The sequence below is a fragment of the Escherichia sp. E2562 genome (assembly GCF_005781075.1).
Lineage (GTDB): Bacteria > Pseudomonadota > Gammaproteobacteria > Enterobacterales > Enterobacteriaceae > Escherichia.
Genome location: NZ_VATM01000008.1, coordinates 209,452 through 324,794, shown reverse-complemented (window position 1 = coordinate 324,794; position 115,343 = coordinate 209,452). Strand labels below are relative to the sequence as shown.

Genomic DNA, 115,343 nt, shown 5'->3' with positions numbered 1-115,343 from the left:
GAGGGAAAAATTGTCGAAGACTCGCCGAAAGACGCTTTCTTCGATGATCCGAAATCGGACCGCGCAAAAGACTTCCTCGCGAAAATCCTGCACTAATCCTTCTGGCGCGCATACCCAGGTGCGCGCCATCTCACGCTTTATCGTTTCGGTCCTCGTATCTGTTACATTCCGGCGTTACCCTTGTCGCAAAGAAACACACAACAAGGAGCAACAATGGCACTGCCAATTCTGTTAGATTGCGACCCAGGTCATGACGACGCTATCGCAATAGTTCTCGCCCTCGCCTCACCAGAGCTTGATGTCAAAGCCATCACATCTTCCGCCGGAAACCAGACACCCGATAAAACATTACGCAATGTTCTGCGTATGCTGACCTTGCTTAATCGCACCGATATTCCGGTAGCAAGCGGTGCGGTGAAACCGTTAATGCGTGAGTTGATTATCGCGGACAACGTACACGGCGAAAGCGGTCTGGATGGTCCGGCATTACCGGAACCGACGTTTGCACCGCAAAACTGTACGGCGGTAGAGCTGATGGCGAAAACGCTGCGTGAAAGTGCGGAACCTGTCACCATTGTTTCTACCGGACCGCAAACTAACGTCGCCTTGCTGCTCAATAGCCATCCGGAACTGCACAGCAAAATCGCCCGTATCGTGATTATGGGCGGTGCAATGGGGCTTGGTAACTGGACGCCAGCCGCCGAGTTTAATATTTACGTTGACCCGGAAGCAGCGGAGATTGTCTTCCAGTCAGGGATCCCGGTGGTGATGGCCGGTCTGGATGTCACTCACAAAGCACAAATCCACGTTGAAGACACCGAGCGTTTCCGCGCGATTGGTAACCCAATTTCAACCATTGTTGCCGAACTGCTGGATTTCTTCCTCGAATATCATAAAGACGAAAAATGGGGCTTTGTCGGCGCGCCGTTGCATGACCCATGCACCATTGCCTGGCTATTGAAACCCGAGTTGTTTACCACCGTGGAGCGCTGGGTCGGCGTTGAAACACAGGGGAAATATACCCAGGGGATGACAGTTGTTGATTATTACTATCTGACCGGTAATAAACCGAATGCCACTGTAATGGTCGATGTTGATCGTCAGGGCTTTGTTGATTTACTGGCTGAACGTCTGAAATTTTACGCTTAATACTCCTTATTGATTAAGATCACCACGTTTTACCAGGGTGGTCTTAATCTGGTTATCTCTTTTTCTTTCAAGATATAAATGCAATGGATAATGCAGAACTCGCCATTGGTATCGATCTCGGTACTACCAATAGTTTAATTGCTGTCTGGAAAGACGGTGCCGCACAATTAATTCCAAATAAATTCGGTGAATATTTAACACCATCCATAATTAGCATGGATGAAAATAACCATATTCTGGTCGGTAAACCGGCAGTGTCCAGGCGCACATCGCATCCTGATAAAACCGCAGCGTTATTTAAACGCGCGATGGGCAGTAATACCAACTGGCGTTTAGGCGGTGACACATTTAATGCACCGGAATTATCTTCTTTGGTATTGCGTTCATTAAAAGAAGATGCTGAAGAATTTCTGCAACGTCCGATTAAAGATGTGGTGATCTCTGTTCCTGCTTATTTCAGTGATGAACAACGCAAGCATACCCGTTTAGCAGCAGAGTTAACCGGGCTAAATGCAGTGCGCCTGATTAATGAGCCAACGGCAGCCGCGATGGCGTATGGCCTGCATACGCAGCAAAATACCCGCTCGCTGGTTTTTGATCTCGGTGGCGGCACGTTTGACGTCACGGTGCTTGAATACGCTACGCCGGTGATTGAAGTGCACGCCTCCGCGGGTGATAACTTCCTTGGTGGCGAAGATTTTACTCATATGCTGGTCGATGAAGTTTTAAGACGCGCGGAAGTTGCCAAAACCACGCTTAACGAGAGCGAACTGGCAGCCTTATACGCCTGCGTGGAAGCGGCAAAATGTAGCAATCAATCGCCAATGCACATTCGCTGGCAGTACCAGGAAGAAACACGTGAATGCGAATTTTACGAGAACGAACTGGAAGATTTGTGGTTGCCGCTACTCAACCGCTTGCGTGTGCCGATTGAACAGGCGTTGCGCGATGCACGTCTGAAACCGAGTCAAATCGACAGCCTGGTACTGGTCGGCGGTGCGTCGCAAATGCCGCTGGTGCAGCGAATCGCCGTGCGTCTGTTTGGCAAACTACCGTATCAAAGTTACGACCCGAGCACCATTGTCGCGCTGGGCGCAGCGATCCAGGCCGCCTGCCGCTTACGCAGCGAAGACATTGAAGAAGTGATCCTCACCGATATTTGTCCTTACTCGTTGGGCGTTGAAGTTAACCGCCAGGGCGTTTCCGGCATTTTCTCGCCAATTATTGAACGAAACACCACTGTGCCTGTATCGCGTCTAGAAACTTACTCAACCATGCACCCGGAACAGGATTCAATTACGGTTAACGTCTATCAGGGAGAAAACCACAAAGTTAAAAATAACATTCTGGTGGAATCATTCGATGTGCCGTTGAAGAAAACCGGGGCTTATCAGTCGATTGATATTCGCTTTAGTTATGATATCAACGGGTTGCTTGAAGTTGACGTGCTTCTGGAAGACGGCAGCGTTAAGTCCAGAGTCATTAATCACAGTCCGGTAACATTGAGCGCTCAGCAGATTGAAGAGAGTCGGGCGCGGTTATCCGCATTGAAAATTTATCCGCGCGATATGCTCATCAACCGTACCTTTAAAGCCAAACTGGAAGAGTTGTGGGCGCGTGCGCTGGGTGAAGAGCGAGAAGAGATTGGCCGGGTGATCACCGATTTTGATGAGGCGTTGCAGTCAAACGATATGGCCCGCGTCGATGAGGTTAGGCGGCGGGCGAGCGATTATTTAGCCATTGAGCTCCCATAAACACGACTGCCGGATGCGGCGTAAACGCTGCATCCGGCCTACTCGTAGATCGGATAAGATGCGTCAGCATCACATCTAACTGAGCAACATCGCGATTTTGCCGAGAGCATAACCTATCACCAGCACCGTTAAGCCGATTTTAATAATGCTGGTAATGCTCTGTGGTTTTTCATCCTCATCATTTTTCTCTTCATGATTTTCAGGTATAGGCTCATCGACATCTTCATCCTCCGGCTCGAGTTTCACTTTTGTCAACAGCATCCGGGTGATAATGGCCTCTAATGGATGAGCGTCTCCGCCTTCCAGCCTTGTATTAAGACGGGCCAGCATCTCTTGTTTCGGAAACGCTTCCAGTACTACCTGTTCCGCTACCCGATACAGATCCAGTAACGGTGAATCTTGCCCTGTCTCGCTACCGACTCTCGATTTCCACCACGCCCATGCTTTGCGTTTGAAGAATAACGACTCGATAAACGATTGACCTAACGGCGATAATTTTCCGCTATGTAAAATTTCCGCCCATAACAGCCGCGTCCAGGCGCTCTCGCCAGGGACATATTTCAGCGGCTTACCTTGTGCATCAATCATGCTTCGCGCTTCGATAACCATCGCTAATAACGCGAAGTAATCCGGGCAATGACGCTTGCTCCACTGCAACAACAAATAATCCGCTTGTGTAGATGGGTAACTCTCCCAGTATGCGCAGAGATCGGCAAGCAGACTTTCCCCCTCACCGCAGTACAACCGTTGTGCACACGAGTAATATCGGGCATCTCCGCTTTCTGGTTCTTCCGTTTGCCACTGTTGGGCAACAGGAATGAGTTCCGCCATACCTGTTTGCACCGAGCTATACCAGCGCAACAATTTGCGATGCAACTTCGCATCATCAGGAATTAACCATGGACCTGCCATCGCCAAAAATGCAGTGACATAGTCAGGATGGTAACGGCAGCAACGTTCCAGCGCGAAGTAATAATCAACAGTCTGGTTCTGTAACGCGACGGGATATTCCAGAAGGCTAAGGAAATCGAAACAATCCCCAGCCTGAATGGCCTCAAGAAAAGCCTCCCGCTCTTCTTCATCCATTCCTTCGCTGTCACTAAACGAATGCCAGTTCAAACGCTCTGCCAACAAAGATGCACAATTCAATGAAAGATATCGCGCCTTCATAGCGATTGCACACAGCGGCCAGCGTAATTGTTCGACATACTCCATGTTCCAGGTATTTAATTGCTGAATAAATTTCTGCCAGGCGGAGGGCTGAAAACGATCACTTTCCGAAGCCAGTAAGGTTCTGAACGCTTTCAGTGCTTCGTGCTCTTCTGCAAGATCTTTCTCGTTATCAGCATTTTTTTCGTCTGGATTGACCGCAAGTCGCAGCGCCTCTTCATAGGCCTGGCGTAACGCTTTAAACCCCTGCGGATCGGTTTCTGGATGGTACAACGGTAAACGAGCAAGATAAGCCTGACGGATAATATCAACTTGTGTTGTGCTTTCGATTTCGAGGATTTGCCAACATGTTTTCATCGGTCGCTCACATCCTTAAGCGTTGCCGGGCATTCAGGCTGGGCAGTTAATGGCTGCCAGGGAAGCGTGGCATAGAAACGATCGCTTCCCGCTGCCAGCTCTTCGAACATCCGACTCCCGGCGCTATCGTATTTGTACAAGGTCAGCGCCTCGCGTAGCGAAGCGTTGTCTTCGCACTGAGCGGATTGCCAGTAGAGACGTCCTAACGAATAGGCGGAAAAATAGTGCATCCAACTGTGATAGTAATGGTGTGCTCGTTCATAGACACGCGATTGCAGCCATAAACTCTCGTCTTCCGTCAGCCACTTGTTGAGCACACCGACCCGTGACAGAAACCCCATTCGAACATAATCCCAGGCTTTGATTCCCCCTTCCCCGCAGCACATAGCGGTTTGTGCAACAAATTGGGTATAAATCAGCCCTCTGTCAGAGCCACCAGCTATTAATGCTTTCCACTCTTCAGGTGAAGAGCGATGCCATGCCAGATATAACCCGGCTAAATCATTTGCGTGACCATCATCGGTCATTTGGTAAATAGTCTGAATTAAATCATCACGATTATTTATTCCCCAGGATGATGACAGATCAAATTCTTTTACTCCGGTATACATTTTTGGCGAGTCATGTGCAGGCTTGCATCCCTTATTAAGAATCTCCATTGGCGTAGAAAGCGCAAATAGAAGGCGTTGTTCTTCCTTATCCATATATTAACAATCCTTTAAGTACATTAACTGACTACTTTTTTATTAATGATGAGTATAAACTTGACGCTTTCAAAATAAAAAGAAAATCGAAGCATTGATAAATGAACAAAAAAATATATTTTATATTCGCAATATTTATAGTTGCGGCTATCACTTGTATTAGCCAACCTAAGAAAACGACCTTGCGCGATAAAGCTATGGCGAATTATGTCTTTGATTATTTAAGATCACCAGGCAGTCTTCCGTTTACCACGGCAGCAACGGAGCTTTCCGCGATTCATGGTCACTCAACGTCGCAATATCGCCTTGGCGAATTTTATCTTCATGGTAGCGACGGTAAACCACTGGATTATACACAGGCGAGATACTGGTATGAGCAATCAGCAGAACAGGAAAATCCGCGCGCACAAAGCAAACTGGGGTGGATCTACCTGAAAGGTCTGGGAGTCAAACCAGATACCCGTAAAGCAATTCTCTGGTATAAGGAAGCAGCTGAACAAGGGTATGCTCATGCTCAATATACTTTGGGTTTGATCTACAGAAATGGCTCAGGTGTTAATGTTAACCATTATGAATCTCAAAAATGGTTAAAACTGGCCGCCAAACAACATTACAAAAATGCGGAAAGATTGCTTGCCGGGCTTCCCGCACATTAACGTCGACTGTCACCCGAAGAGATGGAGTATTTTCCCTATCAAACCAGCAAAAATAAAAATATAGAAAATAATTTTAATGATGCCCAGACAGCCCGGCCCACCATCATCAACAGGCATTGGCTGCGGTTGCGGCTCCGGTTCGACGGTTTGCTTCTCGGTAAAATTCGCCGACTGAATTAATAATCGACGAATAATTAATGCTTCCAGTGGGCAACGATCTTCTGCATCAAGACGAGCGACGATCGGCATTAATGATTCTTCTGTAGGCTGGTTCGCCAGCACTAATTGTTTAGCAACTAAATATAATGGCCATAAGGGATGCTCTGTATCACGCGTGAGTGAGATTCGCGGCTTACGCCCTTTGTGCAAAACCATCTCGACCAGAGAACGCCCCAGCGCAGAGAGTTTTTCATGGCTGAGTATTTCGTATAATTGAAAGCGCGTACTGGCGCTGTCGCCAGGAACATAAAGTAGCGGTTTTCCCTGATCGTTAACCAGTTCACGTGCTTCAATCATCATAACCACTAACGGGTAATAATCGACCCGATGCTGACGGCACCATTGCAACATTAAAGCATCCGCCTGGGTTGAGGGATACTCGCGCCAGTAGTCACAAAGTTCTGCCAGCAGGTTTTCGCCTTCTCCACAATAGACGCGTTGCGCGTATTCATAATAACGCGCATCTTCATTATCAGGTTCAGCTTCCCGCCACGACCGAACATAATCCAGGAGTTCGGGTATTCCCACGTGGCTTGAGGTATACCAGCACAGTAAATTTCTGTGCAGTTTTGCATCATCGGGGATAATCACTGCGCGATGTTGCGCTAAATACAGTGTCAGCCATTCTGGATGCGATGACCAAATCCGAGCGAACATTTGGTAAAAATCAATGGTTTCATTTTGCACGGCAACGGACAGATGCAGAATGGTCTGGAAGTTAAAAATATCCCCCTTCGCAATGGCATATAAAAAGGATTCCAGTTCTTCTTCGTCTATTTCCCCAGTGTTTTCCTCCTGCAACCACCGCAATCTTTCAGCTAATAACGCCACGCACTCGAAGGATAAATGGGCAGTGTTCATAGCTATCGCGCACAACAACCAGCGTAATTCATCAATCTCTTCCATCGAGCAATAATTTAATTGCTGAATGAATCGCTGCCAGGCTGAGGGCAGAAAACGTTCGCTATCAGAGGCAAGTAACGCACGAAAGGCGAGCAGAATTTCATGTTCTGCAACTTCATGTTCTTCTGCTTGCCAAACAGATTTAGCAGGCGACTGCGCAATCCGTAGCGCGTCTTCATACGCCTGACGCAGTTGTTTAAAGCCCTGTGGATCGGTTTCTGGATGAAAGGACGGTAACAGCGCCAGATAAGCGCGACGGATAATATCGACGTCAGTCGTTTCCTCTATTTCAAGGATCTTCCAGCAATTTTTCATAGGTCGCTCATATCCTTAAGCGTTTCCGGGCATGAAGGGTAGTCAGCCAGATGTTGCCAGGGTAAGGTCGCGTAATATGCATCGTCACTGGCAACTAATTGATAAAACATATCATTGCCGGAATCGTCGTATTCTTTACGCACTAAGAATTCACGTAATAAAGGCAGATTATCATCCTCGGGAGACTGCCAATAATGTCGACCAAAGGTATAACCGGCAAAGTATTGCCGCCAGTTACTATAATAACGTAGCGCCCGTAAATGAATGCGCGACTGGATCCATAGACTTTCTTCTTCACTCAACCAGTTATTAAGTACGCCCATCCGGCTTAAAAAACCCATCCGGACATAATCCCAGGCTTTGATTCCCCCTTCGCCACAGCATTCGGCGGTGCTGGCGACAAATTGCGCATAAGCCTGACCTTGCTCATTTAATTCAGCAAGATAACCACGCCATTCACATGGCGAATAACGAAACCAGCGGTGATAAAACCCAGCCAACCGTGCAGCATGACCGTTATCGATCATTCGGTGAATTGTGCGCAGTAGGTCATCACGGCCATCAATTCCCCAGGAAGAAGAAAGGTCAAAAAAGCGTGTACCTAAATACATTTTGGGAGATGAATGCGAAGGTAAACAGCATTCATTGCGTATTTCCATCGGAGTGGAAAGTGCAAACAATATTTTTTGCGACTCCATGTCCATATAATTTATCCTTAAATATTCATTCAATGAATATCAACTACATTGCGAGGCTCATTTATTTATACTTTTCTGACACAGCATAATACGCATAAAATAAGGCTTACGCAAAAATGGAACATATAAAAATATAATATGATTTATCTACAACCATAAGGAAATGATAATGATTTTTACGTCAAGTTGCTGCGATAATTTATCAATAGATGAGATTATCGAACGTGCTGAACAAGGCGATAGTGAGGCACAATATATTGTTGGGTTTTATTACAATCGCGATAGTGCAATTGACTCTCCGGACGACGAAAAGGCCTTTTACTGGCTCAAACTTGCCGCTGAACAAGGGCATTGTGAAGCACAATATTCTTTAGGTCGAAAATATAACGAGAATAAAAGCCGCTATAAAGATAATGCGCAAGCTATCTTCTGGTTGAAGAAAGCCGCCTTGCAAGAACAGGCATTAGCAGCCAATTTGCTGGGTTGCATACTCGACGAAGCGGCACCGCCTAACTATGAAGATGCGGTTGAGTGGTATCGGAAGGCAGCAGAGCAGGGGTTGAAATATGCACAAAATAATCTGGGGTTAATGTACCAAAATGGCACTGGGGTGACGCAAGACTATGAACAGGCTTTCTATTGGTACAAACAAGCCGCGCTCCAGGGGCATAATCCCGCACAGGATAACCTTGCTGACCTTTATGAAAAAGGTACAGGTGTTCCCCAAAACAAGACTCTCGCCGCATTCTGGTATTTGAAAAGCGCCCTGCAAGGTAATCAGCACGCCCAATTTCAAATAGCGTGGGATTATGATTTGGGCGAAGGAGTGGACCAGGACTATAAACAAGCGATGTACTGGTATCTGAAGGCTGCCGCTCAGGGAAGCATCGGCGCTTACGTTAACATCGGCTATATGTATAAACATGGGCAAGGCGTTGAGAAAGATTATCAGGCCGCCTTTGAATGGTTTACGAAAGCCGCTGAATGCAATGACGCCACTGCCTGGTATAACCTAGCCATTATGTATCACTACGGAGAAGGAAGACCTGTTGATCTCCGACAGGCTCTCGACCTGTATCGTAAAGTTCAGTCATCCGGTACCAGAGATGTCAGTCAAGAAATCCGTGAGATTGAAGATTTACTGTAGAGATAAAAACAAGGGCCGGGGAATTTCATTCGGCCCAAATTCTCTTTATTGCTGTGCGAAATCAAACTATTACGGCTCGAACGGGCGTCTCTGGAACTGGTCATGACCACATTTCGGGCATAGCGTCAGCACTTCCGGCGTGTAGATCGGGAGATGGAAGTGACATTTCTCGCAGACCAGATTCCCAAGCCCTACCACTTCTCCGCTGTGATAAACCCCGTGATGATTGAGATCCTGGAAAACTTCACGCCATTCAAGCTGCGTTTTATCGGTGATGTCCGCCAGTTCCTGCCAGAGGCTTTCTTTAATCACCCGCATAAAAACGCTGTCGGATTCTTCCTTCAGGCTCTCTTCATAACTCATGGCGAACTCTTCCAGGTCACGTCTGACGGCCCGAGTCAGTTCATCGACCTCGGTCCGCGTTAACTCCCCTGTTTTTATTACACGCTCACGCGCCTGTTCTACCAGTGCATCGATATCGCGTTCGCCATTACGCAGTCGCTCGCTTAATGACGCCACCAGTTCACGGTAATATTGAGCAACCTTGTTCATCATTTCATCTCCCGTGTCGTTAACTGGCTATAATAATAGACGTTATTTACGCTCAACTTTGCAAGACTGCCCACAGAGTGTGTAAATTCGTGCAAGGATTACCGCTGTGCGATTTCAACGTCGAGTGCGCGAAAGGCTGTTTTGACGCGGACGTTTGGGCTATGCTATGCGGATCTGAAAAACCACCTCTAACGCTACTTTTGTAGCCGTAATGAAAACAGGACCACTGGCTGCCATGCAAGAGCAATACCGCCCGGAAGAGATAGAATCCAAAGTACAGCTTCATTGGGATGAGAAGCGCACATTTGAAGTAACCGAAGACGAGAGCAAAGAGAAGTATTACTGCCTGTCTATGCTTCCCTATCCTTCTGGTCGACTACACATGGGCCACGTACGTAACTACACCATCGGTGACGTGATCGCCCGTTACCAGCGCATGCTGGGCAAAAACGTTCTGCAGCCGATCGGCTGGGACGCGTTTGGTCTGCCTGCGGAAGGCGCGGCGGTAAAAAACAACACCGCGCCAGCACCGTGGACGTACGACAACATCGCGTACATGAAAAACCAGCTCAAAATGCTGGGCTTTGGTTATGACTGGAGCCGCGAGCTGGCAACCTGTACGCCAGAATACTACCGTTGGGAACAGAAATTCTTCACCGAGCTGTATAAAAAAGGCCTGGTGTATAAGAAGACCTCTGCGGTCAACTGGTGCCCGAACGACCAGACCGTACTGGCGAACGAACAGGTTATCGACGGCTGCTGCTGGCGCTGCGATACCAAAGTTGAGCGTAAAGAGATCCCGCAGTGGTTTATCAAAATCACCGCTTACGCTGACGAGCTGCTCAACGATCTGGATAAACTCGATCACTGGCCAGACACCGTTAAAACTATGCAGCGTAACTGGATCGGTCGTTCCGAAGGCGTAGAAATCACCTTCAACGTTAACGACTATGACAACACGCTGACTGTTTATACTACTCGCCCGGACACCTTTATGGGTTGTACCTATCTGGCGGTAGCGGCAGGTCATCCGCTGGCGCAGAAAGCGGCGGAAAATAATCCAGAACTGGCAGCCTTTATTGACGAATGCCGTAACACCAAAGTTGCCGAAGCTGAAATGGCAACAATGGAGAAAAAAGGCGTCGATACTGGCTTTAAAGCTGTTCACCCATTAACGGGCGAAGAAATTCCTGTTTGGGCAGCAAACTTCGTATTGATGGAGTACGGCACGGGCGCAGTCATGGCGGTTCCGGGTCACGACCAGCGCGACTACGAGTTTGCCTCTAAATACGGCCTGAACATCAAACCGGTTATCCTGGCGGCTGATGGTTCTGAACCCGATCTTTCTCAGCAGGCACTGACTGAAAAAGGCGTGCTGTTCAACTCTGGCGAGTTCAACGGTCTTGACCATGAAGCGGCCTTCAACGCCATCGCCGATAAACTGACTGCGATGGGCGTTGGCGAGCGTAAAGTGAACTACCGCCTGCGCGACTGGGGTGTTTCCCGTCAGCGTTACTGGGGCGCACCGATTCCGATGGTGACGCTGGAAGACGGCACTGTGATGCCGACCCCGGACGACCAACTGCCGGTGATCCTGCCGGAAGATGTGGTGATGGACGGCATTACCAGCCCGATTAAAGCAGATCCTGAGTGGGCGAAAACCACCGTTAACGGTATGCCAGCGCTGCGTGAAACCGACACTTTCGACACCTTTATGGAGTCCTCCTGGTACTATGCGCGCTACACTTGCCCGGAGTACAAAGAAGGTATGCTGGATTCCGAAGCGGCTAACTACTGGCTGCCGGTGGATATCTACATTGGTGGTATCGAACACGCCATCATGCACCTGCTCTACTTCCGCTTCTTCCACAAACTGATGCGTGATGCAGGCATGGTGAACTCTGACGAACCAGCGAAACAGTTGCTGTGTCAGGGTATGGTGCTGGCAGATGCCTTCTACTATGTTGGCGAAAACGGCGAACGTAACTGGGTTTCCCCGGTTGATGCTATCGTTGAACGTGACGAGAAAGGCCGTATCGTAAAAGCGAAAGACGCGGCAGGCCATGAGCTGGTTTATACCGGCATGAGCAAAATGTCCAAGTCGAAGAACAACGGTATCGACCCGCAGGTGATGGTTGAACGTTACGGCGCGGACACCGTTCGTCTGTTTATGATGTTCGCTTCTCCGGCGGATATGACTCTTGAATGGCAGGAGTCCGGCGTGGAAGGGGCTAACCGCTTCCTGAAACGTGTCTGGAAACTGGTGTACGAGCACACAGCAAAAGGTGATGTTGCGGCACTGAACGTCGATGCACTGACTGAAGATCAGAAAGCGCTGCGTCGCGATGTGCATAAAACAATCGCTAAAGTGACCGATGATATCGGCCGTCGTCAGACCTTCAACACCGCAATTGCGGCGATTATGGAGCTGATGAACAAACTGGCGAAAGCACCGACCGATGGCGAGCAGGATCGCGCCCTGATGCAGGAAGCGCTGCTGGCGGTAGTTCGTATGCTTAACCCGTTCACCCCACACATCTGTTTCACGCTGTGGCAGGAACTGAAAGGCGAAGGCGATATCGACAACGCGCCGTGGCCGGTTGCTGATGAAAAAGCGATGGTGGAAGACTCCACGCTGGTCGTTGTTCAGGTTAACGGTAAAGTCCGTGCCAAAATCACCGTTCCGGTGGATGCAACGGAAGAACAGGTTCGCGAACGTGCTGGCCAGGAACATCTGGTAGCAAAATATCTTGATGGCGTTACCGTGCGTAAAGTGATTTACGTACCGGGTAAACTCCTCAATCTGGTCGTTGGCTAAGCGCGGGAGGAAGCGTGCGATATCTGGCAACATTGTTGTTATCTCTGGCGGTGTTAATCACCGCCGGGTGTGGCTGGCATCTGCGTGATACCACGCAGGTCCCTTCCACTATGAAGGTTATGATCCTGGATTCCGGTGACCCGAACGGGCCGTTAAGCCGTGCAGTGCGTAACCAGTTACGTCTGAACGGTGTCGAGTTGCTCGATAAAGAAACCACGCGTAAGGATGTTCCATCCCTGCGTCTGGGCGCTGTATCAATCTCACAGGATACCGCGTCGGTTTTCCGTAATGGTCAAACTGCGGAATATCAGATGGTGATGACTGTTAGCGCGTCGGTATTGATTCCTGGGCGAGATATCTACCCGATTAGCGCCAAAGTCTTCCGTTCGTTCTTCGATAACCCGCAAATGGCGTTAGCGAAAGATAACGAGCAGGACATGATCATTAAAGAGATGTACGACCGTGCCGCCGAACAGCTTATTCGTAAGCTGCCAAGCATTCGCGCTGCGGACGTCCGTTCCGACGAAGAAACGTCGGCAACAACGGATACCACAGCAACGCCTGCACGCGTCTCCACCACGCTGGGTAACTGATGATTCGGTTGTACCCGGAACAACTCCGCGCGCAGCTCACTGAAGGGCTGCGCGCGGCCTATCTTTTACTTGGTAACGATCCCCTGTTGTTGCAAGAAAGCCAGGACGCCATTCGTCAGGTAGCTGCGGCACAAGGATTCGAAGAACACCACACTTTTTCCATTGATCCCAACACGGACTGGAACGCAATATTTTCGCTATGCCAGGCAATGAGCCTGTTTGCCAGTCGACAAACGCTATTGCTGTTGTTACCAGAAAACGGACCGAATGCGGCGATCAATGAACAACTCCTCACGCTCACCGGATTGCTGCATGACGATCTGCTGTTGATCGTCCGCGGTAATAAATTGAGCAAAGCGCAGGAAAATGCCGCCTGGTTTACCGCGCTTGCAAACCGTAGCGTGCAGGTTACTTGCCAGACCCCAGAACAGGCCCAGCTTCCTCGCTGGGTTGCCGCGCGAGCAAAACAGCTCAATTTAGAACTGGATGACGCGGCGAATCAGGTGCTCTGCTACTGTTATGAAGGAAACCTGCTGGCGCTGGCACAGGCACTGGAGCGTTTATCGCTACTCTGGCCGGATGGCAAACTGACACTGCCGCGCGTTGAGCAAGCGGTGAATGATGCCGCACATTTCACCCCTTTTCATTGGGTTGACGCTTTGTTGAGCGGCAAAAGCAAGCGCGCATTGCATATTCTGCAGCAGCTGCGCCTGGAAGGCAGTGAACCGGTGATTTTGTTGCGTACTTTGCAACGTGAGCTATTGCTACTGGTTAATCTGAAGCGTCAGTCTGCTCATACTCCGCTGCGTACGCTGTTTGACAAGCATCGGGTATGGCAGAACCGTCGTAACATGATTAGCGAAGCGCTAAATCGCCTGAGTCAGCCACAGTTACGTCAGGCTGTACAACTCCTGACACGAACGGAACTTACTCTCAAACAAGATTACGGTCAGTCCGTGTGGGCAGAGCTGGAGGGATTATCTCTTCTTTTGTGTCATAAACCACTGGCAGACGTATTTATCGACGGTTGATATGAAATCTTTACAAGCTCTGTTTGGCGGCACCTTCGACCCGGTGCATTATGGCCATCTAAAACCCGTGGAAACGCTGGCGAATCTGATTGGCCTGACGCGGGTAACGATTATCCCTAACAACGTTCCTCCGCATCGCCCCCAGCCTGAAGCGAACAGCGTGCAGCGAAAACACATGCTTGAACTGGCGATTGCCGACAAGTCGCTGTTTACCCTTGATGAACGCGAGTTAAAGCGTAATGCCCCCTCTTACACGTCGCAGACGTTAAAAGAGTGGCGACAGGAGCAAGGCCCAGATGTGCCGCTGGCGTTTATTATCGGTCAGGACTCGCTGCTGAACTTTCCGACCTGGTATGAATACGAAACGATTCTCGACAATGCACATTTGATAGTCTGTCGACGTCCAGGTTATCCGCTGGAAATGGCACAACCGCAGTACCAGCAGTGGCTGGAAGATCATTTGACGCATAATCCGGAAGATCTGCATCTTCAGCCTGCTGGTAAAATTTATCTCGCCGAAACGCCGTGGTTCAACATCTCGGCGACAATCATCCGCGAACGTTTGCAAAACGGCGAATCTTGTGAGGAATTGTTACCAGAATCGGTACTGACTTACATTAACCAACAAGGCTTGTATCGCTGATATCTGCCGTCACGGAGGGAATGATGCGACTGTGGTTAATTCGTCACGGTGAAACGCAAGCGAATGTCGACGGGTTATACAGCGGTCATGCGCCTACACCACTTACGGAGCGCGGTATCGCGCAGGCGAAAAGCTTGCATACACTGCTACGTGATGTTCCCTTCGATAAGGTTTTATGCAGTGAACTGGAACGGGCGCAGCACACCGCGCGCCTGGTTCTTGATGCCCGTCAACTCCCCATGCAAATCATCCCTGAACTCAACGAAATGTTTTTTGGTGACTGGGAAATGCGGCATCATCGCGAGCTGATGCAAGAAGATGCCGAAAACTATAGTGCCTGGTGCAATGACTGGCAGCATACCGTCCCTACTCGCGGTGAAGGCTTTCAGGCATTTTCACAGCGGATAGAAAGGTTTATTGCCGGACTTGGTGAGTATCAGCAGCACAAAAACATATTAATCGTTAGCCACCAGGGTGTGTTGAGCCTGTTGATTGCCCGCTTAATCGGCATGCCTCCCGAGGCAATGTGGCATTTTCGTGTAGACCAGGGCTGCTGGAGCGTCATTGATATCAATGACGAGTTCGCAACACTACGCGTCCTCAATAGCCGCGCCATCTGGTGCGAAGAAGCATGACTTTTCTGTTTTTTTACAGGTAAGCCGCAACGGACATTGACAGGCCCGGGCAGGCTGATATTCTCCGCAACCTGACTTTTCCGCCATACACGACTTTGTAGAAATTGTTTTACAAAAATGGCGATGCAATCTGTGACGCGGGGTGGGATGATAGCCCACTTTCAAGAGCCGATTTGCTGACATTTGTCCCGAAATCGCCTCTGCTTCAGGTATACTGACAGACCATTTTTATCTTTTTTATTTCACCCAGGGGGAAAACTTGCAGGGTAAAGCACTCCAGGATTTTGTTATCGACAAAATTGATGACCTCAAAGGTCAGGACATCATCGCCTTAGACGTTCAGGGCAAATCCAGTATCACCGACTGTATGATCATCTGTACGGGAACATCCAGCCGTCATGTTATGTCCATTGCTGACCACGTGGTTCAGGAATCTCGCGCTGCGGGTTTATTGCCTCTCGGCGTTGAAGGTGAAAACGGCGCCGACTGGATTGTGGTCGATCTAGGTGATGTGATTGTCCATGTTATGCAGGAAGAGAGCCGTCGCCTGTATGAGCTGGAAAAACTCTGGAGTTAATGCGTGAAGCTGCAACTTGTCGCCGTGGGAACGAAAATGCCGGACTGGGTACAAACCGGTTTTACCGAGTACCTGCGTCGTTTTCCGAAAGATATGCCTTTTGAACTGATTGAAATTCCGGCGGGAAAACGCGGCAAGAACGCGGATATCAAGCGCATACTCGACAAAGAGGGTGAGCAAATGCTGGCTGCCGCAGGTAAAAACCGCATTGTCACCCTAGATATCCCAGGCAAGCCCTGGGACACGCCGCAGTTAGCCGCTGAACTGGAACGCTGGAAGCTGGATGGCCGCGATGTCAGCTTGCTGATTGGCGGGCCGGAAGGGTTATCGCCTGCCTGTAAAGCGGCGGCAGAACAAAGCTGGTCACTTTCGGCGCTTACCCTCCCCCATCCGCTGGTTCGCGTACTGGTCGCAGAGAGTCTGTACCGGGCGTGGAGCATTACCACCAACCATCCTTATCACCGTGAGTGATATGGTAGCCTTAAGTAGAAAACGCAGCGGATGAAATTACAGAACTCTTTTCGCGACTATTCGGCAGAGTCCGCGCTGTTTGTGCGCCGGGCGCTGGTCGCCTTTTTGGGGATTTTGCTGCTAACCGGCGTGCTCATCGCCAACTTGTATAATCTACAAATTGTTCGCTTTACCGATTACCAGACCCGTTCTAATGAAAACCGCATTAAGCTGGTGCCTATCGCCCCCAGCCGCGGCATTATCTACGACCGTAACGGTATCCCTCTGGCACTCAACCGAACTATCTATCAGATAGAGATGATGCCGGAGAAAGTCGATAACGTGCAGCAGACTCTGGACGCCCTGCGCAGCGTGGTTGACCTGACCGATGACGATATCGCCGCGTTTCGAAAGGAGCGTGCACGTTCGCACCGTTTTACCTCTATTCCGGTAAAAACCAACCTGACTGAAGTTCAGGTGGCGCGTTTCGCCGTTAACCAATATCGTTTTCCTGGTGTGGAAGTTAAAGGCTATAAACGTCGTTACTATCCCTATGGCTCAGCGCTGACCCACGTTATCGGTTATGTCTCGAAAATTAACGATAAAGACGTCGAGCGACTGAATAATGACGGCAAACTGGCCAACTATGCCGCAACACATGATATCGGCAAGCTGGGGATTGAACGTTACTACGAAGATGTTCTGCACGGCCAGACGGGTTATGAAGAAGTTGAAGTTAACAACCGCGGTCGCGTCATCCGCCAGTTAAAAGAAGTATCGCCGCAGGCCGGGCATGATATTTACCTGACAATTGATCTCAAGCTCCAGCAGTATATTGAAACACTGCTGGCGGGCAGTCGTGCCGCTGTTGTAGTCACCGATCCGCGTACAGGTGGCGTGCTGGCGCTGGTTTCCACGCCAAGTTACGACCCTAACCTGTTTGTTGACGGTATCTCCAGCAAAGATTATTCCGCGTTGCTGAACGACCCGAACACACCACTGGTGAACCGTGCCACGCAGGGGGTTTATCCGCCAGCGTCGACGGTTAAACCTTATGTGGCGGTTTCGGCATTAAGTGCAGGGGTAATCACCCGTAATACCAGCCTGTTTGATCCTGGATGGTGGCAATTGCCGGGGTCTGAAAAGCGTTATCGTGACTGGAAAAAATGGGGCCACGGTCGCCTGAATGTCACTAAATCGCTGGAAGAGTCAGCAGATACCTTCTTCTATCAGGTTGCCTACGATATGGGCATCGACCGCCTTTCTGAATGGATGGGTAAATTTGGCTACGGTCATTACACCGGTATCGACCTGTCGGAAGAACGTTCCGGTAATATGCCGACCCGCGAATGGAAACAGAAACGCTTTAAAAAACCGTGGTATCAGGGTGACACCATTCCGGTCGGTATCGGTCAGGGGTACTGGACAGCGACCCCTATCCAGATGAACAAAGCACTGATGATCCTGATTAACGACGGTATTGTGAAGGTTCCGCATTTGCTGATGAGCACCGCCGAAAATGGCAAACAAGTGCCATGGGTACAGCCGCATGAACCGCCGGTAGGCGATATTCATTCTGGTTACTGGGAACTGGCGAAAGACGGCATGTTTGGTGTTGCTAACCGTCCTAACGGTACGGCACATAAATACTTTGCCAGCGCGCCCTACAAAATTGCGGCGAAATCCGGTACCGCGCAGGTCTTTGGCCTGAAGGCGAACGAAACCTATAATGCGCACAAAATTGCCGAGCGTCTGCGCGACCACAAACTGATGACCGCGTTTGCGCCGTATAACAATCCGCAAGTCGCTGTCGCTATGATTCTGGAAAACGGCGGGGCTGGCCCGGCGGTCGGTACGCTGATGCGCCAGATCCTCGACCATATTATGCTTGGTGACAACAACACCGATCTGCCTGCAGAAAACCCGGCGGTTACTGCTGCGGAGGACCATTAATCATGACGGATAATCCGAATAAAAAAACATTCTGGGATAAAGTCCATCTTGATCCCACAATGCTACTGATCTTACTGGCATTACTGGTCTACAGCGCCCTGGTAATCTGGAGCGCCAGCGGCCAGGACATCGGCATGATGGAGCGTAAAATCGGCCAGATCGCGATGGGGCTGGTCATTATGGTGGTGATGGCTCAAATTCCGCCGCGCGTTTATGAAGGCTGGGCGCCCTATCTCTATATCATCTGTATTATTTTGCTGGTAGCGGTAGATGCCTTTGGGGCCATCTCCAAAGGCGCTCAACGTTGGCTGGATCTCGGTATCGTTCGTTTCCAGCCCTCGGAAATCGCCAAAATAGCTGTGCCGCTCATGGTGGCTCGCTTTATCAACCGTGACGTTTGCCCGCCGTCGTTAAAAAATACCGCCATCGCGCTGGTGCTGATTTTTATGCCCACGTTGCTGGTGGCAGCGCAGCCTGACCTGGGAACGTCAATCCTCGTTGCGCTTTCCGGTCTGTTTGTACTGTTTCTCTCCGGACTTAGCTGGCGCCTGATTGGCGTTGCAGTGGTACTGGTGGCAGCATTTATCCCAATCTTGTGGTTCTTCCTGATGCATGATTACCAGCGCCAGCGCGTAATGATGCTACTCGACCCGGAATCAGACCCACTTGGCGCGGGCTATCACATTATTCAGTCTAAAATTGCTATTGGCTCCGGCGGATTACGCGGTAAAGGCTGGCTGCACGGTACCCAGTCACAGCTTGAATTTCTGCCCGAACGCCATACCGATTTTATCTTCGCGGTACTGGCGGAAGAGTTGGGATTAGTGGGTATTTTGATTCTGCTTGCTCTCTATATTCTGCTCATCATGCGCGGACTGTGGATTGCAGCCAGAGCACAAACTACCTTTGGTCGCGTCATGGCTGGCGGCTTAATGCTGATATTATTCGTTTATGTCTTCGTAAATATTGGTATGGTAAGCGGTATTCTGCCGGTTGTAGGGGTTCCACTCCCGCTGGTCAGTTATGGAGGATCGGCGCTCATAGTGCTGATGGCTGGGTTTGGGATTGTGATGTCAATCCACACCCACAGGAAAATGTTGTCGAAAAGCGTGTAAGAGGTGCGAATGCGTAAGCAGTGGCTCGGGATCTGCATCGCGGCAGGAATGCTCGCGGCATGTACTAGCGATGATGGTCAGCAACAGACGGTAAGTGTGCCGCAGCCTGCGGTATGTAACGGCCCTATAGTTGAAATTAGCGGGGCGGAACCACGTTTCGAACCACTGAACGCGACGGCAAATCAGGATTATCAGCGCGACGGCAGAAGCTACAAAATCGTGCAGGACCCTTCACGCTTTAGTCAGGCGGGCCTTGCAGCCATTTATGATGCCGAACCTGGCAGCAATCTGACAGCATCTGGCGAAGCATTTGATCCAACGCAGCTGACGGCGGCGCATCCAACGCTCCCCATCCCCAGCTACGCCAGAATCACCAACCTGGCTAATGGGCGGATGATCGTGGTGCGCATTAACGATCGCGGTCCCTACGGCAACGACCGTGTGATTTCACTTTCACGCGCGGCAGCTGACCGTCTTAACACCTCGAACAATACAAAAGTTCGTATCGATCCTATTATCGTCGCCCAGGATGGTTCATTTTCTGGCCCAGGCATGGCTTGTACTACCATTGCCAAACAGACTTACGCCCTGCCTGCGCCGCCCGATTTAAACGGCGGCAGCGGAACAAACTCTATGTCTGTCCCGCAGGGTGATATCCTCCCGGTCAGCAACTCAACGCTGAAAAGCGAAGATCCGACCGGCGCGCCGGTAACCAGCAGCGGCTTCCTCGGCGCGCCGACTACCCTGGCGCCCGGCGTACTGGAAGGCAGCGAACCGACGCCTGCACCACAGCCCGTTGTCTCAGCACCTGCAACAACATCTGCAATGGTGACACCGCAAGCCGCTTCGCAAAGCGCCAGCGGTAACTTTATGGTGCAAGTGGGGGCCGTTAGCGATCAGGCACGCGCGCAACAGTATCAACAGCAACTGGGACAACAGTTCGGCGTACCCGGTCGCGTGACCCAAAACGGCGCGGTCTGGCGTATTCAGCTTGGTCCATTCGCCAACAAAGCTGAAGCCAGTGCCTTACAGCAACGTTTACAAACCGAAGCCCAATTACAGTCATTTATTACCACCGCGCAATAACGTAAGGCAGGCATCTGAAATGTCAATTTCTGTAAATGACGTTAACAAAGTCACGCGGAAAGTCGGATGCCTGGCGGTAGTGCATTTGCTATAGTAGGGCACTTATTTTAAATTCCATCACGGATGTCGTAGTTCAGACCATGAATACCATTTTTTCCGCTCGTATCATGAAGCGCCTGGCGCTCACCACGGCTCTTTGCACAGCCTTTATCTCTGCTGCACATGCCGATGACCTGAATATCAAAACCATGATCCCGGGTGTACCGCAGATCGACGCGGAGTCTTACATCCTGATCGACTATAACTCCGGCAAAGTGCTCGCCGAGCAAAATGCGGATGTCCGTCGCGACCCTGCAAGTCTGACCAAAATGATGACCAGCTACGTTATCGGTCAGGCAATGAAAGCAGGTAAATTCAAAGAATCTGATTTAGTGACCATCGGCAATGACGCCTGGGCCACCGGTAACCCGGTGTTCAGAGGTTCTTCGCTGATGTTCCTCAAACCTGGCATGCAGGTACCGGTTTCTCAGCTTATCCGTGGTATCAACCTGCAATCTGGTAACGATGCTTGTGTTGCCATGGCTGACTTCGCCGCCGGTAGCCAGGATGCTTTCGTTGGTCTGATGAACAGTTACGTTAACGCCCTGGGCCTGAAAAATACCCACTTCCAGACTGTTCACGGTCTGGACGCTGACGGTCAGTACAGCTCCGCGCGTGATATGGCGCTGATCGGTCAGGCCCTGATTCGTGATGTCCCTAACGAATACGCTATCTATAAAGAGAAAGAGTTTACCTTTAACGGTATTCGCCAGCTCAACCGTAACGGCCTGCTATGGGATAACAGCCTGAATGTCGACGGAATCAAAACTGGCCATACTGACAAGGCGGGCTACAACCTTGTCGCCTCCGCAACGGAAGGTCAGATGCGTCTGATCTCCGCAGTCATGGGCGGACGCACGTTCAAAGGCCGTGAAACCGAAAGTAAAAAACTGCTGACCTGGGGCTTCCGTTTCTTCGAAACGGTTAACCCACTGAAAGTTGGCAAAGAGTTCGCCTCTGAACCGGTATGGTTTGGTAATACTGACCGCGCTTCGTTAGGGGTTGATAAAGACGTTTACCTGACCATTCCGCGTGGCCGCATGAAAGACCTGAAAGCCAGCTACGTGCTGAACAGCAGTGAACTGCATGCGCCGCTGCAAAAGAACCAGGTCGTTGGCACCATCAACTTCCAGCTTGATGGCAAAACTATCGAACAACGCCCGCTGGTGGTGTTACAGGAAATTCCGGAAGGTAACTTCTTCGGCAAAATCATTGATTACATTAAATTAATGTTCCATCACTGGTTCGGCTAAAAATTGAACACTTGAAAGTGTAATTTCCGCCCCCATATACTAAGCATCAGTAAAAAACTCCCGCCCTCTGGCGGGAGTTGCTATTTAATTACGTTACGCCGGAGCTGACATGAAAACCAAACTTAACGAACTGCTTGAATTCCCTACTCCTTTTACCTACAAAGTAATGGGGCAGGCGTTACCTGAGCTGGTTGATCAGGTGGTTGAAGTGGTACAGCGCCATGCGCCAGGTGACTACAACCCAACGGTAAAACCAAGCAGCAAAGGCAACTACCACTCGGTATCTATCACTATCAACGCCACTCATATCGAGCAGGTTGAAACTCTGTACGAAGAACTGGGCAAAATCGATATCGTCCGTATGGTTCTGTAATTCGCTTCTCCGTTACCCGGCCTCTGGTCGGGTAACTCCCCTCCCCTCGCTGTGATATAATTTTCCCCACTTTTACTCATTCTCCACGGAGATGCCGTTTTGTATCAGGATAAAATTCTTGTCCGCCAGCTCGGCCTTCAGCCTTACGAGCCTATTTCTCAGGCTATGCATGAATTCACCGATACCCGTGATGAAAATACCCTTGATGAAATCTGGTTTGTTGAACACCATCCTGTATTTACCCAGGGACAAGCAGGTAAAGCGGAACATATTTTAATGCCGGGTGATATTCCGGTGATCCAGAGCGATCGCGGCGGCCAGGTAACTTATCACGGGCCGGGGCAACAGGTGATGTATGTATTGCTTAACCTCAAACGCAGGAAGTTGGGCGTGCGTGAACTGGTGACCTTGCTCGAACAAACGGTAGTGAATACCCTGGCCGAGCTGGATATTGAAGCGCACCCTCGGGCTGATGCTCCAGGTGTCTACGTTGGGGAAAAGAAAATTTGTTCGCTCGGATTGCGTATTCGCCGCGGCTGTTCATTCCACGGTCTGGCATTAAACGTCAATATGGATCTTTCGCCATTTTTACGTATCAACCCTTGTGGTTATGCCGGGATGGAAATGGCAAAAATATCGCAATGGAAACCTGATGCGACCACCGATAATATTGCACCACGCTTACTGGCAAATATTTTAGCGCTACTCAAAAATCCTGACGTAGAATATATCCCTGCTTAATTCCCCCTCATAAACGACCCAAATCATATTGGGTCATTGTAGTCAGCGTGTTCCAATACTTCGCGGGGAACCGATGCTATCGAATGTGTTTTGAAAAAGTATCGTTACATAGAGTTCACAGCGTCGAACGATAAAATGGCACAAACCAACAACAATTTTACATTTTCGCGACCGCTTTGGCTGCTTTCTGGGCCGTTTCAATGATATACTGCCAGTCGTTAATTCAAAAATAGTTGATAATTACAACAATCCATTGAATTGAAACGCTTTCCTTCGTAATTCGCAACTGGAACACGCACGCTATGAGTAAACCCATTGTGATGGAACGCGGTGTTAAATACCGCGATGCCGATAAGATGGCCCTTATCCCGGTTAAAAACGTGGCAACAGAGCGCGAAGCCCTGCTGCGCAAGCCGGAATGGATGAAAATCAAGCTTCCCGCGGACTCTACACGTATCCAGGGCATCAAAGCCGCAATGCGCAAAAATGGCCTGCATTCTGTCTGTGAGGAAGCCTCCTGCCCTAACCTGGCAGAATGCTTCAACCACGGCACAGCAACGTTTATGATCCTCGGCGCCATTTGTACCCGCCGTTGTCCGTTCTGTGACGTTGCCCACGGTCGCCCGGTCGCCCCGGATGCCAACGAGCCGGTAAAACTGGCACAGACCATTGCTGATATGGCGCTGCGTTATGTGGTTATCACCTCCGTTGACCGCGATGACCTGCGCGATGGCGGAGCCCAGCACTTTGCGGATTGCATTACTGCCATCCGGGAAAAAAGCCCGGAAATCAAAATTGAAACTCTGGTGCCGGATTTCCGTGGTCGTATGGATCGTGCGCTGGATATTCTGACCGCCACGCCGCCAGATGTATTCAACCACAACCTGGAAAACGTACCGCGTATTTACCGTCAGGTACGCCCGGGCGCAGATTACAACTGGTCGCTAAAACTATTGGAACGCTTTAAAGAAGCGCATCCGGAGATCCCGACCAAATCCGGTTTGATGGTGGGACTGGGTGAAACCAATGAAGAGATTATTGAAGTCATGCGCGATCTGCGCCGCCATGGTGTAACCATGTTGACACTGGGGCAATATCTGCAGCCAAGCCGCCATCACCTGCCGGTACAACGCTACGTTAGCCCGGATGAGTTTGATGAAATGAAGGCCGAAGCGCTGGCGATGGGCTTTACCCATGCTGCATGCGGTCCGTTTGTCCGCTCTTCGTATCACGCCGACTTGCAGGCGAAAGGGATGGAAGTTAAGTAATCGTGTAATAATTGCTTACATCTGTCTGATAAAAAACCCGCTATCTGAAGCGGGTTTTTTTATCGAACAAGATATTGAGGGAGCGTCCTGCTCGCCACGTCACTCTTTATGAGAGAGCTTTTCAGCCTGAATATCAACGTCTGCGCCTTTTTTAGCCGCAGCGTCATCATCATTCATCGCTTTCTTGAACCCTTTAATGGCCGCTCCCAGGTCTCCGCCCAGCGTACGTAACTTCTTAGTCCCAAACAGCAGAACGACCAGCGCCGCAACTACCAGCAGTTTGGTAATACTAATCTCACCCATAGATACCTTCTTGACATAAAACTGGCAACAGAACGCGCCTTAAAAACCAGAGAATATTAACGGTCATTCGACGCGCGCACACAATAGCAATCTGTAACAAGGTGAATCAAGCACCGAGTAAAAAAACATCATAATAATTGCGGCGGCGCAAAGCGACGGTTGTTTAAGACGGGAAGTTGCGCGCGCACCTGACGCACACGTTCGGGCGTCACTTCCGCCATAATGAGCGCTGGCATTTCTGCCGCTGCTGCAATGGTGATGCCAAAGGGATCTATAATCCGGCTTTGCCCGATATTTTTGTTCCCGCACTCCCCCGCTGCCACCATATAACAGGTGGTATCCAGAGCACGAGCGGCTAGCAAGGTTGACCAGTGGTGCTCTTTGAGTGGCCCGCGAACCCAGGCCGCTGGCAGGATCAGGATTTCCGCGCCCTGTAATGCCAGGGCTAATGCCAACTCTGGAAAACGTAAATCATAGCAGGTCATCAGCCCCACTTTCATGCCTTCAACCTCCAGTAAAGGGGCTATTTCATCACCTGCATCCACATGGCGCGATTCCTGAATGGCAAACGCATCATAGAGATGCAATTTGGCATAATGGGCGACAATTTTCCCCGCCTGCAGCGCCACCAGCATATTCCACGCGCGCCCAGGGGTTGAGGGAACATGAATCGTCAGAATCGTCGTCATCATGTTACGTTTACTTTCCCGCAGTAAACGTCCGAGGAATTCCCCTTCCAGCAACTGTGCCGATTTAACTGACAAATTCGGGTCAAGATCGTCGCGCGCCAGAAGCGCTTCCGGCAGGACAAACAGCGATACGTCGTTTTCCGCCGCCTGTGCCATTAACGAAGCGCAAATCTCAGCGTTCTTTTCCCATATTGATGTAACAGCAAATTGTCCTGCGGCAACCAGCATTGCCACCTCCTGTCAGAGTTGTAAAATTCGCCAACGACGAATATTCGGCGTTAAACTTATCACTCATACAAATCAAATAGCAGGATTTAGCTGTGTTACAACTCCTTTTAGCAGTTTTTATTGGTGGTGGTACGGGAAGCGTGGCGAGATGGATGTTAAGTATGCGGTTTAACCCACTGCACCAGGCTATTCCACTCGGAACTCTGGCAGCAAACCTGATTGGGGCATTTATCATAGGAATGGGGTTTGCCTGGTTTAGCCGCATGACTAATATCGATCCGGTGTGGAAAGTATTAATCACCACTGGTTTTTGTGGCGGGCTAACGACCTTCTCAACATTTTCGGCAGAAGTGGTGTTTTTATTGCAGGAGGGGCGTTTTGGCTGGGCGCTACTGAACGTCTTCGTTAACCTGTTAGGTTCCTTTGCCATGACCGCAGTGGCTTTTTGGCTATTTTCAGCATCAACCGCACACTGAAGACCAAAAAAAACCCGCTGAATAAGCGGGTTTTGAATTCTTGCTGACGTATCTTACAGAGCGATTACGTTTGCAGCAGAAGGGCCTTTGGCACCGTTAGTGATTTCGAACTCTACGCGCTGACCTTCAGCAAGAGTTTTAAAACCATTAGTCTGGATTGCAGAGAAGTGTACGAACACATCTTTGCTGCCGTCTTCCGGAGTAATGAAACCGAATCCTTTGGACTCATTAAACCACTTAACGTTACCTTTAATCTTAGACATCAAAATTACCTTTACATGAAAAATAGACACAAATGCTGTGTCGGTTACCAGTACACCAATTGTGGTACGCTTTGTCCAGTGCAACTTTACTAAAAAGTGATAAAAGTCGCGTTATTTTTGATGTTAATTTCATTACATGCTGATTTTTAAGGATTTTATTAAAACGTGACTTGTCTAAAACTGAAACCGTATCCAGGCAAAGTAAACATTGCCATTGTTGTAAGTGCCAGGGATATAGGTCATCTGAAAAGTCGCAGGGCCATAGCCCACAGAAGCCAATGGCAGTATCAGCGGAACAGGTATGTAGTTCCAGTTATCACGCGCCGTCACACCAGCGGTGAATCCCAGACCGACATGAAAGTTTTCATCGGCAAGCGGTCGCCAGGTACTTTCCCAACCGTATCCGGCAATGGGCTCCCATTTATTCCACGAATCCTTAAACGCCATCGCGTACAAACCGTGCCAGTTGCCTTTCTCATCCCAACGTGACTGACCAAAACCGCCCCCCCACGGTCTTTCGTTATAGCGATCGGTTTTTTCTTTGTCATAAGCGAAACGTGCATGCCAGGTAATGGCGGGAATATACAGATCATAATGTTCTGGCCGCTGCCAGGTTTCTGCGACATTATCTTTAAATGTCGCAATCCATTGCTCTGCACTAGCAGAAACTTCTTCAATGCTGATTAACTGAATAAAAGTAAAGGAAAATACGGTAACACATTTACTAGCGCCCATTAGCAACCACAGAAAACTTATCAAAAATATATTACCAGCATAGCCAAAGAAAAATAAATACAACCTTAACAAGGCAAACATAAAGAATAATCCGAGCGCCTGAAAAATTTATTTCATGAAATTTGCTAATAAAACCATCGGATTATTCCGGAGACTAAGAAATATTTTCAGCTAAAGAACAACTCATACAAATAAAAGTCACACCCATAAAAACATTTATCATTCACTTATTTTTCAATTAGATACAATAAAGCCATCAATAAAATCATTGTTTGGATTGCCACATGATACGCATACAAGATTATTTTTTGGACGTACAAAATACCATAAAACAATTAACAAAATTGCATCAACTATTCATCAGTTTATAAACATCATTATGTTGTATTTACTCCCCCTAAAATAAATTTTGTTATCCAGGTATAAAAACAGCAACATCAATGTCTTAATGACAGCTTTCTTGATTTCAATCAGCACCTGATGTCAATTTATTCGGCATATTTTTTCTTATTTTAGGATTTTTTTATTATTTATTGTAGATTCTGGAGACAGGAAAGAATATGCAGACATTTATTGAACTCCTTATTGGGGTTGTCGTTATTGTGGGTGTAGCTCGCTACATCATTAAAGGGTATTCCGCCACCGGGGTGCTATTTGTTGGCGGCCTGCTACTGCTGATCATCAGCGCTATAATGGGACACAAAGTTTTACCTTCCAGCCAGACTTCCACTGGCTACAGCGCCACAGATATCGTTGAATACATTAAAATATTACTGATGAGCCGTGGCGGCGATCTCGGCATGATGATCATGATGCTGTGTGGCTTTGCCGCTTATATGACCCACATCGGCGCGAACGATATGGTTGTCAAACTGGCATCAAAACCGCTGCAGTACATTAACTCCCCTTACCTGCTGATGATTGCCGCCTACTTTGTCGCCTGTCTGATGTCACTGGCAGTCTCTTCCGCAACCGGTCTTGGCGTTTTACTGATGGCAACGTTGTTCCCGGTGATGGTGAACGTTGGTATCAGTCGCGGCGCGGCAGCTGCCATTTGTGCCTCACCAGCAGCAATTATTCTCGCACCAACATCTGGTGATGTGGTGCTGGCAGCACAGGCTTCTGAAATGCCGCTGATTGATTTCGCCTTCAAAACAACACTTCCTATCTCAATTGCCGCGATTATCGGCATGGCGATTGCCCACTTTTTCTGGCAGCGTTATCTGGACAAAAAAGAGCACATCTCTCATGAAATGTTAGATGTCAGCGAAATCACAACCACCGCGCCTGCGTTTTACGCCATTCTGCCGTTTACACCGATCATTGGCGTGCTATTTTTTGACGGTAAATGGGGTCCGCAATTGCACATCATCACCATTCTGGTGATCTGTATGCTGATTGCCTCTGTTCTGGAATTTCTTCGCGGCTTTAATACGCAAAAAGTCTTTTCGGGCCTCGAGGTGGCTTACCGCGGCATGGCTGATGCCTTCGCTAACGTAGTAATGTTATTAGTTGCCGCAGGGGTTTTCGCTCAGGGCCTTAGCACCATCGGCTTTATCCAGAGCCTGATCTCAATCGCCACCTCGTTCGGTTCGGCGAGCATAATCCTGATGCTGGTGCTGGTTATCCTGACAATGCTGGCAGCAGTCACCACGGGTTCCGGCAATGCGCCTTTCTACGCCTTTGTTGAGATGATCCCGAAACTGGCACACTCTTCCGGCATTAACCCGGCGTACCTGACAATCCCGATGCTGCAGGCGTCAAACCTGGGGCGCACGCTTTCGCCAGTCTCTGGCGTGGTGGTTGCCGTTGCCGGGATGGCTAAAATATCACCTTTTGAAGTGGTTAAACGCACCTCGGTGCCGGTGCTTGTTGGGCTGGTGATTGTCATTGTGGCAACAGAGTTGATGGTGCCCGGTACTACCGCCGCGGTTGCTGGTAAGTAATTTCCCAGGCCGGAGGAGCGCGTCCTCCGGCACTCTCTTCATCCGCTGTGGTAAATGCGCTGCGGCCGACCGACTTTGCCGTGAACAATCTCGGCGATGATCAGATGTCGGCTGGCGCAATATTCAAGATAACGTCTCGCGGTGGTGCGGCTTATGGTCAAAGCCTGCGCTACTGTCTCAGCCGTATGTTGCACACCAGGCTCCTTGAACAGTTTTCTCACTGCGTTTAGCGTCAACGCGTCAATGCCAGTTGGCAGCTCATCCTTTGGTTCACCGCGAGCGTAAGCGTTGAACATCTCATCAATTTGCTTCTGACTGGCGCTATCAATGCTTTCCAGCATGTGTCTACGCTGGCGATAACGAGTTAATGTCTGCCCCAGACGCTCATAAGCGATTGGCTTGATTAAATAATCAAACACACCGCAGCGCACAGCCTCAGATACCGTTTCCATATCGCTGGCGGCAGTGGTAAACACCACGTCGCCGGGGTAATGCGTCTGCACCAACTCATGCAACAAATTAATGCCTCTACCATCAGGGAGATAGTTATCCAGCAAGATAAGCCCCGGCTTAAAACGCTCGATCATCATTCGGGCCTGCGCCAGGTTTCCCGCCAGCAATATCTGACTGAAGCCGGGAATGTGACGAATATATTCCGCATGCATTTCTGCCAACGGTGTTTCGTCCTCAACGATCAATAGGGTTAATGGAGCTGTCATCAGGTTTCACTTTCGGAATATAGATTGAAAATAAAGTACCGCAGGGATCATTCTCTTCGAGAGTGATAACACCACCGCAGCGCGTTACATAGCTGGCAATAAGATACAACCCAATGCCATGCTCACCGGGTTCATCAGCACGCGTACTGACGCCCTGCTCAAATATTTTGTCGCGAAGAGACTCTGGAATGCCGCAGCCCTGATCGGCCACTTCAATTACCACGTCGTCGCCTTCATCGCTCAGGTATAATTCGACTGTCTTATTCCCTTCATCACTATGCAGACTGGCTTCGAAGGCATTATCGAGTAAGTTGCCCACTATCGCCGCAAATTCAGTGCTGTCCAGCCCTTGCGGCAGTTGTGAAAGTTGGCTGCCTGGAACAATCGTCATTTTTAGCCCCAGCTCCCGGGCGCGCTGCACTTTACCAAAAAGAAGCCCCGCCACCTGGCGGTCGGCAAATGCTTCACGCAGACTATCAATAAGTTGCTGCTGAGCCCGGGACTCCCCCTGAACCATCGCCAGCACACGATCATACTCTTTCATCTGCAACAGACCATTGAGCGTAGACATCCAATTGAGATGTTCATGACGTAGTGTGCGCAGGCTTTCGACATATTGTTTAATTTGCGTCAGTTGCGCATTAAGGGTAGATATTTCGTCTTTACTACGAAAACTAATAATTGCACCTAGCAAATCATCACCAGAACGAATAGCTTCGCGGTTAGCAATAACGCTCAGACCATTAAAATTCGCCACCACATCCTGACGTTTTTCATCAATTTGTTCGGTAAAAAAATCAGCCGGTCTGACAACCTCTGCAATAGGTCTGCCCAGCCACTGCCGTCCGGGAGAACTCAGCCCCAACATTTTTCTTGCGTTGCGGTTGATGGCAGTAATATGCCCATACGGGTCCACCGCAATCAGCCCTTCATAAACCGAACTAAAAAGCGCCTCTTGCTGGCGGACCACGCGCGCAATCTGCTTTGGTTCCATCCCCATCATCTGGCGGCGGATATGCGCAGCTAAGAACCACGACAGCAGCATCAGAATGCCTAACAGCACGACAAACACGCCCACCATCGGTAATAAAAACTCTGCCCGCCAGCTATCGATTTTACTCACCAGATACCCCACCGACACCACGCCAATGACTTTGCCATCGTCATCAAAGATCGGCGTTTTGGCGCGCATTGCCATACCTATCGACCCTTTGCCGGTGATGAAGTAACTCTCCCCTCTTTCCAGCGCTCCCGGTTTGGTAAACTGCATGGGGTAACCAATCTTTTCCGGATTAGGATGGTAAAGGCGGATCGAATCCCGGTCACCAATCACCACATAATCGAAGTCGGTGTCTCTTTGCAATTTGTTGGCGATAGTCGCCAGCCGTTTGTAGTCACGCATTTTCACTGCGGTGATGATACTGTCATTGGAGGCAATAATTTTCGCCTGATTCATTGCCATGTCACGAACATGAAGCGTTAAATAGTCCTCAAAGCTGGCCGTAAAATATTGCGCCAACGCAGCGATGACAAATATCGAGAACACCAAAATCAGCAAAAAAATACGCAACGGGAACGCCAGTCGTTGGAAAAAAGCAAACTGTTTATTCTCATTAAACTGCAACATTGTTTTCCTTGCGGGGTAAGCCCTGTTTTTTGGCGGATGTAATTAAAATGTTGAATCTCGATTTATAAATATCAAATATGATCGTGACAAATTTCATTCATTAAATCAATTAAATCAATTAAACCTACGGGTCAATTCGTAATTACATTAATTAAAAAACTTAAAACCATTAAATAAATAAAAAACCACTAACTCTATGTGAAATAAATCAAAATTTCACGATGCAATACTCCTTAGGATGTATGGCGAAAGGAGAAACAGAAATACCTCACTCACAACCCTTTCTCTCAACTGAAAATAAAAGGTTATCAATTTGCTACATCGAACAACATTTGTTGCAAATCGATAACAACATGCACCTTCAGGATACTATTTATTATGTTCGGCAATGATATTTTCACCCGGGTAAAACGTTCAGAAAATAAAAAGATGGCGGAAATTACCCACTTTCTGCATGAAAATGATTTGAGTGTTGACACCACGGTCGAAGTATTTATTACCGTAACCCGTAACGACCGCCTTATTGCCTGCGGCGGAATTGCCGGAAATATCATTAAGTGCGTCGCTATTAGTGAATCAGTTCGTGGTGAAGGACTGGCGCTGACATTAGCCACCGAACTGATAAACCTCGCCTATGAACGGCACAGCACGCATCTGTTTATTTATACCAAAACCGAATACGAGGCGCTGTTCCGTCAGTGCGGTTTCTATACGTTAACCAGCGTACCTGGCGTGATGGTGTTGATGGAAAATAGCGCCACACGTCTGAAACGCTATGCCGAATCGCTGAAGAAATTCCGTCATGAAGGGAAGAAGATTGGCTGTATCGTCATGAACGCCAATCCCTTTACTAACGGCCACCGTTATCTGCTTCAACAAGCTGCGGCACAGTGCGACTGGCTGCATCTGTTTTTAGTCAAAGAAGACTCTTCACGCTTTCCCTATGACGACCGGTTAGATCTGGTGTTAAAAGGCACCGCCGATATTCCGCGCCTGACCGTGCATCGCGGCTCCGAGTACATCATCTCCCGTGCCACGTTCCCCTGCTACTTCATTAAAGAACAGAGCGTCATCAACCATTGTTACACCGAAATTGACCTGAAAATTTTCCGTCAGTACCTCGCGCCCGCGCTGGGCGTTACTCACCGCTTTGTTGGTACTGAACCCATTTGTCGCGTGACCGCTCAGTACAACCAGGATATGCGCTACTGGCTGGAAACACCGACCATCTCCGCACCGCCCATCGAACTGGTTGAAATTGAGCGACTGCGTTACCAGGAACTGCCGATATCCGCTTCCCGGGTACGTCAACTGCTGGTGAAAAACGATCTCACGGCTATCGCGCCACTGGTCCCGGCACCCACTCTGCATTACTTGCAGAATCTGCTTGAACACGCCCGCCAGGACGCGGCAGTTCGTCAAAAGACCCCCGCATAAGAAACAGGTGAAAAATGAAAATAAACCAGCCCGCCGTTGCAGGCACCCTTGAGTCTGGGGATGTGATGATACGCATCGCCCCACTCGATACGCAGGATATCGACCTGCAAATCAACAGCAGCGTTGAGAAACAGTTTGGCGATGCGATTCGCACCACCATTCTGGACGTTCTCGCCCGCTATAACGTGCGCGGCGTACAGCTGAATGTCGATGACAAAGGCGCACTGGACTGCATTTTACGTGCACGACTGGAAGCCTTGCTGGCACGCGCCAGCGGTATCCCGGCGCTGCCATGGGAGGATTGCCAATGATTTCCGCTTCGCTGCAACAACGTAAAACTCGCACCCGCCGCAGCATGCTGTTTGTGCCTGGCGCCAATGCCGCGATGGTCAGCAACTCCTTCATCTACCCGGCTGATGCTCTGATGTTCGACCTCGAAGACTCCGTGGCGCTGCGTGAAAAAGACACCGCACGTCGCATGGTCTACCACGCGCTGCAACATCCGCTGTATCGCGATATTGAAACCATCGTACGTGTTAACGCACTGGATTCTGAATGGGGCGTTAACGACCTGGAAGCCGTCGTTCGCGGCGGCGCAGACGTTGTGCGTCTGCCGAAAACCGATACCGCTCAGGACGTTCTGGATATCGAAAAAGAGATCCTGCGTATCGAAAAAGCCTGTGGTCGCGAACCAGGCAGCACGGGGCTGCTGGCGGCGATTGAATCTCCGCTGGGCATTACCCGCGCGGTGGAAATCGCTCATGCTTCCGAGCGTTTGATCGGTATCGCCCTCGGTGCAGAAGACTACGTGCGCAACCTGCGTACAGAACGCTCTCCGGAAGGAACTGAACTGCTGTTCGCTCGCTGCTCTATTTTGCAGGCCGCACGTTCTGCGGGTATTCAGGCGTTCGATACCGTCTATTCCGACGCCAACAACGAAGCTGGATTCCTGCAAGAAGCCGCCCACATCAAACAACTGGGCTTTGACGGCAAATCGCTGATCAACCCGCGTCAGATTGATCTGCTGCACAACCTCTACGCTCCAACCCAGAAAGAAGTGGATCACGCACGCCGCGTCGTAGAAGCCGCTGAAGCCGCCGCTCGCGAAGGCCTTGGCGTCGTTTCCCTGAACGGCAAGATGGTTGACGGTCCGGTTATCGATCGCGCCCGTCTGGTGCTCTCCCGTGCAGAACTTTCCGGCATCCGCGAAGAATAAGGCAATCAAAATGACGCAGAAAATTGAACAATCTCAACGACAAGAACGGGTAGCAGCCTGGAATCGTCACGCTGAATGCGATCTTGCCGCTTTCCAGAACTCGCCGAAACAAACCTATCAGGCTGAAAAAGCGCGCGATCGCAAACTGTGCGCCAACCTGGAAGAAGCCATTCGTCGTTCTGGTTTGCAAGATGGTATGACCGTCTCCTTCCACCATGCTTTTCGTGGTGGTGACCTGACCGTCAATATGGTGATGGACGTCATCGCGAAGATGGGCTTTAAAAACCTGACCCTGGCGTCCAGTTCCCTGAGTGATTGCCATGCGCCGCTGGTAGAACATATCCGTCAGGGCGTGGTAACCCGCATTTATACCTCCGGTTTACGCGGCCCACTGGCAGAAGAAATCTCCCGTGGCCTGCTGGCTGAACCGGTGCAAATCCACTCCCACGGCGGTCGCGTGCATCTGGTACAGAGCGGCGAACTGAACATCGACGTCGCTTTCCTCGGCGTCCCGTCCTGCGATGAATTCGGTAATGCCAACGGCTACACCGGTAAAGCCTGCTGCGGCTCCCTCGGCTATGCAATGGTTGATGCCGACAACGCAAAACAGGTCGTGATGCTCACCGAAGAACTGCTGCCTTATCCGCATAATCCGGCAAGCATTGAGCAAGATCAGGTTGATTTGATCGTCAAAGTTGATCGCGTTGGCGATGCCGCGAAAATCGGTGCTGGCGCAACCCGTATGACCACTAACCCGCGCGAACTGCTGATTGCCCGCAGCGCTGCGGATGTGATTGTCAACTCTGGCTACTTCAAAGAAGGTTTCTCCATGCAGACCGGCACCGGCGGCGCTTCGCTTGCGGTAACCCGTTTCCTGGAAGACAAAATGCGTAGCCGCGATATTCGCGCCGACTTCGCCCTCGGTGGCATTACCGCAACGATGGTTGATCTGCACGAAAAAGGTCTGATCCGCAAACTGCTGGATGTGCAGAGCTTTGACAGCCACGCTGCGCAATCGCTGGCCCGTAACCCGAATCACATCGAAATCAGTGCCAACCAGTACGCTAACTGGGGCTCTAAAGGCGCATCGGTTGATCGTCTCGACGTGGTGGTACTGAGCGCGCTGGAAATTGATACCCAGTTCAACGTTAACGTGCTGACCGGCTCTGACGGTGTGCTGCGTGGCGCTTCCGGCGGTCACTGCGATACCGCAATTGCCTCTGCGCTTTCCATCATAGTTGCGCCGCTGGTGCGCGGTCGTATCCCTACTCTGGTGGATAACGTGCTGACCTGCATTACCCCAGGGTCCAGCGTCGATATTCTGGTCACCGACCACGGCATCGCTGTTAACCCGGCACGTCCGGAACTGGCAGAACGTCTGCAGGAAGCAGGCATAAAAGTGGTTTCCATTGAGTGGCTGCGCGAACGTGCGCGTCTGCTGACCGGTGAACCACAGCCGATTGAATTCACCGACCGCGTCGTTGCCGTCGTGCGCTACCGCGATGGCTCGGTGATTGACGTTGTGCATCAGGTGAAGGAATAAGCCATGCACCTGCTCCCTGAACTCGCCAGCCACCATGCGGTTTCAATTCCCGAGTTGCTCGTCAGCCGGGATGAAAGGCAAGCACGGCAACACGCCTGGCTCAAGCGCCATCCTGTTCCACTGGTCTCCTTTACCGTGGTTGCGCCGGGTCCGATTAAAGACAGCGAGGTCACACGCCGAATTTTTAATCATGGCGTGACAGCCTTGCGCGCTTTAGCCGCAAAGCAGGGCTGGCAAATTCAGGAGCAGGCTGCACTGGTTTCCGCCAGCGGGCCGGAGGGCATGTTGAGCATTGCCGCTCCAGCTCGCGACCTCAAGCTCGCCACGATTGAGCTTGAACATAGTCATCCTCTCGGGCGTTTATGGGATATCGATGTCCTGACGCCCGAAGGCGAAATTCTCTCCCGCCGCGATTATTCGCTGCCGCCTCGCCGCTGCCTGCTATGCGAGCAAAGCGCAGCCGTCTGCGCGCGCGGGAAAACCCACCAACTGACCGATTTACTCAACCGCATGGAGGCGCTGCTGAACGATGTCGATGCCTGCAACGTCAACTAAAACCACAAAGCTTGCTGCGTCATTAATCAATGAATACGCCCTGCTGGGCTGGCGCGCCATGCTGACTGAAGTCAATCTGTCACCGAAACCAGGCCTGGTAGATCGCATTAACTGCGGTGCGCACAAAGATATGGCGCTGGAAGATTTCCACCGTAGCGCACTGGCGATCCAGGGCTGGTTACCCCGTTTCATTGAATTTGGTGCTTGTAGTGCAGAAATGGCACCGGAAGCGGTACTCCACGGATTACGCCCAATTGGTATGGCTTGCGAAGGTGATATGTTCCGCGCCACTGCGGGCGTAAACACCCATAAAGGCAGTATTTTTTCTTTAGGGCTACTGTGCGCGGCGATTGGCCGTTTGCTTCAGCTCAACCAGCCGGTAACGCCCACAACCGTTTGTTCGACGGCGGCAAGTTTCTGCCGTGGTCTGACCGATCGCGAACTGCGTACCAATAATTCACAACTGACGGCAGGTCAACGGTTGTACCAGCAGCTTGGCCTTACCGGCGCGCGCGGTGAAGCCGAAGCGGGTTATCCACTGGTGATCAACCACGCCCTACCGCATTACCTCACTCTGCTGGATCAGGGGCTAGATCCTGAACTGGCATTGCTCGATACCTTGCTCCTACTGATGGCTACCAACGGCGATACCAACGTTGCATCGCGCGGTGGTGAGGGGGGCCTGCGCTGGCTACAGCGCGAGGCGCAAACACTATTGCAAAAAGGGGGCATACGAACCCCCGCCGATCTCGATTATCTCCGGCAGTTCGACAGGGAGTGTATCGAACGAAATCTCAGTCCAGGCGGCAGTGCCGACCTGCTGATCCTTACCTGGTTTTTAGCACAGATTTAATAATTTAAGCACTTGATAAATTTGGAAATATTAATTTTCGGAGAACCCGTATGTCTTTAGCAAAAGATAATATATGGAAACTATTGGCCCCACTGGTGGTGATGGGCGTCATGTTTCTTATCCCTGTCCCCGACGGTATGCCGCCGCAGGCATGGCATTACTTCGCTGTGTTTGTGGCAATGATTGTCGGAATGATCCTCGAGCCAATCCCGGCAACAGCGATCAGTTTTATTGCAGTAACCATTTGCGTGATTGGCAGTAATTACCTGCTCTTTGACGCCAAAGAATTAGCTGACCCAGCGTTTAATGCGCAAAAACAGGCGCTGAAATGGGGGCTGGCTGGTTTTTCCAGTACCACAGTCTGGCTGGTATTTGGCGCATTTATCTTTGCATTAGGATATGAAGTTTCTGGATTAGGCCGTCGTATTGCCCTTTTCCTGGTGAAATTCATGGGGAAACGCACGCTGACGTTAGGTTATGCGATTGTCATTATCGACATTCTGCTGGCACCGTTTACACCGTCCAACACCGCGCGTACCGGGGGCACGGTTTTCCCGGTCATTAAAAACCTGCCGCCGCTATTTAAATCATTCCCGAACGATCCGTCCGCGCGTCGTATTGGCGGCTATTTGATGTGGATGATGGTCATTAGTACCAGTCTTAGCTCCTCTATGTTTGTCACTGGTGCAGCACCAAACGTGCTGGGTCTGGAGTTCGTCAGCAAAATTGCCGGTATCCAGATTAGCTGGTTACAGTGGTTCCTCTGCTTCCTGCCGGTTGGGGTTATCTTGCTTATCATTGCGCCGTGGCTTTCCTACGTGCTGTACAAACCGGAAATCACACACAGTGAAGAAGTGGCAACCTGGGCGGGTGATGAACTAAAAACCATGGGGGCGTTGACACGTAGAGAATGGACGCTGATTGGCCTTGTGTTGCTCAGCTTAGGTTTATGGGTATTTGGCAGCGAAGTGATTAATGCCACTGCGGTTGGCCTGCTGGCTGTTTCGCTGATGCTGGCGCTGCACGTTGTGCCGTGGAAAGACATTACCCGTTATAACAGCGCATGGAACACGCTGGTCAACCTGGCAACGCTGGTCGTCATGGCTAATGGCCTGACTCGTTCCGGATTTATCGACTGGTTCGCCAGCACCATGAGTACGCATCTGGAAGGTTTTTCGCCAAATGCGACGGTTATCGTCCTCGTGCTGGTGTTCTATTTTGCTCATTACCTGTTTGCCAGCCTGTCAGCGCACACCGCAACCATGCTGCCGGTCATTCTGGCGGTCGGTAAAGGTATTCCGGGCGTACCGATGGAACAACTGTGTATTCTGCTGGTGCTGTCTATCGGTATCATGGGCTGTCTGACCCCATATGCTACTGGCCCAGGTGTGATTATTTACGGCTGCGGCTATGTGAAATCAAAAGATTACTGGCGTCTTGGGGCTATCTTCGGGGTGATTTATATTGCCATGCTGCTTCTGGTAGGCTGGCCGATTCTCGCCATGTGGAACTAATACGTTCGCCAAACGCTGAATAAATCACCGCGCCCGCCAGGTTAGCCAACCTGGCGGGCTTTTTTATGATTTAATAGATAGTATTCAGTGCATGTATGAGTTCCACACCCACTATGAAAATATTCTGGCGTAACGCCGCTTTACTGGCGGCTTCTCTGCTCCCCTTATCTTCTGTCAACGCCGCTGCATTACAGGCAAAACAGTATGGCGATTTTGATCGTTACGTTTTAGCTCTTTCCTGGCAAACCGGGTTTTGCCAGAGTCAGCACGACCGAAATCGTAACGAACGCGATGAGTGTCGACTGCAAACCGAAACGAGCAACAAGGCCGATTTTCTGACCGTACATGGTCTGTGGCCAGGATTACCTAAATCGGTTGCTGCGCGTGGCGTTGATGAACGCCGCTGGATGCGCTTCGGCTGCGCCACTCGCCCAGTCCCAAACCTGCCGGAAGCTCGCGCCAGCCGGATGTGTTCTTCACCGGAAACAGGGTTATCGCTGGAAACAGCAGCTAAATTGAGTGAAGTTATGCCGGGCGCAGGTGGTCGTTCCTGTCTGGAACGTTATGAATACGCGAAACACGGCGCCTGCTTTGGTTTTGATCCGGACGCTTACTTCGGGACGATGGTACGTCTGAATCAAGAGATCAAAGAGAGCGCAGCCGGAAAATTCCTCGCTGATAACTACGGTAAAACCGTGAGCCGCAGTGACTTTGACGACGCCTTTGCCAAAAACTGGGGGAAAGAGAACGTCAAAGCGGTCAAGTTAACGTGCCAGGGTAATCCGGCGTATTTGACTGAAATCCAGATTTCAATCAAAGCTGATGCCATCAATGCGCCGCTCTCGGCAAGCTCATTCTTGCCACAACCTCACCCTGGCAACTGTGGCAAAGCCTTTGTGATTGATAAAGCAGGTTATTGAGATCCAGCGCAGCGGACGTTGATCCATCACGAAAATTTATCCCTTACGCTGTTTTTCGATTAAGATTTATACAAATCGCTCAGCATTAAGGAATTACCTGAATGTGATGTAAATCACTTCAAAGAGTGAGCAACAGTCAGTATCATCATATGAGCTAAACCCTCGCCGCCTGACGGTGAGGGTTTTCTTTTGGGTATGTTTATCTGCGACAATCGCAGTACCGACGACATGGAGTAAAAATGTCCAGACCAACAATCATCATTAACGACCTGGATGCCGAACGCATCGATATTCTGCTGGAGCAACCTGCCTATGCCGGTTTGCCAATCGCCGACGCGTTAAACGCAGAGTTGGATCGCGCCCAAATGTGTTCGCCAGAAGAGATGCCGCACGATGTGGTGACGATGAACAGTCGGGTTAAATTCCGCAATCTTAGCGATGGCGAAGTCCGTGTGCGTACACTGGTGTATCCGGCAAAAATGACCGACAGTAATACTCAACTTTCCGTTATGGCTCCGGTTGGTGCCGCACTGCTGGGGTTGCGCGTTGGCGATACCATCCACTGGGAACTTCCGGGCGGCGTTGCTACCCACCTTGAAGTGCTGGAACTCGAATACCAGCCTGAAGCCGCTGGCGACTACCTGCTTTAATCCCATCTGCACAAGCGTTATTCGCTTTGCCCGGAGGATGCTTCTGCATCCTCTTTCCGCTCAAATATCAACCAGACTTATCATTTTGCTCTTCACCGCTGCGTTCTAATCTGAACAAGTTATCCACCAGCGGATCCCCCTATGAGCGAAGCTCTCGGTATTACTGCGTTTTATATATTCATTGCAGCAATTCTTGTTGTGGCAGTGCTATATCTTGAGCAACGCTGGTAGTAGCTGACTTAATCCATTTTCCAGATCAATTGCTATCCCAGATCAAATCAACTTCGCAAATCATAGAATCATAATCAATAATATGCTGTTATATGTTCATGCAATAGCAAGGAGGGAATGCTTATGTACAAAACAATCATTATGCCAGTAGACGTATTTGAAATGGAATTGAGCGACAAAGCCGTTCGTCACGCTGAATTTCTCGCCCAGGATGATGGCGTAATTCATTTACTCCATGTATTACCGGGCGCCGCAAGCCTTAGTCTGCACCGTTTTGCTGCTGATGTGCGTCGTTTCGAAGAACATTTGCAACATGAAGCCGAAGAACGCTTACAGACAATGGTCGGCCATTTCAATATTGATCCATCCCGTATCAAACCACATGTCCGTTTTGGTAACGTGCGAGATGAAGTGAACGAGTTAGCTAAAGAACTGGATGCGGATGTTGTGGTTATCGGTTCGCGAAATCCATCGATTTCAACCCATCTGTTAGGTTCCAACGCTTCCAACGTGATCCGCCACGCCAATCTGCCGGTATTAGTCGTTCGTTAACAAATTAACGCATTTATGACGCCCTGCCCTGAGCAATCCCGGCAGGGCGTTTTTTATAAAAAAAGCCGCCAGGTTTGACCCCGGCGGCTAAGCAATTGCAGGTGAATCTTACTTCTTCTTATGCAGTTTTGGTGCGAATCAGGTAGTCAAAAGCGCTCAGAGAGGCTTTAGCACCTTCGCCAGTAGCGATGATGATCTGCTTGTACGGAACCGTCGTACAGTCACCGGCAGCGAACACGCCTTTGACGTTGGTTTCGCATTTCGCATCAATGATTATCTCACCCATACGATTACGTTCTACTGCGCCTTCCAGCCAGTTGGTGTTCGGCAGCAGACCAATCTGGACGAAAATACCAGCCAGTTCGATGTTGTGAACATCGCCGCTGACACGATCACGATATTCCAGACCTACGACTTTGCTACCGTCGCCTTTCACTTCCGTGGTTTGCGCATTCAGAATGATGTCGACGTTTTTCAGGCTGCGCAGTTTGTCCTGCAGAACCTGGTCGGCTTTCATTTCTGGGGCAAATTCCAGCAGCGTTACGTGTTCAACAATCCCTGCCAGGTCGATTGCCGCTTCCACACCGGAGTTACCGCCGCCGATAACCGCTACGCGTTTGCCTTTAAACAGTGGGCCGTCGCAGTGCGGGCAGTAGGTCACGCCTTTGGTGCGATACTGATCTTCGCCCGGAACGTTCATGTTGCGCCATTTTGCACCGGTCGCCACGATAATGCTGCGAGCTTTCAGTACCGCGCCGGAAGCCGTTTCAATCTGATGCAAGCCGCCTTCAACCGCTGCCGGAATCAGTTTGCTGGCGCTCTGGCTATCAATCACATCAACATCGTATTCATCAACGTGAACCTTCAGCGCGCCTGCCAGTTTTTGGCCTTCGGTTTTCGGCACAGAGATGTAGTTTTCGATATCAACAGTATCGAGGATCTGACCGCCAAAACGTTCGCCCATCAGACCAGTACGGATGCCTTTACGTGCGGAGTAAATTGCTGCCGCAGCCCCTGCCGGGCCAGAACCGACAATCAGCACATCGTAAGCGTCACGCTTGTTCAGCTCTTCTGCTGCACGTTTTTCAGCGCCAGTATCGATTTTGGCGACGATTTCGGAAATAGTCATGCGGCCCTGACCAAACTCTTTCCCGTTTACGAACACTGCCGGAACGCCCATCACGTTGCGATCGGTGATTTCGTTCTGGAAGGTGCCGCCGTCAATTGCAGTGTGCTTGATGCGCGGGTTCAGTACGCTCATCAGGTTCAGCGCCTGCACCACGTCCGGGCAGTTGTGGCAAGAGAGCGAATAATAAGTTTCGAATTCAAAATCACCGTCAATATGGCGAATCTGCTCCAGCAGAGACTGCGCTTCTTTCGACGGATGACCACCGGTCCACAGCAGCGCCAGTACCAGCGAGGTGAACTCATGACCCAGCGGGGAGCCTGCAAAACGCGGCCCCTGGTTGGAACCTGGGTTGGTGATCAGGAAAGACGGCTTACGCACCGGCAAGCTGTTATCTTCTTTAAAGGTGACTTTGTCTGACAGTTCTGCGATTTCAGCCAACAGTTCCTTGATTTCTGCCGATTTAGCGCTGTCATCCAGCGTGGCAATTAACTCAACAGGCTTGGTCAATTTCTCAAGGTAAGCCTTGAGTTGAGTTTTCATATTTGTGTCGAGCATGTTTATCTCCTGGGCTTTAAACATCATCATGCAAGCGGCCTTCATCGGCTACCTGGATGCAGCTTGCATCATGATGCGGGGAAGAAAATCGGGTGCCGCAGCACCCGAAGAATTAGGTGAATTTCCGAAGTATTTCGCGCCGGAGTTGGTAGCGCGAAAGACGAAGGAAATTTAGATTTTACCAACCAGGTCCAGAGACGGAGCCAGAGTTGCTTCACCTTCTTTCCATTTAGCCGGGCAAACTTCACCTGGGTGAGAAGCTACATACTGAGCAGCTTTGATTTTACGCAGCAGGTCAGACGCGTCACGGCCAATGCCTTCAGCGGTAACTTCGATTGCCTGGATGATACCCTGCGGGTCAACAACGAAGGTCGCACGGTCAGCCAGACCTTCATCTTCACGCATGTTGTCGAAGTTACGGGTCAGGGCGCCAGTCGGGTCGCCGATCATCGCGTATTTGATTTTCGCGATGGTTTCAGAGCTGCTGTGCCATGCTTTGTGGGTGAAGTGAGTATCGGTAGATACTGCGTATACGTCTACGCCCAGTTTCTGCAGTTCTTCGTAATGGTCTGCAACGTCGCCCAGTTCGGTCGGGCATACGAAAGTAAAGTCAGCCGGGTAGAAGAAGAAGACGCTCCAGCGGCCTTCGGTATCTTTCTCGGTGATTTCGATGAATTCGCCGTTTTTGAATGCCTGGTTTTTAAAAGGTTTAATTTTGGTGTTAATCAAGGACATCTATACTTCCTCCGTGTTTTCGATGAGATGTAAGGTAACCAATTTTTGCCGATTCGGCTAATGCGTTTCCATTATCAAATCGATAAGTTTTACCTTACAACCTTCGTAAGACAACTTTGTGAACTTTGCACCGCCAGCGGCGATAAAAGTAAAATGGGCCTCCTTTCCAGGTGGCCGCGTAACCTGAACTACCCTTTGGTATCTTCAGCGCCTGTTCAGCAGGCTGCGGTGTTGCGATGACGACCGCAATGCCGAGAAGGATTACAACACCCTCATAAACAAAGGGCAATCACCTATTCTAAGCTCTTACCTATGACAGTGATAGGTTATGCCTTTTACTCAAATTTTGCACTGACTGAAAAGGACAAATTAATGTTAAAAAAGATAATTTTTTTTACCCTGCTACCGGGAATCGTTTACGCCGAAGAGCTTCCCGCCCCCGTAAAAGCGATTGAAAAACAGGGGATTACGATTATTAAATCGTTCGATGCGCCAGGCGGTCTGAAAGGTTATCTGGGGAAATATCAGGACATGGGGGTCACTATCTACCTTACGCCAGACGGTAAACATGCCATCTCTGGCTATATGTACAACGAAAAGGGAGAAAACCTCAGTAACGCTCTTATTGAAAAAGAGATTTACGCGCCTGCCGGACGCGAAATGTGGCAGCGTATGGAACAATCAAACTGGCTACTTGACGGTAAAAAAGACGCGCCGATCGTGGTTTATGTTTTTGCCGATCCTTTCTGCCCATATTGCAAACAATTCTGGCAACAAGCACGCCCGTGGGTTGAGGCCGGTAAAGTACAGATTCGTACTTTGTTGGTTGGCGTGATAAAACCAGAAAGCCCCGCCACCGCAGCGGCAATCCTCGCGTCTAAAGATCCGGCAAAAACGTGGCAAGAATATGAAGCATCTGGCGGCAAATTAAAGCTGAACCTCTCCGGGAACGTTACACCTGAACAGATGAAGATTCTCAGTGCCAACGAGGCGTTGATGGACGAACTGGGTGCAAATGTCACCCCTGCGATTTATTACATGAGCCCAGAAAAAACATTACAGCAGGCTGTTGGATTACCAGATAAAAAGACCTTAAACATTATTATGGGGAATAATTAACATTCAATTCATGGATAACTGAAATACATATCACTTTTCAGTTATCCAAATAATAGCAAGTATTGCTCACCTCACGCATATCAACTATGCTAGTTTAGAAAAACTTAATCATAGATTAAGCAAAACAACATAATATATTGAAATACATAAAGCCATATCATTGACTTGATGAATATCATGAAAACAAGTATATGAATGGAGTACATCATGGCTAATCTTTACGACCTAAAAAAATTTGATTTAAACTTACTTGTCATTTTTGAGTGCATCTATCAACATCTCAGTATTAGCAAGGCAGCTGAATCGTTATACATAACACCTTCTGCAGTAAGCCAGTCTTTACAACGTCTACGAGCGCAATTTAATGATCCCTTGTTTACTCGATCCGGTAAAGGGATTGCACCAACAACAACGGGTTTAAATTTGCATCATCATCTTGAGAAAAACCTTAAAAATCTTGAACAAACCATCAACATTGTCAATAAATCTGAGCTAAAGAAAAAATTTATTATTTACGGCCCGCAACTTATTTCCTCAACGAACAGTAGCCTTTTGATCGGATGTCTCCGACAAGATTCGTCCGTAGAAATTGAACATCATGACATTATGATGTCAGCAGAAAGTGCCGAAGATTTATTAGCTTATCGCAAAGCAGATCTGGTCATCACATTAACGCCAGTTATCAGTCGCTCGGTGAGCTGTGTACCTTTTCAATCGATACGCAATACACTTATCTGTAGTTCATCCCATCCGAGAATAACGGAATACAGCAGCCGCGAAGAAATTCTTGATGAAGAGTTTACTTTTCTGATATCAAAAGCATCTGGACTTGAAGATTTTCAGATGGAAATAGAAGCGCTTCTGACAAACCGAAAAATAGCATTCCGTAGTTCTTCACTGTTTACTATCATCAATACTATTGCGGTAACCGATTTATTGGGCATTGTTCCCGTTGAGTTATATCGCAGCAATCAAAAGAACCTACAATTAAAACAAATAAAGCTAGAGCAAAACCTACCCTCTAATACGCTTTATATCTCCTATAACAAATCATCATTAAACAATCTGGGATTCTCCCGATTTATTGATCGCTTAAATGATAATTTATCCTGAACACCGTTCAATAAGGACAATGCTCCTCATAAAAAATTCAGCCGATGAATATAAAATGAGATATCTTATTTTAATTTGTTACTACTATAATCAGAAAACTATCGCACTATTCTCCAGATCACGTTAAGAGAGCGTTTTCAGATGTCCATTTATAAAATTCCGCTTCCGCTCAATATTCTGGAAGCTGCACAAGAGCGTATTACCTGGACACTCAACACCCTACCCCGCGTTTGTGTCTCATTTTCTGGCGGTAAAGATTCAGGCTTAATGCTTCATCTAACCGCGAATCTGGCCAGAAAAATGGGAAAAAAAATATACGTTCTGTTTATCGACTGGGAAGCACAGTTTTCTTTAACTATTCACTATATTCAGTCCCTACGAGAGCAGTATGCTGATGTCATTGAAGAATTTTATTGGGTAGCGCTGCCTCTTACGACGCAAAACTCTCTTTCTCAGTATCAACCCGAATGGCAATGCTGGGAACCTGATGTTGAATGGGTACGCCTGCCCCCGGAAGATGCGATAACCGATCCGACATTTTTCTCGTTTTATCAACCGGGTATGACGTTTGAACATTTCGTGCGTGAATTTGCCGAATGGTTTTCGCAAAAACGTCCGGCGGCCATGATGATCGGCATCCGGGCTGACGAGTCCTATAACCGTTTCGTTGCTATCGCCAGTTCGAATAAACAGCGTTTTGCCGACGATAAACCCTGGACTACGGCCGCACCAGGCGGTCATAGCTGGTACATTTACCCCATCTACGACTGGAAAGTGGCTGATATCTGGACCTGGTATGCAAATCATCAAAGTCTCTGCAACCCACTGTATAACCTAATGTATCAGGCAGGCGTCCCTCTGCGTCAGATGCGAATTTGCGAACCTTTTGGCCCGGAGCAACGGCAGGGATTATGGCTCTATCACGTTATCGAACCGGATCGCTGGGCTGCTATGTGCGCACGAGTCAGCGGTGTAAAAAGCGGCGGAATTTACGCCGGACATGACAATCATTTCTATGGGCATCGGAAAATCCTCAAGCCAGAGCATTTAGACTGGCAAGAGTATGCATTATTGCTGCTCGATAGCATGCCGGAGAAAACAGCTGAGCATTACCGCAATAAAATCGCCATTTATTTGCACTGGTATCAGAAAAAAGGCATCGAGGTTCCACAAACCCAGCAAGGGGACATTGGCACGAAAGATATCCCCTCCTGGCGGCGAATATGCAAAGTTTTACTCAATAACGATTACTGGTGCCGGGCATTATCATTTAGTCCTACGAAAGCGAAGAACTATCAGCGTTATAACGAACGGATAAAAGGAAAACGTCAGGAATGGGGGATACTATGCAACAACGATTAACGCAGGATTTAACCCAATTTCTCGCCAGCTTGCCGGAAGACGATCGCATCAAAGCGATTAATGAAATCCGCATGGCGATCCATCAGGTTAGCCCCTTTCGTGAAGAGCCCGTGGATTGCGTTCTGTGGGTTAAAAATAGCCAACTCGTGCCGAATGATTACAACCCCAATAATGTGGCACCGCCAGAGAAGAAGCTGCTAAAAAAATCCATTGAAATTGATGGTTTTACCCAACCTATCGTGGTGACTAACACTCAATCTGACACAATGGAGATTGTTGATGGCTTTCACCGTCATGAAATTGGTAAAGGATCTAACACGTTAAAAACGCGCTTAAAAGGGTATTTACCGGTTACCTGTCTGGGAGGGGATCGTAACGAGCGCATCGCTGCAACAATTCGCCACAACCGCGCTCGTGGACGCCATCAAATCACTGCAATGTCGGAAATCGTCCGTGAACTCAGCCAGTTGGGATGGGACGATAATAAAATTGGCAAAGAACTGGGAATGGACAGCGACGAAGTGCTGCGTCTGAAGCAAATTAACGGCCTGCAAGAACTGTTTGCCGACCGTCAATATTCCCGCGCCTGGACTGTCAAATAACTAAAGCTGGCACAGGCGTTCAGCTGCTGCCAGCAACGTCGATTCCTTCTTGGCAAAACAGAGACGAATCAGTTTATGGGGGAAGGGATCGGCGCAAAATACCGACAGCGGGATCGCCGCCACGCCATGCTCCCGCGTCAGCCACTGGCAAAACTCAACATCATCCAGCGTAGACACGGCGCTGTATTCCACCAGCAAAAAGTAAGTACCTTCGCAGGGTAGTATCTCCAGCCGACTTTCACTTAAGGCGTTCACCAGAATATCGCGTTTCTGCCTATAAAAGTCCGGTAACGCAAGATAATGCTCAGGTTCTGCACGTAGCATATCCGCAAGCGCCAGCTGTGCCGGGGTATTCACCGAAAAGGTCAGATACTGATGCACTTTGCGGATCTCGGCGCTGATGGGCGCAGGCGCAACGCAATAGCCCACTTTCCAGCCGGTCATATGATAGGTCTTGCCAAATGAAGAAACTGCCACCGCCCGCTCACGCAACTGCGGATGCGCCAGCACGCTGGCATGGCCCTGCTGTGAAAAGTTGATGTGCTCGTACACTTCATCACTAATAACAAAAATCTCGCGCCCGGCAATTGCCTGCCACAAAGCGGCGAAATCAGCCTGCCGCCAGACGGTGGCGCTGGGATTATGCGGCGTATTGAGGATCACCAGTCGGGTGCGCTCGCTTAACAATGCGGCAAATTCCTGCCAGTCAACGCGAAAATGCGGAGGTTGCAGTGCAATACGTTTCACTATTCCCCCAGAAAGCGCGATGGCGGGGGCGTAACTGTCATAGCTGGGATCAAAGCAAATCACTTCATCACCATTGCGCACCAATGCGGTAATCGCTGCATATAACGCTTCCGTCGCCCCTGCCGTTACGGTGATATCGCTATCGGCATCTGGTTGATAGCCATACAAACGTTCCGTTTTCTGAGCAATCGCCTCGCGCAAGGCCTGCACGCCGGCCATGGGCGCATATTGATTTGCCCCCTGGGCAACGTGGTACGCCAGCCGCTCCTGTAAATAGCGCGGACCATCAAAATCAGGAAAGCCTTGCGACAGGTTAATCGCCTGGTGTTGCTGCGCCAGTGCGCTCATCTGGGTGAAAATAGTGGTGCCAAGTTGTGGAAGTTTGCTTTGTGGAATCAGAGGGTTATTTGTCATTTTTATTGTACCTGACGAAGTTGCGTGTTGAAGGCACTATAACACGATGCTAGTATTTGGCAATCAAGACGTTTAGATGTCTAAATAAAACAATAAGGACAACACAACATGCCTCACAATCCCATCCGCGTCGTCGTCGGCCCGGCTAACTACTTTTCACATCCAGGAAGTCTCAATCACCTGCACGATTTTTTCACTGATGAACAGCTTTCTCGCGCGGTGTGGATCTACGGCGAACGCGCCATTGCTGCGGCGCAAACCAAACTTCCGCCAGCGTTTGGGCTGCCAGGGGCAAAGCATATTTTGTTTCGCGGTCATTGCAGCGAAAGCGATGTACAACAACTGGCGGCTGAGTCCGGTGACGATCGCAGCGTGGTGATTGGCGTCGGCGGCGGCGCACTGCTCGACACCGCGAAAGCCCTCGCCCGCCGTCTCGGTCTGCCGTTTGTTGCCGTTCCGACGATCGCCACTACCTGCGCAGCCTGGACACCGCTCTCCGTCTGGTATAACGATGCCGGACAGGCGCTGAATTATGAGATTTTCGACGACGCCAATTTTATGGTGCTGGTGGAACCGGAGATTATCCTCAATGCGCCGCAACAATATCTGCTGGCGGGGATCGGTGACACGCTGGCGAAATGGTATGAAGCGGTAGTACTGGCCCCGCAACCAGAAACGTTGCCGCTAACCGTGCGTCTGGGGATTAATAACGCGCAGGCCATTCGCGACGTCTTGTTAAACAGTAGCGAGCAGGCGCTTGCCGATCAGCAAAATCAGCAGTTAACACAATCATTTTGCGATGTGGTGGATGCCATTATTGCCGGAGGCGGAATGGTCGGTGGTCTGGGCGATCGTTTTACGCGTGTGGCGGCGGCCCATGCCGTGCACAACGGTCTGACTGTACTGCCGCAAACCGAGAAGTTTCTCCACGGCACCAAAGTCGCCTACGGAATTCTGGTGCAAAGCGCCTTGCTGGGTCAGGATGATGTGCTCGCGCAATTAACTGGAGCGTATCAGCGTTTTCATCTGCCGACTACGCTGGCGGAGCTGGAAGTGGATATCAATAATCAGGCAGAGATCGACAAAGTGATTGCCCACATCTTGCGTCCGGTCGAATCCATTCATTACCTGCCGGTCACGCTGACACCTGATACGTTGCGTGCAGCGTTCGAAAAAGTGGAATCGTTTAAAGCCTGACGTACAAATTTAGCAGCAGCGCGCGCCGCCTTTTCCACCGTAGCGCGCGTCCTGCCGCTCACGGAAAAACTCTTCGTAAGTCATCGGCGTTAGATCTGGATGATTAACCCGCATATGTTCGACATAGTTGTCGTAATCAGGCATACCAATCATCAGCTTCGCCGCCTGACCTAAATATTTTCCGGCTTTTGCCAGTGAATCAAACATCAATACCTCCGGTGATCAGGTTGCTGAAATATTGCCGGATACGGCGCGAACGCCTTATCCGGACTGGAATTGCTGAGAGTAAGGGGAACGCTCGGCACTATACCAACATCCCCCCCACACTCTGACTTTAGTGCGCGCCTTTCGCCTGCGCCACGATCTCCTCGACATTTTCCGGCATTGGCTCATACGGCGTTTCTTTCGCCGTTGGCTTCGGCTCTTTCAATGCCGCAAGTGCCGTCTTAATCGAGAACAGTGCCAGAACCACCACGACCACCATAAAGAAGATGGTCAACCCAGCATCCAGACGGTTGTTGAACACCAGTTGCGCCAGCTGTGACTCAGTATACTGCGACGGAATATTGCCGCTGTCGATCATTGCCTGGAACTTGTTAGCAATCGCCAGAAAGCCGACTTTCGCATCCGGGCTAAACGCTTTCTGCCAGCCTGCGGTCAGGGTACAAATCAGCAACCAGGCCGTTGGTACCAGCGCCACCCAGGCGTAACGTTGACGTTTCATTTTGAACAGCACTACGGCACAGAGCATCAGCGCCATCCCTGCCAGCATCTGGTTGGCTATACCAAACAGCGGCCACAGAGTGTTAATACCGCCCAGCGGATCGACCACCCCTTGATGGAGGAAGTAGCCCCACGCCAGCACGCACAGCGCCGTTGCCAGCAGGTTAGCAGGCAGTGAATCGGTCCGTTTCAGGCCCGGAGAAACCACGCCCAGCAGATCCTGCAACATAAAGCGCGCAGCACGCGTACCTGCATCTACTGCAGTCAGAATAAACAGTGCTTCAAACAGAATGGCGAAGTGATACCAGAACGCCACATCCATCATGCCGCCCAGCGCGCCGTGCAGAATGTAGGCCATCCCCACCGCCAACGTCGGCGCACCGCCCGCACGGGAAATGATCGACTGTTCACCCACTTCGCTGGCAATCTGGTTTAGCGTATCCGGGGTAATCGCAAAGCCCCAGCTACTCACTACCTGCGCGGCAGAAGCGACTACATCCGCCGTCCCTGCCGGAGCCAGCACCGCCATCGGGCTGTTCATGGCGAAGTAAACGCCCGGATCGATGATACAGGCAGAAACCAGCGCCATAATCGCCACGAAGGATTCCATTAACATTCCGCCGTAGCCGATAAAACACGCCTGCCCTTCGTTCGCCAGCATCTTCGGCGTGGTACCGGAAGAGATCAGCGCATGGAAGCCAGACACCGCGCCACAGGCGATGGTGATAAACAGGAACGGGAACAGGTTACCAGTCCATACCGGGCCAGTACCATCAACAAATTTAGTCAACGCAGGCATGGTCAGCGTCGGGCGCATAATCAAAATGCCTACCGCCAGACCGACGATAGTCCCGATTTTCAGGAAGGTAGAGAGGTAGTCACGCGGAGCCAGCAGCAACCACACCGGCAGCACCGCCGCCACAAAACCGTAACCCACCAGCATCCAGGTCAACTGCACGCCGGTAAAGTCAAAGTACGGCGCCCAGGTCGGGCTTTCTGCCACCCAGCCGCCAGAGATAATGGCGAAAATCAGGAACACCAAACCGATGACCGACACTTCGCCAATACGCCCCGGACGCAGATAGCGCAGGTAGATCCCCATAAACAGCGCCAGCGGAATGGTAAACGCAACGGTATACGTTCCCCACGGGCTATGAGTCAGGGCTTTCACCACGATCATCGCCAGCACGGCAAGGATAATGACCATGATCATAAAGCAGGCGACCAGCGCAATCACCCCGGCGGTTGGCCCCATCTCTTCTTTGACCAACTCACCCAGCGAACGACCGTCACGGCGCGTAGAAACAAACAGCACCATAAAGTCCTGCACTGCACCAGCGAGAACCACCCCGGCAAGCAGCCAGATCATCCCCGGCAGGTAGCCCATCTGCGCTGCCAGCACTGGCCCCACCAGCGGGCCTGCTCCGGCAATGGCCGCAAAATGGTGACCGAACAGCACTTTCTTGTCTGTCGGTACATAGTCCAACCCATCGTTATGGCGCACTGCTGGCGTCATACGCGTCGGGTCAACCGCCAGCACATTTTTGGCGATATACAGACCATAAAAACGGTAAGCGATCAGATAGACACAGACCGACGCAACCACAATCCACAGTGCGTTGATCTGTTCCCCACGATTTAAAGCAATGTATCCCAGAGCAAATGCTCCCATTACAGAGAGCACTGTCCAGACGAGGTATTTCCCTGATTTGTTCATAGTTGTTATCCGTGTGCGTGTCCATAGAGATGTTACATTTTGTTTCTATAACATCTTTGTACAATTTAACAACACGGCAACCATGTAAATCGGAGTTGAAACCAATATTTAACTTCACAATGTTAACTCGATCACTCCGTTAACCGAGTTTTCCTGCAATCTCATTTAATTCTGTCGGGCTCATCCCAAAACTGCCGTACCCAGCCGACAAGTGCAGCAACGCCGCCCCTGTTCATCGAAAACAACGATTTCCCAACTCTGATTTTGCCGCCCAAGATGCAGCGGCTGGCAGACACCGCGCACCTTGCCTTCAGACACCGGGCGATGATGGGTGGCGTTAAGTTCCGTGCCCACCACACACTGTCCGTCGCGGGTCATCATAAATCCGGCCATCGATCCCAGCGTTTCCGCCAGCGCTGCCGACGCGCCGCCATGCAGCAGGCCAAACGGCTGATGAGTACGGGTATCAACCGGCATTTCGGCTTCCAGCACATCATCGCCCAGACGGGTATACACAATTCCCAGATGCGCCACCATTGTGTTATCGCTGGTGGCGTTCAGTTCGTCGAGCGTTAAATGGCGTTTCCAGATCATGCTTATGCCCCCAGCGTTGAGCCGCCATCTACCACGATATCCTGTAGGGTGATATGGCTGGCGAGATCGGAAGCGAGGAACAAAATCGTGTTGGCGATCTCTTGTGGACGGGCAATTTTCCCCAGCGGAATACCGAGTTTAAACTGCTCGCCAAAGCCGCGAATACGCTGCTCTTCGGCGTCATCGCTCACCCACAGCGTGCGTTGCATATCGGTGTCGGTTGAACCCGGCGAAACCACATTACAGCGCACACCGCTACCCGCCAGTTCCAGTCCGACGCTCAACGCCAGGCTTTTCAGCGCCGCTTTCGACGCGCCATAAGCACTCATGCCAATACGCGGCGTGTGCGCAGCGTCGGACGCCACAGTGACAATCGCCCCGCCCCGTTGGCGACGAAACTGATTCATGGTCTGCTGGAACAGGTTAAACGCACCGCCGACATTGACCGCAAAAGTCTGTTGCCAGTCTTCCTTACTGAGCTGATCGGTCGCGCCCATGCGCAAAATTCCCGCCGCATTAACCAGCACGTCCAGTCGCTCCGTTTCAGCTAACAGTCGCTGACATACCTGCGCCACCTGCGCAGCATCGGCAACATCCATTACTTCGGTCGCAAAGGGATATTGCTCCTGAGCGAACGCTTGATCAAAACCTGTAACTTCCGCTCCCGCCTCAACAAATGCCAGCGCCGTGGCGTAGCCGATTCCTTTACCTGCGCCGGTTACCCAGACATTTTTACCGCTGAAATCCATTATTTCACCTCGCGGGAGAGTAGCTTCCACCAGGCGTCGATGGTCGGGTTTTTCGCCAGCATTACAAAGTCGATATCGCCATGCACTTTGCGCCAGCGCGCCGCCAGCGCCATCATCCGCACCGAATCCAGACCGTAGTCGATCAGGTTGTCGTCATCGAACGGTTCATCGGACTCGTCCAGCAACGGCAGGATCACCTCACGCAGCGCCGCTCTGCTGGCGGGGATAGGTGCTGGCAGTAATTCTTCGGTCATCACCACCCGGCCAGAACGTCCGGCCACATAATTCAGCGACATCAAATGCTCGTCACGACTGAAATCGGCCAGTGCATCCGCCACCATAAACGGTTTAATATCGCGCATAAATGCGTCGGTTGCGGTGGTCATACAGCCAATGTGGGCATATACCCCGGTAATAATCAGCTGGTTACGCCCACTCTCTTTGAGCATTTGCTCCAGCGGAGAACGATGAAACGCGCTGTAGCGCCACTTCACCAGCACCGTGTCGTCGGCATCTGGCGTCAGGCGATCCACCACCTTTTGCTGTTCCGGCGAGCGGGTCAGGCCCGGCCCCCACATATCATTCAACAGCGCCCGATCTTCATCGCTCTGATCTTTCGGCTGGGCGGTGTAATAAACCGGGATATTGTGCTGTTTGCAGTAGTCGCGCAACGCAGCAATATTCGCGATCACCTGCTCCATCATCGGGCAGTTCTCACCCCAGAAGCTAACAAAATAATCCTGCATATCATGGATTAACAACGCGGCACGTTGCGGTTCAAAGGCCCAGTCGACTTTATTCTGCGGAATATCGTGAGACTCCGGCAGCGCGTAAGCCTGTAATTTTGGAATAGCCATCGTGTTCTCTCCTTCAGGCTGAAGCGCGTGACGCCAGCCACTGACGTAATTGTTTTTTATCGACTTTCCCGACCGCCGTCAGCGGAAGTGAATCCACACACTCCACGCGATCCGGTAATTTAAATTCGGCAATACCCTGTTCGCGCAGGAAACGACGCACCTGCACCGCGCGCAGCGGCTCTTTTACCACCAGATAAGCACAGCTTTTTTCGCCCATCAGCTCATCTTCCATACTCACCAGTGCGGCGTAGATCACCGCCGGATGGCGCAGCAGCAGGTTTTCGATCTCTTCGGCAGCGATCTTCTCGCCGCCACGGTTGATCTGATCTTTCTCGCGCCCCTGCACGGTGATGTAGCCCTCTGGATCAATAGAGATCAGATCGCCGGAACAGTAAAAACCGTTGGCATCAAAGGCGCTGGCATTGTGCTGTGGACTTTTGTAATAACCGCGGAAGGTATACGGCCCGCGCGTCATCAGGCGTCCAACTTCCCCTTGCGGCAGTGGATTTCCATCGGCATCGGCAACCCACACTTCATCGTCCGGGCACATTGGGTAGCCCTGGGTATGGATAATTTTCTCCGCGCTATCATCAAGTCGGGTGTAGTTCACCAGCCCTTCCGCCATGCCGAATACCTGCTGTAACTGGCAGCCAATCTCTGCGGGAATACGCGCCGCAAGCGTGGCAGAAAGACGTGCGCCACCAACCTGTAACAGTTTCAGCGAGGCAAGCTGCGCCCGGCTTTCGCCTTCAGCCAGTGCCTGCAACCACAGGCTGACTGCCGGTGGCACCAGCGCGGTGACGTTAACCTGATGTTTTTCAATCAATGGGAAGCAAAGCGTGGCGCTGGGATCGGCCGCCAGAACGACAGTGCCGCCAGCAAGAAATACCCCCAGCGATCCCGGCGAACTCATGGCGTAGTTATGAGCCGCCGGGATCGCGCACAGGTAGCGCGTCTGTTGTGTGAACTGACAAATCTCGACGCTACGGCGCACGCTGTAGTAGTAGTCGTTATGAGTGCGCGGGATCAGTTTCGGTGTGCCGGTAGTGCCGCCGGAAAGCTGGAAATAGGCCACTTCATCAGCAGGTGATGGCGTGGCAGTAAAATCCTCTGCCGGATGGTTAATCGCATCCTGCAAGTTATGCTCACCGCTGTCGTTGTGCAGTTGCACCACGCGAATGGAGGAATGTTCTGTGACGAAAGTATTGAGGAAATCATCCCCGCTAAACAGCGCATGTTGGCGATCGGCAATCAGCAATGTGGGTTCAATCTGGCTGGCATAGGCGTTCAGTTCACTACGCTGATGGCTGAACAGCGCCAGCACCGGCGCAACGCCCAGTTTCAGCAGCGCGAAAAAGGTAATATAAAGTTCAGCGACGTTACCCAGTTGTACCAGCGCGGTTTCACCAGGTTTAATGCCCTGACGGCGCAAACTACAGGCGAGGTTATCCGCCGCCTGATTCAGCTCCCGGTAACTCAACTGCCGCTCGCCGTCGATAACCGCGATGCTATCACTCGCGGCGTGGCGGGTCAGAATGTCGGTCAGCGGCAAATCCTGCCAGTAACCTTTTTCCCGATAGCGACGGGCAAACTCTTCCGGCCAGCGGGTGAATGGAATGCTCATCCTCGCTCCTTAATGCAATCCAAAAACGTTCAACATGGTAGAAAGTTTGACGCCTGTTTCGCGCCACTCACCCAACGGTGACGACGCAGGCACAATCCCCGCTCCGGCAAACAGACGCACCTGATTTTCCCGCAGCTTCGCGCAGCGGATTGTCACCACCCACTCGCCGTTACCTTCGCTGTCACACCAACCTACAATGCCGCCAAACAGCTCGCGGTCGAACGGCTCCAGATCAGCAATAACCTGGGTCGCGGCCTGATGCGGGAAACCACTCAGCGCGGGGGTCGGATGCAGCAGGCAGGCCAGAGTCAGTGCGTTTTCTTGCGAATTCGCTTTACCTTCAAAGGGAGTTGCGAGATGCCACAGCGTCGGGGTGGTGATCAATTGTGGAGAGGAGGGAACGTGTAACTCACTACTGCGTTCGCGCAGTACCTCTTTCATCGCCTGAGTCACCAGTTCATGTTCGTGGCGATCTTTTTCTGACGCCAGCAGACGATTACCTGCTTCGCGATCGAGCACGTCATCCGGCTGACGACGCGCGGAACCGGCTAACGGAATGGAGCTAAAACGCTCACCGTCTTTACGTAGCAGCAGTTCCGGGCTGGCCCCGAGCAGAACGCCACCATCAGCCAACGGCACATGGAAGTTGTAACTAACCGGGTTTTGCGCAATCAACCGTTCCAGCAATACGCCGCTATCAATGGCGGCGTCGGTGGTGATATCAATCAACCGTGACAACACCACTTTGTCGACCTGCGGCGTGGCGGTAAGAGCGGCGGCGCGGGCGACCATCTGTTCAAACGTGGCTTGTTCCGGAATTGTCTGGCGTTCCACCACATTCAGCGACTGGCTGCGGGTGAAACGGCGTGCGGAAGCTTGTTTTTCCTGACGGGAGAACGACTGCCAGGATTCGGGAATATACAGCGATGAAGGCTGGCGTGGATCGAAGGGAATCGCCCCGACCATCACCGGATTTTTAATGCCCTGCGCTTTGGCATCGGCAAACAGCGCGGCGAGTTTTTGCTGGAAGGGACTGTCGGGCGAATCCCCGTTCACAGCCGGTTCATCGAAGCGGGCGAAACATCCTGACGTCGTAAAACTGCGGTACGGCGACATAAAGAAAAAGCGATTGGGCGCAAGTGTTGCCATGGTCTGCTGTACTTCCTCAGCCAGTGACGTATCCATATCATCCTCCACAAAATGATAAAGGCTTTAATAATGATTATCATTTATATTTTCGGTCGCTAACCTAAAAGCAAACGCGCACTATGTCAACTCTTGAGGTAACGCAATCTGCAACTCGGGGTTGCATCTGGTTGTCGTTACAATGAAAATGAGAAGCATTAACTTCATTAATAACAGGACGCTGATTTGTGAGACTCGCCCCGCTCTACCGCACCGCTCTTCTACTAACAGGCTTTTTACTTTCAGGAATATCCGCAGTGCAGGCCGCCGACTGGCCGCGTCAGGTGACTGACAGCCGCGGCACTCATATGCTGGAAAGCCAGCCACAGCGCATCGTCTCAACCAGCGTCACGCTGACGGGTTCGTTGCTGGCGATTGATGCCCCAGTGATTGCCAGTGGTGCAACTACGCCAAATAACCGCGTCGCGGATGACCAGGGCTTTTTACGCCAGTGGAGCGAGGTGGCGAAAGAACGCAAACTGCAGCGCCTCTATATCGGCGAACCGAGCGCCGAAGCCGTTGCCGCGCAAATGCCGGATCTGATTTTAATTAGCGCAACAGGCGGGGATTCGGCGCTGGCGCTGTACGATCAGCTTTCCACCATCGCCCCGACATTAATCATCAATTACGACGACAAAAGCTGGCAGTCGCTATTAACGCAGTTAGGCGAAATTACCGGGCATGAGAGACAAGCGGCAGAGCGGATTGCACAGTTTGATAAGCAACTGGCGGCGGCGAAAGCGCAGATCAAACTGCCGCCGCAGCCGGTTACCGCCATTGTTTATACTGCTGCCGCGCACAGCGCCAATCTCTGGACGCCGGAATCAGCACAAGGGCAGATGCTGGAACAACTCGGCTTTACGCTGGCGAAGTTGCCCGCAGGGTTAAACGCCAGCCAAAGCCAGGGCAAACGCCATGACATCATTCAGCTTGGTGGGGAAAATCTGGCGGCAGGGTTAAATGGCGAGTCACTATTCCTGTTCGCTGGTGATCAGAAAGATGCCGATGCAATTTATGCCAATCCGCTGCTCGCGCACCTGCCTGCAGTACAAAACAAGCAGGTTTATGCGCTGGGAACCGAGACGTTCCGACTGGATTACTACAGCGCCATGCAAGTGCTGGAACGACTTAAGGCGCTGTTTTAAGCATTAACTGTCGGACGCTGTCACCTGCGGCGGCGTCTGGCGAAAACGCCGCAACTCCACCAGCACCAGCAACAACAACACGCCGATAATCAACAAAGCAAAACCGCTCGCGCTTGCGGAAGCAACCGGTGTCATCATCGCTCCCAAACCGCCCAGCAGCGCCGCGCCTATGGCATCGCCCGTCACGTTCTGTGCCGTCCACAAACCGTTAATCCGCCCTAACATCGCTTCCGGCGTCTGTGTTTGCAGCATTGTATATTGCAGCAACGAACTGACCGCGCTCAGCCAGCCGAACAGCGCCAGACAAACCACGCCTAAAATCCACATCGGCATCAGGCCAAACAGACCAATGGCGAGGAACGATCCCAGCGTGGAGAGCAGCATCAATAACCCTGGTCGCGCACTATGTGCCAGCTTCCCGCTGGTTAACGCACCAATAGCCGCGCCGAACGGGATCGCCGCATAGAGAAAACCAATCTGTGCCGCCGACATCTGCCAGTTGGTAGCCAGCGCCGGATACAGTACTCGCACCGCGCTCGCCATCGTCAATAAACCACCCAGCAGCGCAATGCCGCCCACCAGCGGGCTGGCGAGCAGAAAACGAAATCCTGCCAGTAATGATTTCAACGGATGCTCACGCAGCTGCGGTGGCGGTGGCAACGCCGGAAGGCTTAACAACGGTAGCAAGGTAATAAACGTGCCCGCCGCCGCCAGCCCATAGTTCCAGGCTACACCGCCAGTCGCCAGCAGTAAGCCGCCAATCATAGGCGAAATCACCGATCCCAGCCGCACGGTCAACATGGTGATCGCCCCGGCCTGCATTAAATTTTCACGCCCTACCAGTGCAGGTGTCGCCGCCAGTAGCGCCGTAACGCCAAGTGACGCGAAAAAGCCATCCCATAATCCGAGTAAATAGATTGCCAGCAAAGACGGCTCCGGCAGCAGCGCGTTCAGGCACAGTCCAATGAAGCCAATGCCACAGGTGCCGCGCGCCAGCAGAATCACTTTTTTGCGCTCATAGCGATCCGCCAGCACGCCGCCGACCATCAAACCGACAAACATCGCGCCGCCGGTCAGCGTCACCGAAAGCCCCACCTGCCAGGTAGAATGCGTCATCATCTGGATCTGCACCGGCACCGCGACGCCGAGCAACCCCAGAGAAACAATAGAGATAAAACGAGCGAGGAATACTGCGCGAAACGCCGGGTGCGTTTTCAACAGGCTGAGGTTAAGCAGCCAGGATTGTTTATTCATTACAATGCCTTGCCATCAAATATTTTAAATACCTATTCTTAGGCTGCACATGCTAACATATCCAAATAAGATCGATAACGATAATTAATTTCATTATCATGGAAGTTCGTATGTCTGGTTCTGTTGCCGTGACACGCGCCATTGCCGTGCCCGGATTGCTGTTATTACTGATTATCGCGACGGCATTAAGCCTGCTCATTGGGGCAAAATCACTCCCCGCTTCCGTCGTGCTGGAGGCCCTCTCCGGCACCTGTCAGAGCGCCGACTGCACCATCGTCCTCGACGCGCGACTGCCGCGTACCCTTGCCGGTTTACTGGCAGGCAGTGCGCTTGGGCTTGCCGGGGCGTTAATGCAAACCCTCACCCGAAACCCACTTGCCGACCCCGGCTTGCTTGGCGTGAACGCCGGAGCCAGCTTTGCCATTGTGCTGGGTGCGGCGCTGTTTGGTTACTCATCCGCGCAGGAACAACTGGCGATGGCCTTCGCCGGGGCGCTGGTGGCCTCGTTGATTGTAGCCTTTACCGGCAGCCAGGGCGGCGGGCAATTAAGTCCGGTGCGTTTAACCCTGGCGGGCGTGGCGCTGGCGGCGGTACTGGAAGGACTGACCAGCGGCATCGCCCTGCTTAATCCTGACGTCTACGATCAACTGCGTTTCTGGCAAGCCGGTTCGCTGGATATTCGTAATCTACACACTTTAAAAGTGGTGCTGATCCCGGTGCTGATCGCCGGAGCAACTGCGCTATTACTGAGTCGCGCGCTGAACAGTTTAAGCCTTGGCAGTGACACCGCGACGGCGCTGGGCAGTCGCGTGGCGCGCACACAGTTGATTGGTCTGCTGGCGATTACCGTGCTTTGCGGTAGTGCGACGGCGGTAGTTGGCCCGATTGCCTTTATTGGCCTGATGATGCCGCATATGGCGCGTTGGCTGGTAGGTGCCGATCATCGCTGGTCGCTGCCCGTCACGCTACTCGCTACCCCTGCCCTGTTGCTGTTTGCCGATATCATCGGGCGTGTGATTGTGCCCGGCGAGCTGCGCGTTTCCGTGGTCAGTGCCTTTATTGGTGCTCCGGTGCTGATCTTCCTCGTGCGACGTAAAACACGAGGTGGCGCATGATTTACGTCTCTCGCCGATTAATCATCACCTGCTTACTGCTGATTACCGCCTGCGTGGTGGCGAGTGTCTGGGGATTACGCAGCGGTGCCGTCACGCTGGAAACCTCGCAGGTATTCGCCGCGCTGATGGGTGACGCACCGCGTAGTATGACGATGGTAGTCACCGAATGGCGTTTACCGCGCGTGCTGATGGCGCTGTTGATCGGCGCGGCGCTGGGCGTCAGCGGCGCGATTTTTCAGTCGCTGATGCGTAACCCACTCGGCAGCCCTGACGTAATGGGCTTTAACACCGGAGCGTGGAGCGGCGTGCTGGTGGCGATGGTGCTGTTTGGTCAGGATCTGACGGCTATCGCGCTGGCAGCAATGGCGGGCGGCATTGTCACCTCGCTGCTGGTCTGGCTGCTCGCCTGGCGTAACGGTATCGACACCTTTCGGTTAATTATTATCGGCATCGGCGTTCGCGCCATGCTGGTGGCCTTTAATACCTGGCTGTTGCTGAAAGCGTCTTTAGAAACGGCGCTAACAGCGGGTTTGTGGAATGCCGGATCGCTCAACGGCCTGACGTGGGCAAAAACCTCGCCTTCCGCGCCCATCATTATATTGATGCTCATTGCCGCCGCCTTACTGGTACGGCGAATGCGCTTGCTGGAGATGGGCGATGACACCGCCTGCGCGCTGGGCGTCAGTGTCGAACGTTCGCGTCTGTTAATGATGCTGGTGGCGGTGGTGCTTACCGCTGCGGCAACGGCGCTTGCCGGGCCGATTTCCTTTATTGCTCTAGTCGCGCCGCACATTGCCCGACGCATTAGCGGCACCGCTCGCTGGGGGCTGACCCAGGCGGCGCTGTGCGGGGCGTTGTTACTGCTGGCAGCAGATCTCTGCGCTCAACAACTGTTTATGCCGTATCAACTTCCGGTTGGTGTCGTTACCGTCAGCCTCGGCGGTATTTACCTTATCGTCTTGTTAATTCAGGAGTCTCGCAAAAAATGACCGAATCAGTAGCCCGTTTGCGCGGCGAACAGTTAACCCTCGGATATGGCAAATATACCGTTGCGGAAAATTTGACTGTAGAAATTCCTGATGGTCACTTCACGGCAATTATCGGGCCAAATGGCTGCGGTAAATCCACGTTACTGCGTACCCTAAGCCGCCTGATGACGCCTGCTCACGGGCATGTCTGGCTGGATGGCGAGCACATTCAACATTACGCCAGTAAAGAAGTTGCACGCCGGATTGGTCTACTGGCGCAAAATGCTACCACGCCGGGAGATATCACCGTGCAGGAGCTGGTAGCGCGGGGGCGTTACCCGCATCAACCGCTGTTTACCCGCTGGCGCAAAGAAGATGAAGAAGCGGTAACGAATGCGATGCAGGCCACGGGAATAACTCATCTGGCGGATCAAAGCGTGGATACCCTCTCCGGCGGACAACGCCAGCGGGCGTGGATCGCGATGGTGCTGGCCCAGGAAACGGCGATTATGCTGCTTGATGAACCAACGACCTGGCTGGATATCAGTCATCAAATTGATTTGCTGGAACTGCTAAGCGAACTGAACCGTGAGAAAGGCTATACCCTGGTGGCAGTGCTGCACGATCTTAATCAGGCCTGTCGTTACGCCAGCCATTTGATTGCATTGCGGGAAGGGAAAATTGTTGCTCAGGGAGCGCCGAAGGAGATTGTCACTGCTGAATTGATCGAGCGCATTTACGGTCTGCGCTGCATGATTATTGACGATCCGGTAGCCGGAACGCCGCTCGTGGTGCCGCTCGGAAGAACGGCACCTTCAACCGCAAAGATTTAAACTAAGTGGTCTGCCATCATGGCATCCTGTTTTCTGGATGCCATCGCATGGCGCAACAGCACGCCACCACAAGCCACCATACCGCCGATCAACGCGGAAAGGATCACAATAATCGCTTTGCCCGGACCGTCTTTTTTCACCGGCAAAGTCGGACGCAACTGATATTTAAACGGCGTAAAATCAACATCGTTGACATTTGCTTTTGTTAATTGTTCTACAAGATACTGACGATTACGTAATTCACCATTCAGTTCCGCAACATCGGTGACCGCTTTTTCAATTTCCAGTTTGCGTTCAATACCGTCTGCGCCGAGAGAAATAGAAAAATCAGGGTCATCTTTTACTGCCTGACCATTACTGTAAACAGGTTTTTTAATGCCTGCTGCATTAGCAATATCGAGTGAATAATTGAGCCGCTGAATGTTTGCATCAAGTTGGTTTTTCGTTTTAATGCGATCCTGCGCCAGCTTTTCTTTTTCAAACTGGGTTCTGATTTCCAGCTTATTACGCACATTTTCTAGCGACTCTTTCACCACCAACGCAGAGATATAATCGATATACCCGGCCAACACTTTCTGTGCCTCTTCACTGGTGGGTGCGGTGAAACTTAGCGTCCAGGAGGTATACAATGACGGTTCATCTTTTTTCTTACTGGCATTGTCATCCACCGCTTTCATTTTTTCGCTCAATGCGACAATTGCGCGATGCAAATCTAGTTCGTCGATTTTCGCCTCTTTCAATTGGTCCATCACATAAGGTGATGAACGCAAGTATTCTTCCAGCAAGCTAACAGACTGAAACTTCTTGATAAACAGGTTAAATGCTTCTGTACGATCAATTTTGATATCCAGATCCAGTACCCGAAGGTTAGTAAATGTTTTCTCCAGATCTTGCCATTGCACAGGTTCTGCCGGCGTTATAACCGCCGCACTGGTCCACTTTTGCGGTAGGATAAATGACACCAGCAACCCGATACAGGCAAAGGCAAAAACGACAGCCATGATCTGTTTTTTTGCGTGCCATAAAACTTCGATAAGATTAAGTAAATCAATTTCATTATTACCGGCTGGCGCCAGATGATAATCGGGAAAATGCGAGTCGCTTTCCTGCTTAATATTCAGTGTTGACATACGGTATAACCTGAAAATGAGTCCAATGAGGGTAAATTTCCACGGCGCACACTTTACCAGTTGGTGAGAATTATCCGAAGCTGAACTTTGTAAATTCCACGCAGCAAACGCAATGTTTGGCGCATTTTCAGACAAACCACTCAGTAAATATTAATACGATAAATAACAAAATCCATAATTATTTATCGTAATTATGGATTCGCATTTAAGATAAAGTTATTTATTTAGCGCGGCACGAATAATTGGTCCAATTTTTTCAAATGCGATTGGAGAAATAATATCCACATGCGCGCAATCCTGGCGATAAATATCCAGCTTTGCTATCCACGGCGACCAGGCGCGTTCGGGGCTCATACCTTCCTGAAGTGTACGCTCCGCAACAAACAGCGTCGCTTTGCCATCAAACGGTTCACTATGGGCGGTGGTTAATAGCCGCACTGCATCGGCATAATTGCCTTCAATGGTGGTAAACAACTCTGTCGACGCCGTTCCCTGCTGGGCTGCCAGAAAGGCCTCGCGCTCGCGGTTAATCTCCGCCAGCACTTCCGAGTCCAGACCATTGGCTTCTTTTTCCTGCCAGTTTTGCGTTTCTGGCGGCCAGGTATCCAGCAAGCCAAGAAATGCCACCTGTTCGCCACGGGCACGCAGCCGCGCCGCAATGCCCTGCGCCAGCGTACCGCCCAGCGAATACCCCAGCAGGTAATAAGGACCGTGCGGTTGTTGCTCAAGTAACGTTGCCAGATGCGCTTCGCAGACTTCATCCAGATTTGCCGCCGTCTGCATGGGTCCATAAGGGCGCGGCGACTGAATACCGATAATCGACCACTGTGGATCGAGATAACGCGAGAGCACGCTAAACTGCCAGGCAAAACCGGACGCCGGATGGAAACAAAACAGCATCGGGCCATTACCTTCACGCAACGGCAGAATGGTTTCGAATCCCATACGCCGGGAGCTGTCTTCTTCACCATCAATAATCGTTGCCAGTTTGGCGACGGTTGACGCGACCATCACCTGCCCCGGCGTCACCTGGCGGGCAAACTGTCGGCTTAACTGCGCTGCCAGTTTCATTGCCAGTAGTGAATGACCGCCAAGCGCAAAGAAATCAGCATCGGCATCCTGCACGTCACAACCCAGCAACGACGCGAATGCCGCGGCGATAATCGTTTCACTGCCCGCTTTCGGCGCACGCCCCGGCGCTTGTGCCTTCAGTTCAGGCAACGGTAAGGCTTTGCGATCCAGTTTGCCATTGGCGCTAAGTGGTAACTGTGGAAGTTGCAGCAGAACCACGGGCACCATATGCGGTGGCAATGTTTCGCGAAGCTGCGCCTGCAATGCGCTGGTATCCAGCGGCAGGCCTGATTGCGACACCAGATAGCCCACCAGTTGACGCGCATCACCACCAGTGGCTGCCGCCTGGTTAATTACACAGGCATGAGTAACAGCCTGTTCGACATCCGGCAGCGCCTGCATCACGCGGTCGATTTCGCCCAGTTCGATACGCTGCCCGCGAATTTTTAGCTGATCGTCACTGCGCCCGAGGTACTCCACCGCGCCGTTATCCAGCCAGCGGGCAACGTCTCCAGTACGGTACATCCGTTCACCTGGGGCAAAAGGATCGGCAATAAAGCGGCTGGCGGTCAGATCGGGTCGTCCAAGATACCCCTGCGCCAGTTGAATGCCGGTGAGATAGAGATCTCCCGCCACACCCGGCGGCACCGGATGCATCATCGCATCGAGAATGCGCAGGCCCGTGTTCCACACCGGATAACCAATCGGCACGCTGCTGCCGCGCACCTGTGCCAGTTCTTCGCCAAAAGCCGGATACCAGCTGACATCTACCGCCGCTTCCGTCGGGCCATACAGATTATGTAACGGCGCACCGGTTAACTGCTGCCATTCGCGGCATAAATCGGCCGGTAAGGCTTCACCGCTACAGAAAACCTGTTTCAACGTCGCGCAACTTTGGCGAGCGGTTTGTGGTGTCAGCGAAGCAACAAACGCCGCCAGCATCGACGGCACAAAGTGCGTGGTCGTTACGCCATATTCGGCAAAGAATTGCTGCATAGCGAGCGGGTCGCGGTGCGCTTCCGGTTCAGCCATCACCAGTTTCGTCCCGGCAATAAACGGCCAGAAAAACTCCCACACCGAGACATCAAAACTGCACGGCGTTTTTTGGGCAACGACATCTTCGCCCGTGAGCGGGTAATGATTTTGCATCCAAAGCAGGCGGTTAACGATAGCCGTCTGCCCGACCATTACCCCTTTTGGCCTGCCGGTGGAGCCAGAGGTAAAGATGATATAAGCCGTGTGATGCGGTTGTGAAAGTTGCAGCGGCGCACTGCCCTGTGCGGTAAGCGGGGCGTTATAGCAAAGGCTGGTTAAATCAGGAACATCGGCAAAGCGCGGCAGTTGATCGTCGGTGGTGATTAACAGTGACGGACGCGCATCTTCCAGCATCATCTTCAGGCGATCGTCCGGATAGCCGGTATCCAGCGGTAACCAGGCCGCACCTGCTTCAACAATCGCATGTAGCGCCAGGGTCAAAAAGACCGAGCGCGGTAGTGCCACCGCCACGCTGTCCCCTGGTTTAACGCCGCGCTCACGCAGCAGATTCGCCAGCGCCACCACCTGCTCGCGCATTTCCCGATAGCTAAACTGGTAACGCGCATCTGCCAGCGCCGGAGCATCCGGTGTTTTTGCCGCTTGTTCTGCCACCAGCGCGCTAAGCGTGGTTTCTGGAATCTCAACCTGAGTGGCGTTGATCTGCGCCAACTGCGCATACTCACCTGGCAGCATAATATCGACATCGCCGCACAACAGCGCCGGATCCGCGGCGAACTGGGCGATCAGCATTTTCAGGCGTTCAGCATGCTGGATTAACGTTGGCTCAGCGTAACGCTGTTTATTGGCGAGGATCTCAATACTCAAATCACCGTGTTCATCCAGGAACAGGGCCAGCTCAAGGTCATTAACCGGACCGGTTGCCAGGGTATGGGTTTGCGCCTGTACACCAGGAATATCCAGCTGGTAATCAAATACCTTGATATTGAGTACCGGACCGAACAACGGTTCCTCTCCCACCGCGCGTCCGCTGTCACGGACAATCTGTTCTGCATCGTAACGTTGATGGCGACGCATTTTTTTCAGTTGAGCCGCCAGTCGGGTTGCCAGTTCCGGCAGCGTTTCTTGCGCCGCAATGTGAATACCCAACGGCAAAACGTTGAGCACGGGTCCGGTCGCCGTCAACGCTGCCGATCCCAGGCGGCGCATAAAGATAAATCCGGCGGCGTAGTCCATGCGGTTGCACAATCGCCCCAGCCACAAAGCCGCCAGCGCAAGGGCTAAATCGGTACGCTGCACACCTGAAAGTTGCGTAGCCAGCTGGCGGAATTCCCCGTCGGTAAATTCCAGTTTCAGGCGTAAAATATCTGCCGAAGCGCTGCGCCCCGGTAAAGGTGCCGGAGAAAGTGACGCGGGCGGCGGCAGTTGACGACGCTGTTCCGCCCAGAATGCCGCATCACGCTGCCAGGCCTCGCTTTCACGGTATTGCTGGTACTCTTCCACCACATCAGCGAAAGGCGTAAACGGCGAAGCAGGCGTTGGTTCGCCACGCAGCCATGCGCGGTAAATGTTGGCGATCTGGCGGGTAATGGCCGGGAAACTGAAGCCATCGACCAGCAAATGGTGATAACGCTGATACCAGTACCAGCGGTTATACGCCACCTGTATCAGCTGATGAAAGACCAGTGGTTTACCGCTATCGACGCGCAGATTTTGTTGCAAATCTGCCTGCATTAATGCCTGCGCAGTACCGTGCGGATCAATGTTGGTTCTCAGGTCGATAATTTCTGGCAGTTCGAACGTCAGCGCATCATCGACCCACTGCCAGACTTCGCCGTTATCTTCCGTAAAACGCATCCGCAACGTATCTGCTTGCGCTAATCCGGCAACCACCGCGCGGGCCAGTAATGACGCATCAACCTCTCCGGTTAACTCAACGTAATGCGCCACGCTCCAGGCGGAGGGTAAATCCGACAGTTTTTCTGCCATCCAGATGCCGGGCTGTGCAGCGACCAAAGGTAAATGCTGGCTCATTGCGCCTCCTGCAACTGGGTGAAATTCGCCGGTGTCAGAGTACGCCAGTGGGCTTCCAGCCACTGCTGGCAGGACGCCTGTGACTGCGGCTGACACACAACGTCCCAGCCTGCCGGTAACGCGCATTGTTGCGGCCACAGACTGAATTGCCCCTGCGCATTGCGCAAAATGTAAAACGCTCCCTGTGGATCATCGAAGGGATTACTGAATGCCATATTCAACTCCTGTCATGGAAAAGCGGTTGCCAGAGGTCGATTAGCCCCTGCATCAAGCCACCGCGCCAACAAAGCGCATCATGTCCGCCGTCAACCTGACGCCAGAAAATGGATTCTTTTATGGGGTGTAATTGCGCATACAGCGCCTGATTGGCCCGCATGATCATCGGCTCGCGAATACCCGCTTCCAGCACAATGCGCAGACCTTCGGCGCTAACTTCACCAGCTTTTAGCTGTTCAAGTAACACGCCCTCTTGCTGCCCGCCCCGATGCGGCCACCAGTACGATCCTGACTGGCTTAATACACAACCAAAGCGTTCAGGCCAGTGCAGTCCGGCATACAGCGCGGAAAGCCCACCAAAACTTTGCCCGGCGACCACGGTGCAATCGGCACGATCGCTAAAAGGGGCAATAGCTTTCACCAGGGGTAATAACTCTTGCTGTACTGCCAGCCAGAAATCGGCATTACACGGCAGTTCGTGGGCGCGGTGCGTGGTGTCGATAGCGTCGATCAACACATACACGGCGGGAGGAAGTTGCTGACGATGGGTCAGCGAAGTCAGCGCAGGCCAGACAGGCATACTTTGCGCCCAAAATTCGCCATCAAGCAAAACTGCCAGCGGACGTTCTCCTGCTGTTACATCTCCGGTGGTAAAAATCCATACACGGCGTGAATTTTTCAACCGTTCACTTTTCCAGATAATTTCTTTGGCAGGTATTTCTGGCGCTTGCGGACAATCCCAACCAGGTTGCAGAGGCGCTTGCGGCATTTCGAGTGCAGAGACAGCGTGCCCTCGACCGCCTTTCCAGCTTTGTGGATTCAGCGGATCGGCTATCGCCTGGGGTAATAGTTTTCGCCAGCCTTCACGCAATTCGAGGCGATCGGGGGATGGTGCAGAAAAAATGTCATCGCGTTCGCTGGGAACAAAACAGTAGCTGCCGCGCCATTCGGCATTGAGTTGTGTCGTCCACAGCCAGACATCGGTACCTGCAATTCGCTGCATCGACTGGGGGCGGCTATTTTGATGGTGATCGGTGACGCCAGTGATGTAGACCCATACGCGCTTTATCGTCGAGTAGTCTTCAGAACCTTGTGGATCACGCCACCAGAAAGTGACCTCAAACATTTCGTCATTAAGACGCTGCCATTCAGGGCCATGTTTCGACTGCCACCAGCTATCACTTCCCACCTTTAACGCCGCCACATCATAACCTTATGTTTATTGTGAATTTTTTCATTGATCGCAGAAATATATTGATAATATTATTGATAACTATTTGCATTTGCAATAGCGTAATGGCGCGCCGTGGGAAGCGCGGACATTTATTAACCAACTGCACTGCGTGTCTTTCAGGATCAAAGGTTTTCGCGGTAGCGGGATGCGTCGTGTTGATGACGACCATGCCCGACAGTTGCAATTCGTGGCAAAAATGCAGGAATAAAACAATGAACAAGAAGATTCATTCCCTGGCCTTGTTGGTCAATCTGGGGATTTATGGGGTAGCACAGGCACAAGAGCCAACCGATACTCCTGTTTCACATGACGATACCATTGTCGTTACCGCCGCCGAGCAGAACTTGCAAGCGCCTGGCGTTTCTACCATCACCGCAGATGAAATCCGCAAAAACCCCGTTGCCCGCGATGTGTCGGAAATCATCCGTACCATGCCAGGCGTTAACCTGACCGGCAACTCCACCAGTGGTCAACGTGGTAATAACCGCCAGATTGATATTCGCGGCATGGGGCCGGAAAACACGCTGATTTTGATTGACGGCAAGCCGGTCAGCAGCCGCAACTCAGTACGTCAGGGCTGGCGCGGCGAGCGCGATACCCGTGGTGATACCTCCTGGGTGCCGCCTGAAATGATTGAACGTATTGAAGTTCTGCGTGGTCCGGCAGCTGCGCGTTATGGTAACGGCGCTGCGGGCGGCGTGGTTAACATCATTACCAAAAAAGGCAGCGGTGAGTGGCATGGCTCCTGGGATGCTTATTTCAACGCCCCAGAACATAAAGAGGAAGGTGCCACCAAACGTACCAACTTCAGCCTGACCGGTCCGCTGGGAGATGAATTCAGCTTCCGTCTATATGGCAACCTCGACAAAACCCAGGCCGACGCGTGGGATATTAACCAGGGGCATCAGTCCGCGCGTGCCGGTACATATGCGGATACGCTGCCCGCCGGGCGCGAAGGGGTGATCAACAAGGATATTAATGGCGTAGTTCGCTGGGACTTCGCGCCTCTGCAATCACTCGAACTGGAAGCAGGCTACAGCCGCCAGGGCAACCTGTATGCGGGCGACACACAGAACACCAACTCCGATTCCTATACCCGCTCAAAATATGGCGATGAAACTAACCGCTTGTATCGCCAGAACTACTCACTGACCTGGAACGGCGGCTGGGATAACGGTGTGACCACCAGCAACTGGGTACAGTACGAACACACGCGTAACTCGCGTATTCCGGAAGGTCTGGCGGGCGGCACCGAAGGGAAATTTAACGAAAAAGCGACACAGGATTTCGTCGATATCGATCTTGATGACGTGATGTTGCACAGCGAAGTTAACCTGCCGATTGATTTTCTCGTTAACCAGACGTTGACGCTGGGTACGGAGTGGAATCAGCAGCGGATGAAGGACTTAAGTTCCAACACCCAGGCGCTGACCGGAACGAATACCGGTGGTGCTATTGATGGCGTGAGCGCCACCGACCGTAGCCCATATTCAAAAGCAGAAATTTTCTCGTTGTTTGCCGAAAACAACATGGAGCTGACTGACAGCACCATCGTAACGCCAGGGCTGCGTTTCGATCATCACAGCATTGTTGGCGATAACTGGAGCCCGGCGCTGAACATATCGCAAGGTTTAGGCGATGACTTCACGCTGAAAATGGGCATTGCCCGCGCCTATAAAGCGCCGAGCCTGTACCAGACCAACCCGAACTACATTCTCTACAGTAAAGGTCAGGGCTGTTACGCCAGCGCGGGCGGCTGCTATCTGCAGGGGAACGATGACCTGAAAGCGGAAACCAGTATCAACAAAGAGATTGGTCTGGAGTTCAAACGCGACGGCTGGCTGGCGGGTGTGACCTGGTTCCGTAACGATTATCGCAATAAGATTGAAGCGGGCTATGTGGCTGTAGGGCAAAATGCGGCTGGCACCGATCTCTACCAGTGGGATAACGTGCCGAAAGCGGTGGTTGAAGGTCTGGAAGGATCGTTAAACGTACCGGTTAGCGAAACGGTGATGTGGACCAATAACATCACTTATATGCTGAAGAGTGAAAACAAAACCACGGGCGACCGTTTGTCGATCATCCCGGAATATACGTTGAACTCAACGCTGAGCTGGCAGGCACGGGAAGATTTGTCGATGCAAACGACCTTCACCTGGTACGGCAAACAGCAGCCGAAGAAGTACAACTATAAAGGTCAGCCAGCGGTTGGACCGGAAACCAAAGAAATCAGTCCATACAGCATTGTTGGCCTGAGCGCGACCTGGGATGTGACCAAGAATGTCAGTCTGACCGGCGGCGTGGACAACCTGTTCGACAAACGTTTGTGGCGTGCGGGTAATGCCCAGACCACGGGCGATCTGGCAGGAGCCAACTATATCGCAGGTGCCGGGGCGTATACCTATAACGAGCCGGGACGTACGTGGTATATGAGCATTAATACTCACTTCTGAAGCTAACGTCAGATTGTTGACAAAGTGCGCGTAGTTCATGCCGGATGCGGCGTGAACGCCTTATCCGGCCTACAAAAATCTTGCCAATTCAATATATTGCAGGACCACGTAGGCCTGATAAGCGTAGCGCATCAGGCAGTTTTGCGTTTGTCATCATTCTCTAATATGGTTGACATGAAAACTACGCATACCTCCCTCCCCTTTGCAGGACATACGCTGCATTTTGTTGAGTTTGATCCGGCGAGTTTTCGCGAGCAGGATTTACTCTGGCTGCCGCACTACGCACAACTTCAACACGCTGGACGTAAACGTAAAACAGAGCATTTAGCCGGGCGGATCGCTGCAATTTATGCGCTGCGGGAATATGGCTATAAATGTGTGCCTGCAATCGGCGAGCTACGCCAACCTGTGTGGCCTGCGGGGGTATACGGCAGCATTAGTCACTGTGGGACTACGGCATTAGCCGTGGTTTCCCGTCAACCGATTGGCATTGATATTGAAGAGATTTTCTCTGCACAAACCGCAAGAGAATTGACAGACAACATTATTACACCAGCGGAACACAAGCGACTTGCAGACTGCGGTTTAGCCTTTCCTCTGGCGCTGACACTGGCATTTTCCGCCAAAGAGAGTGCATTTAAGGCAAACAAGATACAGGCCGCTCCAGGCTTTCTGGATTATCAGATAATTAGCTGGAATAAACAGCGGATCATCATTCGACGAGAGGATGAGCAGTTTGCTGTGCACTGGCAGCTTAAACAAAAGATAGTCATAACGCTGTGCCAACACGATTAATTGACAACATCTGGTACGGTTCGCCCGCAGCCATCACTGACCGCGGGCGAAAGTGTAAAGCAGGTGCCTTACCATCCTGACCTGACAACCGGATATGCGGGGATTGCTCCCCGCACAACGGCTACTTCTTCGGTTCGTAAGCGAGAACAGCCTTAAACTCAATATTACGTTCCTTTACGGTGAACTCACACAGCGAGTCTCCGACCAGAAGCGTAAATCCCAGCACTGTTAAGCACAGCACTATGACTGCCACAAGGGCATATTTCGTCAGCATGTTTATATTGCCTCCATGCGAAGAAGGGACTACCATCCAAATTGTTCAGGTTTGGGTAGGTAGCCCCAGGGTTGATAGAAATATCGTCCTGGGGCTTCATCTTTCCAGACCTCAGAGTAAACCTGAAACCGGAAAGCTTCAGGCACCCGCCGTTATCTTACCCTTCCTTAGCAAAATAACTGTTTATTTATACAGTAAATCCTGTTTCGGACTTCTGTCATTCATTATCCGATCCGCAACTGGGCCAGGCTTTTTTTCTGCCCTCCCAGCTCGTCAAAATTCTCCTCCGCCAGCCAGCTCTGCAGCACCTTGCCACATTGCGGCCATTCGCTATCAATAATCGATAACCAGTCGCTGTCACGGTTACGCCCTTTGCGCACGATTTTCTGCCGGAAACGACCTTCAAAAACAAAACCTAAACGTTCAGCAGCGCGGCGTGATGCCAGATTAAGCGAATCACATTTCCACTCCACGCGCCGATAATTATGAGCAAACGCGCATTGCAAAAGTAACCAGATCGCTTCTGTACCGAGCACGCTATTTTTCATTCGCGGAGACCAGGTAACATGGCCGATTTCAACCGAACCATGTTCGCGTTCGATTGCCATAAAACAGACCAGCCCAACGGCCCGCGCAGAACGATTATCAACCACGGCAAAGGGCACCAGTGAAAGATCATTCACTTTGCCAGCAATCCATGACTCGGTAGCAGCAACACTTGCCGGACGACTGCTGGCAAGCCACGTCCAGTCACGTTCGTCTGGCGCCTGAGCATATGCATCAAACAGATCGCCTGCGTGACGTTGCGCGTCTAGAGGCTCCAGTCGACACCATTGTCCTTCCAGTAAATGACGCGGTAAAACCGCTGCACCTTGCCAGTCCGGCAGCGCATCGCCGACCGTCTGTCCATATTGATTAATTTCCGGCACGACCTTCCCCTTTTGCTGATGTTTTAAACTGTTATATCAGTTCGCAATCATAACAAGAAAGAAACATTCCAGAACTTCCGCATCTCGCCCAGCCGCTCCCACTTCTATACTGAAATGAAAACGCCAACATAAGAGAAACCTATGCCATTACCCAATTTTCATGTTTCTGAACCTTTTACCCTCGGTATTGAACTGGAAATGCAGGTGGTTAATCCGCCGGGCTATGACTTAAGCCAGGACTCTTCAACGCTGATTGACGCGGTTAAAAATGAGATCACTGCCGGAGAGGTAAAGCACGATATCACCGAAAGTATGCTGGAGCTGGCGACGGATGTTTGCCGTGATATCAACCAGGCTGCCGGGCAATTTTCAGCAATGCAGAAAGTCGTATTGCAGGCAGCCGCAGACCATCATCTGGAAATTTGCGGCGGTGGCACACACCCGTTTCAGAAATGGCAGCGTCAGGAGGTATGCGATAACGAACGCTATCAACGAACGCTGGAAAACTTTGGCTATCTCATTCAGCAGGCAACCGTTTTTGGTCAGCATGTCCATGTTGGCTGCGCCAGCGGCGATGACGCCATTTATTTGCTGCACGGCTTGTCACGGTTTGTGCCGCACTTTATCGCCCTTTCCGCCGCGTCGCCGTATATGCAAGGAACGGATACACGCTTTGCCTCCTCACGACCCAATATTTTTTCCGCCTTTCCCGATAATGGCCCGATGCCGTGGGTCAGTAACTGGCAACAATTTGAAGCCCTGTTTCGCTGTCTGAGTTACACCACGATGATCGATAGCATTAAAGATCTGCACTGGGATATTCGCCCCAGCCCCCATTTTGGTACGGTGGAAGTTCGGGTGATGGATACCCCGTTAACTCTTAGCCATGCGGTAAATATGGCAGGATTGATTCAGGCTACCGCCCACTGGTTACTGACGGAACGCCCGTTCAAACATCAGGAGAAAGATTACCTGCTGTATAAATTCAACCGTTTCCAGGCCTGCCGTTATGGTCTGGAAGGCGTCATTACCGATCCGCACACCGGCGATCGTCGGCCTCTAACGGAAGACACCTTGCGTTTACTGGAAAAAATCGCCCCTTCCGCACATAAAATTGGTGCGTCGAGTGCGATTGAGGCCCTGTATCGCCAGGTTGCCAGCGGCCTGAATGAAGCACAATTGATGCGCGATTTCGTCGCCGATGGCGGCTCGCTGATTGGGTTGGTGAAAAAGCATTGTGAGATCTGGGCCGGTGACTAAGCCGGGAATTGCCTTACAGAAGAATATCCCTGACAATGGTGTTTTAACTTACATTTAACAATGTTATGAAACACCCTTTAGAAACCTTGACCACCGCAGCTGGCATCTTGCTGATGGCTTTTCTCTCTTGCCTGCTGCTGCCCGCCCCCGCACTGGGGCTGACGCTGGCACAAAAACTGGTGACCTCGTTCCATTTGATGGATCTTAGCCAGCTTTACACTTTATTGTTTTGCCTGTGGTTTTTAGTGCTGGGCGCTATTGAGTATTTTGTTCTGCGCTTTATCTGGCGACGCTGGTTCTCGCTGGCGGATTAAACGTCGATTATCGTCGTGCTTCGCGGCATACTTTGCTTATTCTCCTTCGCCTAAAGGAACGTTTATGGATAAGCAATCACTGCACGAAACGGCGAAACGCCTGGCCCTTGAGTTACCCTTTGTCGAGCTTTGCTGGCCGTTTGGCCCGGAGTTTGATGTCTTTAAAATTGGCGGCAAGATTTTTATGTTGTCGTCAGAACTGCGCGGCGTTCCCTTTATCAATTTGAAGTCCGATCCACAAAAATCCCTGTTAAATCAGCAGATATATCCAAGCATTAAGCCTGGGTATCACATGAATAAAAAGCACTGGATTTCGGTCTATCCCGGCGAAGAAATCTCCGAAGCGTTACTTCGCGATCTGATCAACGATTCATGGAATTTAGTGGTTGATGGCTTAGCTAAACGAGATCAAAAAAGGCTGCGCCCTGGCTAAAACGTAAATCTATAGCGCATTTTTCTCGCTTACCATTTCTCGTTGAACCTTGTAATCTGCTGGCACGCAAAATTACTTACACATGGAGTCTTTATGGATATCATTTCTGTCGCCTTAAAGCGTCATTCCACCAAGGCATTTGATGCCAGCAAAAAACTTACCCCGGAACAGGCCGAGCAGATCAAAACTCTACTGCAATACAGCCCATCCAGCACCAACTCCCAGCCGTGGCATTTTATTGTTGCCAGCACTGAAGAAGGCAAAGCGCGTGTTGCCAAATCCGCCGCCGGTAATTATGTGTTCAACGAGCGTAAAATGCTTGATGCCTCGCACGTCGTGGTGTTCTGCGCGAAAACCGCGATGGACGATGCCTGGCTGAAACAGGTTGTTGACCAGGAAGATGCCGATGGCCGCTTTGCCACGCCGGAAGCGAAAGCCGCGAACGATAAAGGTCGCAAATTCTTCGCCGATATGCACCGTAAAGATCTGCATGATGATGCTGAGTGGATGGCAAAACAGGTTTACCTCAACGTCGGTAATTTCCTGCTGGGCGTTGCGGCGCTTGGTCTGGACGCGGTGCCAATCGAAGGTTTTGACGCCGCCATCCTCGATGAAGAATTTGGTCTGAAAGAGAAAGGCTATACCAGTCTGGTGGTTGTTCCGGTAGGTCATCACAGCGTTGAAGATTTTAACGCGACGCTGCCGAAATCTCGTCTGCCACAAAGTATCACCTTAACCGAAGTGTAATTATCCTGACAGCCGGGAACCCATCCCGGCTCAGATTGCTAACAAAGTGCGCTTTGTTTATGCCGGATGCGGCGTGACCGCCTTATCCTGCCTACAAGTTCGTCCAGTTCATTCAAGGTAGGCATGATAAGCGTAGCGCATCAGGCAATTTTATATTTGCCATCAGCTCTCGCAGGAAATTCCTTCATCAGATTTTCCTGATTTGCATAACTCCCTTTCAGCCGCCATCATAGGCCGCTGTTGTATATAGGAGATGTTATGCAGGATTTAATATCCCAGGTTGAAGATTTAGCGGGTATTGAGTTTGATCACACCACCTCGATGGTGATGATTTTTGGTATTATTTTTCTGACCGCCGTTGTAGTGCATATTATTTTGCACTGGGTGGTACTACGTACCTTCGAAAAACGTGCCATCGCCAGCTCACGGCTGTGGCTGCAAATCATTACCCAAAATAAACTCTTCCACCGTTTAGCTTTTACCCTCCAGGGGATTATCGTCAATATTCAGGCGGTATTCTGGCTGCAAAAAGGCACTGAAGCAGCTGATATTCTGACCACCTGCGCGCAGTTGTGGATCATGATGTATGCGCTGCTTTCAGTCTTCTCGTTGCTGGATGTTATTTTGAATCTGGCGCAGAAATTCCCGGCGGCAAAGCAGTTGCCGTTAAAAGGGATATTTCAGGGGATTAAACTGATCGGCGCGATTCTGGTCGGCATTTTGATGATCTCACTGCTGATTGGTCAGTCACCGGCGATTCTGATCAGTGGTCTTGGCGCGATGGCCGCCGTGCTGATGTTAGTGTTTAAAGATCCGATTCTTGGTCTGGTTGCAGGTATTCAGCTTTCCGCGAACGATATGTTGAAACTGGGCGACTGGCTGGAAATGCCAAAATACGGCGCGGATGGCGCAGTAATTGATATTGGTTTAACCACCGTCAAAGTGCGCAACTGGGACAATACTATTACCACTATTCCCACCTGGTCGCTGGTATCTGACTCTTTTAAAAACTGGAGCGGGATGTCAGCATCCGGTGGGCGACGTATTAAGCGCAGTATCAGTATTGATGTCACCAGTATTCGTTTTCTTGATGAAACTGAAATGCAGCGGCTGAATAAAGCGCATTTGTTAAAGCCTTATTTAACCAGCCGCCATCAGGAAATTAATGAGTGGAATCGCCAGCAAGGTTCTACGGAGTCGGTATTAAACCTGCGCCGAATGACCAATATTGGAACCTTTCGTGCCTATCTGAACGAATATCTGCGTAACCATCCGCGGATTCGTAAAGATATGACCTTAATGGTGCGCCAGTTAGCTCCGGGCGATAACGGTTTACCGCTTGAGATCTACGCGTTTACTAATACCGTGGTATGGCTGGAATATGAAAGCATTCAGGCTGATATATTCGACCACATATTTGCGATCGTCGAAGAGTTTGGTCTGCGACTTCATCAGTCGCCAACCAGCAATGATATTCGCTCCCTGGCGGACGCATTTAAGCAGTAATTAAAAAACCGCTCTCATCGAATGGATGAGAGCGGCTTCAGATTGTTGTCATCGTGTTGTCGGATGCAGCGTGAATGCCTTATCCAATCGGCACTATTATTTCGCTTTCCGACGCAGCGTTTTAAACGCCACAAACAGGAATACAATCCACACCGGCAGCAGAATTGCCGACAAGCGCATATCATCCATCGTGCACATCAGCAGCAAAATCATGCCGAGAAAGGCAATGCAGAGATAGTTGCCGAACGGATAAAGCAGCGCCTTAAACTGTGTTTCACGCCCCTGACGTCGCATCGCCGCGCGAAAACGCAGATGCGCCAGACAGATCATAATCCAGTTCAACAGCAGCGTTGCTACCACCAGCGCCATCAGCAGACCAAACGCTTTTTGCGGCAGCAGATAGTTAATCAGCACCACCAGCGAAGTGATCGCTCCGGAAAGCATCAGTGAGTTGATCGGCACGCCGCGACGGCTGACGCGAGTCAAAAACTTCGGCGCATTACCCTGCACAGAAAGACCAAACAGCATCCGGCTGTTAGAGTAAACCCCGCTGTTGTACACCGATAATGATGCCACCAGAATAACGAAGTTCAGCGCAGAAGCCACCACGTTGCTGTCAAGATTATGGAAAATCATCACAAACGGGCTACTGTTGGATTTCACTTCCACCCACGGATAGAGTGCCAGTAAAACCACCAGTGAACCGATATAAAACAGCAAGATGCGATACACCACCTGATTCACTGCTTTAGGGATGCTTTTTTCCGGATCGCGCGCTTCAGCGGCAGTAATACCAATCAGTTCCAGCCCTCCGAAGGAGAACATAATCACCGCCAGCGACAAAATCAGCCCATTCCAGCCGGTGGCAAAGAAACCACCGTAGCGCCAGAGGTTGTCGATACTGGCTTTCTCACCGCCATGACCAGAAAACAGCAGCCACAGGCCAAATCCGATCATGCCGATAATCGCCAGCACTTTAATCAGCGCAAACCAGAACTCAGTTTCACCATATAAGCGCACGTTCACCAAGTTAACGGCGTTGATGATAATAAAGAAGGCGGCAGCCCAGATCCAGGTGGGGACATCCGGGAACCAGTACTGCATATAGATGCCCGCAGCGGTCAGCTCTGCCATTCCCACCAGCACGAACATCACCCAGTAGTTCCAGCCAGAAAGGAAGCCCGCAAACGGTCCCCAGTATTTATAGGCAAAGTGGGCAAATGAACCGGATACCGGCTCTTCGACCACCATCTCGCCAAGCTGGCGCATAATCAGGAAAGCGATGATCCCGGCGACGCCGTAGCCCAGCAATACAGCCGGACCCGCCATCTGAATCGCCGGGCCAATGCCAAGAAACAGACCAGTACCAATAGCGCCGCCCAGCGCAATCAGTTGAATATGACGGTTATGTAATCCCCGATGAAGCGTCGGCTCTTGATTCGACGCGGTATCTTCCGATACGGTTGACGCGTTTTTCACGCCTTTCCCCTGTGTGTCTTTTTTGTTGAGGGGCACCTTTTAACATTTAGTGCCCATCGTCGCAAGACACAATCCACACAGTTAAACCGGGTATCCTTCCCCGGCTCTACTTTTATTTCCAAACCCGATGCCGATGCAGCCACATCAGCTTATACGCCGCTGGGATAATAAACAGCGACAGCAAAGGTGCGGTGATCATGCCGCCAATCATCGGCGCGGCGATGCGGCTCATCACCTCTGAACCTGCTCCCGTTCCCCACAGAATCGGCAGCAGACCAGCGATAATCACCGCCACCGTCATCGCTTTCGGGCGCACGCGCAGTACCGCGCCGTGATACAACGCCTCATCCAGCTTCTGCTCGCTGAATGTTTGCGGATTATTCAACGACGGCTCGGCCTCTATGGCGTGACGTAAATACATCAGCATCACCACGCCAAATTCGGCGGCGACCCCGGCAAGGGCGATAAAGCCAGTGCCCGTTGCCACAGAAAGATGAAAGCCCATCCGCCACAGCAACCAGATGCCGCCCACCAGCGCAAACGGTACGCTGCTGATAATCAGCAACGCTTCGCCCACCCGACGGAACGCCAGATACAACAGCACGAAGATGATCATCAGCGTCATCGGCACCATGAGTTTCAGCTTATGGTTGGCGCGCTCCAGCAACTCGAACTGCCCGGAAAACGCCACGCTGGTGCCTGGTTTCAACTGCACTTTCTCAGCAATTGCTTTTTGCAGATCGTGAACCACCGACACCATGTCACGATCGCGGGCATCGATATAAATCCAGCTCGTCGGGCGCGCATTCTCGGTTTTCAGCATCGACGGTCCGGTAGAGACTTTGACGTTGGCCACGTCTGCGAGGGTAATTTGCTGCTTCATCGGCGTCAGGATCGGTAGCTGGCGCAGCGCCTGCGGGCTATCGCGCCAGCTTTGCGGATAACGCAGATTAATTGGATAACGGGCAATCCCTTCCACCGTTTCGCCAACCATCGCCCCGCCCACTGCAGAAGTCACAAACAACTGCACATCCGCCACCGTCATACCGTAACGCGCGGCTTTTTCACGGTTAATCTCGACGTTGATATAGCGCCCACCTTCCAGACGCTCGGCAAGAGCAGAAGCCACGCCTGGTACCGTTCGCGCCACTTCTTCAATTTGCTCCGCCATCGCGTCGATATCCGCCAGCACAGTGCCGGAAACTTTAATGCCGATGGGGCTTTTAATGCCGGTTGAGAGCATATCGATACGGTTACGAATTGGCGGCACCCACAGATTCGCCAGTCCCGGCAGACGCACGGTGTTATCCAGTTCCTCAATGATTTTGTCCATCGTCATGCCTGGCCGCCACTGATCCTGCGGCTTAAGCTGGATGGTCGTTTCGACCATCTCCAGCGGAGCAGAATCGGTGGCGGTTTCCGCTTTCCCAGTTTTGCCAAATACCCGCGCCACTTCAGGTACGCTCATAATCAGCTTGTCGGTTTTTTGCAGCATGCTCGCCGCCTCCGCTGCGGAAATCCCTGGCAGCGTCGATGGCATATACAACAAGTCGCCTTCATTGATCTGCGGTAAAAATTCCCCGCCAACTTTATTGAGCGGCCAGAGAACCGTCAGCACCGAAAGCGCCGCCACCAGCAGCGTGGTTTTCGGCCAGTGCAGTACTTTCAGCAATAGCGGATGATAAATACGAATCAAAAAGCGATTGAGCGGGTTACTGCTTTCTGGCGGAATTTTGCCACGGATCCAGTAACCCATCAGGATAGGGATCACTACGATCGCCAGCAGCGCGGCACCCGCCATCGCATAAGTTTTGGTGAACGCCAACGGGCCAAACAGACGCCCTTCCTGCCCTTCCAGGGTGAAGATCGGGATAAACGACAGCGTGATAATCAGCAGACTGATAAACAGCGCCGGCCCCACTTCAACAGATGCATCGGTGATCACCTGCCAGCGCGTTTTATTATCCAGCGTGGCGTCAGGATGCTGGTGCTGCCACTCTTCGAGCCGTTTATGTGCATTCTCGATCATTACGATAGCGGCATCGACCATCGCCCCGACGGCAATCGCAATGCCGCCCAGCGACATAATATTGGCATTCAGCCCCTGGAAGTGCATGACAATAAAAGCAATACACAACCCCAGCGGCAACGAAATAATCGCCACCAGCGCCGAGCGCACATGCCAGAGAAACAGCGCGCAGACTACCGCCACCACAATAAACTCTTCCAGCAACTTGCCGCTGAGGTTGTCGATGGCGCGGTCAATGAGCTGGCTGCGATCGTATGTTGTAACTATCTCCACGCCTTCCGGCAGACTGCTTTTCAGCGTTTCCAGCTTGTCCTTCACGGCGGCGATCACTTCACGGGCGTTTTTGCCGGAGCGCAGGATCACCACCCCGCCAGCCACTTCGCCTTCGCCGTTCAGTTCGGCAATGCCCCGGCGCATTTCCGGTCCAATCTGGACCTTTGCAACATCACGCAGATAAACAGGCACGCCATTTTCACTGGCTTTTAAAACGATATGATTAAAGTCGTCGAGCGTTTGCAGATAGCCGCTGGCGCGCACCATATATTCCGCTTCCGCCAGTTCGATCGACGAACCGCCCGCTTCCTGATTTGAAGCATCCAGCGCGCTTTTTACTTCGGCGAGACTGATGCCATACTGCGCCAGGCGCTGAGGATCGATAACCACCTGATACTCTTTTACCACACCGCCCACCGACGCCACTTCCGCAACGTCAGGGATGGTTTTTAGCTCATATTTGAGAAACCAGTCCTGCAATGAGCGTAAATCGGCCAGATCATGCTTACCGCTGCGATCCACCAGTGCATATTCATAGATCCAGCCAACACCCGTGGCATCTGGCCCCAGCTCGGCGCTGACTCCCGCAGGCAGCTTACCCTGTACCTGGTTGAGGTACTCCAGCACCCGCGAGCGCGCCCAGTACGGATCGGTGCCATCTTCGAAAATGACATACACATAAGAGTCGCCAAACTGCGAGAAACCGCGCACAGTCTTCGCGCCAGGCACCGACAACATGGTGGTGGTTAGCGGATAAGTCACCTGATTTTCAACGATTTGCGGTGCCTGACCGGGATAGCTGGTTTTAATAATCACCTGTACATCGGAAAGATCCGGCAGTGCATCCACTGGCGTGTTAATGATGGTCCAGGTGCCCCAGATACTTAGAAACAACGCGCCCATCAGCACCAGAAAACGGTTTGCCACCGAGCGACGAATAATCCATTCAATCATTGGTTATTCCCTCAATGCGCATGGGTAGCACTTTCAGAGCGCATCCGCTCCAGAGCGCCAGAAATATTGGCTTCAGAATCAATCAGGAACAGGCCGCTGGAAACCACCTTTTCACCTTCTGCCAGACCAGAGCGTAACGCGGTGACGCCTTGCGATGCCTGGAAAACAGCAACGCGTTTCGGTACAAAGCGCCCGTCGGCATCAATGGTAATCACCCGCTGTTCGTTGCCGGTATCAATCAGCGCCTGTGATGGAATGAGCAGCATCGGTTCGCTGGCAGTGTTGAGTTGCAACCAGGCGTTCATGCCCGGTTTTAGCGCCTCGTCGGCGTTGTCGACTTCCAGACGTAGCTGCAGAGTGCGGGTCGCAGCATCCACGCCGGGTAGCAGCGTCCATTTGCGGATGGTGAGTGTTTTATCGGGTCGCGCCGGAACGGTGAGCGTAAACTGCGAGGCATCTTTCACCAGCCAGGCGATGGATTCCGGGATCGCAGCAGTGACCCACACCGGGTCCATACCCTGAATTTTCGCGACCACATTATCTTTGGCGATATTCATTCCCGCGCGCAGATCAAACGCGGTGATCACGCCATCAATGGGTGCTTTGAGCGTAAAGCGAGTCTGGATTTTTTGCGTGGCGATCAGGCGGCGAATATCCGCCTCCGGCATTCCCGCCAGTCGCAGCCGCTCAAGAATGCCTTCAGTCTGGGTCGCCGTACCGCCGGTTTCGCGCAGCAGTAAATACTCACTCTGCGCTTCCACCCAGTCAGGAATGGTCAGGTCGAGAAGCGGTGTGCCCTTTTGTACTTTATCGCCCACGGTAAGCGGATACACCTTGTCGATAAACCCGGCGGCGCGAGCCTGCACAATGGCATACTGATACTCGTTGTAACTGACATTCGCCGGGAAACTCTGGGCAAAAGTCAGCGGCCCGCGCGTGACGGTAGCCGTTTTCACCCCCAGATTCTGCGTCTGAGTCGGGTCAATGCGAACACCTGACGCAGAACTCTCTTCATCGGCATATTTCGGCACCAGATCCATATCCATAAACGGCGATTTACCTGGTTTATCGAACCGCGTATTGGGATACATCGGGTCGTACCAGAATAAAATTTTACGTTCTGCGGTCGACGTTTTTTCTGCGTGCGGTTCAGCCTTTGCAAACCAGGTAAAACCTGCCGCAGAAATAATACCGCCCGCGATCATGCTGCCGATAATAAGCGCGATTTTTTTCATCTCATTAAACCTGGGTTACTGGCTGACTTTAATATCCTGTAATAAAGAAAGGTTGCCCTGCTGGACAAAATTAAACGCCACTTTGTCACCGGTTTTAATTTCACTCATTTTCGTCTGCGGGGTGATGGTAAAGCGCATGGTCATCTCCGGCCAGTTTACGGCAGCAATCGGACCGTGATGGATGGTGATTTTTTTGCTTTCCAGATCAACACCTTTTACCACGCCAGTGGCGCTAATAACCTGTGGTTGTGCTTCGCTCATGGTTTCATGATGATGTTCGTTAGCCTGGGCATTAAAGCCAATAACGGTAAACAGACTGAACATTGCGACTTGCAGTGCTTTTTTCATTTATTCTCTCCTGGAGTTAAAAGTCATACTCTAAATAATTCGAGTTGCAGGAAGGCGACAAGCGAGTGAATCCCCAGGAGCTTACATAAGTAAGTGACTGGGGTGAGCGAACGCAGACGCAGCACATGCAACTTGAAGTATGACGAGTATATTGGTGTCAACCGCCACCAAGTGCGGTATATAAAGAAATTTCGTTAACCTGACGGGCATAATTCAGGTCGAGTAAAGTTTGTCGGGTTGCAAATAAAGAACGCTCGGCATCCAGCACTTCCAGATAACTTACTGCGCCGTGCTGATATAATGCCCGCGCCCGTTGCAAAGTAATTTGCAGCGACGCGAGATAACGCTGCTGGGCGCTAATTTGATCGTTCAGGCTTTGACGTAATGCCAGCGCATCTGCCACTTCTTTAAAGGCGTTCTGGATTTTTTGTTCATAATTCACCACCGACTGCTGCTGGCGAATTTCGGCGATATCCAGATTGGCCTGGTTGCGTCCGGCATTAAAAATGGGGATCTCAATTTTGGGTATAAAATTCCACATCCCGCTGCTGGCGTTAAATAATGACGATAGATCGCTACTGGCGGTCGATATTCCGCTGGTCAGGCTTATAGACGGGAAAAATGCCGCACGCGCAGCACCAATATTGGCATTGGCCGCCATTAACGTGTGTTCAGCTTCCATAATATCCGGGCGCTGCAATAAGATTTGCGACGACAATCCCGCCGGTAATTGAACGCTTTGCAGGCTGTCGCTGTTTACTGTCTGCGCTTGCGGCAGCTTGCCGTAGCTTCCCAATAACAGTTGCAATGCATTATTCGCCTGCGCCAGTTCACCCTGACGTTTAGCGATGTCGCTGCGGGTACTTTCAATCACCCCGCGAGCCTGTTCCAGCGCCAGAACATTGCTGCTACCGGTTAATAGTTGTTTTTCGACAAACGCATAGGACTGCTGATAATTACGCAGCGTTTCTTCGGCTATTTGCAATTGCGCATACGCCAGCTGCTGATTGAAATAGCTTTGCGCGACATTAGAAACCAGCAGAATATGCACCGCGCGCTGAGCTTCCTCAGTAGCTAAATAATTTTGTCGCTCGGCTTCGCTCATGTTCTTTAAGCGACCGAAAAAATCGAGGTCAAAGCTGGCGTTAAGGCCAGTCGAGAACTCCCGCGTCGTGGCGGAATCGCCTTTAAGATTGCCGCTCCAGCTGCCGCTGCCCTCGCCATTGAGCTGTGGGTAGCGGTCGGCATCAGTCAGACGATATTGCGCCCGCGCTTCCTGCACTTTCAGCGTCGCCATGCGCAAATCCCGGTTATTCACCAGCGCCTCGCTAATCAGCGTCTTCACCTGATTATCAACAAAAAAGGTGCGCCAGCCCGCGTTCTGGTAGTTATCCACTGCGTTAACCAGGCCGTTCTGGCTGAGTGAGAACTGCTGCGGCACGGGCATTGCCGGACGCTGATAATCCGGTGCCAGTGAGCAACCGCTTAGCGCAAGGGCCACACAAAGTGTCAGGAATTTACAATGAGACATAGGCGCATAATTTCTGGTGATTTTATGCCGCCAACTTTACTCGCCAGGCTCTGATTTTCCGGTGACAGGAAAATGACAAAATTGTCATTTTGCCAATAAGCGATTGCCATCTGATCCCGCTACTCTAGAATTGCCCGGGCAACATGCGGAGGAAATATGAAACTGTTGATTGTCGAAGATGAAAAGAAAACCGGAGAATACTTGACCAAAGGGTTAACCGAAGCCGGTTTTGTGGTCGATTTGGCCGACAACGGGCTGAATGGCTACCATCTGGCGATGACCGGTGATTATGACCTGATAATCCTCGATATTATGCTGCCGGACGTGAACGGCTGGGATATCGTGCGCATGTTGCGTTCCGCCAATAAAGGGATGCCGATTCTGTTGCTTACCGCGCTTGGCACCATTGAACATCGCGTCAAAGGGCTGGAGCTGGGAGCGGATGACTATCTGGTGAAGCCGTTCGCTTTTGCTGAACTGCTGGCGCGGGTGCGCACTCTACTGCGGCGCGGGGCGGCGGTGATTATCGAAAGTCAGTTTCAGGTTGCCGATTTGATGGTCGATCTCGTCAGCCGCAAAGTCACCCGCAGCGGCACGCGCATCACTTTGACCAGTAAAGAATTTACTCTGCTGGAGTTTTTCCTTCGTCATCAGGGCGAAGTGCTGCCCCGCTCGCTTATCGCCTCGCAGGTGTGGGACATGAATTTCGACAGCGACACCAACGCCATTGATGTGGCGGTGAAGCGGCTGCGCGGCAAAATCGACAACGACTTTGAGCCAAAGCTGATTCAAACCGTGCGCGGCGTAGGCTATATGCTTGAGGTGCCGGATGGCCAGTAAGCCATTTCAGCGCCCGTTTTCGCTGGCAACCCGCCTGACCTTTTTTATCAGCCTGGCCACCATCGCGGCGTTTTTCGCCTTTGCATGGATCATGATCCACTCAGTAAAAGTGCATTTTGCCGAGCAGGATATTAATGATTTAAAAGAGATTAGCGCCACCCTTGAACGCGTACTTAATCACCCTGACGAGACGCAAGCCCGACGCTTAATGACGCTGGAAGATATCGTCAGTGGTTATTCCAACGTGTTGATTTCCCTGGCAGATAGCCAGGGTAAAACGGTGTATCACTCCCCCGGTGCGCCGGATATCCGCGAGTTTACGCGTGACGCCATACCCGATAAAGACGCGCGGGGCGGCGAGGTGTATCTCCTTTCCGGCCCGACGATGATGATGCCAGGCCACGGTCACGGGCATATGGAACACAGCAACTGGCGGATGATTAACTTGCCGGTTGGCCCGCAGGCGGACGGCAAACCGATTTATACGCTCTACATCGCGCTTTCGATCGATTTTCATCTTCATTACATAAATGATTTGATGAATAAACTTATTATGACCGCATCGGTAATCAGCATCCTGATCGTCTTTATCGTGCTGTTGGCGGTACATAAAGGTCACGCGCCGATCCGCAGCGTCAGCCGTCAAATCCAGAATATCACCTCGAAAGATCTCGACGTTCGCCTTGACCCGCAGACCGTGCCGATTGAGCTGGAACAGTTGGTACTGTCGTTCAACCATATGATCGAGCGTATTGAGGATGTCTTTACCCGCCAGTCCAATTTCTCAGCGGACATCGCCCACGAAATTCGCACACCAATTACGAATCTCATTACGCAAACGGAAATCGCCCTCAGCCAGTCGCGCAGCCAGAAGGAGCTGGAAGATGTGCTCTACTCTAATCTCGAAGAGCTGACCCGAATGGCGAAAATGGTCAGCGATATGCTGTTTCTCGCCCAGGCCGATAACAACCAGTTAATCCCCGAAAAGAAAATGCTCAACCTGGTGGATGAAGTCGGCAAAGTGTTCGATTTTTTTGAGGCGTTAGCAGAAGATCGCGGCGTGGAGTTGCGGTTTGTTGGCGACAAGTGTCAGGTTGCGGGCGATCCGCTGATGCTGCGTCGGGCGTTAAGCAACCTGCTTTCTAACGCCCTGCGTTATACGCCAACCGGAAAGGCAATTGTAGTGCGCTGCCAGACGGTCGATCACCAGGTGCAAGTTTCCGTCGAAAACCCCGGAACGCCCATTGCGCCCGAGCACTTACCACGATTGTTTGACCGCTTCTATCGCGTTGACCCTTCCCGTCAGCGAAAAGGTGAAGGTAGCGGTATTGGCCTGGCGATAGTGAAATCAATTGTTGTCGCGCATAAAGGCACGGTTGCGGTAACGTCGGATGCGCGGGGGACAAGGTTTGTGATTGTGCTGCCGGAGAGGGAGTGATTGGTCGGATAACGCAATGGATATTATTTGAATTGAGAATTTGATATTTCGTCGGGATAAAAAGCGTAAAATCCGTTTCGTGCAGATGGTGAGTTTTATCAGGGTATGGCGGTAGCGTAACTGCCTTTGGATAATATATATAATCTGAATATATGCCCCAGATAACTTCACCAGCTAAATATATTCTTGAGATTAAAATATCGTATATTAATCGTATGGATGAAAATCCTGTTAATTTTTAACGAATTATGAGTAATATAATATGAAAAAAATCATAGAACAGATAAAACCATTTTGGACAAAATATGATTCTTTGTCAGAAAACGATATGATGTTGTTAGAGTCTAATTTCACGCATCGTTTGCCAGAAAATATGAGAGAGTTTTTTCTGTGGTCTAACGGTGGAGCAGGTAAATTTTACAATATTTACATTTCCTTGTGGCCATTAAAAGAAATCAAGGAATTAAATGATGGTTATTTAATCAATCATTATCTAGGTGAACAGTTCATGGCTTTTGGTTCTGATGGTGGGCCGATATGTTTTTTACTGGATTATCGTAATCCAGAGCATACCAGAATATCTTCCGTAAATTTTGGTGACCTGGATATAGATGAAGTAAAACAAATAGCAATTTCATTCGATGTTTTTTTAGAATTGGCAAGAAATGGAGAAATTATAAGTAATAATTTGTAGTCAAGCAATCATCTCTCATACTGGAAATTGTCGAGGAAAGCAGAGGAAATATTTTCATGAATAAGACACGTCGTCATTAATCTTTTGACGCAATATAAAGCATTTAAGGCTGGATTAATGCGTAAGATAAGAAAATCAGTCAGAAATAACGACTCTCTCATTTAAGATTTTCATAATCTCATTCAGTTATCTTGAGTATAAGAATATGGAAAAAGTTAATTATATATCGCTATCACTCATTCAAAAAATAGATGATCGCTCTCGTTTTGGCTCTAAATCTGAACTCTGTATATATGGTGAAAACACAGGAATTACAATTCCTGCAGATTATCTTGAAACTGCAATTTTATTAGATGACGGTCGTTATTTACTTTTTGTGACTGAGGATGTGCCTTATGAAGAATCTCTTGAACTGCTATTAATAGATATAAAACAGGATATTCAGGAACAAATGACTATTGCGGTCCCTTATGGTAGCGGAACCTTACGTGAAATGAGATTATATGAAAACCATATCGAATTTAGTTATTTTTCTGATGAAACATGGAGAGTGGAAGTTTCGTCATCGCGTTTTTTCAGGCTTCCTTTTCAGTATGGTTTTTTAGTAACACGTCATCCATTTCGTTTGAGCTATTTTATTCATATCAAGTTGTTTCGGTGAAATTGACACAATCTCATATAAAAAGGATTACGAATGGCAACTGCCAGGATAAATGTTTTTTGCACGAACGAGGAACTGTCTAATTGGCTCGCGATTGTAGCCTCAAAATACCAATTACATTCAATTTGGTTTACACTACAAGATGAATACTCTAAGCAATTAAATATTTTAACAGAAAAGATCCCTGCTGTAGCACATCGAATTTATCTTATGCCCAACATTAAACCTAACAATAAAAGAATAAAGTTTAGTAGCATTGATCGTTATTATGGTTGGATTGAAATAAAGCCGGGGCATTTAGTTGAGTATAATGGGGCAAAGATTTTACAACTTACTGAAATTAATACTGCTGATTCTGAGGATAAATTAATATGCTTATGTAAAGTCATTCACTGGCTTAAACGACAGATTATAGCCAATGAATTCTCCGGTGTAACGGGAAAGAACATCATTTATGGCGGAGAAACTATTTATCCTCATATTCTTTATACGCATCAAGCCAAATCTCTTTTTTATGATAAAGTTATCTGGAAACAAGACTTTTTATTCAATTCTGTATATGAGCCATTTATTCCTTAGAACTTTCAGCAAACAATCTTAATCACTATGAATATGACTAAAAAAGAAGCATTAGAATTCCTTGTTCTAAATCAACCCATGTATTAAAAGCATTGTTTTAGTCAACCAGGAAATGTTCCAATAAAATACACAATTCAAGAGCATAATAACCATGCAATCTACCAATAGCGAATCCCCTTATAAATTTGCGAACAAACTACTGATTGGCCTGTTAGCATGCATGCTATACAGAATAATTTCCATCATAATTACAATCAGTTATACCTATTTTACTGTTCCTCATAAAGTACATACATCAACGAATATTTATATATTTTTTTCTTTCTTATTTATATCATTGATATTTTTTGTCGTCACCTTCACATCTAGTAAAAAAGTGGCAATTATAATTGCAACGCTATCGATAATATTATTAGGCGTCGAAACCTTTAATTCAGGATTGCCATATCGCGCTTTATCAATGATGTTTTCAGCCATGTTTTCATATTTCTTTATATTTTTATATAATTTTAACTTTAAAGATAAAGAAAATTCTACACATAAAAACGTCCTGAAAGTTGCGTGCGCAATTTTGTACGTTTTTTATCTTTTTTATGAGCACGTATTTTTCAGGAATGTCTCTTTGATTATTTTTTCCTTTGTTATTTTAACGTTCTTTATTTCCTGGTTGAATATTAAACTTTAATAGTCGAAAGAGAAATGAAGTTAGCCTTCCTGTACCCACAGCAACGCCGTCTTTTTGTTCAGCACGGGGAAAATTATCTCCCCTGTTCACCTCCTCCAGGCACTTCCACTACATGATGACCTGCTCGGTGCCACCGCTCCTCTTCACTATGACGTTAACCTCCCCTTCCTTGACACCACGCTTTTGTCTATATTCTACGCAAAAGGCAACTTTTATAACCAGTGTAAAAATAACGTGCCGCAATAATCCTACCTATTAATGATAAAAAGCTGTCACGATTCATAAAAAACCTTAATATACGCCACCCTAACCATAACCAGAGTGAATGTAAGGTTGTTGTGTGGACTGGCTTCTTGATGTCTTTGCTACCTGGCTATATGGCTTAAAAGTAATCGCGATAACGTTAGCGGTCATAATGTTCATCAGCGGGCTGGACGATTTTTTCATTGATGTCGTCTACTGGGTACGCCGCATTAAGCGCAGGTTGAGTATTTATCGCCGCTACCCGCGAATGAGTTACCGCGAACTGTATAAACCAGATGAAAAACCGTTAGCGATTATGGTTCCGGCGTGGAACGAGACGGGCGTCATCGGCAATATGGCCGAACTGGCGGCAACCACGCTCGACTACGAAAACTATCATATTTTTGTTGGCACTTACCCCAACGACCCTGATACCCAGCGTGATGTTGACGAAGTGTGCGCTCGTTTCCCGAATGTGCACAAGGTGGTCTGCGCGCGTCCTGGCCCCACCAGTAAAGCAGACTGTCTGAACAATGTGCTGGATGCCATTACCCAGTTTGAACGTAGTGCCAATTTCGCCTTTGCTGGTTTTATCCTGCATGATGCTGAAGACGTGATTTCGCCAATGGAATTGCGACTGTTCAATTATCTGGTTGAGCGTAAAGATCTGATTCAGATCCCGGTGTATCCGTTCGAACGCGAATGGACGCACTTCACCAGCATGACCTATATCGATGAGTTTTCAGAACTGCATGGCAAAGATGTTCCGGTGCGTGAAGCTCTCGCCGGACAAGTGCCTAGCGCAGGCGTCGGCACCTGCTTTAGCCGCCGCGCCGTGACCGCGCTATTGGCCGACGGTGACGGTATCGCTTTCGACGTGCAGAGTCTTACTGAAGATTACGATATTGGTTTCCGCCTGAAAGAAAAAGGAATGACGGAAATTTTTGTCCGTTTTCCAGTGGTCGACGAAGCCAAAGAACGCGAGCAGCGTAAATTTTTACAGCAGGCGCGGACGTCAAACGTGATCTGCGTGCGCGAATATTTCCCCGATACCTTTTCCACCGCAGTTCGGCAAAAGTCTCGCTGGATCATCGGCATTGTTTTCCAGGGCTTTAAAACCCACAAATGGACCTCCAGCCTGACGTTGAACTACTTTCTGTGGCGCGATCGCAAAGGGGCAATCAGTAACTTTGTCAGCTTCCTCGCGATGCTGGTGATGATCCAGCTTTTGCTGTTGCTGGCGTATGAAAGTTTGTGGCCTGATGCCTGGCATTTCCTTTCTATCTTCAGCGGCAGTGCATGGTTTATGACCCTGCTGTGGCTAAACTTTGGCTTGATGGTTAACCGCATTGTGCAGCGGGTGATTTTTGTCACCGGCTACTACGGTTTGACACAGGGCCTGCTTTCCATCCTGCGTCTGTTCTGGGGCAACCTGATTAACTTTATGGCTAACTGGCGCGCGCTGAAACAGGTTCTTCAGCACGGCGATCCGCGTCGCGTGGCGTGGGATAAAACGACGCACGATTTCCCCAGCGTGACTGGCGATACCCGTTCGTTGCGCCCATTAGGTCAAATTCTGCTGGAAAATCAGGTCATCACTGAAGAACAACTCGATACAGCACTGCGTAATCGCGTCGAAGGTTTACGTCTCGGTGGTTCGATGCTAATGCAAGGATTGATCAGCGCCGAACAACTGGCGCAAGCGCTGGCTGAACAAAACGGCGTGGCGTGGGAATCCATCGATGCCTGGCAGATCCCTTCTTCGCTGATTGCCGAAATGCCGGCCTCCGTGGCGCTACATTATGCGGTGCTGCCGCTGCGTCTGGAAAATGATGAGTTAATTGTCGGTAGTGAAGACGGTATTGACCCAGTTTCTCTGGCGGCGCTGGCGCGTAAGGTCGGACGGAAAGTACGTTACGTCATTGTTCTGCGTGGACAAATTGTCACTGGATTACGTCACTGGTATGCACGTCGGCGCGGCCACGATCCACGGGCAATGTTGTACAATGCGGTTCAGCATCAGTGGCTCACGGAACAGCAGGCCGGTGAAATCTGGCGGCAATATGTGCCGCATCAGTTCCTGTTCGCCGAAATACTGACCACGCTCGGTCATATTAATCGTTCAGCCATTAACGTGTTGTTATTGCGCCATGAACGCAGTTCTCTGCCGCTCGGCAAGTTTTTGGTCACCGAAGGCGTTATCAGCCAGGAAACGTTGGATCGCGTACTGTCAATTCAACGCGAATTACAAGTTTCGATGCAATCATTATTACTTAAAGCAGGTTTAAACACAGAACAGGTTGCGCAACTGGAGTCCGAAAATGAAGGAGAATAACCTTAATCGCGTCATCGGATGGTCTGGTTTACTGCTGACGTCTTTATTGAGTACCAGCGCACTCGCAGACAATATCGGCACCAGCGCAAAAGAGCTGGGGCTGAGCGACTATCGCCATTTTGTTATTTATCCCCGTCTCGATAAGGCGCTGAAGGCACAGAAAAATAACGACGAAGCAACCGCCATCCGCGAATTTGAATATATACACCAGCAGGTGCCGGATAATATTCCGTTGACGTTATATCTGGCGGAAGCTTATCGCCATTTTGGTCATGATGACCGCGCGCGATTATTGCTTGAGGATCAACTGAAACGTCACCCAGGGGATGCCCGGCTTGAGCGAAATCTGGCGGCAATTCCAGTGGAAGTGAAAAGCGTCACTACTGTTGAAGAGTTGCTCGCCCAGCAAAAAGCGTGCGATGCTGCACCGACCCTGCGTTGTCGCAGTGAAGTCGGGCAGAATGCGCTGCGGCTGGCGCAGTTGCCTGTCGCCAGAGCGCAACTGAACGATGCAACGTTTGCCGCATCGCCGGAAGGAAAAACGCTGCGAACCGATCTGCTGCAACGGGCAATCTACCTGAAACAATGGTCGCAGGCAGATACGCTATACAATGAAGCACGCCAGCAGAATACATTAAACGCGGCAGAACGCCGTCAGTGGTTTGACGTGCTTCTTGCCGGGCAGCTGGACGATCGGATCCTTGCTCTGCAATCAGTGGGGATCTTCACCGATCCACAGTCGTACATTACTTACGCGACCGCGCTGGCTTATCGTGGCGAAAAAACACGTCTCCAGCGTTATCTCGCTGAAAATACGCCGCTATTTACCACTGATGCTCAAGAGAAAAGCTGGCTCTATCTGTTATCGAAATACAGCGCCAATCCCGTGCAGGCATTGGCGAATCATCAGGTACAGTTTGCCGATAACCGCCAGTATGTTGTTGGCGCAACGCTACCGGTGCTGTTAAAAGAAGGTCAGTACGACGCGGCGCAAAGACTGCTCGCTACCCTCCCCGCCGATGAAATGCTTGAAGAGCGTTATACCATCAGCGTGGCGACCCATAATAAAGCAGAAGCGCTGCGTCTGGCACGATTGTTGTATCAGCGAGAACCGGCAAATCTTACGCGACTGGATCAACTCACCTGGCAACTGATGCAGGCCGGGCAGTCACGCGAAGCTGCCGATTTATTATTGCAACGCTATCCCTTCCAGGGCGATGCGCGTGTCAGCCAGACTTTAATGACACGGCTGGCTTCTCTGCTGGAAAGTCATCCTTACCTGGCGACGCCTGCAAAAGTGGCGATTTTATCGAAACCCTTGCCGCTGGCGGCGCAACGTCAGTGGCAAAGCCAGTTACCGGGTATTGCGGATAATTGCCCGGCAATCGTTCGTTTGCTTGGGGATATGTCACCTTCTTACGATGCTGCCGCCTGGAACCGCCTGGCGAAGTGTTATCGGGAAACACTCCCCGGCGTGGCGTTATATGCATGGCTTCAGGCGGAAAAAAGGCAGCCGAACGCCTGGCAACACCGCGCAGTGGCTTATCAGGCATACCAGGTGGAAGACTACAACACCGCCCTGGCAGCCTGGGAGAAAATCAGCCTTCACGAAATGAGCAATGAGGATCTGCTCGCCGCCGCCAATACCGCTCAGGCGGCGGGAAATGGCGCGGCTCGCGATCGCTGGCTTCAACAGGCAGAACAACGCGGGCTGGGAAACAATGCCCAATACTGGTGGCTGCATGCGCAACGTTATATCCCAGCTCAGCCAGAACTTGCACTGAACGACCTCACTCGCTCAATTAACATTGCGCCTTCTGCCAATGCTTACGTCGCGCGGGCAACGATTTATCGGCAACGTCATAATGTCTCAGCGGCAGTGAGCGATCTGCGCGCCGCGCTTGAACTGGAGCCCAATAACAGCAACACCCAGGCGGCGCTCGGCTACGCCCTGTGGGATAGTGGTGATATCGCGCAGTCGCGGGAGATGCTGGAACAGGCGCATAAAGGACTACCGGACGATCCGGCACTGATCCGACAACTGGCCTACGTGAATCAACGTCTGGATGATATGCCTGCGACGCAGCACTACGCACGGCAGGTGATTGATGACATTGATAATCAGGCGCTGATTACACCGCTAACGCCGGAACAAAATCAACAACGCTTTAATTTCCGTCGTTTACATGAGGATACCGGTCGCCGCTGGAGTTTTAATTTTGATTCCTCTATCGGGTTACGCTCAGGGGCAATAAGCTCGGCAAGCAATAATGTCGGCGGTTCGGCGCCAGGTAAAAGCTATCGCAGTTACGGGCAGCTGGAAGCTGAGTACCGCATCGGGCGCAATATGCTGCTGGAAGGCGACCTGCTCTCGGTTTATAGCCGCGTCTTTGCCGATACCGGAGAAAACGGAGTGATGATGCCGGTGAAAAATCCGATGTCAGGCACCGGATTGCGCTGGAAGCCGCTGCGCGATCAGATCTTTTTCCTCGCCGTTGAACAGCAGTTCCCACTAAACGGGCAAAATGGCGCCTCCGACACCATGCTGCGTGCCAGCGCCTCGTTCTTTAACGGCGGAAAATACAGCGATGAGTGGCACCCGAACGGTTCTGGCTGGTTTGCGCAAAACCTGTATCTCGATGCGGCGCAATATTTTCGTCAGGATATTCAGGCGTGGACGGCAGATTATCGAGTTAGCTGGCACCAGAAGGTAGCGAACGGGCAGACTATTGAACCTTACGCTCACGTACAAGGTAACGGCTATCGGGATAAAGGTACTCAGGGCGCGCAGGTGGGCGGCGTCGGCGTTCGCTGGAACATCTGGACCGGCGAGACGCACTACGACGCCTGGCCGCACAAAGTCAGTCTCGGCGTCGAATATCAACATACCTTTAAGGCGATTAATCAACGTACAGGGGAGCGCAACAACGCGTTTCTCACCATTGGAGTGCACTGGTAAATGCGTAAGTTAATTTTCGTATTGCTGACACTTTTGTTGGTCAGTCCTTTTTCCTTTGCGATGAAAGGTATTATCTGGCAGCCACAAAATCGCGATAGTCAGGTCACCGACGCCCAGTGGCGTGGACTGATGAGTCAGTTGCATTTGCAAGGATTCGACACCCTGATTCTGCAATGGACCCGTTACGGCGATGCGTTCACCCAGCCAGAACAGCGGGCATTATTGTTTAAGCGTGCCGCAGCTGCGCAACAAGCTGGCCTGAAGCTGATTGTTGGTTTGCATGCCGATCCGGAATTTTTTCTGCATCAGAAGCAGTCGTCCGCGGCGCTGGAGAGCTATCTTAACCGCTTGCTGGTCGCCGATCTCCAGCAGGCCAGATTATGGAGCGCCGCACCCGGCGTTACGCCGGATGGCTGGTATATCAGCGCAGAAATTGACGACCTGAACTGGCGCAGCGAAGCCGCTCGCCAGCCATTGCTGAAGTGGTTAAACAACTCACAACGGCTGATCAGTGATGTTTCGGCGAAACCGGTTTATATCAGTAGCTTTTTCGCCGGAAACATGTCGCCCGATGGCTATCGGCAACTGCTTGAACAAGTGAAATCTACTGGCATCCACGTCTGGGTTCAGGATGGTAGCGGCGTCGATAAACTTACTGCCGAACAGCGTGAGCGTTATCTGCAGGCCAGTGCCGATTGCCAAACTTTCTCCCCCGCCAGCGGCGTTGTTTATGAACTGTTTGTCGCCGGTAAAGGTAAAACCTTTGAAGCAAAACCAAAACCGGATGCAGAAATTGCTTCGCTGTTAGCGAAACGTTCCTCCTGCGGCAAAGACACGCTCTATTTCTCCCTGCGCTATTTGCCTGTCGCTCACGGCATTCTTGAGTATTAATGATTTAAGGGAGCAACTTTGCTTGCTCCTTTCCTTTTCACTTTCCTGGTCAGAATCCTGTAAATATTAATTGGACACAAATAATCGGTGTAGCCACTACTCAGAGGCATTATATAATCATATTCATGCCACCATATAATCTTTAAATAAGAACAATTACTCATCAGTTGCATTAGTATATTCCTTTACACGGAAATATACTTTTATTTAACAAACAAAGAGAGTTCAATGATGAGCAAAATTACAGGCGTGTTAGTTGATAGCCATATCTATGATATTAAAAATGATATGGAGAGTGGTTACTGTTTCCCTAACAGTTTGTTCCCAGGAGCAACCTTCAAGATGGTCATTGATAATGACCCTATTAATAATGACAAGGTAAAATGGACCTGTAGCACTAATGCAGACAATAATGTTCTGGCGGTTAGCCAGGATGGCACAGTAACTTTTCCGGGCGTAGATGAAAAGTGCGTTGGGAAGATTTTTGTCATTTTCGCCACTGATAAATCAACGAATAAATCTGCCGGCATCTATATTTTTATCGTGAAGCGTTTTTTCAAATACAGCATTGAAATTTATAACTCAGTTAAAAATATTTTACCGTGGATTGAAAACATGAACGGAGAATTTCCTGAAGCGCATGATATCGATAGTTACGATTATAATGATCATAATTCAGGACATATTATCAATCGAGAAGTTAACGCAGGGCTTTACCAGGAATGGGGCACGTTAACTAATAGTGGATGGGACACAAGTAGTGAGAATGATGGTATTTGTAGCATTTACGCTTTTAATAAAGAAAATAATACTTATTATTGGCTGAAAAATGATGGGGTCAGACAGGAATTGAGCGGGGGGTTCACTGCTCAGGCAGTTGCATCCTACGGTGAATCCATCGACTGATTGTGCTTTTTTCAACTATCATTTGCATTATTGCAGCGTAAAAAAGCAGCCCGTATAAACATACGGGCTGATGCATTTTATTAAACTCGAACGAAACTATTTTTAATGTGGTGCGCTTCGTGACAATAAGTTAATTACCAACACTCCGGCACAAATCAACATCATGCCTATAATGGCTGGCAGGTCCAGTCGTTGGCCAAAAAATCCCCAGGACAGTAAACTAATCAGGACGATACCGACTCCTGACCAGATAGCATAAGCAATCCCTGTAGGAATATAAGCCAGCGTCTGAGCTAATAACCAGAATGATGCACAGTAACAAATAATTGTACCAACAGAGGGCCATAACCGTGTAAACCCCTCTGAAAACTTCATTAAGGTTGTACCAATGACCTCTGCAAGTATTGCACCACCAAGATAAATATAAGGGTTCATAGCCTATTCTTTCCTGTTAATACCGAAGAGAATTGTACTACAGTTTGAACTTAACTCACTGGTTTCTGCTGGTGCATTCATTGACGTTCTTCATCAGTGCTTCAGGAAATGGGCGGATGGGAATCCATAGAAATGGTGCGTAGATATGCTCACCTTGCGCCTAATCATTTGACGGAGCACGCGAGGAAAACTGACGACATTTTTGGTGATGATGCCCCAAAGATGTTCCATTTCTGAAATTATGGGGAAATAAAGAAGGCGTAACTGATTGAATTGTAATGGCGCGCCCTGCAGGATTCGAACCTGCGGCCCACGACTTAGAAGGTCGTTGCTCTATCCAACTGAGCTAAGGGCGCATTACACCGCGAGATGCTGTAATCGCGTGAATTATACGGTCAACCCTTGCTGAGTCAATGGCTTTTGAACCGGTTGCTGAACAAGTGTACGGCGGTGTCTATTTATCTCACCATGAGAGCAAGGAAACACATATCCGCCCTCAGTCTGGGACAGGTAAACCTGTTTTCATTGATAAAGAGTACAATTTTCTTACGTTACGAAAAATTGTGCGTTTATATGAGCCGGGTAACTATCAAACCAGCAACTCTCTGTTGCCAAAAAAACAGCGGATTACAGATAGTCCAGAAAACGAAACCTGACAGCGCGCCCCGCTTCTGACAAAATAGGCGCATCCCCTTCGACCTACGTAACAGATGGAATCCTCTCTCTGATGGCAGCAAAGATTATAGATGGTAAAACGATTGCGCAGCAGGTGCGCTCTGAGGTTGCTCAAAAAGTTCAGGCGCGTATTGCAGCCGGACTGCGGGCGCCGGGACTGGCCGTTGTGCTGGTGGGTAGCAACCCTGCATCGCAAATTTATGTCGCAAGCAAACGCAAAGCTTGCGAAGAGGTGGGATTCATCTCCCGCTCATACGACCTTCCGGAAACCACCAGCGAAGCAGAGCTGCTGGAGCTTATCGATGTACTGAATGCCGACAACACCATCGATGGCATTCTGGTACAACTGCCATTACCGGCAGGTATTGATAACGTCAAAGTGCTGGAACGTATTCACCCGGACAAAGACGTGGACGGTTTCCATCCTTACAACGTCGGTCGTCTGTGCCAGCGCGCGCCGCGTCTACGTCCCTGCACTCCGCGCGGTATCGTCACGCTGCTTGAGCGTTACAACATTGATACTTTCGGCCTCAACGCCGTGGTGATTGGCGCATCGAATATCGTTGGTCGCCCGATGAGCATGGAACTGCTGCTGGCAGGTTGCACCACCACCGTGACTCACCGCTTCACTAAAAATCTGCGTCATCATGTAGAAAACGCCGATCTGTTGATCGTTGCCGTCGGTAAGCCGGGCTTTATTCCAGGTGACTGGATCAAAGAAGGCGCAATTGTGATTGATGTCGGCATCAACCGTCTGGAAAATGGCAAAGTTGTGGGCGACGTAGTGTTTGAAGACGCGGCTAAACGCGCCTCCTGGATTACGCCTGTCCCCGGCGGCGTTGGCCCGATGACGGTTGCCACGCTGATTGAAAACACGCTACAGGCGTGCGTTGAATATCATGATCCACAGGGTGAGTAACATGGCGACATTTTCTTTAGGTAAACATCCGCACGTTGAGCTGTGCGACTTGCTGAAACTGGAAGGCTGGAGCGAAAGCGGCGCGCAGGCGAAAATCGCGATTGCAGAAGGCCAGGTAAAAGTCGACGGCGAAGTTGAGACGCGTAAACGTTGCAAAATCGTCGCCGGTCAGACAGTGAGTTTTGCAGGTCACAGCGTACAGGTTGTTGCCTGATCCCTTTCCCGGCCTGTATCAACAGGCCGGTTCTCTTTTCAGACTTTTGCCCTCTACGCCCCGTTCATCCATGCTGATAGCATCGACATTTTGCCGAAGCGACCATCATGCCAACCGTTATTACGCACGCAGCCGTTCCCCTATGCATTGGTTTAGGGTTGGGTTCGAAAGTCATCCCGCCGCGTCTGTTATTTGCCGGAATCGTCCTGGCGATGCTGCCCGATGCCGATGTATTGTCGTTTAAATTTGGCGTTGCTTACGGCAATGTTTTTGGTCATCGCGGGTTTACCCATTCGCTGGTGTTTGCGTTTGTTGTCCCGCTGTTATGCGTACTGATTGGGCGTCGATGGTTCAGGGCTGGGCTGATTCGCTGCTGGCTGTTTTTAACCGTCTCATTGCTATCGCACAGCTTGCTGGATTCGGTAACAACTGGCGGCAAAGGCGTTGGCTGGCTGTGGCCGTGGTCAGATGAACGCTTTTTCGCTCCCTGGCAGGTGATTAAAGTCGCGCCGTTTGCGTTGTCTCGTTACACCACGCCGTACGGACATCAGGTGATAATTTCTGAATTGATGTGGGTGTGGTTGCCGGGGATGGTGCTGATGGGAATGTTGTGGTGGCGCAGGCGATAACCGGATGCGAGAACTCGCATCCGGCAATAGCGCAATTACTTACGACGCCAGGTGGTCCCTTGCGGGCCATCTTCCAGCACGATCCCCATCTCGTTAAGACGGTCACGCGCCGCATCTGCCGCCGCCCAGTCTTTCGCTTTACGGGCATCCAGACGCTGTTGAATTAACGCTTCAATCTCAGCCACTTCGCTGTCGTCTGCCTGCGCACCGCTTTGCAGGAACGCTTCCGGTTCTTGCTCCAGCAGGCCCAATACAGCGGAAAGTTTACGCAGGTGAGATGCCATTGCGTTCGCCGCTGCCATATCTTCTGCTTTCAGACGGTTCACTTCACGCGCCATATCAAACAGCACGGAATAGGCTTCCGGGGTGTTGAAATCATCGTCCATCGCTTCAATAAAGCGCGCTTCAAACGCTTCGCCACCAGCAGGAGCAACGGTTTTGTCTGTACCGCGCAGCGCAGTGTAGAGACGCTCCAGCGCCGCACGCGCCTGCTTCAGGTTCTCTTCGCTGTAATTCAGCTGGCTGCGATAGTGGCCCGACATCAGGAAGTAACGCACGGTTTCCGCGTCGTAGTATTTCAGCACATCGCGCACGGTAAAGAAGTTACCCAGCGATTTGGACATCTTCTCGCGGTCAACCATCACCATCCCGGAGTGCATCCAGTAATTCACATACTGACCATCATGGGCACAGGTGGACTGAGCGATTTCGTTCTCGTGGTGCGGGAACATCAGATCTGAACCGCCGCCGTGGATATCAAAGTGGTTACCCAGCTGCTTGCAGTTCATTGCCGAACATTCAATGTGCCAGCCAGGACGGCCCGCGCCCCACGGAGACGGCCAGCTCGGTTCGCCCTCTTTCGACATCTTCCACAGAACGAAGTCCATCGGGTTGCGTTTGTCGTCGACCACGTCAACGCGCGCGCCTGCCTGCAGCTGGTCGAGATCCTGACGTGACAGCACGCCATAAGTCGGATCGGTCGGGACGTCGAACATCACATCGCCGTTGTCAGCCACATAAGCGTGACCTTTGGCGATCAGTTGTTCAGTGAGTTCAATAATTTCTGCGATATGGTGCGTCGCGCGCGGCTCCATATCCGGGCGCAGAATGTTCAAAGCATCAAAATCTTTGTGCATTTCGGCGATCATGCGATCCACCAGCGCCACAAAGCTTTCGCCATTTTCATTGGCGCGCTTGATGATTTTGTCGTCGATATCGGTAATGTTACGCACATACTTCAACTTATAGCCGAGGAAACGCAGGTAACGCGCAACCACGTCAAAGGCAACAAAGGTACGCCCGTGACCGATATGACAGAGATCGTAAACGGTGATTCCACACACGTACATGCCGACTTCCCCGGCGTGAATAGGCTTAAATTCCTCTTTTTGGCGTGTCAGAGTATTGAAGATTTTTAGCATCGAAGATTCCGTTTAGACATGTGTGGGTAATTGAGTTGCGTATAATACCCATATTTCCCGCGCGAATCAGCATACATTGCGAGATGATCCGATCGTGCGGTTATGCTATAACACCACCCTATATATGACCCGAACCGGGTTGAAGCACCAATCAAACGGAACAGGATGCAAAAATGGTTACTTTCCACACCAATCACGGCGATATTGTCATCAAAACTTTTGACGATAAAGCACCTGAAACAGTTAAAAACTTCCTGGACTACTGCCGCGAAGGTTTTTACAACAACACCATTTTCCACCGTGTTATCAACGGTTTTATGATTCAGGGCGGCGGTTTTGAGCCGGGCATGAAACAAAAAGCCACCAAAGAGCCGATCAAAAACGAAGCCAACAACGGTCTGAAAAACACCCGTGGTACGCTGGCAATGGCCCGTACTCAGGCACCGCACTCTGCAACTGCCCAGTTCTTCATCAACGTGGTTGATAACGACTTCCTGAACTTCTCCGGCGAGAGCCTGCAAGGTTGGGGTTACTGCGTGTTTGCTGAAGTGGTTGAAGGCATGGACGTAGTCGACAAAATCAAAGGTGTCGCTACCGGTCGTAGCGGTATGCACCAGGACGTGCCAAAAGAAGACGTTATCATTGAAAGCGTGACCGTTAGCGAGTAATCGTGGCGACACTCTTTATTGCAGATCTTCATCTCTGCGTGGAAGAACCGGCGATCACCGCCGGTTTTCTGCGTTTTTTAGCGGGAGAAGCCCGCAAGGCCGACGCGCTGTATATTCTTGGCGATCTGTTTGAAGCCTGGATTGGCGACGACGATCCCAGCCCGTTTCATCGCCAGATGGCGGCTGCGATCAAAGCGGTATCCGATTCCGGCGTTCCCTGTTATTTCATTCATGGCAACCGTGATTTTCTGCTCGGCAAACGCTTTGCCCGTGAAAGCGACATGAGGTTATTGCCGGAAGAAAAGGTGCTCGAACTTTATGGTCGTCGGGTATTGATTATGCATGGTGACACGCTGTGCACTGACGATGTGGGTTATCAGGCTTTTCGCGCTAAAGTCCACAAACCCTGGTTGCAAACGCTATTCCTCGCCCTGCCGTTGTTTGTGCGCAAACGTATTGCCGCGCGAATGCGAGCAAACAGTAAAGAAGCCAACAGCAGTAAATCGCTGGCGATCATGGACGTTAACCAAAACGCGGTGGTCAGTGCTATGGAAAAACATCAGGTGCAATGGCTGATTCACGGGCATACCCATCGCCCGGCAGTGCATGAGCTCATCGCCAATGCGCAACCGGCTTTTCGCGTGGTACTCGGTGCCTGGCATACGAAAGGTTCAATGGTGAAAGTCACGGCAGATGACGTTGAATTAATTCATTTTCCCTTCTGAACACGAATGAATAGATTCTGAAAAAGCGCCGGACTAACGCAACCTGTATATCTTTTTCTGAGCCAGCAAGGTAATAAATCCCTGAGTGAAATAACAACAGGGAATATTATTATGCAACGCTGCAACGGATTTTTGATTTCTGGCATCGCCCTTACGGCAGGTGCACCTCTGTGTATTAGCTGGTTCGGTCTTGTCGGCTTCTATTTTGGCGCATTGTCACTGGTAGCTGCGGCGGTCATTTCGTGGATAGTCTATTTCTGGCTCATTTATTTAGTACTCACCCGCCCTCACAACCAACGCTTTGTAGAAAGATTTATATTGATTGTTGGTATTTGCTTTTTTCCGTGGAGCATTGTGCTGATATGGGCATTCTTTGCCAGTTCAGCCAGAGCGCATAATCAACACGCAGAGCAGACTAAAAACTCAACAACTGACGGTTAATTCCGCCTACGCAACCGTTTTCCTTGCTCTCTTTCCGTGCTATTCTCTGTGCCCTCTAAAGCCGAGAGTTGTGCACCACAGGAGTTTTAAGACGCATGTCTTCCCGCAATAATCCGGCGCGTGTCGCCATCGTGATGGGGTCCAAAAGCGACTGGGCTACCATGCAGTTCGCCGCCGAAATCTTCGAAATCCTGAATGTCCCGCACCACGTTGAAGTGGTTTCTGCTCACCGTACCCCCGATAAACTGTTCAGCTTCGCCGAAAGCGCCGAAGAGAACGGTTATCAGGTGATTATTGCGGGCGCAGGCGGCGCTGCACACCTGCCGGGCATGATTGCCGCCAAAACGCTGGTGCCAGTGCTGGGCGTGCCCGTACAGAGCGCCGCACTGAGCGGTGTCGATAGCCTCTACTCCATCGTACAAATGCCGCGCGGCATTCCGGTGGGTACACTGGCGATTGGTAAAGCGGGCGCGGCAAACGCGGCGTTACTGGCAGCACAAATTCTTGCGACTCATGATAAAGAACTGCACCAGCGTCTGAATGACTGGCGCAAAGCCCAGACTGACGAAGTGCTGGAAAACCCGGACCCTCGAGGTGCGGCATGAAACAGGTTTGCGTCCTCGGTAACGGGCAGTTAGGCCGTATGCTGCGCCAGGCTGGCGAACCGTTAGGCATTGCTGTCTGGCCGGTCGGGCTGGACGCTGAACCGGCGGCGGTGCCTTTTCAACAAAGCGTGATTACCGCTGAGATCGAACGCTGGCCGGAAACCGCATTAACCCGCGAGCTGGCGCGCCATCCGGCATTTGTAAACCGCGATGTGTTCCCGATTATTGCCGACCGTCTGACTCAGAAGCAGCTTTTCGATAAGCTCCACCTGCCGACCGCGCCGTGGCAGTTACTTGCCGATCGCAGCGAGTGGCCTGCGATGTTTGATCGTTTAGGCGAACTGGCGATTGTTAAGCGTCGCACTGGTGGCTATGACGGTCGCGGTCAATGGCGTTTACGCGCCGATGAAACCGAACAGTTACCAGCAGAGTGTTACGGCGAATGTATTGTCGAGCAGGGCATTAACTTCTCTGGTGAAGTGTCGCTGGTTGGCGCACGCGGCTTTGATGGCAGCACAGTGTTTTATCCGCTGACGCATAACCTGCATCAGGACGGTATTTTGCGCACCAGCGTCGCGTTCCCGCAGGCTAACGCGCAGCAGCAGGCGCAAGCTGAAGAGATGTTGTCGGCGATTATGCAGGAGCTGGGCTATGTGGGCGTGATGGCGATGGAGTGTTTTGTCACCCCGCAAGGTCTGTTGATCAACGAACTGGCACCGCGTGTGCATAACAGTGGTCACTGGACGCAAAACGGTGCCAGCATCAGCCAGTTTGAGCTGCATCTGCGGGCGATTACCGATCTGCCGTTACCGCAACCGGTAGTGAATAGTCCGTCGGTGATGATCAACCTGATTGGTAGCGATGTGAATTATGACTGGCTGAAACTGCCGCTGGTGCATCTGCACTGGTACGACAAAGAAGTCCGTCCGGGCCGTAAAGTGGGGCATCTGAATTTGACCGACAGCGACACATCGCGTCTGACCGCGACGCTGGAAGCGCTGATCCCATTACTGCCGCCGGAGTATGCCAGCGGCGTGATGTGGGCGCAGAGTAAGTTCAGTTGAGCCATATCGGGTGGCTAATTCTCGTCACCCGTCACCTCATTTCAGCCGATGCCACGGAATCAGATTATCCATTAACACCGCCAACAAAATACTAACCAGCAATCCGTTACTTAATAATGGGCGAAGCGTTAATGGCAGATCCTGTAAATAGACAGGCGGTAATCCCATTAAAAAGATCCCAACAAATAACGGTAGTGCGAGTCGATAAACATTACGCGCCGTAAAGTTAATTTGTTGGCTAAAAAGTAGCGCAGAAAAGAGTAATGGCAAATAAGACACTAACATTACCGCACTCGTTACCGGCAGCGGAATACTGCTGAATAAGCGCGTCAGTGGCGGAGTCATCGCTACCAACAAACAAATCGCACTACCGTAGAGAAATGAACGACGTGTCGCATCGCCAGTTTGCGTTAATAAACCAATAGACGAAACGAACGGCGAAAAGGGAATAATAGCCATCGGCACCGTCACCAGCGTCATCACCCCTGTGACCACGAAACTTCGACGATAACGTCTGTTTCCCGCCCCTTGTTGTGGGTAAAAAATATCAGTACCCCGGACTGCGCCATAAGTATTGCTGATATTAACCAGACCGGTAATTACCGCCGTCACAATAATCCCTGGGGATAACTTGCCTCCGCTCCCCAAGGGAAACCATTGCCAGTGCAGTTCAGAATGAATGATTGGCGATGAAGGAAAGCAGAAACGCCAAAGTAGCCAACCTAGTATTGTCCCCACCAATACCCCATAACGTGCCAAACGCTGGGGAAGAAAAATAATCATCGCCAGCACCAGACACATTACCGCTACCGACAGAGCAAACGCTGGAAACTGAATTTTAAAATTTGGGTCGGCAATACCAAACGGCAAACCTAACATTCCCTTAAAGAAGATAGTGGTAAGCTGCGCGCCCAGCATCAACATAAAAACGACCATCACGGTTGGGGTGAACAAGCGTGCCAGACGGTGACCTAACCCACTAATACCAATTAAAATAGTCAGTACGCCGGAAATCGCAATTCCTGCTACCAGACTATTGGCAATATCATTGAGCGGTGTACCTCGCGATGATTCACCCAACGTGATGGTGAGGATCGTTCCCCACCATAAACCTCCAGGCCCTTCCATAATAGCGCGGCGATGACCGAAAAATGCCTGAGCGATACAGGCTAATGCGGTTGCCAGAAATGCATATTGCGTCAGTGTCAGCAAACAGCTTTGCGGTAGCTGAAATGCCGAAAGCAACGTTGGCGGAACCACTACGGTGTTACAAAAAATGAAGAAAAACCACTGAAAACCAGACAACATATTTTCGCGGTTAAATGAAATATTAAACATAGGAACACCTGTTAAAATCGCGCCAACTGCTATCATTTATCGAATACAGATAACTTCATTCCCCACCAGCCAGGTATTAAAAACCTTGTCTGCAGCATATTTTAATTTAGCAGTAAGGGGTAATCCACGCTAATCCCTCTTCCGTAGTGGTCTTCGGTTTATATTCACATCCTACCCACCCATCGTAGTTTGATTGCGCAATTACCGTAAAGAGATATTCGTAATTAATTTCTCCGGTTCCCGGTTCGCCGCGATGCGGATTATCAGCAATTTGCAGGTGACCAATTTTATCGGCCCACTGAGTCATGGTATTGGTTAATTCACCTTCCATCCGCTGCATGTGATAAATGTCATACTGAATTTTCAAATTGCAGCAACCAACACCATCAATCAATTTCAGCGCCTGCCGAGTACCGGTGAGATGGAAACCAGGAATATCAAAATGGTTAATAGGTTCAATCAGTAATAAAATATCTTCTTTCATCAGCATATTCGCGGCATAACGCAGGTTTGCTACAAGCGTTGCGTGAATCTGTTCACTGCTAAAACCTGCCGGCGTTTTACCGACCAGACAGTTAATTTTTTTATTACCCAGCGCACGAGCATAACGAATCGCTGCTGCTACGCCATCCCGAAACTCTTCTTCACGGCCAGGAATACAGGCAATACCCCGCTCGCCCGCCGCCCAGTCACCTGCCGGTAAATTGTGCAGCGTATGTTCGAGTTTATTACTCGCCAGCACCTGTTTTAATTCTTCAATGTCGTAGTCATAAGGGAACATAAATTCAACGCCACGAAAACCACACTGTGCAGCTTTCTCAAAACGGGCGAGAAAATCATATTCACCAAATAACATCGATAAATTAGCAGAGAAACGTAACATTATTTATCTCCCTTATTCATAGTGCATGAAGCAGGTTTCAGTCGGTGCATCCGCTGCGTTATCGGCGATATCTTCAAATTCCATGACGTTATCCAGTTCACTGCCCATCGAAATATTGGTTACACGTTCCAGCATAATTTCCACCACCACCGGGACACGGTACTGCGCCATTAAGGCTTTCGCCTGTTCAAAGGCAGGAGCAATATCTTCCGGTTTGAAAACGCGAATCGCTTTACAACCTAAACCTTCCGCTACTTTCACGTGGTCAACGCCATAACCGTTCACATCACTGGAGTTAATATTTTCGAACGCGAGCTGTACGCAGTAATCCATATCAAATGCGCGTTGTGACTGACGAATCAGGCCGAGATAGGCGTTATTCACCAGCACATGGATGTACGGAATGTTGAACTGTGCGCCAACGGCTAATTCTTCAATCAGGAACTGGAAGTCGAAGTCACCGGAAATCGCCACCACATTACGTTCTGGATCAGCAGCACACACGCCCAGCGCCGCAGGAATGGTCCAGCCCAGCGGGCCTGCCTGACCACAGTTGATCCAGTGACGGTCTTTAAAGACATGCAGCATTTGCGCCGCAGCGATTTGTGACAGGCCGATGGTGGTGACATAGCAAACATCACGTCCAAAGGCTTTGTTCATCTCTTCATACACGCGCTGCGGTTTCACCGGCACGTTGTCGAAATGGGTTTTGCGCAGCAAAGTACGTTTGCGCTGCTGGCACTCAGCAACCCACTCTTTACGACACGGCAGACGACCCGCTTTTTGCATCTCCTGCGCCACTTCAACCAGCAGCGTCAGCGCCGCTTTGGCGTCGGAGACAATGCCGAGATCCGGACACAGCACGCGGCCAATTTGCGTCGGTTCAATATCGATATGAACGATTTTGCGCCCTTCGGTGTATTTCTCTACCGAACCGGTATGACGGTTAGCAAAACGGTTACCGATACCAAACACCATGTCCGACGCCAGCAGCGTTGCGTTACCGTAGCGATGCGCGGTTTGCAGACCCACCATCCCGGCCATCAGTTCGTGATCGTCCGGGATACAGCCCCAGCCCATCAGCGTTGGGATAACCGGAACGCTGGTCAGTTCGGCAAACTGTTGTAACAGCGCCGCGGCATCGGCGTTGATCACCCCGCCCCCGGCAACAATCACCGGACGTTCGGCCTGAATTAACATTTCTACCGCTTTTTCGATCTGCATACGGCTGGCTGCAGGTTTGTAGACCGGCAGCGGCTCGTACATGTCAGGATCAAACTCGATTTCCGCAACCTGTACGTCGAACGGTAAATCCACCAGTACCGGCCCCGGACGACCAGAACGCATCAGGTGAAATGCCTGTTGCAGCACACGAGGCACCAGCGCCGCTTCACGTACTGTAACCGCCATTTTACTGACCGGCTTGGCGATAGATTCGATATCTACGGCCTGAAAATCTTCTTTATGCAGACGGGCTCTCGGTGCCTGGCCGGTAATGCACAGAATAGGAATTGAATCAGCAGAAGCAGAATAGAGCGCGGTGATCATGTCAGTACCCGCCGGGCCTGAAGTCCCCAGACAAACGCCGATATTCCCAGCCGTTGCGCGGGTATAGCCTTCCGCCATGTGCGAAGCACCTTCCACGTGACGCGCCAGAATGTGACGAATACCGCCGTGCTTACGCATCGCTGAATAGAAAGGATTGATTGCTGCTCCCGGAACGCCGAAGGCGGTGGTGATACCTTCTTTCTCCAGCACATACATTGCCGCGTCAACGGCTCTCATTTTTGCCATTTTATTCCTACCTCTATTAATTGGAAAAATTTTCCAACTTTCAAATTTTGTCAAAAAAACCCGCTCCGCAGAGCGGGATGCGACAGACACTATGGATGTGCTTTCAGTCCCAACGCCGTGCTGATATCGCGGGCGGTGTCTCTGACCAGCTCACCCTGACTGACAAAACGATCTTCTGTCAGTCTTGATGAAGGCCCGGAGATGGAGATAGCGGCAACAACACTACCTACATCATCGTAAATTGCTGAAGCTATGCAATTCAGGCCTACAACATGCTCTTCTTTATCTACGGTATAGCCCAGTTCACGCGCTTGTTCCAGGTCCTTCAGCAAGGTAGGCATATCCACAAGCGTAGTTGGCGTAAACTGCTGCAAACCAGTTTGCAGGATGATGCTCATCAACTCCTCTTCCGCCAGCGGATAAAGCAGCGCCTTGCCCGCACCGGAAGCATGCAGCGGCAGACGACTGCCCAGCGGCGCACACATCCTGACCATCGATTTACACTCTAACTGACCAATTAATACCGCTTCATTGCCGTTACGAATCGCGACATTGACCGTCTCGCCGGAAAGCAGCATCAGGCGGCGCATAAACGGCCCGGCAACGGAGAGGACATCACGGTTATGGATGTACGCCGCGCCGACGTTAAAGACACCTAATCCTATATGCCACCAGCCTAACTGACTGTCCTGATAGACAAAATCCGCTGCCTGTAAAACCTTTAACAGGCGAAAGGTCGTCGAGAGCGGCAAATCCAGATTGAGAGAAATATCGCTAACCGACGAACTTCCTCCACTTTTTTCCAGATATTGCAGAATCGCAATTCCCCGCTCTAACGCCTGTGCGCCCTTCTGTGCCACAGGCTCCGCCTGTCCTGGCCTGCCGCGCCGTCTAACTTCCGTCATACCTACGTTAACTCCGACCTACAAGTGAGCATAAACAATGAACAATTAGTTTATCTTATGCAAGTCGGTTGCAGGCGTCACGCAAAACAGAGTTCCTGTTCAGGAATACTTTCAACATCACAGTTGTCACTGCCGCCGCGATCGATGGTCAGAAAATCGGTGACGCGCTGCCAGGCGAAAAGCGGGTGATGCCAGACGTTACGATGATAATTCACCCCCTGCTCACCGTTGGTGATAAACGCCCGCAGCGTTGACAGGTCTGGTTTATCGTCACCTGACGCCACGACCACTACAAACACTTCACCTTTCATCGGGATAAATGCCTGAGTACCCAGCGGGTGACGTTCGAGTTCGTGGATGGTCAGCGGCAGATTCGCCGGTTGCGCGCGGTTAATGCTGATAAGCGTACGGTCTTGCTCAAGAATCTCAACCAGCGCCAAATCGTGATAGCGCTCCACCAGGCCATTGTTAATATGGAAAAAATCCCGTTGCTGCGTTTCGATAACGTCGCCATAAGCACAGAAGGCTTCCTGACTTAACGGTAATACCTGAAGTTTCATCTTTTTGTCCTTGTAACATAATTCCGTTCAACCACCGCCGACCGGTCAGCCAGGTTTCAATAACAGGCAATCTAAAACCTTAAGAGAACAACATCAATACAAAAGTTGGAATATTTTTCCAAAACTAGATTTAGCCCACAAATCACGCAGGGTTATCATGTGAAAATACAAGTAAATCAAAGGACAGGAAAATCACGCAACTTGCGGATTTAAAAGGGGATACCTGAAGATGTTCGATCCAGAAACCTTGCGGACTTTCATTGCTGTTGCCGAAACAGGAAGTTTTTCAAAAGCGGCAGAACGATTATGTAAAACGACGGCGACCATCAGTTATCGCATTAAGCTTCTGGAAGAGAATACCGGAGTAGCGCTGTTTTTCCGCACGACTCGCAGCGTGACGTTGACAGCGGCTGGCGAACATCTGCTTTGTCAGGCCAGAGACTGGCTGAGTTGGCTGGAAAGCATGCCGAGCGAGCTACAACAGGTGAATGATGGCGTGGAACGCCAGGTGAATATCGTCATCAACAACCTGCTCTATAATTCCGAGGCCGTCGCCCAGTTGCTGGCGTGGTTGAATGAACGTTACCCCTTTACCCAGTTTCACATCTCCCGACAAATCTATATGGGCGTCTGGGACTCGCTATTGTACGAAGGTTTTTCACTGGCTATCGGCGTCACGGGAACAGAAGCACTGGCAAATACTTTTAGCCTTGATCCCTTAGGTTCGGTGCAATGGCGCTTTGTCATGGCGGCAGATCATCCACTGGCAAAGGTTGAAGAGCCGCTAACAGAAGCGCAATTGCGGCGCTTTCCGGCGGTCAATATTGAAGACAGCGCCCGCACCTTAACCAAACGCGTCGCCTGGCGTTTGCCGGGACAAAAAGAGATTATTGTTCCTGATATGGAAACGAAAATCGCCGCCCATCTGGCGGGCGTTGGCATTGGTTTTTTGCCAAAATCACTTTGCCAGTTGATGATTGATAATCAACAACTGGTCAGCCGGGTCATCCCGACGATGCGCCCGCCTTCGCCATTGAGTCTGGCATGGCGTAAATTTGGCAGCGGCAAAGCGGTGGGAGATATTGTGGCCTTATTTACCCAGCGCAGGCCGGAAATCAGTGGATTTTTAGAAATTTTCGGCAACTCACACAGTTAAAAATCAAGTTTCCTTGCGCGTTGGCGCGTAAAATAGCGCGCAAGCTGATTTGAGGTTCACTTTTTACTATGCAAGAGAGACACACGGAACAGGACTATCGTGCCCTGCTGATTGCTGATACGCCCATTATTGATGTTCGCGCCCCCATCGAGTTTGAGCAAGGCGCAATGCCCGCCGCTATCAATCTGCCGTTAATGAATAATGATGAACGCGCCGCCGTTGGCACCTGCTATAAACAGCAAGGGTCTGACGCGGCGCTGGCGCTGGGGCATAAACTGGTGGCGGGTGAAATTCGTCAGCAGCGCATGGATGCCTGGCAGGCAGCGTGTCTGCAAAATCCGCAAGGTATTCTCTGCTGCGCCCGTGGCGGTCAACGTTCACATATTGTGCAACGCTGGCTGCATGAAGCGGGGATTGATTATCCGCTGGTGGAAGGCGGTTATAAGGTACTGCGCCAGACTGCGATTCAGGCGACCATTGAACTGGCACAAAAACCGATAGTGCTGATTGGCGGTTGTACTGGCAGCGGTAAAACGCTGTTAGTGCAACAACAGCCGAACGGTGTTGATCTGGAAGGGCTGGCGCGCCATCGCGGTTCTGCTTTTGGTCGCACATTGCAGCCGCAACTTAGCCAGGCGAGTTTTGAAAACCTGCTGGCTGCCGAAATGCTAAAAACCGACGCCCGTCAGGAGCTGCGCCTGTGGGTGCTGGAAGATGAAAGCCGGATGATCGGTTCGAATCACCTGCCGGAATGCCTGCGCGAACGAATGACTCAGGCGACGATTGCGGTGGTAGAAGATCCGTTTGAGATCCGTCTTGAGCGCCTGAACGAAGAGTATTTCTTGCGTATGCATCATGATTTTACCCATGCGTACGGCGACGAACAGGGCTGGCAGGAGTATTGCGAATACCTGCATCATGGGCTTTCAGCGATTAAGCGTCGGCTGGGGCTACAGCGCTATAACGAACTGGCTGCAAGGCTGGATGCAGCGCTGACAACGCAACTCTCAACCGGCACAACCGACGGTCATCTGGCCTGGCTGGTGCCGCTGCTTGAAGAGTATTACGACCCGATGTATCGCTATCAGCTTGAGAAAAAAGCGGAAAAAGTTGTCTTTCGCGGTGAGTGGGCGGAAGTGGCTGAATGGGTTAAGACACGGTAATGGGCGGTATTCTGAAACGGCGATTGTCGTGAGAACAGAATGGTTGCACCAGAATACAGAAATAAAAAAACCGACATGACAGTCGGTTTTTTTATTTTTTCCGCCCAAGACTTGGTGGTTCCGGGCAGAAATGAAACAGTCCTCATCTAGCAAGTGAATTATAAGTCAGGATGCCTACATATTCAAACAGCTATGTTGGCGATACAATCCCGACGCTAGTAGCAAGACTGCCGGATGCGGCGTAAACGCCTTATCCGGCCTACACAATCTTGCAAAATCAATATATTGCACTATCCTCGTAGGCCTGATAAGCGTAGCGCATCAGGCAATCTAACGCCTGTCATCACCCCGCAAACTGCCTGAACAGCGCCTTACCCTTAACCAGTCGCGCGCCGAGCCAGCCGCCGCAAAGTGACAGCAGCAGTGCACCGCTGCACGGCAGCACAATCCACAACCGCCAGTCCGGTTCCCACGGGAAGTCGAACACTTTCGCCTGCAACACTGCCAGCGCCGTTTCCGCACCAGTTGCGGCCACCAGACCAGAAACAAACCCGAGCATGGCGAATTCACTCCACAATGTTGTGCGCAGCAGTTTTTTGCCCGCGCCTAGGGTGCGCCACACCACCAGCTCCTGATGACGCTGACGCATTCCCACCTGCACCTGCGCCAGCAACAGCAACATACCGCAGGCGGTGACCAGCACAACCATCACTTCCAGCGCCCGACTTACCTGCTCCAGCACCTGACCGACCTGTTTTAAAATCGCGCCAATGTCTAACAGGCTAATGGTCGGGAACTGACGGTTGAGTTGCGTCAACATGCCGTTGCCATTCTCCCAGCGGAAACTGGTGAGCCAGCTTTGCGGCTGCCCATCCAGCGCCCCTTCCGGGAAAATAAAATAGAAATTAGGCCGCAGACTTTCCCAGTCCACTTTGCGCAGGCTGGTCACTTTAGCGCGGAACTCCTGGGTATCGCCCATAAAAGTCACGGTATCGCCGAGGGCAACGTTTAAGCGTTTCGCCAGCCCCTCTTCCATCGACACTTCATCGGCTTTTGGCGGCCAGTTACCAGCGACAATCGGATTATGATCGGGCCGCGTATTTTGCCAGGTAAGATTGAGTTCGCGGTTAAGCGCCTCATCGTCATTACCTTCTGTCGGCTTGTCGTTAATCGCCGTCAGCCGCGCACGCACCACTGGATAAAATGATTCCGGGACTATCTGATGTTCCGCGAGGAACGCTTTTAGCGGCGTAACCTGTTCTGTGGCGATGTTGATTAAAAAGTAGTTCGGGCTTTCTGGCGGTAGCTGCTGCTGCCAGCGGTCAAGCAGATCGCCACGCAACACCAGCAGCAGCGCCAGCAGCATAAAGGAGAGCGAAAATGCCGAAAGCTGGCTTAACGTTGACCACGGCTGACGTAACAGGCGGCTGACCGCCAGGCGCAGAGGCAGCGATTTCAGCGTCATGCGGCGAAGTACATTCAGCAGCATCCAGCCCAGCACACCGCACAGCAAAGCCAGCACCACCGCTCCCGCCAGCACCGCCCACAGCAGCATACTGCCGCCCATCAGCCCGACGAGCAGCAGCACAACCACCACAGTGACAACCGGCAGATAAAACTTCAGCGGCCAGACGTTCGCTACCACATCATTACGTAGTACGCGTAAAGGCTGCGTTGCCAGCAACAGGCGGTACGGTCGTAGCCCCACCAGCAGCGAGATGACTGTCATGGTGCCGAGCGCCCACAGCCACGGCCAGAGGCTGGCAGGCGGTAGTGCGGCAGGCAGAACGGGCTTGAGCAGTACCATCAATACGCTTTCGAACAAC

Annotated in this window: 110 protein-coding genes, 1 tRNA gene and 3 pseudogenes (2 of these 114 only partly in view); 71 read left to right on the top strand and 43 right to left on the bottom strand. The window is 50.9% G+C overall.

Annotated features, from left to right (window positions below; genetic code table 11):
• The 3 genes from gltL to hscC all read left to right on the top strand — a co-directional run.
• Positions 1 to 96, top strand: partial view of a glutamate/aspartate ABC transporter ATP-binding protein GltL gene (gltL, locus tag FEK43_RS14575; RefSeq protein ID WP_000631384.1) — the final stretch only. 630 nt of this gene lie to the left of the window's left edge; the window shows 96 of its 726 coding nt (coding positions 631-726); its start codon lies off the left edge, out of view; it ends in the stop codon at positions 94 to 96.
• A 117-nt stretch (positions 97 to 213) separates the two neighbouring features.
• Complete coding sequence (gene rihA / locus FEK43_RS14570) at positions 214 to 1,149, top strand: pyrimidine-specific ribonucleoside hydrolase RihA (protein WP_130206509.1); 936 nt, start codon at positions 214 to 216, stop codon at positions 1,147 to 1,149.
• Between the two features lie 83 nt (positions 1,150 to 1,232).
• Complete coding sequence (gene hscC, locus FEK43_RS14565) at positions 1,233 to 2,903, top strand: molecular chaperone HscC (protein WP_135406196.1); 1,671 nt, start codon at positions 1,233 to 1,235, stop codon at positions 2,901 to 2,903.
• Positions 2,904 to 2,978: 75 nt separating this feature from the next.
• On the opposite strand, the gene FEK43_RS14560 is transcribed toward hscC, so the two are convergent.
• Both FEK43_RS14560 and FEK43_RS14555 read right to left on the bottom strand, forming a co-directional pair.
• A complete protein-coding gene (locus FEK43_RS14560; protein WP_135406195.1) occupies positions 2,979 to 4,430 on the bottom strand; it encodes a J domain-containing protein in 1,452 nt (483 codons plus the stop codon).
• Positions 4,427 to 5,134 (bottom strand): DUF1266 domain-containing protein, encoded by a 708-nt coding sequence (locus FEK43_RS14555; RefSeq protein WP_135406194.1) that lies wholly within the window; start codon positions 5,132 to 5,134, stop codon positions 4,427 to 4,429. Before FEK43_RS14555 ends, FEK43_RS14560 begins: the two co-directional genes overlap by 4 nt.
• A gap of 101 nt (positions 5,135 to 5,235) precedes the next feature.
• Between FEK43_RS14555 and FEK43_RS14550 the strand changes: the two genes are divergently transcribed.
• Complete coding sequence (locus FEK43_RS14550) at positions 5,236 to 5,790, top strand: tetratricopeptide repeat protein (RefSeq protein WP_130206501.1); 555 nt, start codon at positions 5,236 to 5,238, stop codon at positions 5,788 to 5,790.
• Positions 5,791 to 5,799: 9 nt separating this feature from the next.
• Here FEK43_RS14550 and FEK43_RS14545 read toward each other — a convergent pair whose 3' ends face one another.
• Entirely contained in the window at positions 5,800 to 7,227 is a 1,428-nt protein-coding gene (locus FEK43_RS14545) for a J domain-containing protein (protein WP_135406193.1), read from the bottom strand.
• A complete protein-coding gene (locus tag FEK43_RS14540; protein WP_135406192.1) occupies positions 7,224 to 7,931 on the bottom strand; it encodes a DUF1266 domain-containing protein in 708 nt (235 codons plus the stop codon). Before FEK43_RS14540 ends, FEK43_RS14545 begins: the two co-directional genes overlap by 4 nt.
• A gap of 163 nt (positions 7,932 to 8,094) precedes the next feature.
• Between FEK43_RS14540 and FEK43_RS14535 the strand changes: the two genes are divergently transcribed.
• The gene (locus FEK43_RS14535; protein WP_135406191.1) at positions 8,095 to 9,072 is read left to right on the top strand and encodes a tetratricopeptide repeat protein; all 978 of its coding nucleotides are present in this window, start codon (positions 8,095 to 8,097) and stop codon (positions 9,070 to 9,072) included.
• Positions 9,073 to 9,141: 69 nt separating this feature from the next.
• Here the strand turns inward: FEK43_RS14535 and FEK43_RS14530 are convergent, their stop codons facing one another.
• On the bottom strand, positions 9,142 to 9,624 hold the full coding sequence (locus FEK43_RS14530; RefSeq protein WP_001044880.1) for a zinc ribbon-containing protein: 483 nt from the start codon (positions 9,622 to 9,624) through the stop codon (positions 9,142 to 9,144).
• A 235-nt stretch (positions 9,625 to 9,859) separates the two neighbouring features.
• Here FEK43_RS14530 and leuS point away from each other — a divergent pair, with 235 nt between their 5' ends.
• The 14 genes from leuS to lipA all read left to right on the top strand — a co-directional run bounded on the left by leuS (position 9,860) and on the right by lipA (position 24,259).
• Positions 9,860 to 12,442 carry a leucine--tRNA ligase gene (leuS, locus tag FEK43_RS14525; RefSeq protein ID WP_001157890.1) on the top strand — a complete coding sequence of 861 codons (2,583 nt, stop codon included), beginning with the start codon at positions 9,860 to 9,862 and terminating at the stop codon, positions 12,440 to 12,442.
• A 14-nt stretch (positions 12,443 to 12,456) separates the two neighbouring features.
• The gene (lptE, locus tag FEK43_RS14520) at positions 12,457 to 13,035 is read left to right on the top strand and encodes an LPS assembly lipoprotein LptE (RefSeq protein WP_130206491.1); all 579 of its coding nucleotides are present in this window, start codon (positions 12,457 to 12,459) and stop codon (positions 13,033 to 13,035) included.
• The gene (holA, locus tag FEK43_RS14515; RefSeq protein WP_131161036.1) at positions 13,035 to 14,066 is read left to right on the top strand and encodes a DNA polymerase III subunit delta; all 1,032 of its coding nucleotides are present in this window, start codon (positions 13,035 to 13,037) and stop codon (positions 14,064 to 14,066) included. Before lptE ends, holA begins: the two co-directional genes overlap by 1 nt.
• Before the next feature lies 1 nt (position 14,067).
• Positions 14,068 to 14,709, top strand: a complete 642-nt coding sequence (nadD, locus tag FEK43_RS14510) for a nicotinate-nucleotide adenylyltransferase (protein WP_064528967.1) — start codon at positions 14,068 to 14,070, stop codon at positions 14,707 to 14,709.
• A gap of 23 nt (positions 14,710 to 14,732) precedes the next feature.
• Entirely contained in the window at positions 14,733 to 15,344 is a 612-nt protein-coding gene (locus FEK43_RS14505) for an adenosylcobalamin/alpha-ribazole phosphatase (protein ID WP_131161051.1), read from the top strand.
• Between the two features lie 259 nt (positions 15,345 to 15,603).
• Positions 15,604 to 15,921 carry a ribosome silencing factor gene (gene rsfS / locus FEK43_RS14500; protein WP_001161662.1) on the top strand — a complete coding sequence of 106 codons (318 nt, stop codon included), beginning with the start codon at positions 15,604 to 15,606 and terminating at the stop codon, positions 15,919 to 15,921.
• A 3-nt stretch (positions 15,922 to 15,924) separates the two neighbouring features.
• Positions 15,925 to 16,392: a 23S rRNA (pseudouridine(1915)-N(3))-methyltransferase RlmH gene (rlmH, locus tag FEK43_RS14495; RefSeq protein ID WP_000776104.1), complete on the top strand. Its 468-nt coding sequence runs from the start codon at positions 15,925 to 15,927 to the stop codon at positions 16,390 to 16,392.
• A gap of 30 nt (positions 16,393 to 16,422) precedes the next feature.
• Entirely contained in the window at positions 16,423 to 18,324 is a 1,902-nt protein-coding gene (gene mrdA, locus FEK43_RS14490; RefSeq protein ID WP_130219433.1) for a peptidoglycan DD-transpeptidase MrdA, read from the top strand.
• Positions 18,325 to 18,326: 2 nt separating this feature from the next.
• Complete coding sequence (mrdB, locus tag FEK43_RS14485) at positions 18,327 to 19,439, top strand: peptidoglycan glycosyltransferase MrdB (protein WP_000131717.1); 1,113 nt, start codon at positions 18,327 to 18,329, stop codon at positions 19,437 to 19,439.
• Between the two features lie 9 nt (positions 19,440 to 19,448).
• Positions 19,449 to 20,525, top strand: coding sequence for an endolytic peptidoglycan transglycosylase RlpA (rlpA, locus tag FEK43_RS14480; protein WP_135406190.1), 1,077 nt, complete (start codon positions 19,449 to 19,451; stop codon positions 20,523 to 20,525).
• Between the two features lie 140 nt (positions 20,526 to 20,665).
• Positions 20,666 to 21,877, top strand: coding sequence for a D-alanyl-D-alanine carboxypeptidase DacA (gene dacA / locus FEK43_RS14475; RefSeq protein ID WP_064528971.1), 1,212 nt, complete (start codon positions 20,666 to 20,668; stop codon positions 21,875 to 21,877).
• A 109-nt stretch (positions 21,878 to 21,986) separates the two neighbouring features.
• Positions 21,987 to 22,250, top strand: coding sequence for a DUF493 family protein YbeD (gene ybeD, locus FEK43_RS14470; protein ID WP_130206481.1), 264 nt, complete (start codon positions 21,987 to 21,989; stop codon positions 22,248 to 22,250).
• A gap of 99 nt (positions 22,251 to 22,349) precedes the next feature.
• Entirely contained in the window at positions 22,350 to 22,991 is a 642-nt protein-coding gene (gene lipB, locus FEK43_RS14465; RefSeq protein WP_135406189.1) for a lipoyl(octanoyl) transferase LipB, read from the top strand.
• A 302-nt stretch (positions 22,992 to 23,293) separates the two neighbouring features.
• Complete coding sequence (gene lipA / locus FEK43_RS14460; RefSeq protein WP_000042625.1) at positions 23,294 to 24,259, top strand: lipoyl synthase; 966 nt, start codon at positions 23,294 to 23,296, stop codon at positions 24,257 to 24,259.
• A gap of 99 nt (positions 24,260 to 24,358) precedes the next feature.
• Here lipA and tatE read toward each other — a convergent pair whose 3' ends face one another.
• Together tatE and FEK43_RS14450 are read right to left on the bottom strand one after the other, a co-directional pair.
• Positions 24,359 to 24,562, bottom strand: a complete 204-nt coding sequence (gene tatE / locus FEK43_RS14455; protein ID WP_064528973.1) for a twin-arginine translocase subunit TatE — start codon at positions 24,560 to 24,562, stop codon at positions 24,359 to 24,361.
• Between the two features lie 128 nt (positions 24,563 to 24,690).
• Positions 24,691 to 25,479, bottom strand: coding sequence for a deaminated glutathione amidase (locus FEK43_RS14450; RefSeq protein WP_130206477.1), 789 nt, complete (start codon positions 25,477 to 25,479; stop codon positions 24,691 to 24,693).
• Between the two features lie 92 nt (positions 25,480 to 25,571).
• On the opposite strand from FEK43_RS14450, the gene crcB reads away from it, so the two are divergent.
• Entirely contained in the window at positions 25,572 to 25,955 is a 384-nt protein-coding gene (crcB, locus tag FEK43_RS14445; RefSeq protein WP_135406188.1) for a fluoride efflux transporter CrcB, read from the top strand.
• Positions 25,956 to 26,008: 53 nt separating this feature from the next.
• Here crcB and cspE read toward each other — a convergent pair whose 3' ends face one another.
• Together cspE and pagP are read right to left on the bottom strand one after the other, a co-directional pair.
• On the bottom strand, positions 26,009 to 26,218 hold the full coding sequence (gene cspE, locus FEK43_RS14440; protein WP_000034825.1) for a transcription antiterminator/RNA stability regulator CspE: 210 nt from the start codon (positions 26,216 to 26,218) through the stop codon (positions 26,009 to 26,011).
• 174 nt (positions 26,219 to 26,392) lie between these two features.
• On the bottom strand, positions 26,393 to 26,953 hold the full coding sequence (gene pagP, locus FEK43_RS14435; protein ID WP_130206473.1) for a lipid IV(A) palmitoyltransferase PagP: 561 nt from the start codon (positions 26,951 to 26,953) through the stop codon (positions 26,393 to 26,395).
• A 560-nt stretch (positions 26,954 to 27,513) separates the two neighbouring features.
• On the opposite strand from pagP, the gene dcuC reads away from it, so the two are divergent.
• On the top strand, positions 27,514 to 28,899 hold the full coding sequence (dcuC, locus tag FEK43_RS14430; protein WP_130206471.1) for an anaerobic C4-dicarboxylate transporter DcuC: 1,386 nt from the start codon (positions 27,514 to 27,516) through the stop codon (positions 28,897 to 28,899).
• Positions 28,900 to 28,937: 38 nt separating this feature from the next.
• Here dcuC and dpiA read toward each other — a convergent pair whose 3' ends face one another.
• Together dpiA and dpiB are read right to left on the bottom strand one after the other, a co-directional pair.
• Positions 28,938 to 29,618 carry a two-component response regulator DpiA gene (gene dpiA, locus FEK43_RS14425; protein WP_130206469.1) on the bottom strand — a complete coding sequence of 227 codons (681 nt, stop codon included), beginning with the start codon at positions 29,616 to 29,618 and terminating at the stop codon, positions 28,938 to 28,940.
• Positions 29,587 to 31,245, bottom strand: coding sequence for a sensor histidine kinase DpiB (gene dpiB, locus FEK43_RS14420; protein ID WP_131161034.1), 1,659 nt, complete (start codon positions 31,243 to 31,245; stop codon positions 29,587 to 29,589). Before dpiB ends, dpiA begins: the two co-directional genes overlap by 32 nt.
• Positions 31,246 to 31,623: 378 nt before the next feature.
• Here dpiB and citC point away from each other — a divergent pair, with 378 nt between their 5' ends.
• From citC to uspG, 10 genes are all read left to right on the top strand, one after another.
• On the top strand, positions 31,624 to 32,682 hold the full coding sequence (citC, locus tag FEK43_RS14415) for a [citrate (pro-3S)-lyase] ligase (protein WP_135406187.1): 1,059 nt from the start codon (positions 31,624 to 31,626) through the stop codon (positions 32,680 to 32,682).
• Between the two features lie 14 nt (positions 32,683 to 32,696).
• Positions 32,697 to 32,993 (top strand): citrate lyase acyl carrier protein, encoded by a 297-nt coding sequence (citD, locus tag FEK43_RS14410; RefSeq protein ID WP_000700703.1) that lies wholly within the window; start codon positions 32,697 to 32,699, stop codon positions 32,991 to 32,993.
• Complete coding sequence (citE, locus tag FEK43_RS14405) at positions 32,990 to 33,898, top strand: citrate (pro-3S)-lyase subunit beta (protein WP_000622357.1); 909 nt, start codon at positions 32,990 to 32,992, stop codon at positions 33,896 to 33,898. The genes citD and citE overlap by 4 nt, the downstream gene beginning before the upstream one ends.
• A gap of 10 nt (positions 33,899 to 33,908) precedes the next feature.
• Positions 33,909 to 35,441, top strand: coding sequence for a citrate lyase subunit alpha (citF, locus tag FEK43_RS14400; RefSeq protein ID WP_096987655.1), 1,533 nt, complete (start codon positions 33,909 to 33,911; stop codon positions 35,439 to 35,441).
• Between the two features lie 3 nt (positions 35,442 to 35,444).
• Complete coding sequence (gene citX / locus FEK43_RS14395) at positions 35,445 to 35,996, top strand: citrate lyase holo-[acyl-carrier protein] synthase (protein ID WP_000550408.1); 552 nt, start codon at positions 35,445 to 35,447, stop codon at positions 35,994 to 35,996.
• The gene (gene citG / locus FEK43_RS14390) at positions 35,971 to 36,849 is read left to right on the top strand and encodes a triphosphoribosyl-dephospho-CoA synthase CitG (RefSeq protein ID WP_135406186.1); all 879 of its coding nucleotides are present in this window, start codon (positions 35,971 to 35,973) and stop codon (positions 36,847 to 36,849) included. The genes citX and citG overlap by 26 nt, the downstream gene beginning before the upstream one ends.
• A 50-nt stretch (positions 36,850 to 36,899) precedes the next feature.
• Entirely contained in the window at positions 36,900 to 38,363 is a 1,464-nt protein-coding gene (gene citT / locus FEK43_RS14385) for a citrate/succinate antiporter CitT (protein ID WP_130206459.1), read from the top strand.
• Between the two features lie 113 nt (positions 38,364 to 38,476).
• Complete coding sequence (gene rna, locus FEK43_RS14380) at positions 38,477 to 39,283, top strand: ribonuclease I (RefSeq protein WP_130206457.1); 807 nt, start codon at positions 38,477 to 38,479, stop codon at positions 39,281 to 39,283.
• Between the two features lie 239 nt (positions 39,284 to 39,522).
• Entirely contained in the window at positions 39,523 to 39,933 is a 411-nt protein-coding gene (gene rnk, locus FEK43_RS14375) for a nucleoside diphosphate kinase regulator (protein ID WP_130206455.1), read from the top strand.
• Positions 39,934 to 40,287: 354 nt separating this feature from the next.
• A complete protein-coding gene (uspG, locus tag FEK43_RS14370; RefSeq protein WP_130206453.1) occupies positions 40,288 to 40,716 on the top strand; it encodes a universal stress protein UspG in 429 nt (142 codons plus the stop codon).
• 118 nt (positions 40,717 to 40,834) lie between these two features.
• Here the strand turns inward: uspG and ahpF are convergent, their stop codons facing one another.
• Positions 40,835 to 42,400 carry an alkyl hydroperoxide reductase subunit F gene (ahpF, locus tag FEK43_RS14365; RefSeq protein WP_135493527.1) on the bottom strand — a complete coding sequence of 522 codons (1,566 nt, stop codon included), beginning with the start codon at positions 42,398 to 42,400 and terminating at the stop codon, positions 40,835 to 40,837.
• Between ahpF and FEK43_RS22845 the strand changes: the two genes are divergently transcribed.
• A complete protein-coding gene (locus tag FEK43_RS22845; RefSeq protein ID WP_165383272.1) occupies positions 42,399 to 42,575 on the top strand; it encodes a hypothetical protein in 177 nt (58 codons plus the stop codon). The two genes, ahpF and FEK43_RS22845, sit on opposite strands and share 2 nt — an antisense overlap.
• Here the strand turns inward: FEK43_RS22845 and ahpC are convergent.
• Positions 42,572 to 43,135, bottom strand: a complete 564-nt coding sequence (ahpC, locus tag FEK43_RS14360) for an alkyl hydroperoxide reductase subunit C (protein WP_000052796.1) — start codon at positions 43,133 to 43,135, stop codon at positions 42,572 to 42,574. The genes FEK43_RS22845 and ahpC overlap by 4 nt on opposite strands.
• 372 nt (positions 43,136 to 43,507) lie before the next feature.
• Here ahpC and dsbG point away from each other — a divergent pair, with 372 nt between their 5' ends.
• From dsbG to FEK43_RS14340, 4 genes are all read left to right on the top strand, one after another.
• Entirely contained in the window at positions 43,508 to 44,254 is a 747-nt protein-coding gene (dsbG, locus tag FEK43_RS14355; RefSeq protein WP_130260245.1) for a thiol:disulfide interchange protein DsbG, read from the top strand.
• A 207-nt stretch (positions 44,255 to 44,461) separates the two neighbouring features.
• Positions 44,462 to 45,367 (top strand): LysR family transcriptional regulator, encoded by a 906-nt coding sequence (locus tag FEK43_RS14350; RefSeq protein WP_130206447.1) that lies wholly within the window; start codon positions 44,462 to 44,464, stop codon positions 45,365 to 45,367.
• 141 nt (positions 45,368 to 45,508) lie between these two features.
• Positions 45,509 to 46,729 carry a phosphoadenosine phosphosulfate reductase gene (locus FEK43_RS14345; RefSeq protein ID WP_135406185.1) on the top strand — a complete coding sequence of 407 codons (1,221 nt, stop codon included), beginning with the start codon at positions 45,509 to 45,511 and terminating at the stop codon, positions 46,727 to 46,729.
• Positions 46,702 to 47,331 carry a ParB/RepB/Spo0J family partition protein gene (locus tag FEK43_RS14340; RefSeq protein ID WP_130258600.1) on the top strand — a complete coding sequence of 210 codons (630 nt, stop codon included), beginning with the start codon at positions 46,702 to 46,704 and terminating at the stop codon, positions 47,329 to 47,331. Before FEK43_RS14345 ends, FEK43_RS14340 begins: the two co-directional genes overlap by 28 nt.
• Here the strand turns inward: FEK43_RS14340 and ybdL are convergent, their stop codons facing one another.
• Positions 47,332 to 48,492 (bottom strand): methionine-oxo-acid transaminase, encoded by a 1,161-nt coding sequence (gene ybdL, locus FEK43_RS14335; protein WP_135406184.1) that lies wholly within the window; start codon positions 48,490 to 48,492, stop codon positions 47,332 to 47,334.
• A gap of 108 nt (positions 48,493 to 48,600) precedes the next feature.
• Between ybdL and hcxA the strand changes: the two genes are divergently transcribed.
• On the top strand, positions 48,601 to 49,689 hold the full coding sequence (gene hcxA / locus FEK43_RS14330; RefSeq protein ID WP_135406183.1) for a hydroxycarboxylate dehydrogenase HcxA: 1,089 nt from the start codon (positions 48,601 to 48,603) through the stop codon (positions 49,687 to 49,689).
• A 9-nt stretch (positions 49,690 to 49,698) separates the two neighbouring features.
• Here hcxA and FEK43_RS14325 read toward each other — a convergent pair whose 3' ends face one another.
• The 7 genes from FEK43_RS14325 to entC all read right to left on the bottom strand — a co-directional run bounded on the left by FEK43_RS14325 (position 49,699) and on the right by entC (position 57,138).
• Positions 49,699 to 49,896 (bottom strand): YbdD/YjiX family protein, encoded by a 198-nt coding sequence (locus FEK43_RS14325; protein ID WP_135406182.1) that lies wholly within the window; start codon positions 49,894 to 49,896, stop codon positions 49,699 to 49,701.
• A 127-nt stretch (positions 49,897 to 50,023) separates the two neighbouring features.
• Positions 50,024 to 52,129: a pyruvate/proton symporter CstA gene (cstA, locus tag FEK43_RS14320; RefSeq protein WP_131161029.1), complete on the bottom strand. Its 2,106-nt coding sequence runs from the start codon at positions 52,127 to 52,129 to the stop codon at positions 50,024 to 50,026.
• Positions 52,130 to 52,309: 180 nt separating this feature from the next.
• Positions 52,310 to 52,723, bottom strand: a complete 414-nt coding sequence (gene entH / locus FEK43_RS14315) for a proofreading thioesterase EntH (RefSeq protein ID WP_000637953.1) — start codon at positions 52,721 to 52,723, stop codon at positions 52,310 to 52,312.
• A 2-nt stretch (positions 52,724 to 52,725) separates the two neighbouring features.
• A complete protein-coding gene (gene entA, locus FEK43_RS14310; protein ID WP_135406181.1) occupies positions 52,726 to 53,472 on the bottom strand; it encodes a 2,3-dihydro-2,3-dihydroxybenzoate dehydrogenase EntA in 747 nt (248 codons plus the stop codon).
• Entirely contained in the window at positions 53,472 to 54,329 is an 858-nt protein-coding gene (gene entB, locus FEK43_RS14305) for an enterobactin biosynthesis bifunctional isochorismatase/aryl carrier protein EntB (RefSeq protein ID WP_135406180.1), read from the bottom strand. Before entB ends, entA begins: the two co-directional genes overlap by 1 nt.
• Before the next feature lie 13 nt (positions 54,330 to 54,342).
• Positions 54,343 to 55,953: a (2,3-dihydroxybenzoyl)adenylate synthase EntE gene (entE, locus tag FEK43_RS14300; RefSeq protein WP_130206435.1), complete on the bottom strand. Its 1,611-nt coding sequence runs from the start codon at positions 55,951 to 55,953 to the stop codon at positions 54,343 to 54,345.
• Between the two features lie 9 nt (positions 55,954 to 55,962).
• Complete coding sequence (gene entC, locus FEK43_RS14295) at positions 55,963 to 57,138, bottom strand: isochorismate synthase EntC (protein ID WP_135406179.1); 1,176 nt, start codon at positions 57,136 to 57,138, stop codon at positions 55,963 to 55,965.
• 188 nt (positions 57,139 to 57,326) lie between these two features.
• On the opposite strand from entC, the gene fepB reads away from it, so the two are divergent.
• Complete coding sequence (fepB, locus tag FEK43_RS14290) at positions 57,327 to 58,283, top strand: Fe2+-enterobactin ABC transporter substrate-binding protein (RefSeq protein WP_135406178.1); 957 nt, start codon at positions 57,327 to 57,329, stop codon at positions 58,281 to 58,283.
• Positions 58,284 to 58,286: 3 nt separating this feature from the next.
• Here the strand turns inward: fepB and entS are convergent, their stop codons facing one another.
• A complete protein-coding gene (entS, locus tag FEK43_RS14285; protein WP_135406177.1) occupies positions 58,287 to 59,537 on the bottom strand; it encodes an enterobactin transporter EntS in 1,251 nt (416 codons plus the stop codon).
• A 110-nt stretch (positions 59,538 to 59,647) separates the two neighbouring features.
• Here entS and fepD point away from each other — a divergent pair, with 110 nt between their 5' ends.
• Genes fepD through fepC form a run of 3 tightly spaced genes read left to right on the top strand, consistent with a single transcriptional unit; the run spans position 59,648 to position 62,453 of the window.
• Positions 59,648 to 60,652, top strand: coding sequence for a Fe(3+)-siderophore ABC transporter permease (gene fepD, locus FEK43_RS14280; protein ID WP_130206427.1), 1,005 nt, complete (start codon positions 59,648 to 59,650; stop codon positions 60,650 to 60,652).
• Positions 60,649 to 61,641, top strand: coding sequence for an iron-enterobactin ABC transporter permease (fepG, locus tag FEK43_RS14275; protein ID WP_130206425.1), 993 nt, complete (start codon positions 60,649 to 60,651; stop codon positions 61,639 to 61,641). The genes fepD and fepG overlap by 4 nt, the downstream gene beginning before the upstream one ends.
• The gene (gene fepC / locus FEK43_RS14270; RefSeq protein ID WP_130206423.1) at positions 61,638 to 62,453 is read left to right on the top strand and encodes an iron-enterobactin ABC transporter ATP-binding protein; all 816 of its coding nucleotides are present in this window, start codon (positions 61,638 to 61,640) and stop codon (positions 62,451 to 62,453) included. Before fepG ends, fepC begins: the two co-directional genes overlap by 4 nt.
• Here the strand turns inward: fepC and wzz(fepE) are convergent.
• From wzz(fepE) to fes, 4 genes are all read right to left on the bottom strand, one after another.
• On the bottom strand, positions 62,450 to 63,583 hold the full coding sequence (wzz(fepE), locus tag FEK43_RS14265; RefSeq protein WP_130206421.1) for an LPS O-antigen length regulator Wzz(fepE): 1,134 nt from the start codon (positions 63,581 to 63,583) through the stop codon (positions 62,450 to 62,452). The genes fepC and wzz(fepE) overlap by 4 nt on opposite strands.
• 216 nt (positions 63,584 to 63,799) lie before the next feature.
• Positions 63,800 to 67,681 (bottom strand): enterobactin non-ribosomal peptide synthetase EntF, encoded by a 3,882-nt coding sequence (gene entF / locus FEK43_RS14260; RefSeq protein WP_135406176.1) that lies wholly within the window; start codon positions 67,679 to 67,681, stop codon positions 63,800 to 63,802.
• Positions 67,678 to 67,896: an enterobactin biosynthesis protein YbdZ gene (gene ybdZ / locus FEK43_RS14255; protein WP_000885787.1), complete on the bottom strand. Its 219-nt coding sequence runs from the start codon at positions 67,894 to 67,896 to the stop codon at positions 67,678 to 67,680. Before ybdZ ends, entF begins: the two co-directional genes overlap by 4 nt.
• A gap of 2 nt (positions 67,897 to 67,898) precedes the next feature.
• Positions 67,899 to 69,101, bottom strand: a complete 1,203-nt coding sequence (gene fes / locus FEK43_RS14250; protein WP_130206417.1) for an enterochelin esterase — start codon at positions 69,099 to 69,101, stop codon at positions 67,899 to 67,901.
• A gap of 242 nt (positions 69,102 to 69,343) precedes the next feature.
• On the opposite strand from fes, the gene fepA reads away from it, so the two are divergent.
• Both fepA and entD read left to right on the top strand, forming a co-directional pair.
• A complete protein-coding gene (gene fepA, locus FEK43_RS14245) occupies positions 69,344 to 71,584 on the top strand; it encodes a siderophore enterobactin receptor FepA (RefSeq protein ID WP_130206415.1) in 2,241 nt (746 codons plus the stop codon).
• A gap of 174 nt (positions 71,585 to 71,758) precedes the next feature.
• The gene (gene entD / locus FEK43_RS14240; protein WP_130206413.1) at positions 71,759 to 72,379 is read left to right on the top strand and encodes an enterobactin synthase subunit EntD; all 621 of its coding nucleotides are present in this window, start codon (positions 71,759 to 71,761) and stop codon (positions 72,377 to 72,379) included.
• Positions 72,380 to 72,500: 121 nt separating this feature from the next.
• Here entD and hokE read toward each other — a convergent pair whose 3' ends face one another.
• On the bottom strand, positions 72,501 to 72,653 hold the full coding sequence (gene hokE / locus FEK43_RS14235) for a type I toxin-antitoxin system toxin HokE (protein ID WP_000956465.1): 153 nt from the start codon (positions 72,651 to 72,653) through the stop codon (positions 72,501 to 72,503).
• Here hokE and FEK43_RS23400 point away from each other — a divergent pair.
• Positions 72,622 to 72,873: pseudogene (locus FEK43_RS23400) on the top strand (hypothetical protein); the annotation flags it as partial. The gene hokE and the pseudogene FEK43_RS23400 overlap by 32 nt on opposite strands.
• Positions 72,874 to 72,877: 4 nt before the next feature.
• Here the strand turns inward: FEK43_RS23400 and FEK43_RS14225 are convergent.
• Positions 72,878 to 73,582, bottom strand: coding sequence for a GNAT family protein (locus FEK43_RS14225; RefSeq protein WP_131161018.1), 705 nt, complete (start codon positions 73,580 to 73,582; stop codon positions 72,878 to 72,880).
• A 141-nt stretch (positions 73,583 to 73,723) separates the two neighbouring features.
• On the opposite strand from FEK43_RS14225, the gene FEK43_RS14220 reads away from it, so the two are divergent.
• The 5 genes from FEK43_RS14220 to ybdG all read left to right on the top strand — a co-directional run bounded on the left by FEK43_RS14220 (position 73,724) and on the right by ybdG (position 77,842).
• On the top strand, positions 73,724 to 74,842 hold the full coding sequence (locus FEK43_RS14220; RefSeq protein ID WP_130206409.1) for a YbdK family carboxylate-amine ligase: 1,119 nt from the start codon (positions 73,724 to 73,726) through the stop codon (positions 74,840 to 74,842).
• Between the two features lie 65 nt (positions 74,843 to 74,907).
• Complete coding sequence (locus tag FEK43_RS14215) at positions 74,908 to 75,156, top strand: DUF1158 domain-containing protein (protein ID WP_130260260.1); 249 nt, start codon at positions 74,908 to 74,910, stop codon at positions 75,154 to 75,156.
• Positions 75,157 to 75,220: 64 nt separating this feature from the next.
• Entirely contained in the window at positions 75,221 to 75,589 is a 369-nt protein-coding gene (locus FEK43_RS14210; protein WP_130206405.1) for an MmcQ/YjbR family DNA-binding protein, read from the top strand.
• A gap of 93 nt (positions 75,590 to 75,682) precedes the next feature.
• Positions 75,683 to 76,336 carry an oxygen-insensitive NAD(P)H nitroreductase gene (gene nfsB / locus FEK43_RS14205; RefSeq protein ID WP_130260261.1) on the top strand — a complete coding sequence of 218 codons (654 nt, stop codon included), beginning with the start codon at positions 75,683 to 75,685 and terminating at the stop codon, positions 76,334 to 76,336.
• A gap of 258 nt (positions 76,337 to 76,594) precedes the next feature.
• Positions 76,595 to 77,842, top strand: a complete 1,248-nt coding sequence (gene ybdG / locus FEK43_RS14200; protein ID WP_130206401.1) for a mechanosensitive ion channel YbdG — start codon at positions 76,595 to 76,597, stop codon at positions 77,840 to 77,842.
• Between the two features lie 96 nt (positions 77,843 to 77,938).
• Here ybdG and pheP read toward each other — a convergent pair whose 3' ends face one another.
• From pheP to cusC, 5 genes are all read right to left on the bottom strand, one after another.
• Positions 77,939 to 79,321: a phenylalanine transporter gene (gene pheP / locus FEK43_RS14195; protein WP_112006421.1), complete on the bottom strand. Its 1,383-nt coding sequence runs from the start codon at positions 79,319 to 79,321 to the stop codon at positions 77,939 to 77,941.
• Between the two features lie 112 nt (positions 79,322 to 79,433).
• Positions 79,434 to 82,577, bottom strand: a complete 3,144-nt coding sequence (gene cusA, locus FEK43_RS14190) for a Cu(+)/Ag(+) efflux RND transporter permease subunit CusA (RefSeq protein ID WP_135406175.1) — start codon at positions 82,575 to 82,577, stop codon at positions 79,434 to 79,436.
• 11 nt (positions 82,578 to 82,588) lie between these two features.
• Positions 82,589 to 83,812, bottom strand: a complete 1,224-nt coding sequence (gene cusB / locus FEK43_RS14185; RefSeq protein WP_138158603.1) for a Cu(+)/Ag(+) efflux RND transporter periplasmic adaptor subunit CusB — start codon at positions 83,810 to 83,812, stop codon at positions 82,589 to 82,591.
• 15 nt (positions 83,813 to 83,827) lie between these two features.
• Complete coding sequence (gene cusF, locus FEK43_RS14180; RefSeq protein WP_116836720.1) at positions 83,828 to 84,160, bottom strand: Cu(+)/Ag(+) efflux RND transporter periplasmic metallochaperone CusF; 333 nt, start codon at positions 84,158 to 84,160, stop codon at positions 83,828 to 83,830.
• A gap of 157 nt (positions 84,161 to 84,317) precedes the next feature.
• Positions 84,318 to 85,691 carry a Cu(+)/Ag(+) efflux RND transporter outer membrane channel CusC gene (cusC, locus tag FEK43_RS14175; RefSeq protein WP_135406174.1) on the bottom strand — a complete coding sequence of 458 codons (1,374 nt, stop codon included), beginning with the start codon at positions 85,689 to 85,691 and terminating at the stop codon, positions 84,318 to 84,320.
• A 156-nt stretch (positions 85,692 to 85,847) separates the two neighbouring features.
• Between cusC and cusR the strand changes: the two genes are divergently transcribed.
• The 6 genes and pseudogenes from cusR (at position 85,848) to FEK43_RS23105 (ending at position 89,903) form a co-directional block, all read left to right on the top strand.
• On the top strand, positions 85,848 to 86,531 hold the full coding sequence (gene cusR / locus FEK43_RS14170; protein ID WP_000770953.1) for a copper response regulator transcription factor CusR: 684 nt from the start codon (positions 85,848 to 85,850) through the stop codon (positions 86,529 to 86,531).
• Entirely contained in the window at positions 86,521 to 87,969 is a 1,449-nt protein-coding gene (gene cusS / locus FEK43_RS14165; protein WP_135406173.1) for a Cu(+)/Ag(+) sensor histidine kinase CusS, read from the top strand. The genes cusR and cusS overlap by 11 nt, the downstream gene beginning before the upstream one ends.
• A 262-nt stretch (positions 87,970 to 88,231) precedes the next feature.
• Positions 88,232 to 88,663: an SMI1/KNR4 family protein gene (locus FEK43_RS14160; protein ID WP_131161012.1), complete on the top strand. Its 432-nt coding sequence runs from the start codon at positions 88,232 to 88,234 to the stop codon at positions 88,661 to 88,663.
• Positions 88,664 to 88,702: 39 nt separating this feature from the next.
• Positions 88,703 to 88,828, top strand: a pseudogene (locus FEK43_RS23115) (ISAs1 family transposase); the annotation flags it as partial.
• Positions 88,829 to 88,868: 40 nt separating this feature from the next.
• Positions 88,869 to 89,324: a hypothetical protein gene (locus tag FEK43_RS23110; protein WP_240780239.1), complete on the top strand. Its 456-nt coding sequence runs from the start codon at positions 88,869 to 88,871 to the stop codon at positions 89,322 to 89,324.
• 33 nt (positions 89,325 to 89,357) lie between these two features.
• Positions 89,358 to 89,903: a hypothetical protein gene (locus FEK43_RS23105; protein ID WP_240780238.1), complete on the top strand. Its 546-nt coding sequence runs from the start codon at positions 89,358 to 89,360 to the stop codon at positions 89,901 to 89,903.
• A gap of 306 nt (positions 89,904 to 90,209) precedes the next feature.
• Here the strand turns inward: FEK43_RS23105 and FEK43_RS22840 are convergent, their stop codons facing one another.
• Entirely contained in the window at positions 90,210 to 90,380 is a 171-nt protein-coding gene (locus tag FEK43_RS22840) for a hypothetical protein (protein ID WP_165488979.1), read from the bottom strand.
• A gap of 548 nt (positions 90,381 to 90,928) precedes the next feature.
• Between FEK43_RS22840 and nrfB the strand changes: the two genes are divergently transcribed.
• The 4 genes from nrfB to FEK43_RS14125 all read left to right on the top strand — a co-directional run bounded on the left by nrfB (position 90,929) and on the right by FEK43_RS14125 (position 97,922).
• Entirely contained in the window at positions 90,929 to 93,166 is a 2,238-nt protein-coding gene (gene nrfB, locus FEK43_RS14140) for a cyclic di-3',5'-guanylate-activated glycosyltransferase NrfB (protein WP_135406171.1), read from the top strand.
• Positions 93,153 to 96,125 carry a bacteriophage adsorption protein NfrA gene (gene nfrA / locus FEK43_RS14135; protein WP_135406170.1) on the top strand — a complete coding sequence of 991 codons (2,973 nt, stop codon included), beginning with the start codon at positions 93,153 to 93,155 and terminating at the stop codon, positions 96,123 to 96,125. The genes nrfB and nfrA overlap by 14 nt, the downstream gene beginning before the upstream one ends.
• A complete protein-coding gene (locus FEK43_RS14130) occupies positions 96,126 to 97,016 on the top strand; it encodes a DUF4434 family protein (protein WP_130260267.1) in 891 nt (296 codons plus the stop codon). It begins immediately after the preceding gene.
• Between the two features lie 228 nt (positions 97,017 to 97,244).
• Positions 97,245 to 97,922, top strand: coding sequence for a hypothetical protein (locus tag FEK43_RS14125; RefSeq protein WP_138158599.1), 678 nt, complete (start codon positions 97,245 to 97,247; stop codon positions 97,920 to 97,922).
• A 102-nt stretch (positions 97,923 to 98,024) separates the two neighbouring features.
• Here FEK43_RS14125 and emrE read toward each other — a convergent pair whose 3' ends face one another.
• Positions 98,025 to 98,357, bottom strand: a complete 333-nt coding sequence (emrE, locus tag FEK43_RS14120) for a multidrug efflux SMR transporter EmrE (RefSeq protein ID WP_001070440.1) — start codon at positions 98,355 to 98,357, stop codon at positions 98,025 to 98,027.
• Positions 98,358 to 98,450: 93 nt separating this feature from the next.
• Here emrE and FEK43_RS14115 point away from each other — a divergent pair.
• Positions 98,451 to 98,594: pseudogene (locus FEK43_RS14115) on the top strand (integrase); the annotation flags it as partial.
• 42 nt (positions 98,595 to 98,636) lie between these two features.
• On the opposite strand, the gene FEK43_RS14110 reads toward FEK43_RS14115, so the two are convergent.
• Positions 98,637 to 98,713: transfer RNA gene (locus FEK43_RS14110), tRNA-Arg, on the bottom strand.
• Between the two features lie 57 nt (positions 98,714 to 98,770).
• Between FEK43_RS14110 and FEK43_RS14105 the strand changes: the two genes are divergently transcribed.
• From FEK43_RS14105 to FEK43_RS14090, 4 genes are all read left to right on the top strand, one after another.
• Complete coding sequence (locus FEK43_RS14105) at positions 98,771 to 99,013, top strand: hypothetical protein (RefSeq protein WP_130206377.1); 243 nt, start codon at positions 98,771 to 98,773, stop codon at positions 99,011 to 99,013.
• 71 nt (positions 99,014 to 99,084) lie between these two features.
• Positions 99,085 to 99,951, top strand: coding sequence for a bifunctional methylenetetrahydrofolate dehydrogenase/methenyltetrahydrofolate cyclohydrolase FolD (gene folD / locus FEK43_RS14100; protein WP_130206375.1), 867 nt, complete (start codon positions 99,085 to 99,087; stop codon positions 99,949 to 99,951).
• 1 nt (position 99,952) lies between these two features.
• Positions 99,953 to 100,165, top strand: coding sequence for a ribosome-associated protein YbcJ (ybcJ, locus tag FEK43_RS14095; RefSeq protein WP_130206373.1), 213 nt, complete (start codon positions 99,953 to 99,955; stop codon positions 100,163 to 100,165).
• Positions 100,166 to 100,272: 107 nt separating this feature from the next.
• Entirely contained in the window at positions 100,273 to 100,794 is a 522-nt protein-coding gene (locus tag FEK43_RS14090) for a metal-dependent hydrolase (RefSeq protein ID WP_112036600.1), read from the top strand.
• A gap of 35 nt (positions 100,795 to 100,829) precedes the next feature.
• Here FEK43_RS14090 and cysS read toward each other — a convergent pair whose 3' ends face one another.
• Entirely contained in the window at positions 100,830 to 102,215 is a 1,386-nt protein-coding gene (gene cysS / locus FEK43_RS14085) for a cysteine--tRNA ligase (RefSeq protein WP_000912345.1), read from the bottom strand.
• Positions 102,216 to 102,388: 173 nt separating this feature from the next.
• Between cysS and ppiB the strand changes: the two genes are divergently transcribed.
• From ppiB to purK, 5 genes are all read left to right on the top strand, one after another.
• Positions 102,389 to 102,883, top strand: a complete 495-nt coding sequence (gene ppiB / locus FEK43_RS14080) for a peptidylprolyl isomerase B (protein ID WP_000256002.1) — start codon at positions 102,389 to 102,391, stop codon at positions 102,881 to 102,883.
• Positions 102,884 to 102,885: 2 nt separating this feature from the next.
• Positions 102,886 to 103,608, top strand: a complete 723-nt coding sequence (gene lpxH, locus FEK43_RS14075; protein ID WP_131161006.1) for a UDP-2,3-diacylglucosamine diphosphatase — start codon at positions 102,886 to 102,888, stop codon at positions 103,606 to 103,608.
• 111 nt (positions 103,609 to 103,719) lie between these two features.
• On the top strand, positions 103,720 to 104,049 hold the full coding sequence (locus FEK43_RS14070; RefSeq protein ID WP_130260270.1) for a hypothetical protein: 330 nt from the start codon (positions 103,720 to 103,722) through the stop codon (positions 104,047 to 104,049).
• A 95-nt stretch (positions 104,050 to 104,144) separates the two neighbouring features.
• Positions 104,145 to 104,654, top strand: coding sequence for a 5-(carboxyamino)imidazole ribonucleotide mutase (gene purE, locus FEK43_RS14065; RefSeq protein ID WP_001295318.1), 510 nt, complete (start codon positions 104,145 to 104,147; stop codon positions 104,652 to 104,654).
• Complete coding sequence (gene purK, locus FEK43_RS14060) at positions 104,651 to 105,718, top strand: 5-(carboxyamino)imidazole ribonucleotide synthase (RefSeq protein WP_135406168.1); 1,068 nt, start codon at positions 104,651 to 104,653, stop codon at positions 105,716 to 105,718. The genes purE and purK overlap by 4 nt, the downstream gene beginning before the upstream one ends.
• Before the next feature lie 36 nt (positions 105,719 to 105,754).
• Here purK and FEK43_RS14055 read toward each other — a convergent pair whose 3' ends face one another.
• From FEK43_RS14055 to allA, 5 genes are all read right to left on the bottom strand, one after another.
• Entirely contained in the window at positions 105,755 to 107,056 is a 1,302-nt protein-coding gene (locus tag FEK43_RS14055) for a uracil/xanthine transporter (protein WP_130206365.1), read from the bottom strand.
• Between the two features lie 106 nt (positions 107,057 to 107,162).
• The gene (gene hyi, locus FEK43_RS14050) at positions 107,163 to 107,939 is read right to left on the bottom strand and encodes a hydroxypyruvate isomerase (RefSeq protein WP_130206363.1); all 777 of its coding nucleotides are present in this window, start codon (positions 107,937 to 107,939) and stop codon (positions 107,163 to 107,165) included.
• Positions 107,940 to 107,951: 12 nt separating this feature from the next.
• Positions 107,952 to 109,733, bottom strand: coding sequence for a glyoxylate carboligase (gene gcl / locus FEK43_RS14045; RefSeq protein WP_135406167.1), 1,782 nt, complete (start codon positions 109,731 to 109,733; stop codon positions 107,952 to 107,954).
• A gap of 89 nt (positions 109,734 to 109,822) precedes the next feature.
• Positions 109,823 to 110,638, bottom strand: a complete 816-nt coding sequence (allR, locus tag FEK43_RS14040; protein ID WP_000141275.1) for an HTH-type transcriptional repressor AllR — start codon at positions 110,636 to 110,638, stop codon at positions 109,823 to 109,825.
• Positions 110,639 to 110,715: 77 nt separating this feature from the next.
• Positions 110,716 to 111,198, bottom strand: a complete 483-nt coding sequence (allA, locus tag FEK43_RS14035) for an ureidoglycolate lyase (protein WP_130206359.1) — start codon at positions 111,196 to 111,198, stop codon at positions 110,716 to 110,718.
• Between the two features lie 229 nt (positions 111,199 to 111,427).
• On the opposite strand from allA, the gene allS reads away from it, so the two are divergent.
• Positions 111,428 to 112,354, top strand: coding sequence for an HTH-type transcriptional activator AllS (gene allS, locus FEK43_RS14030; protein WP_135406166.1), 927 nt, complete (start codon positions 111,428 to 111,430; stop codon positions 112,352 to 112,354).
• A 68-nt stretch (positions 112,355 to 112,422) separates the two neighbouring features.
• Positions 112,423 to 113,517: a tRNA 2-selenouridine(34) synthase MnmH gene (gene mnmH, locus FEK43_RS14025; RefSeq protein ID WP_135406165.1), complete on the top strand. Its 1,095-nt coding sequence runs from the start codon at positions 112,423 to 112,425 to the stop codon at positions 113,515 to 113,517.
• Between the two features lie 343 nt (positions 113,518 to 113,860).
• On the opposite strand, the gene ybbP is transcribed toward mnmH, so the two are convergent.
• Positions 113,861 to 115,343: the 3' portion of a putative ABC transporter permease subunit YbbP gene (gene ybbP, locus FEK43_RS14020; RefSeq protein WP_135406164.1), read on the bottom strand. 932 nt of this gene lie beyond the right edge of the window; the window shows 1,483 of its 2,415 coding nt (coding positions 933-2,415); its start codon lies off the right edge, out of view — the gene reads right to left on this strand; it ends in the stop codon at positions 113,861 to 113,863.

What these genes read in the sequence shown, in the direction of transcription:
- uspG (WP_130206453.1), top strand. Translation starts at nt 40,288, where the DNA reads ATGTACAAAACAATCATTATGCCAGTAGACGTATTTGAAATGGAATTG.
- fepC (WP_130206423.1), top strand. Translation starts at nt 61,638, where the DNA reads ATGACCGAATCAGTAGCCCGTTTGCGCGGCGAACAGTTAACCCTCGGA.
- FEK43_RS14550 (WP_130206501.1), top strand. Translation starts at nt 5,236, where the DNA reads ATGAACAAAAAAATATATTTTATATTCGCAATATTTATAGTTGCGGCT.
- FEK43_RS14545 (WP_135406193.1), bottom strand. Translation starts at nt 7,227, where the DNA reads ATGAAAAATTGCTGGAAGATCCTTGAAATAGAGGAAACGACTGACGTC.
- citF (WP_096987655.1), top strand. Translation starts at nt 33,909, where the DNA reads ATGACGCAGAAAATTGAACAATCTCAACGACAAGAACGGGTAGCAGCC.
- ybeD (WP_130206481.1), top strand. Translation starts at nt 21,987, where the DNA reads ATGAAAACCAAACTTAACGAACTGCTTGAATTCCCTACTCCTTTTACC.
- dsbG (WP_130260245.1), top strand. Translation starts at nt 43,508, where the DNA reads ATGTTAAAAAAGATAATTTTTTTTACCCTGCTACCGGGAATCGTTTAC.
- dpiA (WP_130206469.1), bottom strand. Translation starts at nt 29,618, where the DNA reads ATGACAGCTCCATTAACCCTATTGATCGTTGAGGACGAAACACCGTTG.
- hcxA (WP_135406183.1), top strand. Translation starts at nt 48,601, where the DNA reads ATGCCTCACAATCCCATCCGCGTCGTCGTCGGCCCGGCTAACTACTTT.
- FEK43_RS22845 (WP_165383272.1), top strand. Translation starts at nt 42,399, where the DNA reads ATGTTTATCTCCTGGGCTTTAAACATCATCATGCAAGCGGCCTTCATC.
- FEK43_RS14325 (WP_135406182.1), bottom strand. Translation starts at nt 49,896, where the DNA reads ATGTTTGATTCACTGGCAAAAGCCGGAAAATATTTAGGTCAGGCGGCG.
- cusS (WP_135406173.1), top strand. Translation starts at nt 86,521, where the DNA reads ATGGCCAGTAAGCCATTTCAGCGCCCGTTTTCGCTGGCAACCCGCCTG.
- entD (WP_130206413.1), top strand. Translation starts at nt 71,759, where the DNA reads ATGAAAACTACGCATACCTCCCTCCCCTTTGCAGGACATACGCTGCAT.
- nfsB (WP_130260261.1), top strand. Translation starts at nt 75,683, where the DNA reads ATGGATATCATTTCTGTCGCCTTAAAGCGTCATTCCACCAAGGCATTT.
- allR (WP_000141275.1), bottom strand. Translation starts at nt 110,638, where the DNA reads ATGACGGAAGTTAGACGGCGCGGCAGGCCAGGACAGGCGGAGCCTGTG.
- FEK43_RS14210 (WP_130206405.1), top strand. Translation starts at nt 75,221, where the DNA reads ATGGATAAGCAATCACTGCACGAAACGGCGAAACGCCTGGCCCTTGAG.
- FEK43_RS14535 (WP_135406191.1), top strand. Translation starts at nt 8,095, where the DNA reads ATGATTTTTACGTCAAGTTGCTGCGATAATTTATCAATAGATGAGATT.
- fepG (WP_130206425.1), top strand. Translation starts at nt 60,649, where the DNA reads ATGATTTACGTCTCTCGCCGATTAATCATCACCTGCTTACTGCTGATT.
- FEK43_RS23110 (WP_240780239.1), top strand. Translation starts at nt 88,869, where the DNA reads ATGGAAAAAGTTAATTATATATCGCTATCACTCATTCAAAAAATAGAT.
- fepD (WP_130206427.1), top strand. Translation starts at nt 59,648, where the DNA reads ATGTCTGGTTCTGTTGCCGTGACACGCGCCATTGCCGTGCCCGGATTG.
- fepA (WP_130206415.1), top strand. Translation starts at nt 69,344, where the DNA reads ATGAACAAGAAGATTCATTCCCTGGCCTTGTTGGTCAATCTGGGGATT.
- FEK43_RS14070 (WP_130260270.1), top strand. Translation starts at nt 103,720, where the DNA reads ATGCAACGCTGCAACGGATTTTTGATTTCTGGCATCGCCCTTACGGCA.
- FEK43_RS14555 (WP_135406194.1), bottom strand. Translation starts at nt 5,134, where the DNA reads ATGGATAAGGAAGAACAACGCCTTCTATTTGCGCTTTCTACGCCAATG.
- allS (WP_135406166.1), top strand. Translation starts at nt 111,428, where the DNA reads ATGTTCGATCCAGAAACCTTGCGGACTTTCATTGCTGTTGCCGAAACA.
- FEK43_RS14340 (WP_130258600.1), top strand. Translation starts at nt 46,702, where the DNA reads ATGGGGGATACTATGCAACAACGATTAACGCAGGATTTAACCCAATTT.
- purE (WP_001295318.1), top strand. Translation starts at nt 104,145, where the DNA reads ATGTCTTCCCGCAATAATCCGGCGCGTGTCGCCATCGTGATGGGGTCC.
- purK (WP_135406168.1), top strand. Translation starts at nt 104,651, where the DNA reads ATGAAACAGGTTTGCGTCCTCGGTAACGGGCAGTTAGGCCGTATGCTG.
- FEK43_RS14160 (WP_131161012.1), top strand. Translation starts at nt 88,232, where the DNA reads ATGAAAAAAATCATAGAACAGATAAAACCATTTTGGACAAAATATGAT.
- ahpF (WP_135493527.1), bottom strand. Translation starts at nt 42,400, where the DNA reads ATGCTCGACACAAATATGAAAACTCAACTCAAGGCTTACCTTGAGAAA.
- ybcJ (WP_130206373.1), top strand. Translation starts at nt 99,953, where the DNA reads ATGGCGACATTTTCTTTAGGTAAACATCCGCACGTTGAGCTGTGCGAC.
- hscC (WP_135406196.1), top strand. Translation starts at nt 1,233, where the DNA reads ATGGATAATGCAGAACTCGCCATTGGTATCGATCTCGGTACTACCAAT.
- FEK43_RS23105 (WP_240780238.1), top strand. Translation starts at nt 89,358, where the DNA reads ATGGCAACTGCCAGGATAAATGTTTTTTGCACGAACGAGGAACTGTCT.
- allA (WP_130206359.1), bottom strand. Translation starts at nt 111,198, where the DNA reads ATGAAACTTCAGGTATTACCGTTAAGTCAGGAAGCCTTCTGTGCTTAT.
- citX (WP_000550408.1), top strand. Translation starts at nt 35,445, where the DNA reads ATGCACCTGCTCCCTGAACTCGCCAGCCACCATGCGGTTTCAATTCCC.
- cusF (WP_116836720.1), bottom strand. Translation starts at nt 84,160, where the DNA reads ATGAAAAAAGCACTGCAAGTCGCAATGTTCAGTCTGTTTACCGTTATT.
- entF (WP_135406176.1), bottom strand. Translation starts at nt 67,681, where the DNA reads ATGAGCCAGCATTTACCTTTGGTCGCTGCACAGCCCGGCATCTGGATG.
- rna (WP_130206457.1), top strand. Translation starts at nt 38,477, where the DNA reads ATGAAAATATTCTGGCGTAACGCCGCTTTACTGGCGGCTTCTCTGCTC.
- FEK43_RS14090 (WP_112036600.1), top strand. Translation starts at nt 100,273, where the DNA reads ATGCCAACCGTTATTACGCACGCAGCCGTTCCCCTATGCATTGGTTTA.
- FEK43_RS14540 (WP_135406192.1), bottom strand. Translation starts at nt 7,931, where the DNA reads ATGGACATGGAGTCGCAAAAAATATTGTTTGCACTTTCCACTCCGATG.
- FEK43_RS22840 (WP_165488979.1), bottom strand. Translation starts at nt 90,380, where the DNA reads ATGGCTGAAAACATCATTGATAAAGCGCGATATGGCAATCCTGAATTA.
- citE (WP_000622357.1), top strand. Translation starts at nt 32,990, where the DNA reads ATGATTTCCGCTTCGCTGCAACAACGTAAAACTCGCACCCGCCGCAGC.
- FEK43_RS14530 (WP_001044880.1), bottom strand. Translation starts at nt 9,624, where the DNA reads ATGAACAAGGTTGCTCAATATTACCGTGAACTGGTGGCGTCATTAAGC.
- cstA (WP_131161029.1), bottom strand. Translation starts at nt 52,129, where the DNA reads ATGAACAAATCAGGGAAATACCTCGTCTGGACAGTGCTCTCTGTAATG.
- leuS (WP_001157890.1), top strand. Translation starts at nt 9,860, where the DNA reads ATGCAAGAGCAATACCGCCCGGAAGAGATAGAATCCAAAGTACAGCTT.
- citC (WP_135406187.1), top strand. Translation starts at nt 31,624, where the DNA reads ATGTTCGGCAATGATATTTTCACCCGGGTAAAACGTTCAGAAAATAAA.
- ybdZ (WP_000885787.1), bottom strand. Translation starts at nt 67,896, where the DNA reads ATGGCATTCAGTAATCCCTTCGATGATCCACAGGGAGCGTTTTACATT.
- cusC (WP_135406174.1), bottom strand. Translation starts at nt 85,691, where the DNA reads ATGTCTCATTGTAAATTCCTGACACTTTGTGTGGCCCTTGCGCTAAGC.
- ahpC (WP_000052796.1), bottom strand. Translation starts at nt 43,135, where the DNA reads ATGTCCTTGATTAACACCAAAATTAAACCTTTTAAAAACCAGGCATTC.
- folD (WP_130206375.1), top strand. Translation starts at nt 99,085, where the DNA reads ATGGCAGCAAAGATTATAGATGGTAAAACGATTGCGCAGCAGGTGCGC.
- FEK43_RS14125 (WP_138158599.1), top strand. Translation starts at nt 97,245, where the DNA reads ATGATGAGCAAAATTACAGGCGTGTTAGTTGATAGCCATATCTATGAT.
- holA (WP_131161036.1), top strand. Translation starts at nt 13,035, where the DNA reads ATGATTCGGTTGTACCCGGAACAACTCCGCGCGCAGCTCACTGAAGGG.
- hokE (WP_000956465.1), bottom strand. Translation starts at nt 72,653, where the DNA reads ATGCTGACGAAATATGCCCTTGTGGCAGTCATAGTGCTGTGCTTAACA.
- ybdG (WP_130206401.1), top strand. Translation starts at nt 76,595, where the DNA reads ATGCAGGATTTAATATCCCAGGTTGAAGATTTAGCGGGTATTGAGTTT.
- tatE (WP_064528973.1), bottom strand. Translation starts at nt 24,562, where the DNA reads ATGGGTGAGATTAGTATTACCAAACTGCTGGTAGTTGCGGCGCTGGTC.
- ppiB (WP_000256002.1), top strand. Translation starts at nt 102,389, where the DNA reads ATGGTTACTTTCCACACCAATCACGGCGATATTGTCATCAAAACTTTT.
- mrdB (WP_000131717.1), top strand. Translation starts at nt 18,327, where the DNA reads ATGACGGATAATCCGAATAAAAAAACATTCTGGGATAAAGTCCATCTT.
- FEK43_RS14220 (WP_130206409.1), top strand. Translation starts at nt 73,724, where the DNA reads ATGCCATTACCCAATTTTCATGTTTCTGAACCTTTTACCCTCGGTATT.
- rlpA (WP_135406190.1), top strand. Translation starts at nt 19,449, where the DNA reads ATGCGTAAGCAGTGGCTCGGGATCTGCATCGCGGCAGGAATGCTCGCG.
- FEK43_RS14505 (WP_131161051.1), top strand. Translation starts at nt 14,733, where the DNA reads ATGCGACTGTGGTTAATTCGTCACGGTGAAACGCAAGCGAATGTCGAC.
- cysS (WP_000912345.1), bottom strand. Translation starts at nt 102,215, where the DNA reads ATGCTAAAAATCTTCAATACTCTGACACGCCAAAAAGAGGAATTTAAG.
- cusB (WP_138158603.1), bottom strand. Translation starts at nt 83,812, where the DNA reads ATGAAAAAAATCGCGCTTATTATCGGCAGCATGATCGCGGGCGGTATT.
- dacA (WP_064528971.1), top strand. Translation starts at nt 20,666, where the DNA reads ATGAATACCATTTTTTCCGCTCGTATCATGAAGCGCCTGGCGCTCACC.
- dpiB (WP_131161034.1), bottom strand. Translation starts at nt 31,245, where the DNA reads ATGTTGCAGTTTAATGAGAATAAACAGTTTGCTTTTTTCCAACGACTG.
- entB (WP_135406180.1), bottom strand. Translation starts at nt 54,329, where the DNA reads ATGGCTATTCCAAAATTACAGGCTTACGCGCTGCCGGAGTCTCACGAT.
- citG (WP_135406186.1), top strand. Translation starts at nt 35,971, where the DNA reads ATGTCGATGCCTGCAACGTCAACTAAAACCACAAAGCTTGCTGCGTCA.
- mrdA (WP_130219433.1), top strand. Translation starts at nt 16,423, where the DNA reads ATGAAATTACAGAACTCTTTTCGCGACTATTCGGCAGAGTCCGCGCTG.
- FEK43_RS14105 (WP_130206377.1), top strand. Translation starts at nt 98,771, where the DNA reads ATGGCTTTTGAACCGGTTGCTGAACAAGTGTACGGCGGTGTCTATTTA.
- FEK43_RS14450 (WP_130206477.1), bottom strand. Translation starts at nt 25,479, where the DNA reads ATGCTGGTTGCCGCAGGACAATTTGCTGTTACATCAATATGGGAAAAG.
- pagP (WP_130206473.1), bottom strand. Translation starts at nt 26,953, where the DNA reads ATGGGCGCTAGTAAATGTGTTACCGTATTTTCCTTTACTTTTATTCAG.
- nfrA (WP_135406170.1), top strand. Translation starts at nt 93,153, where the DNA reads ATGAAGGAGAATAACCTTAATCGCGTCATCGGATGGTCTGGTTTACTG.
- mnmH (WP_135406165.1), top strand. Translation starts at nt 112,423, where the DNA reads ATGCAAGAGAGACACACGGAACAGGACTATCGTGCCCTGCTGATTGCT.
- rnk (WP_130206455.1), top strand. Translation starts at nt 39,523, where the DNA reads ATGTCCAGACCAACAATCATCATTAACGACCTGGATGCCGAACGCATC.
- entS (WP_135406177.1), bottom strand. Translation starts at nt 59,537, where the DNA reads ATGAATAAACAATCCTGGCTGCTTAACCTCAGCCTGTTGAAAACGCAC.
- cusR (WP_000770953.1), top strand. Translation starts at nt 85,848, where the DNA reads ATGAAACTGTTGATTGTCGAAGATGAAAAGAAAACCGGAGAATACTTG.
- entH (WP_000637953.1), bottom strand. Translation starts at nt 52,723, where the DNA reads ATGATCTGGAAACGCCATTTAACGCTCGACGAACTGAACGCCACCAGC.
- citT (WP_130206459.1), top strand. Translation starts at nt 36,900, where the DNA reads ATGTCTTTAGCAAAAGATAATATATGGAAACTATTGGCCCCACTGGTG.
- entE (WP_130206435.1), bottom strand. Translation starts at nt 55,953, where the DNA reads ATGAGCATTCCATTCACCCGCTGGCCGGAAGAGTTTGCCCGTCGCTAT.
- FEK43_RS14215 (WP_130260260.1), top strand. Translation starts at nt 74,908, where the DNA reads ATGAAACACCCTTTAGAAACCTTGACCACCGCAGCTGGCATCTTGCTG.
- citD (WP_000700703.1), top strand. Translation starts at nt 32,697, where the DNA reads ATGAAAATAAACCAGCCCGCCGTTGCAGGCACCCTTGAGTCTGGGGAT.
- cusA (WP_135406175.1), bottom strand. Translation starts at nt 82,577, where the DNA reads ATGATTGAATGGATTATTCGTCGCTCGGTGGCAAACCGTTTTCTGGTG.
- lipA (WP_000042625.1), top strand. Translation starts at nt 23,294, where the DNA reads ATGAGTAAACCCATTGTGATGGAACGCGGTGTTAAATACCGCGATGCC.
- FEK43_RS14560 (WP_135406195.1), bottom strand. Translation starts at nt 4,430, where the DNA reads ATGAAAACATGTTGGCAAATCCTCGAAATCGAAAGCACAACACAAGTT.
- FEK43_RS14350 (WP_130206447.1), top strand. Translation starts at nt 44,462, where the DNA reads ATGGCTAATCTTTACGACCTAAAAAAATTTGATTTAAACTTACTTGTC.
- cspE (WP_000034825.1), bottom strand. Translation starts at nt 26,218, where the DNA reads ATGTCTAAGATTAAAGGTAACGTTAAGTGGTTTAATGAGTCCAAAGGA.
- entA (WP_135406181.1), bottom strand. Translation starts at nt 53,472, where the DNA reads ATGGATTTCAGCGGTAAAAATGTCTGGGTAACCGGCGCAGGTAAAGGA.
- rihA (WP_130206509.1), top strand. Translation starts at nt 214, where the DNA reads ATGGCACTGCCAATTCTGTTAGATTGCGACCCAGGTCATGACGACGCT.
- FEK43_RS14055 (WP_130206365.1), bottom strand. Translation starts at nt 107,056, where the DNA reads ATGTTTAATATTTCATTTAACCGCGAAAATATGTTGTCTGGTTTTCAG.
- entC (WP_135406179.1), bottom strand. Translation starts at nt 57,138, where the DNA reads ATGGATACGTCACTGGCTGAGGAAGTACAGCAGACCATGGCAACACTT.
- hyi (WP_130206363.1), bottom strand. Translation starts at nt 107,939, where the DNA reads ATGTTACGTTTCTCTGCTAATTTATCGATGTTATTTGGTGAATATGAT.
- gcl (WP_135406167.1), bottom strand. Translation starts at nt 109,733, where the DNA reads ATGGCAAAAATGAGAGCCGTTGACGCGGCAATGTATGTGCTGGAGAAA.
- FEK43_RS14130 (WP_130260267.1), top strand. Translation starts at nt 96,126, where the DNA reads ATGCGTAAGTTAATTTTCGTATTGCTGACACTTTTGTTGGTCAGTCCT.
- ybdL (WP_135406184.1), bottom strand. Translation starts at nt 48,492, where the DNA reads ATGACAAATAACCCTCTGATTCCACAAAGCAAACTTCCACAACTTGGC.
- dcuC (WP_130206471.1), top strand. Translation starts at nt 27,514, where the DNA reads ATGCAGACATTTATTGAACTCCTTATTGGGGTTGTCGTTATTGTGGGT.
- nadD (WP_064528967.1), top strand. Translation starts at nt 14,068, where the DNA reads ATGAAATCTTTACAAGCTCTGTTTGGCGGCACCTTCGACCCGGTGCAT.
- FEK43_RS14345 (WP_135406185.1), top strand. Translation starts at nt 45,509, where the DNA reads ATGTCCATTTATAAAATTCCGCTTCCGCTCAATATTCTGGAAGCTGCA.
- emrE (WP_001070440.1), bottom strand. Translation starts at nt 98,357, where the DNA reads ATGAACCCTTATATTTATCTTGGTGGTGCAATACTTGCAGAGGTCATT.